At 68.1% G+C, this 100,985-nt stretch carries 102 protein-coding genes, 1 tRNA gene, 2 pseudogenes and 1 riboswitch; of the genes and pseudogenes, 43 read left to right on the top strand and 62 right to left on the bottom strand.

All coding sequences use genetic code 11. The annotated features are described in order from the left end of the window. Positions 1-473 precede the first annotated feature (473 nt). The gene (locus ACGVWT_RS13715) at positions 474-1,181 is read right to left on the bottom strand and encodes a FadR/GntR family transcriptional regulator (protein WP_043060185.1); all 708 of its coding nucleotides are present in this window, start codon (positions 1,179-1,181) and stop codon (positions 474-476) included. Positions 1,182-1,248: 67 nt separating this feature from the next. Further along, positions 1,249-1,869: a flavin reductase family protein gene (locus ACGVWT_RS13710; RefSeq protein WP_315460603.1), complete on the bottom strand. Its 621-nt coding sequence runs from the start codon at positions 1,867-1,869 to the stop codon at positions 1,249-1,251. 26 nt (positions 1,870-1,895) lie between these two features. On the opposite strand from ACGVWT_RS13710, the gene ACGVWT_RS13705 reads away from it, so the two are divergent. Genes ACGVWT_RS13705 through ACGVWT_RS13695 form a run of 3 tightly spaced genes read left to right on the top strand, consistent with a single transcriptional unit; the run spans position 1,896 to position 4,587 of the window. Continuing rightward, positions 1,896-2,597: a cytochrome b/b6 domain-containing protein gene (locus tag ACGVWT_RS13705; protein WP_315460604.1), complete on the top strand. Its 702-nt coding sequence runs from the start codon at positions 1,896-1,898 to the stop codon at positions 2,595-2,597. Further along, positions 2,594-3,340 carry a molybdopterin-dependent oxidoreductase gene (locus ACGVWT_RS13700; protein ID WP_394426810.1) on the top strand — a complete coding sequence of 249 codons (747 nt, stop codon included), beginning with the start codon at positions 2,594-2,596 and terminating at the stop codon, positions 3,338-3,340. The genes ACGVWT_RS13705 and ACGVWT_RS13700 overlap by 4 nt, the downstream gene beginning before the upstream one ends. A gap of 17 nt (positions 3,341-3,357) precedes the next feature. Then, on the top strand, positions 3,358-4,587 hold the full coding sequence (locus ACGVWT_RS13695; RefSeq protein ID WP_315460606.1) for a cyclopropane-fatty-acyl-phospholipid synthase family protein: 1,230 nt from the start codon (positions 3,358-3,360) through the stop codon (positions 4,585-4,587). Positions 4,588-4,848: 261 nt separating this feature from the next. Here ACGVWT_RS13695 and ACGVWT_RS13690 read toward each other — a convergent pair whose 3' ends face one another. Then, positions 4,849-5,274: an EF-hand domain-containing protein gene (locus tag ACGVWT_RS13690; protein ID WP_017979968.1), complete on the bottom strand. Its 426-nt coding sequence runs from the start codon at positions 5,272-5,274 to the stop codon at positions 4,849-4,851. Positions 5,275-5,411: 137 nt separating this feature from the next. Between ACGVWT_RS13690 and ACGVWT_RS13685 the strand changes: the two genes are divergently transcribed. Both ACGVWT_RS13685 and ACGVWT_RS13680 read left to right on the top strand, forming a co-directional pair. Next, on the top strand, positions 5,412-6,629 hold the full coding sequence (locus ACGVWT_RS13685; RefSeq protein ID WP_116461370.1) for an argininosuccinate synthase: 1,218 nt from the start codon (positions 5,412-5,414) through the stop codon (positions 6,627-6,629). Between the two features lie 501 nt (positions 6,630-7,130). Then, positions 7,131-8,750, top strand: coding sequence for a hypothetical protein (locus tag ACGVWT_RS13680; RefSeq protein ID WP_315460607.1), 1,620 nt, complete (start codon positions 7,131-7,133; stop codon positions 8,748-8,750). Here the strand turns inward: ACGVWT_RS13680 and ACGVWT_RS13675 are convergent. Further along, positions 8,731-9,867, bottom strand: coding sequence for a GNAT family N-acetyltransferase (locus ACGVWT_RS13675; protein WP_315460608.1), 1,137 nt, complete (start codon positions 9,865-9,867; stop codon positions 8,731-8,733). The genes ACGVWT_RS13680 and ACGVWT_RS13675 overlap by 20 nt on opposite strands. A gap of 115 nt (positions 9,868-9,982) precedes the next feature. On the opposite strand from ACGVWT_RS13675, the gene ACGVWT_RS13670 reads away from it, so the two are divergent. Continuing rightward, positions 9,983-11,443 (top strand): hypothetical protein, encoded by a 1,461-nt coding sequence (locus tag ACGVWT_RS13670; RefSeq protein WP_315460609.1) that lies wholly within the window; start codon positions 9,983-9,985, stop codon positions 11,441-11,443. Here ACGVWT_RS13670 and ACGVWT_RS13665 read toward each other — a convergent pair. After that, entirely contained in the window at positions 11,440-12,432 is a 993-nt protein-coding gene (locus ACGVWT_RS13665; protein ID WP_315460610.1) for an NADP-dependent oxidoreductase, read from the bottom strand. The genes ACGVWT_RS13670 and ACGVWT_RS13665 overlap by 4 nt on opposite strands. 107 nt (positions 12,433-12,539) lie before the next feature. After that, on the bottom strand, positions 12,540-13,715 hold the full coding sequence (locus ACGVWT_RS13660; RefSeq protein WP_315460611.1) for a DUF2171 domain-containing protein: 1,176 nt from the start codon (positions 13,713-13,715) through the stop codon (positions 12,540-12,542). Between the two features lie 258 nt (positions 13,716-13,973). Here ACGVWT_RS13660 and ACGVWT_RS13655 point away from each other — a divergent pair. The 3 genes from ACGVWT_RS13655 (at position 13,974) to ACGVWT_RS13645 (ending at position 15,600) form a co-directional block, all read left to right on the top strand. Continuing rightward, a tRNA-Ala gene (locus ACGVWT_RS13655) sits at positions 13,974-14,049 on the top strand. A gap of 67 nt (positions 14,050-14,116) precedes the next feature. Further along, on the top strand, positions 14,117-14,863 hold the full coding sequence (locus ACGVWT_RS13650) for an NUDIX domain-containing protein (protein ID WP_315460612.1): 747 nt from the start codon (positions 14,117-14,119) through the stop codon (positions 14,861-14,863). Next, positions 14,860-15,600, top strand: coding sequence for an extensin family protein (locus tag ACGVWT_RS13645; RefSeq protein WP_315460613.1), 741 nt, complete (start codon positions 14,860-14,862; stop codon positions 15,598-15,600). Before ACGVWT_RS13650 ends, ACGVWT_RS13645 begins: the two co-directional genes overlap by 4 nt. 71 nt (positions 15,601-15,671) lie before the next feature. Here the strand turns inward: ACGVWT_RS13645 and ACGVWT_RS13640 are convergent, their stop codons facing one another. The 4 genes from ACGVWT_RS13640 to ACGVWT_RS13625 all read right to left on the bottom strand — a co-directional run bounded on the left by ACGVWT_RS13640 (position 15,672) and on the right by ACGVWT_RS13625 (position 18,591). Further along, positions 15,672-16,223: a hypothetical protein gene (locus ACGVWT_RS13640; RefSeq protein ID WP_017979977.1), complete on the bottom strand. Its 552-nt coding sequence runs from the start codon at positions 16,221-16,223 to the stop codon at positions 15,672-15,674. Positions 16,224-16,626: 403 nt separating this feature from the next. Beyond that, the gene (locus ACGVWT_RS13635) at positions 16,627-16,914 is read right to left on the bottom strand and encodes a hypothetical protein (protein WP_116460564.1); all 288 of its coding nucleotides are present in this window, start codon (positions 16,912-16,914) and stop codon (positions 16,627-16,629) included. Positions 16,915-16,981: 67 nt separating this feature from the next. Further along, a complete protein-coding gene (locus ACGVWT_RS13630) occupies positions 16,982-17,761 on the bottom strand; it encodes a transglutaminase family protein (protein WP_315460614.1) in 780 nt (259 codons plus the stop codon). 77 nt (positions 17,762-17,838) lie between these two features. Continuing rightward, entirely contained in the window at positions 17,839-18,591 is a 753-nt protein-coding gene (locus ACGVWT_RS13625; RefSeq protein WP_116461368.1) for a Bax inhibitor-1/YccA family protein, read from the bottom strand. A gap of 134 nt (positions 18,592-18,725) precedes the next feature. On the opposite strand from ACGVWT_RS13625, the gene thpR reads away from it, so the two are divergent. Further along, entirely contained in the window at positions 18,726-19,310 is a 585-nt protein-coding gene (gene thpR / locus ACGVWT_RS13620; RefSeq protein ID WP_315460615.1) for an RNA 2',3'-cyclic phosphodiesterase, read from the top strand. Positions 19,311-19,339: 29 nt separating this feature from the next. Next, a complete protein-coding gene (locus ACGVWT_RS13615) occupies positions 19,340-19,873 on the top strand; it encodes a superoxide dismutase family protein (protein WP_043060171.1) in 534 nt (177 codons plus the stop codon). A 157-nt stretch (positions 19,874-20,030) separates the two neighbouring features. On the opposite strand, the gene ACGVWT_RS13610 is transcribed toward ACGVWT_RS13615, so the two are convergent. Both ACGVWT_RS13610 and ACGVWT_RS13605 read right to left on the bottom strand, forming a co-directional pair. Then, a complete protein-coding gene (locus ACGVWT_RS13610) occupies positions 20,031-20,789 on the bottom strand; it encodes a hypothetical protein (protein ID WP_315460616.1) in 759 nt (252 codons plus the stop codon). Beyond that, positions 20,786-21,619 carry a hypothetical protein gene (locus ACGVWT_RS13605; RefSeq protein ID WP_315460617.1) on the bottom strand — a complete coding sequence of 278 codons (834 nt, stop codon included), beginning with the start codon at positions 21,617-21,619 and terminating at the stop codon, positions 20,786-20,788. Before ACGVWT_RS13605 ends, ACGVWT_RS13610 begins: the two co-directional genes overlap by 4 nt. Positions 21,620-21,764: 145 nt before the next feature. Here ACGVWT_RS13605 and lipB point away from each other — a divergent pair, with 145 nt between their 5' ends. From lipB to ACGVWT_RS13590, 3 genes are all read left to right on the top strand, one after another. Then, a complete protein-coding gene (gene lipB, locus ACGVWT_RS13600; protein ID WP_243402824.1) occupies positions 21,765-22,490 on the top strand; it encodes a lipoyl(octanoyl) transferase LipB in 726 nt (241 codons plus the stop codon). A gap of 88 nt (positions 22,491-22,578) precedes the next feature. Next, positions 22,579-22,845: a hypothetical protein gene (locus ACGVWT_RS13595; RefSeq protein WP_017979986.1), complete on the top strand. Its 267-nt coding sequence runs from the start codon at positions 22,579-22,581 to the stop codon at positions 22,843-22,845. A gap of 228 nt (positions 22,846-23,073) precedes the next feature. After that, positions 23,074-23,802 (top strand): hypothetical protein, encoded by a 729-nt coding sequence (locus tag ACGVWT_RS13590; RefSeq protein ID WP_243402823.1) that lies wholly within the window; start codon positions 23,074-23,076, stop codon positions 23,800-23,802. Positions 23,803-24,038: 236 nt separating this feature from the next. On the opposite strand, the gene queE is transcribed toward ACGVWT_RS13590, so the two are convergent. From queE to ACGVWT_RS13505, 17 genes are all read right to left on the bottom strand, one after another. Beyond that, positions 24,039-24,671: a 7-carboxy-7-deazaguanine synthase gene (gene queE, locus ACGVWT_RS13585; RefSeq protein WP_315460618.1), complete on the bottom strand. Its 633-nt coding sequence runs from the start codon at positions 24,669-24,671 to the stop codon at positions 24,039-24,041. Between the two features lie 4 nt (positions 24,672-24,675). Next, positions 24,676-25,386: a 7-cyano-7-deazaguanine synthase QueC gene (gene queC / locus ACGVWT_RS13580; protein WP_244056584.1), complete on the bottom strand. Its 711-nt coding sequence runs from the start codon at positions 25,384-25,386 to the stop codon at positions 24,676-24,678. 186 nt (positions 25,387-25,572) lie between these two features. Further along, the gene (locus ACGVWT_RS13575; RefSeq protein ID WP_315460619.1) at positions 25,573-26,484 is read right to left on the bottom strand and encodes an Hsp33 family molecular chaperone HslO; all 912 of its coding nucleotides are present in this window, start codon (positions 26,482-26,484) and stop codon (positions 25,573-25,575) included. A 156-nt stretch (positions 26,485-26,640) separates the two neighbouring features. Then, complete coding sequence (locus ACGVWT_RS13570) at positions 26,641-27,522, bottom strand: GNAT family N-acetyltransferase (RefSeq protein WP_315460620.1); 882 nt, start codon at positions 27,520-27,522, stop codon at positions 26,641-26,643. Further along, positions 27,519-28,469: a polysaccharide deacetylase gene (locus tag ACGVWT_RS13565; RefSeq protein WP_315460621.1), complete on the bottom strand. Its 951-nt coding sequence runs from the start codon at positions 28,467-28,469 to the stop codon at positions 27,519-27,521. Before ACGVWT_RS13565 ends, ACGVWT_RS13570 begins: the two co-directional genes overlap by 4 nt. A 212-nt stretch (positions 28,470-28,681) precedes the next feature. Continuing rightward, entirely contained in the window at positions 28,682-31,495 is a 2,814-nt protein-coding gene (locus tag ACGVWT_RS13560) for a DUF3857 domain-containing protein (RefSeq protein ID WP_315460622.1), read from the bottom strand. 168 nt (positions 31,496-31,663) lie between these two features. Continuing rightward, positions 31,664-33,586 (bottom strand): excinuclease ABC subunit UvrC, encoded by a 1,923-nt coding sequence (gene uvrC, locus ACGVWT_RS13555; protein WP_116460551.1) that lies wholly within the window; start codon positions 33,584-33,586, stop codon positions 31,664-31,666. A 40-nt stretch (positions 33,587-33,626) separates the two neighbouring features. Next, a complete protein-coding gene (locus ACGVWT_RS13550) occupies positions 33,627-34,139 on the bottom strand; it encodes a hypothetical protein (RefSeq protein ID WP_070308619.1) in 513 nt (170 codons plus the stop codon). A gap of 216 nt (positions 34,140-34,355) precedes the next feature. Then, a complete protein-coding gene (locus ACGVWT_RS13545; protein WP_315460623.1) occupies positions 34,356-34,676 on the bottom strand; it encodes a multidrug efflux SMR transporter in 321 nt (106 codons plus the stop codon). 216 nt (positions 34,677-34,892) lie between these two features. Next, complete coding sequence (locus ACGVWT_RS13540) at positions 34,893-35,555, bottom strand: hypothetical protein (RefSeq protein WP_295562812.1); 663 nt, start codon at positions 35,553-35,555, stop codon at positions 34,893-34,895. Further along, positions 35,548-36,042 (bottom strand): hypothetical protein, encoded by a 495-nt coding sequence (locus tag ACGVWT_RS13535; protein ID WP_017979999.1) that lies wholly within the window; start codon positions 36,040-36,042, stop codon positions 35,548-35,550. The genes ACGVWT_RS13540 and ACGVWT_RS13535 overlap by 8 nt, the downstream gene beginning before the upstream one ends. A 68-nt stretch (positions 36,043-36,110) precedes the next feature. Next, positions 36,111-36,338: a F0F1 ATP synthase subunit C gene (locus ACGVWT_RS13530; protein ID WP_038662560.1), complete on the bottom strand. Its 228-nt coding sequence runs from the start codon at positions 36,336-36,338 to the stop codon at positions 36,111-36,113. Positions 36,339-36,385: 47 nt separating this feature from the next. Next, entirely contained in the window at positions 36,386-37,177 is a 792-nt protein-coding gene (locus ACGVWT_RS13525) for a F0F1 ATP synthase subunit A (protein WP_063686380.1), read from the bottom strand. Between the two features lie 38 nt (positions 37,178-37,215). Then, on the bottom strand, positions 37,216-37,542 hold the full coding sequence (locus ACGVWT_RS13520) for an AtpZ/AtpI family protein (protein ID WP_017980002.1): 327 nt from the start codon (positions 37,540-37,542) through the stop codon (positions 37,216-37,218). Between the two features lie 277 nt (positions 37,543-37,819). After that, a complete protein-coding gene (locus ACGVWT_RS13515) occupies positions 37,820-38,194 on the bottom strand; it encodes a YdbL family protein (RefSeq protein ID WP_116460547.1) in 375 nt (124 codons plus the stop codon). Further along, positions 38,194-38,397, bottom strand: a complete 204-nt coding sequence (locus ACGVWT_RS13510; protein WP_017980004.1) for a YnbE family lipoprotein — start codon at positions 38,395-38,397, stop codon at positions 38,194-38,196. The genes ACGVWT_RS13515 and ACGVWT_RS13510 overlap by 1 nt, the downstream gene beginning before the upstream one ends. Before the next feature lie 2 nt (positions 38,398-38,399). Continuing rightward, complete coding sequence (locus tag ACGVWT_RS13505; protein ID WP_394426777.1) at positions 38,400-41,570, bottom strand: YdbH domain-containing protein; 3,171 nt, start codon at positions 41,568-41,570, stop codon at positions 38,400-38,402. A 65-nt stretch (positions 41,571-41,635) separates the two neighbouring features. Between ACGVWT_RS13505 and radC the strand changes: the two genes are divergently transcribed. After that, complete coding sequence (gene radC / locus ACGVWT_RS13500) at positions 41,636-42,325, top strand: DNA repair protein RadC (protein ID WP_116460544.1); 690 nt, start codon at positions 41,636-41,638, stop codon at positions 42,323-42,325. 291 nt (positions 42,326-42,616) lie between these two features. Here the strand turns inward: radC and ACGVWT_RS13495 are convergent, their stop codons facing one another. Next, positions 42,617-43,078 carry a copper chaperone PCu(A)C gene (locus ACGVWT_RS13495; protein ID WP_315460625.1) on the bottom strand — a complete coding sequence of 154 codons (462 nt, stop codon included), beginning with the start codon at positions 43,076-43,078 and terminating at the stop codon, positions 42,617-42,619. 182 nt (positions 43,079-43,260) lie between these two features. Here ACGVWT_RS13495 and dnaK point away from each other — a divergent pair, with 182 nt between their 5' ends. From dnaK to ACGVWT_RS13470, 5 genes are all read left to right on the top strand, one after another. Continuing rightward, positions 43,261-45,165: a molecular chaperone DnaK gene (dnaK, locus tag ACGVWT_RS13490; protein WP_315460626.1), complete on the top strand. Its 1,905-nt coding sequence runs from the start codon at positions 43,261-43,263 to the stop codon at positions 45,163-45,165. A 246-nt stretch (positions 45,166-45,411) separates the two neighbouring features. Further along, a complete protein-coding gene (gene dnaJ / locus ACGVWT_RS13485) occupies positions 45,412-46,536 on the top strand; it encodes a molecular chaperone DnaJ (protein WP_116460541.1) in 1,125 nt (374 codons plus the stop codon). A gap of 276 nt (positions 46,537-46,812) precedes the next feature. After that, positions 46,813-47,265, top strand: a complete 453-nt coding sequence (locus ACGVWT_RS13480; protein WP_315460627.1) for a hypothetical protein — start codon at positions 46,813-46,815, stop codon at positions 47,263-47,265. Next, on the top strand, positions 47,262-47,564 hold the full coding sequence (locus ACGVWT_RS13475; RefSeq protein WP_315460628.1) for a transcriptional regulator: 303 nt from the start codon (positions 47,262-47,264) through the stop codon (positions 47,562-47,564). The genes ACGVWT_RS13480 and ACGVWT_RS13475 overlap by 4 nt, the downstream gene beginning before the upstream one ends. Positions 47,565-47,623: 59 nt before the next feature. After that, positions 47,624-48,082 (top strand): TM2 domain-containing protein, encoded by a 459-nt coding sequence (locus ACGVWT_RS13470; RefSeq protein ID WP_315460629.1) that lies wholly within the window; start codon positions 47,624-47,626, stop codon positions 48,080-48,082. A gap of 290 nt (positions 48,083-48,372) precedes the next feature. Here the strand turns inward: ACGVWT_RS13470 and ACGVWT_RS13465 are convergent, their stop codons facing one another. Continuing rightward, positions 48,373-48,708 (bottom strand): hypothetical protein, encoded by a 336-nt coding sequence (locus ACGVWT_RS13465; RefSeq protein ID WP_315460630.1) that lies wholly within the window; start codon positions 48,706-48,708, stop codon positions 48,373-48,375. Here ACGVWT_RS13465 and ACGVWT_RS13460 point away from each other — a divergent pair. Further along, positions 48,692-49,204 (top strand): thioredoxin family protein, encoded by a 513-nt coding sequence (locus tag ACGVWT_RS13460; protein ID WP_315460631.1) that lies wholly within the window; start codon positions 48,692-48,694, stop codon positions 49,202-49,204. The genes ACGVWT_RS13465 and ACGVWT_RS13460 overlap by 17 nt on opposite strands. A 134-nt stretch (positions 49,205-49,338) precedes the next feature. Here ACGVWT_RS13460 and purB read toward each other — a convergent pair whose 3' ends face one another. After that, a complete protein-coding gene (gene purB / locus ACGVWT_RS13455) occupies positions 49,339-50,649 on the bottom strand; it encodes an adenylosuccinate lyase (RefSeq protein WP_147037056.1) in 1,311 nt (436 codons plus the stop codon). 206 nt (positions 50,650-50,855) lie between these two features. Between purB and ACGVWT_RS13450 the strand changes: the two genes are divergently transcribed. After that, positions 50,856-51,344: an EF-hand domain-containing protein gene (locus tag ACGVWT_RS13450; RefSeq protein ID WP_315460632.1), complete on the top strand. Its 489-nt coding sequence runs from the start codon at positions 50,856-50,858 to the stop codon at positions 51,342-51,344. A 431-nt stretch (positions 51,345-51,775) separates the two neighbouring features. After that, positions 51,776-52,234 carry a vgr related protein gene (locus tag ACGVWT_RS13445; RefSeq protein ID WP_315460633.1) on the top strand — a complete coding sequence of 153 codons (459 nt, stop codon included), beginning with the start codon at positions 51,776-51,778 and terminating at the stop codon, positions 52,232-52,234. Positions 52,235-52,334: 100 nt separating this feature from the next. Here the strand turns inward: ACGVWT_RS13445 and ACGVWT_RS13440 are convergent, their stop codons facing one another. The 3 genes from ACGVWT_RS13440 to hrcA form a co-directional block, all read right to left on the bottom strand. Further along, a complete protein-coding gene (locus ACGVWT_RS13440) occupies positions 52,335-53,561 on the bottom strand; it encodes a threonine synthase (RefSeq protein ID WP_394426766.1) in 1,227 nt (408 codons plus the stop codon). 147 nt (positions 53,562-53,708) lie between these two features. Then, on the bottom strand, positions 53,709-54,251 hold the full coding sequence (grpE, locus tag ACGVWT_RS13435) for a nucleotide exchange factor GrpE (RefSeq protein WP_116460531.1): 543 nt from the start codon (positions 54,249-54,251) through the stop codon (positions 53,709-53,711). Positions 54,252-54,273: 22 nt separating this feature from the next. Further along, positions 54,274-55,314 carry a heat-inducible transcriptional repressor HrcA gene (gene hrcA, locus ACGVWT_RS13430; protein ID WP_116460530.1) on the bottom strand — a complete coding sequence of 347 codons (1,041 nt, stop codon included), beginning with the start codon at positions 55,312-55,314 and terminating at the stop codon, positions 54,274-54,276. A 236-nt stretch (positions 55,315-55,550) separates the two neighbouring features. On the opposite strand from hrcA, the gene rph reads away from it, so the two are divergent. From rph to ACGVWT_RS13415, 3 genes are all read left to right on the top strand, one after another. Continuing rightward, positions 55,551-56,276 carry a ribonuclease PH gene (rph, locus tag ACGVWT_RS13425; protein ID WP_315460635.1) on the top strand — a complete coding sequence of 242 codons (726 nt, stop codon included), beginning with the start codon at positions 55,551-55,553 and terminating at the stop codon, positions 56,274-56,276. Continuing rightward, positions 56,273-56,899, top strand: a complete 627-nt coding sequence (gene rdgB / locus ACGVWT_RS13420; RefSeq protein WP_043060487.1) for an RdgB/HAM1 family non-canonical purine NTP pyrophosphatase — start codon at positions 56,273-56,275, stop codon at positions 56,897-56,899. The genes rph and rdgB overlap by 4 nt, the downstream gene beginning before the upstream one ends. Before the next feature lie 218 nt (positions 56,900-57,117). Next, complete coding sequence (locus tag ACGVWT_RS13415) at positions 57,118-57,756, top strand: GNAT family N-acetyltransferase (protein ID WP_315460636.1); 639 nt, start codon at positions 57,118-57,120, stop codon at positions 57,754-57,756. Between the two features lie 267 nt (positions 57,757-58,023). Here ACGVWT_RS13415 and ACGVWT_RS13410 read toward each other — a convergent pair whose 3' ends face one another. Further along, positions 58,024-58,611 carry a CAP domain-containing protein gene (locus tag ACGVWT_RS13410; RefSeq protein ID WP_315460637.1) on the bottom strand — a complete coding sequence of 196 codons (588 nt, stop codon included), beginning with the start codon at positions 58,609-58,611 and terminating at the stop codon, positions 58,024-58,026. A gap of 12 nt (positions 58,612-58,623) precedes the next feature. Between ACGVWT_RS13410 and hemW the strand changes: the two genes are divergently transcribed. After that, entirely contained in the window at positions 58,624-59,787 is a 1,164-nt protein-coding gene (gene hemW, locus ACGVWT_RS13405; protein ID WP_315460638.1) for a radical SAM family heme chaperone HemW, read from the top strand. Positions 59,788-59,975: 188 nt separating this feature from the next. Here the strand turns inward: hemW and ACGVWT_RS13400 are convergent, their stop codons facing one another. Beyond that, complete coding sequence (locus tag ACGVWT_RS13400) at positions 59,976-61,181, bottom strand: penicillin-binding protein activator (RefSeq protein ID WP_315460639.1); 1,206 nt, start codon at positions 61,179-61,181, stop codon at positions 59,976-59,978. Here ACGVWT_RS13400 and rsmI point away from each other — a divergent pair. Beyond that, positions 61,180-62,040, top strand: a complete 861-nt coding sequence (rsmI, locus tag ACGVWT_RS13395; RefSeq protein ID WP_315460640.1) for a 16S rRNA (cytidine(1402)-2'-O)-methyltransferase — start codon at positions 61,180-61,182, stop codon at positions 62,038-62,040. The two genes, ACGVWT_RS13400 and rsmI, sit on opposite strands and share 2 nt — an antisense overlap. Before the next feature lie 145 nt (positions 62,041-62,185). On the opposite strand, the pseudogene ACGVWT_RS13390 reads toward rsmI, so the two are convergent. Together ACGVWT_RS13390 and ACGVWT_RS13385 are read right to left on the bottom strand one after the other, a co-directional pair. Next, positions 62,186-63,163: pseudogene (locus ACGVWT_RS13390) on the bottom strand (methyl-accepting chemotaxis protein); the annotation flags it as partial. A 336-nt stretch (positions 63,164-63,499) separates the two neighbouring features. After that, positions 63,500-63,757: a hypothetical protein gene (locus tag ACGVWT_RS13385; protein WP_315460642.1), complete on the bottom strand. Its 258-nt coding sequence runs from the start codon at positions 63,755-63,757 to the stop codon at positions 63,500-63,502. Positions 63,758-63,932: 175 nt separating this feature from the next. Between ACGVWT_RS13385 and ACGVWT_RS13380 the strand changes: the two genes are divergently transcribed. The 3 genes from ACGVWT_RS13380 to ACGVWT_RS13370 all read left to right on the top strand — a co-directional run bounded on the left by ACGVWT_RS13380 (position 63,933) and on the right by ACGVWT_RS13370 (position 66,412). After that, positions 63,933-64,313 (top strand): YraN family protein, encoded by a 381-nt coding sequence (locus ACGVWT_RS13380; protein ID WP_315460643.1) that lies wholly within the window; start codon positions 63,933-63,935, stop codon positions 64,311-64,313. A gap of 504 nt (positions 64,314-64,817) precedes the next feature. Then, positions 64,818-65,786, top strand: coding sequence for a glutathione synthase (gene gshB, locus ACGVWT_RS13375; protein WP_315460644.1), 969 nt, complete (start codon positions 64,818-64,820; stop codon positions 65,784-65,786). A gap of 23 nt (positions 65,787-65,809) precedes the next feature. Then, positions 65,810-66,412, top strand: coding sequence for a DedA family protein (locus tag ACGVWT_RS13370; protein WP_315460645.1), 603 nt, complete (start codon positions 65,810-65,812; stop codon positions 66,410-66,412). Between the two features lie 287 nt (positions 66,413-66,699). Here the strand turns inward: ACGVWT_RS13370 and ACGVWT_RS13365 are convergent, their stop codons facing one another. Further along, positions 66,700-67,569, bottom strand: coding sequence for a tyrosine recombinase XerC (locus ACGVWT_RS13365; protein ID WP_315461014.1), 870 nt, complete (start codon positions 67,567-67,569; stop codon positions 66,700-66,702). Between the two features lie 113 nt (positions 67,570-67,682). Here ACGVWT_RS13365 and ACGVWT_RS13360 point away from each other — a divergent pair, with 113 nt between their 5' ends. Then, entirely contained in the window at positions 67,683-69,140 is a 1,458-nt protein-coding gene (locus ACGVWT_RS13360) for a diguanylate cyclase domain-containing protein (RefSeq protein WP_315460646.1), read from the top strand. On the opposite strand, the gene ACGVWT_RS13355 is transcribed toward ACGVWT_RS13360, so the two are convergent. The 6 genes from ACGVWT_RS13355 to ACGVWT_RS13330 all read right to left on the bottom strand — a co-directional run bounded on the left by ACGVWT_RS13355 (position 69,137) and on the right by ACGVWT_RS13330 (position 75,430). Next, a complete protein-coding gene (locus ACGVWT_RS13355) occupies positions 69,137-69,640 on the bottom strand; it encodes a CcdC protein domain-containing protein (RefSeq protein WP_315460647.1) in 504 nt (167 codons plus the stop codon). The two genes, ACGVWT_RS13360 and ACGVWT_RS13355, sit on opposite strands and share 4 nt — an antisense overlap. 68 nt (positions 69,641-69,708) lie before the next feature. Then, a complete protein-coding gene (gene gcvPB, locus ACGVWT_RS13350) occupies positions 69,709-71,280 on the bottom strand; it encodes an aminomethyl-transferring glycine dehydrogenase subunit GcvPB (protein ID WP_315460648.1) in 1,572 nt (523 codons plus the stop codon). After that, the gene (gene gcvPA / locus ACGVWT_RS13345) at positions 71,277-72,635 is read right to left on the bottom strand and encodes an aminomethyl-transferring glycine dehydrogenase subunit GcvPA (protein WP_315460649.1); all 1,359 of its coding nucleotides are present in this window, start codon (positions 72,633-72,635) and stop codon (positions 71,277-71,279) included. Before gcvPA ends, gcvPB begins: the two co-directional genes overlap by 4 nt. Positions 72,636-72,742: 107 nt before the next feature. Then, a complete protein-coding gene (gene gcvH, locus ACGVWT_RS13340) occupies positions 72,743-73,114 on the bottom strand; it encodes a glycine cleavage system protein GcvH (protein ID WP_017980040.1) in 372 nt (123 codons plus the stop codon). Position 73,115: 1 nt separating this feature from the next. Next, positions 73,116-74,324 carry a glycine cleavage system aminomethyltransferase GcvT gene (gcvT, locus tag ACGVWT_RS13335; RefSeq protein ID WP_315460650.1) on the bottom strand — a complete coding sequence of 403 codons (1,209 nt, stop codon included), beginning with the start codon at positions 74,322-74,324 and terminating at the stop codon, positions 73,116-73,118. Between the two features lie 162 nt (positions 74,325-74,486). Further along, positions 74,487-74,578, bottom strand: a riboswitch (glycine riboswitch). 252 nt (positions 74,579-74,830) lie between these two features. After that, entirely contained in the window at positions 74,831-75,430 is a 600-nt protein-coding gene (locus ACGVWT_RS13330) for a hypothetical protein (RefSeq protein ID WP_116460515.1), read from the bottom strand. A 152-nt stretch (positions 75,431-75,582) separates the two neighbouring features. On the opposite strand from ACGVWT_RS13330, the gene ispH reads away from it, so the two are divergent. From ispH to rnhA, 3 genes are all read left to right on the top strand, one after another. Then, complete coding sequence (gene ispH / locus ACGVWT_RS13325; protein ID WP_315460651.1) at positions 75,583-76,563, top strand: 4-hydroxy-3-methylbut-2-enyl diphosphate reductase; 981 nt, start codon at positions 75,583-75,585, stop codon at positions 76,561-76,563. A 126-nt stretch (positions 76,564-76,689) separates the two neighbouring features. After that, entirely contained in the window at positions 76,690-77,643 is a 954-nt protein-coding gene (gene thrB / locus ACGVWT_RS13320) for a homoserine kinase (protein ID WP_315460652.1), read from the top strand. Next, positions 77,640-78,095 carry a ribonuclease HI gene (gene rnhA, locus ACGVWT_RS13315; protein WP_315460653.1) on the top strand — a complete coding sequence of 152 codons (456 nt, stop codon included), beginning with the start codon at positions 77,640-77,642 and terminating at the stop codon, positions 78,093-78,095. The genes thrB and rnhA overlap by 4 nt, the downstream gene beginning before the upstream one ends. Positions 78,096-78,152: 57 nt before the next feature. On the opposite strand, the gene ACGVWT_RS13310 is transcribed toward rnhA, so the two are convergent. From ACGVWT_RS13310 to ACGVWT_RS13300, 3 genes are read right to left on the bottom strand one after another with little or no spacing between them, the layout of a single operon-like run. Further along, a complete protein-coding gene (locus ACGVWT_RS13310) occupies positions 78,153-78,326 on the bottom strand; it encodes a DUF1508 domain-containing protein (RefSeq protein ID WP_315460654.1) in 174 nt (57 codons plus the stop codon). Between the two features lie 53 nt (positions 78,327-78,379). Beyond that, the gene (locus tag ACGVWT_RS13305; RefSeq protein ID WP_315460655.1) at positions 78,380-79,459 is read right to left on the bottom strand and encodes an FAD-binding oxidoreductase; all 1,080 of its coding nucleotides are present in this window, start codon (positions 79,457-79,459) and stop codon (positions 78,380-78,382) included. Next, positions 79,456-80,415, bottom strand: a complete 960-nt coding sequence (locus ACGVWT_RS13300) for an alpha/beta fold hydrolase (protein WP_315460656.1) — start codon at positions 80,413-80,415, stop codon at positions 79,456-79,458. Before ACGVWT_RS13300 ends, ACGVWT_RS13305 begins: the two co-directional genes overlap by 4 nt. A gap of 81 nt (positions 80,416-80,496) precedes the next feature. Here ACGVWT_RS13300 and ACGVWT_RS13295 point away from each other — a divergent pair, with 81 nt between their 5' ends. The 7 genes from ACGVWT_RS13295 (at position 80,497) to ACGVWT_RS13265 (ending at position 87,676) form a co-directional block, all read left to right on the top strand. Beyond that, a complete protein-coding gene (locus ACGVWT_RS13295; protein ID WP_315461015.1) occupies positions 80,497-81,006 on the top strand; it encodes a prepilin peptidase in 510 nt (169 codons plus the stop codon). Between the two features lie 62 nt (positions 81,007-81,068). Further along, the gene (cpaB, locus tag ACGVWT_RS13290) at positions 81,069-82,115 is read left to right on the top strand and encodes a Flp pilus assembly protein CpaB (protein ID WP_315460657.1); all 1,047 of its coding nucleotides are present in this window, start codon (positions 81,069-81,071) and stop codon (positions 82,113-82,115) included. A 1-nt stretch (position 82,116) separates the two neighbouring features. Beyond that, positions 82,117-83,724 carry a type II and III secretion system protein family protein gene (locus tag ACGVWT_RS13285; protein ID WP_315460658.1) on the top strand — a complete coding sequence of 536 codons (1,608 nt, stop codon included), beginning with the start codon at positions 82,117-82,119 and terminating at the stop codon, positions 83,722-83,724. Between the two features lie 17 nt (positions 83,725-83,741). Next, the gene (locus tag ACGVWT_RS13280) at positions 83,742-84,401 is read left to right on the top strand and encodes a CpaD family pilus assembly protein (protein WP_394426740.1); all 660 of its coding nucleotides are present in this window, start codon (positions 83,742-83,744) and stop codon (positions 84,399-84,401) included. Between the two features lies 1 nt (position 84,402). Further along, positions 84,403-85,680, top strand: coding sequence for a pilus assembly protein CpaE (locus ACGVWT_RS13275; protein ID WP_315460660.1), 1,278 nt, complete (start codon positions 84,403-84,405; stop codon positions 85,678-85,680). Between the two features lie 20 nt (positions 85,681-85,700). Further along, positions 85,701-86,675 carry a type II secretion system F family protein gene (locus ACGVWT_RS13270; protein WP_315460661.1) on the top strand — a complete coding sequence of 325 codons (975 nt, stop codon included), beginning with the start codon at positions 85,701-85,703 and terminating at the stop codon, positions 86,673-86,675. A 20-nt stretch (positions 86,676-86,695) separates the two neighbouring features. Next, positions 86,696-87,676, top strand: coding sequence for a type II secretion system F family protein (locus tag ACGVWT_RS13265; protein WP_165800833.1), 981 nt, complete (start codon positions 86,696-86,698; stop codon positions 87,674-87,676). Between the two features lie 22 nt (positions 87,677-87,698). Here the strand turns inward: ACGVWT_RS13265 and pyrC are convergent, their stop codons facing one another. Continuing rightward, on the bottom strand, positions 87,699-88,736 hold the full coding sequence (gene pyrC, locus ACGVWT_RS13260; protein ID WP_315460662.1) for a dihydroorotase: 1,038 nt from the start codon (positions 88,734-88,736) through the stop codon (positions 87,699-87,701). Positions 88,737-88,807: 71 nt separating this feature from the next. Here pyrC and ACGVWT_RS13255 point away from each other — a divergent pair, with 71 nt between their 5' ends. Next, positions 88,808-89,512 (top strand): folate-binding protein YgfZ, encoded by a 705-nt coding sequence (locus ACGVWT_RS13255; RefSeq protein ID WP_315460663.1) that lies wholly within the window; start codon positions 88,808-88,810, stop codon positions 89,510-89,512. 3 nt (positions 89,513-89,515) lie between these two features. Here ACGVWT_RS13255 and ACGVWT_RS13250 read toward each other — a convergent pair whose 3' ends face one another. The 12 genes and pseudogenes from ACGVWT_RS13250 to ACGVWT_RS13195 all read right to left on the bottom strand — a co-directional run bounded on the left by ACGVWT_RS13250 (position 89,516) and on the right by ACGVWT_RS13195 (position 100,896). Beyond that, entirely contained in the window at positions 89,516-90,817 is a 1,302-nt protein-coding gene (locus ACGVWT_RS13250; protein ID WP_315460664.1) for a UDP-glucose/GDP-mannose dehydrogenase family protein, read from the bottom strand. Between the two features lie 252 nt (positions 90,818-91,069). Next, entirely contained in the window at positions 91,070-92,191 is a 1,122-nt protein-coding gene (locus ACGVWT_RS13245) for an OmpA family protein (RefSeq protein ID WP_315460665.1), read from the bottom strand. Positions 92,192-92,300: 109 nt separating this feature from the next. Beyond that, a complete protein-coding gene (locus ACGVWT_RS13240) occupies positions 92,301-92,807 on the bottom strand; it encodes a DUF2793 domain-containing protein (RefSeq protein WP_315460666.1) in 507 nt (168 codons plus the stop codon). A gap of 3 nt (positions 92,808-92,810) precedes the next feature. Continuing rightward, entirely contained in the window at positions 92,811-94,943 is a 2,133-nt protein-coding gene (locus tag ACGVWT_RS13235) for a phage tail protein (protein ID WP_315460667.1), read from the bottom strand. 401 nt (positions 94,944-95,344) lie between these two features. After that, positions 95,345-96,142, bottom strand: a pseudogene (locus ACGVWT_RS13230) (DUF2163 domain-containing protein). Continuing rightward, a complete protein-coding gene (locus tag ACGVWT_RS13225) occupies positions 96,139-98,403 on the bottom strand; it encodes a DUF2460 domain-containing protein (RefSeq protein WP_315460669.1) in 2,265 nt (754 codons plus the stop codon). The pseudogene ACGVWT_RS13230 and the gene ACGVWT_RS13225 overlap by 4 nt, the downstream one beginning before the upstream one ends. Positions 98,404-98,560: 157 nt before the next feature. Beyond that, positions 98,561-99,103, bottom strand: a complete 543-nt coding sequence (locus tag ACGVWT_RS13220; protein ID WP_315460670.1) for a tail tape measure protein — start codon at positions 99,101-99,103, stop codon at positions 98,561-98,563. Next, complete coding sequence (locus tag ACGVWT_RS13215; RefSeq protein ID WP_315460671.1) at positions 99,096-99,299, bottom strand: phage tail assembly chaperone; 204 nt, start codon at positions 99,297-99,299, stop codon at positions 99,096-99,098. The genes ACGVWT_RS13220 and ACGVWT_RS13215 overlap by 8 nt, the downstream gene beginning before the upstream one ends. Continuing rightward, positions 99,296-99,607, bottom strand: coding sequence for a gene transfer agent family protein (locus ACGVWT_RS13210; RefSeq protein WP_315460672.1), 312 nt, complete (start codon positions 99,605-99,607; stop codon positions 99,296-99,298). The genes ACGVWT_RS13215 and ACGVWT_RS13210 overlap by 4 nt, the downstream gene beginning before the upstream one ends. Beyond that, positions 99,604-100,011: a phage major tail protein, TP901-1 family gene (locus tag ACGVWT_RS13205; protein ID WP_315460673.1), complete on the bottom strand. Its 408-nt coding sequence runs from the start codon at positions 100,009-100,011 to the stop codon at positions 99,604-99,606. Before ACGVWT_RS13205 ends, ACGVWT_RS13210 begins: the two co-directional genes overlap by 4 nt. A 13-nt stretch (positions 100,012-100,024) precedes the next feature. Continuing rightward, positions 100,025-100,405, bottom strand: coding sequence for a DUF3168 domain-containing protein (locus ACGVWT_RS13200; protein WP_315460674.1), 381 nt, complete (start codon positions 100,403-100,405; stop codon positions 100,025-100,027). Further along, on the bottom strand, positions 100,402-100,896 hold the full coding sequence (locus tag ACGVWT_RS13195; protein ID WP_315460675.1) for a hypothetical protein: 495 nt from the start codon (positions 100,894-100,896) through the stop codon (positions 100,402-100,404). Before ACGVWT_RS13195 ends, ACGVWT_RS13200 begins: the two co-directional genes overlap by 4 nt. Positions 100,897-100,985: the final 89 nt, after the last annotated feature.

Genomic DNA, 100,985 nt, shown 5'->3' with positions numbered 1-100,985 from the left:
CCCCGTCATTCCCGCGAAGGCGGGAATCCATAACCGCTACCGCTGGTGATGGAGTCGAAACGGTAACGCGTCTGGATTCCCGCCTGCGCGGGAATGACGTTTGTTGGGGGGAGCCCGGCGCCCTCGTCTCCCGTCATCCCGGCGGACGCCGGAATCCATGGACACGCCCGGCAGATGGTTGTGCACCGACCATAGCGCACCGCGTCCATGGATCCCGACATTCGTCGGGATGACGAATAGGGGTGAGCCGCCCTCTCTTTCCTAGTGGCTGCTGATGCCGGCCGTTGATGGTGCGGCGGAAGCCCCCCATCCCCGTCATTCCCGCGAAGGCGGGAATCCATAACCGCTACCGCTGGTGATGGAGTCGAAACGGTAACGCGTCTGGATTCCCGCCTGCGCGGGAATGACGAATGGGAGAGCGCCAGTCCTCATCCTCCGTCATCCTGACGTTCGCCGGGAAACGCATGCCCCCCCTATTCCAGCAACGAGCGTTCCGTGTCTTCGTGCGCCTGTTCCAGCAGGACGAGGGTCGCGGCGCGAGCCGATACGGTGTCGCGGGCGCGGATCGCTTCGTACAGGCGGTGGTGCTGCGGCATCGAATCGCGTGGCTTGGTGCGGCGGCGGAACTTGAAGATCGTCGTCCAGCGCACCGCGGCGCCGATGCTACCCGAAAGGCTGACGAGCAGTTCGTTGTCGGTCGCCTCCAGGATCGTATTGTGGAAGCTCTGGTCGGCCGCCTGCCCCTCTGCCGTGCCGAGGCCGTGTCGCCGCATCCCGTCGAGCGCCGCCGCCATCCGCGCGAGCTGTTCGTCGGTGCGGAAGGTCGCGGCCATTTCGGCAGCGGCGGGTTCGACGATCATGCGCAGCTGGAACAGGCTGCGCACGAAGCTGGCGGGCGGTTCGCCTTCGAACATCCAGGCGAGCAGGTCGGGATCGAGCAGGTTCCACTGCGCGCGCTCACGCACGCGCGTACCGGCCTTGGGACGGCTTTCGACGAGGCCCTTGGCCGACAGCATGCGCAGCGCCTCGCGCACGACGCTGCGCGAAATGCCGCGCTGCGCGGCGAGATCGACCTCGCCGGGGATGATGCCGCCGGGCGGATAGCGGCCGGTAACGATCGCGATGCCGAGGTCGCGCGCGATCAGCGTATGGGACGGCTCGCGTCGTTCGCTCTTGGTCAACTCGCGGCTCTCCCCTCTCGTCATGCGTGCGTAAGCGGTGGCGGTGCGCTTGGGAAGACCGTCGCCGCTACCCCGGCCGACGCATGGCGAAGCGATTGGCCTCGGTAATCTCGAAATAGTCCGCCGGTCCGCCGCCGCGCATGATGGGACGCGCGCGGGCGGTCTGGTAGATGCCGTCGTCGAGCAGCGCGGTATCGATGTGGATGCCGACCGCTTCGCCGATCACCAGATATTGGTCGAGCTCGCGCCCCTCCTTGGTCTGCAGGCGGACGATCTGGGTGAGCTTGCATTCGAACGCGACCGGGCTGGCCGCGACGCGCGGCGGGGCGACGAGGCGCGAGGGCGCGGTTTCCAGGCCGGCAAGCGCGTGTTCGTCCACCTCCGGCCCGACTCCGGCCGAGGTTGCGTTCATCGCGTCGGCCAGGTCACGCGTCGCGAGGTTCCAGACGAATTCGCCGGTCGCGTCGATATTGGCGACGCTGTCCTTCCACCCCATCGACGAAAAGCCGATCAGCGGCGGCCGATAATTCAAAACATTGAAGAAGCTGTACGGCGCGAGGTTTGGCACGCCGTCCGCCGACACGCTGCCGATCCAGCCGATCGGGCGCGGCGCCACGATGGCGTTGAGGGGGTCGTGCGGCAGGCCATGGCCGTTCGCGGGTTCGTAGAAATGCCAGCTAGTCGTCATAGTCCCGCCCCTGCTACACGGATGCTATGGCTGCGCAAACGCCCGGAACGACGATCCTGCGCCACGCGCTCGCGACGCGGCTGTGGCATTGGGTGAATGCGGTGTCCGTCTTCATCCTGCTGGGCAGTGGACTCGGCATCTCCAACGCCCATCCGCGGCTGTATTGGGGGCGCTATGGTGCGAACTTCGACCATGCCTGGGCGCAGCTGCCGCGCTTTCCGGCGTGGATCACGATCCCGGCGAACTACAATCTGGCGATCTCGCGGCGCTGGCACCTGTTCTTCGCGTTGGTGTTCGCGTTCGGGTTGCTGGCGTTCATGGTGGCGAGCCTGCTCAACCGGCATTTCGCGCGGCTCAAGCTCAGCGCCAAGGACGTCAGCGCCCGGCATCTGGCAGAGGATGTGCGCGATCACTGGAACTTCCGCTTCCACGACGCCGACGATCCGGGTGCATACAACAGCTTGCAGAAATGGAGCTACATCCTCGTCATTTTCGTCGCGCTGCCGGTGATGATCTTCACCGGCCTCGCGCTGTCGCCGGGGATGGATGCGGCATGGCCGTTGCTGCTCGATATATTCGGCGGACGGCAGTCGGCACGCTCGATCCACTTCATCGCGGCGAGCCTGATCGGCGGGTTCATCGTCGTGCATCTGGTGCTCGTGATCCTGGCGGGCGCGTGGAACGAGGTGCGATCGATGCTGACCGGCAGATGGCGGGTGCCGGAATGATCCTGGCGCGACGCAATCTGATCGTCGGGTCGGCGGGACTGCTGCTCGCCGGGTGCGACAAGATCGTGGCGAACCCGCAGGCGCGCAAAATCCTGTTCGCGGGCGAGGATATGCACAAGGGGCTGCAGCGCGCGCTGATGAATCGCGCTGCGCTGGCGCCCGAATTCACGCGCGAACAGATGTCGCCGGTGTTCCGCGCCAACGGCACGCGCGATCCGGGGACGCCGGCCTATGCCGCGATGGTGGCGGACGGGTTCGCGAGCTATCGCATGGCTGTCGGCGGGCTGGTCGACCGGCCGCTGTCCTTGAGCCTCGCGCAGCTCGCGTCGATGCCGTCACGGTCGCAGATCACCCGCCACGATTGCGTCGAGGGGTGGAGCGCGATCGGCCAGTGGCAGGGGCCGATGCTGGGAACGGTGCTGAAGGCGGCGGGGATGCGCCAGAGCGCGCGCTACGTCGTGTTCACCTGCGCGGACCTGTACAATGGCGAGCCCTATTACGAATCGATCGACACTATCGATGCCTTTCACCCGCAAACGATCCTGGCGCTGAAGATGAATGGCGCGCGGCTGACCGTGCCGCATGGCGCCCCGGTGCGGCTGCGCGTCGAGCGGCAGCTGGGCTACAAACATGCCAAATACGTGACCGGGATCACCGCGGTCAGCGATCTCAATAGCATAGGTAAAGGCAAAGGCGGCTATTGGGAGGACAATGTCGATTACGATTGGTATGCCGGCATCTAGGGCATAGTAGCTTCCCCATGGCGCTGATCGACATGTTCCTCAGCCGCGCCGTCAAGCGTGGCCAACTGACCCTCCATCGGCCCGGCAAGGCCCCCGCGACCTTCGGAACGCCCGACCCTGCCTTCGGCCATATCACCATCCGCTTCGCCGATTCGGGCGTCGCCGGCCGCATCATCCGCAACCCCGCGCTCGCCGCCGGCGAAATGTACATGGACGGGCGGCTGACCGTCGACGGCGACGACATCATGGGGCTGGTCAAGCTGATGACTGGCAATTCCCCGTGGGAGCGCGGGCAGAATGCGTTGCAGCCCTCCGCGTTCGTGCGGGGCCTCGGCGCCGTGAAGCACCGGCTCGATCGGATCAACATGGAGCGGCGGTCGAAGCAGAATGTCGCGCACCATTACGATCTGTCGGCGCGGCTGTACGACCTGTTTCTCGACGCGGACAAGCAGTACAGCTGCGCCTATTACACCGACCCCGACAATAGCCTGGAGCAGGCGCAGAGCGACAAGCTGGCGCATATCGCCGCCAAGCTGGCGCTGCGGCCGGGCATGCGCGTGCTCGACATCGGCTGTGGCTGGGGCGGCATGGCGTTGTACCTCAACCGGCATTTCGGCGTGGAGGTGCTGGGCGTCACCTTGTCCGAAGAACAGCTGAAGATCGCGCGCGAGCGGGCCGCAGCGGCGGGCGTATCGGACAGGGTAAAGTTCGAGCTTATCGATTACCGGCGCGTAGAGGGCCGGTTCGACCGCATTGTGTCGGTCGGCATGTTCGAACATGTCGGGCCGCCGCAGTACAAGACCTATTTCCGCAAGTGCCGCGACCTGCTGACCGACGATGGCGTCGCTTTGGTGCATACGATCGGCCGGTTCGGACCGCCGAGCGTTACCGACGACTGGACGACGAAATACATCTTCCCCGGTGGCTACAATCCCGCGCTGTCGGAGACGATCGCGGCGTTCGAGGGATTGTCGATGTTCCTGACCGACGTCGAGGTGCTGCGACTGCACTATGCCTATACGCTGCACGAATGGTATGCGCGGACACTGAAGGCGCGTGACGCGATCGTGGCGCTGTACGACGAGCGCTTCTACCGGATGTGGACCTTCTATCTCGCTGGGGCCGCGATGGCGTTCGAGAATGGCGGGCTGTGCAACTTCCAGATCCAGTTCAGCCGCAGCCGGACGGAATTGCCGATCGTTCGGGATTATATGTTCGAGGGGGAGCGGGCGCTGAGAGGGCGGTAGGTTCGCCGCTTTCCGCTGCCGTCATTCCCGCCGAGACGGGAATCCAGACACGCTATCGTTGCGCCTCTTGCCGAGACGTCAGAGGTTATGGATTCCCGCCTTCGCGGGAATGACGGGTCGGGCGGGCGTGGCGGTCACGTACCTCTTCCCGTCACCCCGGCCTTGAGCCGGGGTCCCGCTTGATCCTGCGGGCGAGGGAGAAGCGGGACCCCGGATCAAGTCCGGGGTGACGGGTGGGATTGGGGCGACCGGAGCGCGCCGTTAGCGCCCCTGCGGCAGCGCCTTGGCGGGGCCGCCCATGACCGCGGCGCGGGCGGCGGCGCGTTCGTCGAGGCTGATGACGCCGTCATGATTAAGGTCGTAGCGCGAGGCGATCGCGCGGAAGAGGCCCTGCATCTCGGCGGGCGAAACCTTGCCGTCGTGGTTGGCATCGGCGGTGTTGAACCAGGCGTCGGCCATCGCCTTTGCCTTGGCGGCGGGCATCTGCGTCTTGCCGACATCCATGCGCGCGACGCGGGCATCGACCTCGGCACGGCTGATGAAGCCGTCGTGATTGGTGTCGGTCTTGTCGAAATCCGCCTTGATACGCGGATCGATCTTCGCTGCCGCCTTGGGATCGGCCTTGCCCGCGGCGAGCGCCGGGGTGGCGATGAGCAGCGGCAGGATGACGAGTGCGGTGCGGATCATGGGAACTCCGGAATACATGTTCGAAACGGGCCTGTAGGCCGCCGCGCCTAAACCCGCGGTGAACGCAGACGTTGCACCGCAGCGCTGTGGGCCGTAGGGGCGCGGCCATCCATTCCATGGTCCAAGGAACCCGTGCCGTGACCGATCAGATCAACCGCGTCGTCCTCGCCTATTCGGGCGGTCTGGATACGAGCGTGATCCTGAAATGGCTGCAGCAGACGTATAACTGCGAAGTCGTCACCTTCACTGCCGACCTGGGCCAGGGCGAGGAGCTGGAGCCCGCCCGCCAGAAGGCGCAGATGGCCGGCGTCAAGCCCGAGCATATCTTCATCGACGATCTGCGCGAGGAATTCGTGCGCGATTACGTGTTCCCGATGATGCGCTCGAACGCGCTGTACGAGGGGCTGTACCTGCTCGGCACGTCGATCGCGCGCCCGCTGATCGCCAAGCGCCAGATCGAGATCGCGAAGATGGTCGGCGCCGATGCCGTCAGCCACGGCGCGACCGGCAAGGGCAACGACCAGGTCCGCTTCGAACTCGGCTATTACGCGCTCAACCCCGACATCAAGGTGATCGCGCCGTGGCGCGAATGGGACCTGACCAGCCGCACGCGTCTGATCGAATTCGCCGAACAGCACCAGATCCCGGTCGCCAAGGACAAGCGCGGCGAATCGCCCTTCTCGACCGACGCGAACCTGCTCCACACCTCGTCCGAGGGTAAGGTGCTCGAGGATCCGTGGCAGGAGGTGCCCGATTACGTCTATTCGCGCACGGTAAACCCGGAGGACGCGCCCGACGCGCCCGAGTACATCACGATCGATTTCGAGCGCGGCGACGGCGTGGCGCTGAACGGCGAGGCGACCAGCCCGGCGACGCTGCTGACCAAGCTCAACGAACTCGGCCGTCGCCACGGCATCGGCCGGCTCGACCTGGTCGAGAACCGCTTTGTCGGCATGAAGAGCCGCGGCATGTACGAAACGCCAGGCGGCACCATCTATCACCTCGCCCACCGCGGCATCGAGCAGATCACGCTGGATCGCGGCGCCGCGCACCTGAAGGACGAACTCGCGCCGCGCTATGCCGAGCTGATCTACAACGGCTTCTGGTTCTCGCCCGAGCGCGAGATGCTGCAGGCCGCCATCGATCACAGCCAGGCGAAGGTGAGCGGCACTGTGCGGCTGAAGCTGTACAAGGGCGGCGTGTATATCGTCGGCCGCAAGTCGCCGAACTCGCTCTATTCGGAAAAGGTCGTGACGTTCGAGGACGATCAGGGCGCCTACGACCAGCGCGATGCGGCCGGGTTCATCAAGCTGAACGCGCTGCGGCTGCGGTTGCTGGGGCGGCGGGACGCGTAAGGCGTTCCGAGACGCGTTCGTCAATCCCGCGGAGGCGGGACTCCAGACGCGTTTCCGTTGCAACTCCATCGCCGACGTTGGAGGTTATGGATTCCCGCCTTCGCGGGAATGACGGGGTATCTTGGGGTTAGGCCTTCGCCACTCGCCCCCCGTCACCCCGGACTCGTTCCGGGGTCCACCGGGCCGCGAGGGCGCGGCTGGAGCCTTTGACCACCCCCTCGCCGCGAAGTGGACCCCGGACCAAGTCCGGGGTGACGGTGTCGGTGGGCCGAGGCGCCCCCCCTCCCCTCCCGTCACCCCGGGCTTGACCCGGGGTCCCGCTTTTGGGGTTCGGCGCAAGAAAGAAGCGGGACCCCGGCTCGAGGCCGGGGTGACGGTGTGGCTGCTGCGGCCGTTCCGCACCTAATTTGGATCAACAAAATCCTCGCTTCATCGCACGCGCGCGGGAACTTTTTGCGACAATGCTTGTCGTGGCCACGCCAAAGCCCCTAAGGCGGCGCGATGCAGGGGCATAAGCTGCACTGGTGGCAAACGCGGACGTTCGTCGTGGCGGTGGTGATCGCGACGATGATCCCGCTCGTGTGGCCGACGATCCCGCCGCTGGTCGACCTGCCCGGTCACATGGGCCGGTATCGCGTGCAGCTGGACGATGGCGCGCATCGCTGGCTGTACGACTGGTATAATTTCCAGTGGTCGATGATCGGCAACCTGGGCGTCGATCTGCTCATCGAGCCACTGGCGCCGATCTTCGGCCTCGAGCTCGCGGTGAAGCTGATCGTCATGGCGATCCCGGCGCTCACCGTGTCGGGCCTGCTGTGGATCGCGCGCGAGGTGCATGGGCGTATCCCGGCGACCGCCCTGTTCGCCCTCCCGCTGGCCTATTGCTACCCGTTCCAGTTCGGCTTCGTGAACTTCGCGCTGTCGATGGCGCTGGCGCTCAACCTGTTCGCGCTGTGGCTGCGCATGGGGCGGCTGCGCAAGGTACGGTTGCGCGCGGTGCTGTTCGTGCCGCTGTCGTGCGCCTTGTGGATCTGCCACACCTTCGGCTGGGGCGTGCTCGGCATCCTCGCCTTCTCGGCCGAGATGATCCGCCAGCACGACCGGCGCAAGGACAGCCAGAGCGGCCATTGGCTGGAAAGCTGGGTGCGCGCCGCCATCGGCTGCCTGCCGCTCGCGCTGCCGTTCCTGATGATGGTGCTGTGGCGCTCGGGCGACCATGTCACCGGCAAGACGATGGACTGGTTCAACTGGCGCGCGAAGGTGGGCTGGGTGATCATGTCCCTGCGCGATCGCTGGATGGCGTTCGACCTCGCGTCCGTCACCGTGCTGTTCGTCATCCTGCTGAAGGGCGTGCGCGACGAGCGGATCGAATATTCGCGCAACCTGCTGCTGTCGGCGCTGTTCCTGTCGGTCATCTATATCGTGTTGCCGCGGATCGTGTTCGGATCGGCCTATGCAGATATGCGCCTCGCGCCGTTCGTGCTCGCCATCCTGCTGATCGCGCTGCGGCCCAAGCGCGGCCTGTCGTTCCGCGGCGCCGCGACGCTGGCGGCGCTGGGCCTCGCCTTTTTCGGCGTGCGGCTGGCGGCGACGACGATCAGCTATTGGCAGTTCAGCCGGGAATACGACCGCACGCTGACTGCGCTGGACCATGTGCCCCAGGGCGCGCGGCTGCTGACCATGGTCGGGCGCACCTGCCATGACGAATGGCTCTATTCGCGCGAAGAGCATATCGCCGGCATCGCGCTGGAGCGGAAGCTCGCTTATGCCAACGACCAATGGTCGATGGCGGGCGGGCAGCTGCTGACCGTGCGCTACACGCCGGCCGGCGCCTTCGCGCACGATCCCTCGCAGCTCGTCACCGACCGGCGCTGCCGCGGCGAATGGTGGCGGCCGCTGAAGGTGTCGCTCGCCTTCCTGCCGCGGCAGGCGTTCGATTACGTCTGGCTGGTCAACCCGCCGCCCGTGGGCCCGGAGTTCCTGACCGGCCTCACCCCGATCTGGCGCAGCGGCAAGGACGTGCTCTATCGGATCGACGACCGCACGCCGGCGAAGGTGACGCTGGACCCGGCCCTGCTGCCGCCGCGCCGCCGCGTGATGCTTACCCCCCGCCCTTCCTGAACGGGGCGAGCTCCGCCAGATAGTCCTGCTCCTCGGTGACGGCGGCCCGTTCGCGCACCAGGAAATCGGCGACCGCACGGCGGAACCCGGCATCGGGCAGATAATGCGCCGACCAGGTCGGCACCGGCACATAGCCGCGTGCGAGCTTGTGCTCGCCCTGCGCCCCCGCCTCGACCGTCTTCAGCCCGCGCGCGATCGCGGCGTCGATCGCCTGATAATAACAGAGTTCGAAATGGAGGAAGGGCACGTCCTCGGTGCAACCCCAATAGCGGCCGTACAGCGTATCCGCGCCGATCAGATTGAGCGCACCCGCGATGGGCTCGCCGTCGCGCATCGCAAGGATCAGCAGGACGCGGTCCCCCATCGCCTCGCCCAGCAGGGGGAAGAAGCTGCGGGTGAGATAGGGCCGCCCCCATTTGCGGCTGCCGGTGTCCTGGTAGAAGGTCCAGAAGGCGTCCCATGCCGCCTCGCCGATGTCCGCCCCGGTCAGGTGGCGGATGGTAAGGCCCTCGACCGCCGCGGCGCGCTCCTTGCGGATCGCCTTGCGCTTGCGGCTGGCGAGCGCACCCAGGAAATCGTCGAAGCTGCCATACCCCTGGTTCGCCCAGTGGAATTGCGTGCCTTCGCGGATCAGCCAGCCCGCCGCCTCGAACGCCGCCACCTGATCGGGCGCGATGAAGGTAGCGTGGGCGGAGGAGAGGCCGTTCTGCTCGGTCACCGCCTCCAGCGCGCCGAGCAGCGCGGGCGCGGCGGCGGGATCGCGCAGCAGCAGGCGGGGCCCCGGCACCGGGCTGAACGGCGCGGCGACCTGTAATTTGGGGTAATAGGCCCCGCCCGCCCGCTCCCACGCATCCGCCCAGGCATGGTCGAAGACATATTCGCCCTGGCTGTGGCTCTTGGCATAGGCCGGCGCGATGGCGACCGGCGCGCCGTCCGCCCCATCGACCACGATTGGCAAAGGCTGCCAGCCGGAGCGCCCGCCGACGCTGCCCGACTCCTCCAGCGCGGACAGGAAAGCGTGGGACACGAACGGGTTGGCGGTGCCGGCGCAGGCGTCCCATTGCGCGGCCGGAATGGCGCGCACGCCCTCCACCATGCGGGCGGTGAGCGCGGTCATGCGGCGACGGGACAGGCAGTCATCGCCGCCAATATAGGGCGCATGGCGCGCTTGCCGAGGGGGTGGTGCGACGAAGACTGGACGCCGCGATGCCCCCTTGCGAGGGTGGCGGTTCATGACGCTGCCTTCTTCCCTGCGATCCTCGCTGGCGACCGCCGCCATCCTGCTTGCCGCCGCCCTCGCCATCCGGGCGTGGCAGTTCGGCAATCCGGTGGTCCATATCGACGAGCAATTCTACCTGCTGGTCGGCGACCGGCTGTGGCAGGGGCGCGGGCTGCCCTTCGTCGATTTCTGGGACCGCAAGCCGTTCGGCCTGTTTCTGGTCTATGCAGCGACCCGGATGTTCGGCGGCGATGCGGTGATCGCCTATCAGCTTGCCGCGACGCTGTGCGCGGCAGCGACGGCGTGGATCGTGCAGCGGCTGGCATGCCGTGTTACGGACGGCTGGGGTCCGTTGTTCGCCGGGATCGCCTATCTCGTCTATCTGTCGGTCAACGGTGGCGATGGCGGGCAGAGCCCGGTCTTCTACAATCTGCCGGTCGCGGCGGCTGCGTGGGGCGTGGTTCACGTCTACGAACGGCCCGCGTTCGATCGCACCGCGGCCGGATACGCCGCGCTGGCGATGGCGCTGTTCGGCGTGGCGCTGCAAATCAAATATTCCGTGTTGTTCGAAGGCGTCTATTTCGGCGTCGCCCTGCTGGTGGCGGCTCGCCGACTGCCGATATTGCGAATCGTGGGTTGGGCGCTTCTGTGGTGCGTGCTGGCGCTGCTGCCGACCGCAGCGGTGTTCGCGCTCTATTGGCATGTCGGCGAGGTCGATGCGCTGGTCTTCGCCAATTTCCAGTCGGTGTTCCTGCGCAAGGCACCCGGGGGCGCGCTGATGGCGCAGCGGCTGGCGATGATCGCGCTGCACCTGCTGCCGTTGCTGATCGTCGCAGGACTTGGCGTGACGGGCGTGTCGCGCCGGGGGCCGGTGGGACGCCTGCTGATCGGTTGGGCGGGTGCGGCGATCGTTGGCCTGCTGCTGTTCGGCACCTATTTCGACCATTACGCCCTGCCGTTGGTCGTGCCGCTGGCCGTGCTCGCTGCGCCGGCACTGGAACGGCCGCTTCAGGGGCTGCGCCGTTCCGTCCCCGTCGCTGTGCCGGTGCTGGCGGTCGGGCTTGCCTACGTGCTGGTCAACACCATCGTGCTGCGCGGCACGCGCGGCGACGGTCACGGCGCCTACCGCCTCGCCGCGACGATCGGCCGGGCACCGGAAGGCTGCCTGTTCGTCTTTCAGGGCGATCCGATCCTGTATCAGCTGACTGACGCCTGCGTGCCGACCGCCTATAACTTCACGACGTTTCTCAGCGAGATGGGGGACAGCCGCACGCTCGGTATCGATCCGCATGCCGAGCTCGCACGCGTCATGGCCGCCCGCCCAGCCTATGTCGTCATCAGCAGCGTCGATCCCGAAGCCACCGACATAGAAGCACGCGGCTTCGTGCTGCGGCAGCTCGCACGCCATTACCGGCTGGTCGACCAGTTCGCGCTCTCGGAACGGGTCGACCAGCTGTATCGTCGGGTGGATTAAACCCGCACCAGCATCTTGCCGGTGTTGCCGCCCGAGAACAGGCCGAGGAACGCGTCCGGCGTCGCTTCCAGCCCGTCGAACACCGTTTCGTTGCGCTTCAGCTTGCCGTCCTTCAGCCAGCCGCCCATGTCGCGGTAGAATTCACCCGCGCGGTCCATATAGTCGCTGACGATGAAGCCCTGGATGCGCATCCGCATGCCGATGAGGCGCGCAAGGTAGCGAAGTTCGGTCGGCTTGGCGCTGTTGTACACGTCGATCATGCCGCAGATCGCGAAGCGGGCATGCAGGTTGCCATGCGCCAGCGCGGCGTCGAGATGGTCGCCGCCGACATTGTCGAAATAGACGTCGATGCCGTTGCGCGCGACCTCGCCCAACGCCTTCACCACCGGAGTGCCGCTCTTATAGTCGATCACCGCATCGGCACCGAGCGACTGGACCCAGGCGCATTTGTCCGCGCCGCCGGCCGAACCGATGACGTGGCAGCCCTTGGCCTTGGCGATCTGCACCACGGTGGACCCGACTGCGCCCGCCGCTGCCGAGACGAAAACGGTGTCGCCTTCCTTCGCGCCGGCGACCTCGAGCAGGCCGAAATAGGCGGTCATGCCGGGCATGCCGAGCTGGCCCAGGAACGCCTGCGGATCGACGTCGAGCTGGGGCAGCGCCTGTACCTGCTCGGCGGGCAGGATGGCCTCGTCCCGCCAGCCGGCGAAATGCTGGACGGTGTCGCCCTGCTTGAACCGGTCGGAACGGCTTTCGACGACGGTGCCGATCGCGCCGCCCTGCATCGGCTGGTCGAGCTCGAACGGCGGCGTGTAGCTCTTCACGTCATTCATCCGGCCGCGCATGTAGGGATCGACCGACAACCACGTGTTGGCGATGCGCACCTCGCCATCGTTCAGGTCACGCGCGGGCAGATCGACCAGCGCGAAATTGTCCATCGTCGGCAGCCCCTGGGGGCGTGAGGTCAGCGTCCAGGCACGGGCCATCATCTCTCTCCTGTAAGAATCTCAGCCTGATCTGGCGCAACAAGTTGCAATATGCAACGCAAAAAGGCCCGGGATCGCTCCCGGGCCTTTTCCGTCGTTACCGCTCGGGATCAATAGGTGCCCGAGAAGCTCCGGTTGAGCGTCTTGCCATCGGCGTCGGCGGAACCGCTCGTTCCCGTCGTGCCGGTGGTCGTTGCGCTGGACGTCGCGGTGCCGGTCGTGCCAGCCGACTGGCCGCCATACTGATTGGTCGTGCGGTTCTGGTCGCGATCGTCACCGAACATCGCGCCGTTGCGCTCTTCGTCGCGCCACGCGGCCTTCGCCTCGCTGGCGGTCTTGCGCAGGGTCACCTTGCCATCGACCGACTCGAGCCAGCTCGACGGGATCGAATGGTGATGACCACCGGCCGCGGGATCGTTCTTGGTGAGGATGATGCGATCGCCGCGTACCTTGTCGACGGTGCCGACATGTTCGCCGTCGGAACCGACGACGTCCATATGCTCATCGACCTTGTTCAGTAGGTCGCGCTGGCCCTGACGGCCGGTGCGCCACGCGCTGAATTCATTGCTGAACTTGGTACGGTTTTCCTGGCGATATTCGTGATAGTCGCGGTCCAAGGCGTCGATCTGCCCACGGCGCCAGCTGTGGTAATCATCGTCCTGCGCGCCATAGGCGCGCTCGTCCATGCGCGAATCATATTCGCGGCGACGCTCTGCTTCCTCGTCACCGAACCACGAGCGGACCTCGTCCCCGGCGCGCGCGAAGAAGCCACGCTCTTCATAGTCATAGCCCTGCGGCTGACGGCCATAGCCCTGCTGCTGCGAGCGGCCATAGGCCTGCTGACCACGATCGCCGCGGTCGCCACGATAGTCGCGGCTATACCGGTCGCGATAATTGTCGTCGTCAGCATGCTTTGAAGAACCGAAGTCTTCGAAGCGGCGACCACCCGACCCGTAGCTGCCGTGATATTCGCTGGAATAACCGCGGTTCGCATCCGCGCCATAGCGGCTGCGTTCGCCATAGCGGTCGTTCTGCATGCCATAGCCGCCACCGCTGCGGCCGCTTTCGTAGCGCGACTGCTGATCGCGCTGGCCATAGCGCTGGTTACCATAGTCGCGGCCGCCATAGGGACGATCGTCGTTGGATTGGCGATCGCGGTTGCCCATCATACCCGCAGATTCGTAATCGCGTGCGCTCGAATAGGTGTAGTCGCGGCCTGAGCCATAGTCCCGGGTGTAATCGTCACCACCGGAAAAACTGGCGCCGGGATAGCGTTCGTAGCCCATGATCGTCTCCTTGAAAGCAAACATCCTGCGGGGTGGGCACGTCGTATCGCGTGCGCCTGCTCCGGACCTAACAAGCATCAAGAGAGGGCTTCGTTCCTGTCATTAAACCTGCGCAACGACTTTGCGTCGCGCGGGGCAAACGGACTGCCGCAGACCGGAACGACCGAATTTTTGTGGGGACACGTATCGCCGTTGTTGCATCGCCCGAACGGGGCGGCTAAGGGCAGCGCTCCCGGGCGCGACCCGGGCCCGGGGTGCGGGGCTGTAGCTCAGATGGGAGAGCGCTGCAATCGCACTGCAGAGGTCAGGGGTTCGATTCCCCTCAGCTCCACCACCACCCCGTTTCTCGCTTTCCCACGATCGCCGGCTCCCATCGCACGCATGACGCGTTAGGATGCGCGATGGCCGACACTCCCATTCCTGCCGCGACCCTGGTCCTGTTCCGCGAACGGGCGGAGGCGCCGCCCGAAGTACTGATGACCGAACGCGCGCGGGCGATGGCCTTTGCCGGCGGCGCGATGGTGTTTCCGGGCGGGCGGATCGACCCGGGCGACCATGCGCTTGCGACGCTGATCGGCGGGGGCGCGGATGCCGCGGCACGGATCGCCGCGATCCGCGAGACGATCGAGGAGGCGGGCGTCGCGGTGGGCGTCACGCCAGCGCCATCGGCCGAACGGCTCGCGGCGATGCGCGCGAGCCTCCACGCGGGCGAGGCGTTTGCGGACATATTGCATGCGGCGGGCCTGACGCTGAACCTCGAGGCGCTGGTGCCGTTCGCACGCTGGCTGCCCGACCATCCCGGCATCCGCATTTTCGACACGCTCTTCTTCCTCGCCCGCGCGCCGGACGATGCCGCGCCCACGGTGGACGCCATCGAAACGGTGCGACTGCTCTGGACGACCGCGGCGGACATGCTGGCGGCGGCGGACAGGGGCGATGCCGCGATCATCTTCCCGACGCGCCGCAACCTCGAACGTCTGGCACAGTTCGACAGCTTCGATGCCGCCGTGGCGGATGCCCGCGCATATCCGGTGCGAACGATCACGCCGCACATAGAGGTGCGCGACGGCGTGCCGCACCTCTGCCTGCCCGAGGATAGCGGCTATCCCGTCACCGCGGAGCCGATCGAGGCGGTGCAGCGCGGGTGAGCGCACAGCGTGCCCTCCGCCGCGCGATCGGCTGGATAGCCGCCCTTGCGGTGATCGGCACGGTGGCGCTGTTGCTATGGGGCATGGCGCGGGGCCGGCCGCAGGATCTGCCGTGGACGCCGCTCGACCTGGGTGCGCCGATCGGGATGTTCACAGGCGCGAAGCTGGCCGCGCTGGGGCGCGATTTCCCGCAGTGCCGGGCCAAGCTAGATGCGGCGGGCGTGCGCTACACCGCGCTACCGCCGCGGCGCGACGGCGCGCAATGCGGCTATGCCGATGGCGTGCGCTTTACCGCGGGTGGCGCGCGGCAGATCGGGTTTCGCCCGGCGAGCCTGGGTATCGCCTGCCCGGTCGCGGCGGCATTGTCGGTGTGGGAATGGCAGGTGGTGCAGCCCGCGGCGCAGCGGCATTTCGGCAGCCGGGTCGTCGGGATCGACCATTTCGGCAGCTATTCCTGCCGCCGCATCTATGGGCGCGATGCGGGCACGTGGAGCGAACATGCCACTGCCGATGCGGTCGATATCGCGGGCTTCCGGCTCGCCGACGGCCGGCGGATCACCGTCGTTGGCGATTGGACGGAATCGGGCGACAAGGCCGCCTTTCTGCGCGACGTACGCGACGGGGCGTGCAAACTGTTCGCGACGACGCTGTCGCCTGACTATAATGCGGCGCACCGCGACCATCTGCATCTCGACCAGGCAGATCGCGGCACGATGGGCTGGCGCGCCTGCCGCTGAGCGCTGTTAGGATTCATTGCATCGCGACGCCGTCACCCCCGCCTATGCCGGGATGACGGTTGTCGGCCCGCTCAGTGCGGCAGTGCCGCGGAGCCGTTGTCGACCTTTTCCACCCAATGCGGGAAGAAGGCCGGCTGCCGGTTCGACCAGCCCGATGCGGTCGCCGCCGCCTCGCTGATCGACTGGAGCAGCTTGCGCCGCAATTCGGGATGCAGGTGCGGCAGTGCCGCCGCCGCGCAAAAGGCGCTGGGCAGCCACGGCCGCGCTTCGGCGCCGATCAGCCGTTCGTAGAGGAAGCGGAACGCCGAGAAGCTGGTCAGCCGCCCCTGCCCCAGGTCGAATCCGGCCAGCGTCACCAGCGGCGCGAGGAACGGTTCGACGAGCGCAAGATCGGCATCGTCGGGCACCATCTGGCGCAGCGCCGGCAGGCCGCGGTACAGCCGCGCCTGCGCGCGGATGCTCGCCGCCTCCACCACGTCGCGCGACCAGCGTGCCATGGCATCGTCGCGATCCAGCCCGATATCGAGGCTGCGCCGGATGTAGCGCTGCGTCGCGGCTGGAAAGCTCGCGAACTCCTTCATTTCAGCCAGCGTCATCGCGCCTTCGGCTCTCTTGGCACCCATGATCCGTCTACCCCGCCCCATGCCTTACCAATCGCCCGACCTTGCCATAAGTTGGTTAACAACCCGATGAATGGCGAGGGTAGACGCGATCATAAAAGCATCATGAAACGCGCTGCATCGCAACATGCTTTGCGATGGGTGGAGTTCGGCTCGTCGCAAAAGCGGGTTTGTTTCGCGTGTGCGCAACGATCGTGCGCGACGTGGCCTTAACTCCAACCGTCACCCCGGACTTGTTCCGGGGTCCACCGGGCCGCACGGGGGCGGCAAGAGGCACCAGCCCCCCCTCGCCGCGGAGTGGACCCCGGAACGAGTCCGGGGTGACGGGGGGGGTGGGGCGAGCGTCACGCCAAACAAAAACGGCGGCCCCTTTCGGGACCGCCGCTTCTGGATCAAACCACCAGTGTCACTTCTGCCGCGCGCGCTCCGCGTCTTCGTCATAGCCTGACGAGGGCGCCGGGTCCTGGCTGTGGACCGGCTGCGTCGACGACAGCGGGTCGCTCGCATCCATCGACTGGTCCAGCCCGGCGTCGAGCCGTGCGTCCTTGTCTTCCGGATTCTCTTCCAGACGCGCGTTGATCGCCTCGTCCTGACCCGCGTCCTGCCGCGGATTGCGTTCCTGGTTGCTCGCCTGTTCGCCGTCTGGCGCCACCGACAGGCTGTCGAGCGCGCGCTCATCGATCCCGTTCGTCATCCCATCCTCCTGTGAGTACGGGGGAAGAACGATTGCCCGATCGTTTCCGTTCCTAGCCGGTGGGCGGTCAGGCCTGCGTCACGCGCACGGTCTGCGCGACGAATTGCGCGGTGCCGAACACGGTCATGAAGGCGATGTCGGTGGCGTCGCGCCCTGCGCACACGCGCGCGATCGTGTCCGCCGTCGCCATGCCGGTCGCATCGACCAGCCGCCACGCGCCGTCCAGCCACAGTTCCGCGACCGCATGGAAATCGGGCGGATCGACGCCTGGCGCATAGGCTGCGACGCAGCGCGCCGGAATCTCTCCCGCGCGCGCCAGCGCGACGAGCAGATGCGCATAATCGCGGCACACGCCCGACCGGCTGGCGAAGGTATCGAGCGCGGTCGTTTCGCCGCTGCTGGTGTTGCTGCGATATTCCAGCTCAGCCTGCACCCAAGCGGCGAGCGCGGCAGCGAGCGCGCCACCCTCCAGCCCGGCGAAGCGGCGGCGGACGAAGCCCTCCAGCCGGTCCGACTGGCAATAGCGACTGGGCAGCAGATAGGGGACGAGCGCGCCGGCAAGCGCGCGCACCGGTGTTGCGCGTAGCGGCGCGAGGTCGACAGGCGCCCGCTCTACGTCCACCGTTGCGCGATACTCCGCCTTCAGCCAGTGTTCGGCGCGGATCCAGCAGCGCTGTCCGACGCCATCCTCGCCCGCCACCGCGGCGATCGGATGGTCGCTCCAGATCGTCAGCCGTTCGTCGACGATGCGCTGGTCGGGCGTTGCCGCCGCCTCGATCTGCAACAGCACGTCGGTCGGCGGGCCGATGATCGCATAATCGAGATCGACGGCGATATTGAGCCGCATGGCTTGGCGTCCTTCACCCAAAAGAAAAGCCCGGCGGCAGCGCCACCGGGCTCGTATCCGTTACGCCGGACCGTAGATCAGTTGCGCTGCGAACCGAACAGGCGGAGGACGAAGAGGAACATGTTGATGAAGTCGAGGTACAGCGACAGCGCCGACATGATAACCGCCTTGCCGACCATGTCCGTACCCGCGACCTGGAAATACAGGCTCTTGGTACGCTGCGTGTCATAGGCGGTCAGGCCGGCGAAGATCAGCACGCCGACCGCGCTGATGACGAGGCTCATGATGCCCGACTGCAGGAACAGGTTGATCAGGCTGGCGACGATCAGGCCGACGAGGCCGACGATCAGGAACGTGCCGAACGCCGACAGGTCGCGCTTCGTGGTGTAGCCGTAGAGGCTGAGGCCCGCGAAGCCCGCCGCAGTCGCGAAGAACGCCCCTGCGATCGAGGTGCCGCTATAGACGAGGAAGATCGTCGAGAGCGACATGCCCATCAGCACCGCAAACGCCCAGAAGAGCAGCTGCAGCGTCTGCGTCTTCATACGGCCCTGGCCGAAGCTCATCGCGAACACGATGGCGAGCGGCGAGAAGGCGACGATGAAGCCCAGGCCGTTGGTACGGCCGGTCGGGCCGACCAGCGCGTTCACCGCGCCGCTGGTGGCGAACAGCAGGGCGACGATGCCGGTCAGCAGCACGCCCGATGCCATGTAATTGTACACCGACAGCATGTACGAGCGCAGACCCGCGTCATAGGCGCCGCTGCGCGCGGCATCGGCGCGTGAAGCCCCGAACGGCGCGGCGCTCTGCCGGGGGTCGGACCAGTTGGCCATGGTATCCAAAACTCCTTTGCCGGCGACACTGCCGGCTGTCCGAAATATCGGCCCCGACCCGTCCCATTTCAAGCGAAACCGGTTATGATCGCGCCGGATGGCAACAGAACATTACAAAGGGCTTTTCGTTCATCATGTTGCGTCTCTTCGTCGCGCTCCGCCCGCCCCGCGCCATCCGTGAGTCACTGATTGCTGCAATGGGCGGCCTGGCGCATGCGCGCTGGCAGGACGACGAACAGTTGCACTGCACGCTTCGCTTCCTCGGCGAGGTCGACCGACCGCAGGCGGAAGACGTCGCGGCGGCGCTCGGCAGCATCCACGCGCCCGCGCCCGTGGTGCGGATCGCCGGCGTCGGGCGGTTCGAGCACAAGGGTCGCACCGATACTCTATGGGCCGGCCTCGCCCCGCACGACGCGCTGCGCCACCTGGCGCGCAAGGTCGATCAGGCGTGCGTGCGCGCCGGGCTGGCGCCCGAACGCCGGGCCTATCTGCCGCATATCACGCTCGCCCGGCTGCCGCGCAGTGCCGGCATGTCGCCCGAGATCGAGGGCTGGCTGGCGGTGCATGCGGGCCTGACCAGCGCCGACTTCGTCTGCCCGCATATCATATTGTACCAGAGCCACCTGGGCCATGGCGGCGCGAGTTATGAACCCGTCGCGCGCTGGCCGCTGGTGACGGCGGCGGAACCGGCACTGTCGCTGCCGGGTTCGGCCGGGTAAGAACCGGACAACTTTCAGGGAGAATTCCGATGCGCGCGATGCTGATCCTCGGCCTGTCCACGGCGGCGCTGGCCGCCTGTGCCCCCAAGGACGAGGTGGCGGTGGGCAGCCCGGTGGCGGGCGGCGCGCGCGCCGTCGCGATGCTGAAGACCGCCACCGGCGCCGATGCCGGTCGCGCGACCGCGACCGAAGTGGCGGGCGGCATCCGCTATACGCTCGACGTGAAGGGCCTGCCCGCCGGCACGCATGGTGCGCATATCCACACGGTCGGCCGCTGCGACGCGCCTGACTTCACCACGGCGGGGGGCCATTGGAACCCCACCGCGATGAAGCACGGCAGCATGAACCCGCAGGGCCCGCACGAAGGCGACCTGCCCAATCTGATCGTCGACAGCGCCGGCCGCGGCACGATCGGCATGACGGTGCCGGGCGCGACGATGGCGCAGATGCTGGATGCCGACGGCGCCGCGATCGTCGTCCACGCCGGCCCGGACGATCTGATGACCGATCCGTCGGGCAACAGCGGCGGTCGCATCGCGTGCGGGGTGTTCACCGCGGCGTGATGGGCGAAGGGGGTGGCAGACGCCGCCCCCATCCGAAAAACGTCACCCGAGCGCAGGCCGGGGTCTTTCTCGACTCATGGCGCGCTCCCTAAGCAGCGGATCCCGGCCGCCGGGATGACGTTTGATTCAACGTGGATGGGGCAGCCCCCGGAAGCGGCTACTCCGCCACCGACACCCGCCGATACGCCGCCACCGCGATCAACACGCCGGCGATCTGCGCCAGCGTCGCCACGCCCGCCGCCAACGCATGGACGATCGCGACGGCCAACGGATTGGCCCCGCCGCCCTCCGCCGCCGTCCCGCCGAGCCAGCGTGCGACCAGCATGAACGGCTGGCCCGCCAGGATCGCGCCCAGATAGACGGTGACGATCGCGCCGAGCAGCGAGAATTGCGCCTTGCGCGTCAGCCGCCACGATCGGCCGACCGCCGCCATCGCCCCCACCGGCGCTTCGGCGAACAGGATCGGGCCGGCCAGCATGAACCGGCTCATCAGCCACAGGCCGGGTAGCAGCAGCAGATACATGCCCGCCCCCGACGGGATCGACACGACCACCATCGCCAGCAGGTAGCGTGGAAACATCACCGCGGTCCGCTTCAGCGCCTCGCCCACCGTCGGCCGGGCGCGATCGAGCAGCAGGCAATAGAGCAGCGCGGTACCGAAATAGGTGATCGCATAGGCGACGACCGATCCCAGCCCGTAATTGCCGACCCAGACGTCCAATTTGTCCATCCACGCCTGCGCGCGCGCCTGCGTGTCGGCGATATCCGGATCGGGGAACGGCAGCGGCCCGACCAGCAGCAACAGCGCATAGGTCGGCACGAACAGGAACAGGCCGGCGGCGCGCACCAGCACGTCGGCCTCACGCCGGAACAGCGCCCAGGCATCGCTCAGCAAGGCGGCAAGCGTGATCCTCACGCGGCGGCCCGCGCCCGCAGCATCGCGTCGCGCGCGACGAACGCAACATAGGCCTGGCCTGAAAAGACGATCGCCACCAGCGTCAGCGCAGTCGACGCCGCCTGTGCCGCCACCGTGCCGACGAACCGGACCGTCGCCGCGGCATCGCCGCCCAGCACCAGCGCGGTGACGAGCCCCGCGACCGCCTGTGCCGCCCAGCTCGCGATCATCACGACGACCATGAACAGCAGCACCGCGCCGACCAGCCGCCACGTATGCCGCCGCGTCAACCGCCACGCGCGGCCGATCGCGCCCAGGCCCAGCCGTTCGCGCAGCACCACCGCATAGAGCGGCAGCAACCGCGCGCCGACGAACAGCAGCGCGATAAAGGCGACGAGGATATACAGGCTGGCGGCCAGCAGCGGCCCCGGCGCCTTGGGGCTGGCGGGCGGCGTGCCGTTCGCCATCGCGGCGAAATCCAGTCCCGACATCGCCAGCAACACCCCGGCCGGCAGGAAGACGATCGTCAGGACGACACCGAGCACCAGCATCACGCCCAGTGCGGGCAGCAGCCGCTCGGTCGCCTGCCGCTGCGCCACGGGGCGCGTCGTCGCCGGATCGGTGGCGGCGGCGATGATCGCCAGCTGCCCCCAGATCGACGCGATCGTCACCGCGATCAGCAGCAACACGACGATCGCCGATCGCAGACCGCCGGCCGGCGCATAGGAGGTATAGGCTGCATTGATCACGCCTGGCACGAACAATGTCAGGATCGCGATGCCGGCCAGCATGCCGCCACGCCCGCCCAGCACCTCGCTGGTCCGGTCCCACACGTCACCCATCTTGACCATCGGCTCGCCCCCTTCGCGGTTCGCGCGACGGACTAGCCCAACGTCCGCGGCTTGGCCACTCGCAACCGGCCCACTCGCAACCGACCCACTCGCAACAAACCTTGCACGACTTGCCAGCGTGCCGTCGCTGCCACACATGGCAACGATGAGCGAGATCGACGTCGGCACGATGCATTCCAACGCCATAGACGGGGGCCGCATCGAATGGCGCGTGTCGCCCGGCCTCACCCCCTATGACGTGGCACTGGCCGAGATGGAGGCGCGCGCCGCCGCCGTCCTGGCGGGCGAGGCGCGAGAGCTGATCTGGCTGCTTGAACACCCGCCGGTCTACACCGCCGGCACCAGCGCCGCGCCCGGCGACCTGATCGATGCGCGCTTTCCCGTCGTCGCGACGGGCCGGGGCGGCAAATATACCTATCACGGGCCGGGGCAGCGCATCGTCTATATGGTGCTCGATCTCGGCCAGCGCGGAAAGGACGTGCGCTGCTTCGTCCATGGCGTCGAAGGCTGGGTGATCGCGGCGCTCGCAGAGCTCGGCGTATCGGCCTTTCGCGTCGAGGGGCGTGTCGGCATCTGGACTCGCGATGCGCCGAACGGGGACAAGGGGCCGGAAGCGAAGATCGGAGCGATCGGCGTGCGCGTGCGCCGCTGGATCACGCTTCATGGCCTCGCGGTAAATGTCGCGCCCGACCTGTCCCATTTTGGGGGGATCGTGCCGTGCGGCCTGCCGGAATTCCCCGTCACCAGCCTCAAGGCGCTGGAACGCAACGCCGATCTCGCAACCTTTGACGCCGCCCTCGCGTTGACCGCCCCGGCCTTCCTGTCCTCCCTCGCCTGCCCCGCATCCCCCCGGGGAGAAAACGAGGCTTGAGGGCGGGCCGTTATGCGATTAATGTCTACCGTGATTTGGGAATTAAAGGGCCAGCAAGCCGTCCAAATCCTATTCTAGGGAGCTTCCAATGCGTGCAACCATCTCCAAGATCCTGACCGGCTCGCTGATCGCCGGCGCCGCTCTCGCCGTGTCGGCCTGCGGCCCGAAGACCGAGACGACCACCGAGAACACCATGGTCACCGACATGAACTCGACCGACGACATGGGCACCATGAGCGACAACATGACCGCCGTCGACGGCGCGTCGAACGGTGGCATGATGGCCAACGACACCATGATGGCGAACGACACCATGATGACGTCGAACACCACCACGACCACGAACGCGATGTAATTTCCCGCTTCGGGTTATTTCATTTGCGAAACGGCCGTCCGGGCAACCGGGCGGCCGTTTTCGTATCGGCGCGCCCGGCAACAGCTTTGGCACAGACCCATGGCGGAACGGGGCAACGCTTTGGCGTATTCGCGACGAAATTTGGCGGAACATGCTTAATCAGGGATTGGGTCGCCCGCCAAAACCATCTAGAATTGCCCGATATTGCTTCGGCGAGGATGGGTTCAGATGAGTAAGTTGCGGATGGTGCTCGCGCTGGGATGCGCGGCGACCAGCCTAGTGGCGGCGGCGCCCGCGTCGGCGCAGTTCTTCCTGCGATCGCACGATTATCACGGCGAGGAAGTGACGGGAACGGAGGCCAATCTGGGCCAGGTTCTGCCCGGCGCCACCCCGGTGGAGCTGCGGGCGGCGATGGCGTGGAACCTGCGCGCGGCGCTCAACGTCGCGGCGCTGCAATGCCAGTTCGAACCGACGCTGCTGACGCGCGAAAACTACAATGCGGTGCTGCTCGACCATAAGGACGAGCTCGCCGGCGTCTGGCAGACGCTGACGAAATATTTCACCCGCACGTCGAAGACCCCGCGCGACGGACAGAACGCGCTCGACCAGTTCGGCACGCGCACCTATTCGAATTTCGCCACCGTCTCCGCACAGCTCAACTTCTGCCAGACCGCCAGCGAGATCGGCCGCGACGCCGTCTTCGCGCCGCGCGGTGGCTTCGGCCCGCTGGCGCTGTCGCGTATCCGCGAATTGCGCAACAGCCTGACCCCCTATGGCGAACAGCATTTCCAGCGCTACCTGGGCCGCGATTACGCCTCCAAGCCGCGGTTCGACCCGATCTGCTGGAACAAGAAGGGCGAATGGGTGACCAAGAAGTGCGGCGCCTTCGCCTGGCCGCCCGCCGCCCCGACCACGGTCGCAGCCACCGCAAAGGGCACCGAGACGGCGCAGCGTTAAGGGAATCGGGCGCGGTCCGCCCCGCCCGTTCCGTCACCCGGGCGCAGTCCCGGGTCGAATTGCCGGTATGGCAGGACGTCAGTGTTCTTCGCCGCCGCCCCATCCGTCCGACCGTCATCCCCGCGCAGGCGGGGATCCAGACACGCTAGCCCTGCGGTTTTTTCGAAAACCTGCGCGTCTGGATTCCCGCCTTTGCGGGAATGACGGTTATGGACCAGCGAGGGCGCGCCCCGCCCCTATCGCAACCCCAGCAGCTTGTGCGTCTGGAGCGACAATCGCCAGTGCGGGCGTTCCATGACCAGCGCGATCGCGGCGTCGACATTCGCCTGACCGGCGGCGTCGTCCATCGGCTGGAGCAATCGATGCGCAAAGTCCCAGCTTTCGATTGCGTCGATGTCCGTGCCCGCCTGCGGCCAGACGAGCTTCAGTTCGTCGCCCGATCGTTGCACCACCACGCTCCCCGCCTTGGGGCTGATGCACACCCAGTCGATATCGGGGTGAACGGGCAGCGTGCCGTTGCTCTCGATCGCGATGCGGAAGCCCGCATCATGCAGCGCATCGACCAACGCATCGTCGACCTGCAACATCGGCTCGCCCCCGGTCAGCACGACGAAGCGATCCGTCTGCCCCGCGCCCCAGAAGCCCGCGACCGCCGCGGCCAGCGCGCGTGCGTCCGCGAACTTGCCGCCGCCAAGGCCATCGGTGCCGACGAAATCGGTGTCGCAAAAGCGGCACACCGCCGTGGCGCGGTCCTGTTCGCGGCCGCTCCACAGATTGCAGCCGGCGAAGCGGACGAACACCGCGCGTCGCCCCGCATTGACGCCCTCGCCCTGCAGGGTGAGGAACATCTCCTTGACCGCATAGCTCATCGCATCACACCCGGACGGCGTAAACCGTGGGATCGGGAATCCCGGCGTCCTCGAACCCCTTGGAGCGCAGGCGGCAGCTGTCGCAGGTGCCGCAATGCACGCCGCCGGGGGCAGGATCGTAGCACGACCAGCTCAGCCCCATGTCGACGCCCAGCCGCTGGCCTTCGCGGACGATATCGGCCTTGGTCATATGCTGGAGCGGCGCGTGGATCTTGAAGCGCTGGCCCTCGACGCCGGCCTTGGTGGCGATCTCCGCCAAGCCTTCGAACGCCGCGATGAACTCCGGCCGGCAATCGGGATAGCCCGAATAGTCGAGTGCGTTGACGCCGATGAACAGGTCGCGCGCGCCCGCCGCCTCGGCCCAGCCGAGCGCGAGGCTGAGGAAGATCGTATTGCGCGCAGGTACATAGGTGACGGGGATGCCGCCCCCCTCCTCGGTGCCGACGCCGTCCTTGGGTACGGCGATATCGTCGGTCAGCGCCGATCCGCCGAAGGCGGACAGGTCGAGCGGCAGGATGATATGGCGTTCGGCGCCGAGCACATTGGCGACGCGGCGCGCGGCCGCCAATTCGACGCGGTGGCGCTGGTTATAGTCGACCGACAGCGCGAGCACGCGATACCCCTGCTCGCGTGCGCTGGCGGCGGAGATCATCGAGTCGAGCCCGCCGGAGACGAGCACGACGGCCAGCGGTGCGGCCTGGTTCTGGTTCATCATGATCTGCCGCCCGCTAGGCGAATCGCAGCCAAAAGAAAAGGCCCGCACGGGGGGCGCGGGCCTTAAAGGAGAGGGCGCATGCGCCCTTTAGGGAGAAAAGCGTGCGACGCCGAAGCATCCACGTGCCTGTATTAGCGAGAAATCCTTACCATCCGGTGCAGATTGGCCCACCGGCCGGCCCGCGGGTCACGCCGCCGCGGCCGTTTCCGCCGAAATGGGGAATTTGGTCGCGCAGAACGCGCAGTCGACCTGGATCAGCCCGTTTTCGTCCGCCATCTCGCGCCGTTCCTCGGGCGTAAATTTGGCCAGTACGCTCGCGATATACTCGCCGGTACAACGGCAGCCGCGCGACAGCGGCGTCGAGGCGAGCGCGCGCACCTCCTCTTCCTCATTGAACAGGCGCCAGATCAGCGTTTCCAGCGGCAGTGCCGGGTCGGCGAGTTCGTCGACGCCCATCGTGCGGCCCAACGCCTCGACATGCTCCCATTCGGGATGGTCGAGCCGCGTGTGCAGCCGCTCACGCCCCACCTCGCCCTCGGGCAGATGCTGGAGGAACAGGCCGCCGGCGATCGTATGGCCGTCGCCGTCGCGCGCGATGCCGACGCTGACCAGGCTCGGGATCTGCTCGGACTGGACGAAATAGCTTTCCGCGGCCTGCGCCAGCGTGTCGCCGTCCAGCGGCACGATGCCCTGATAGCGTTCGCCGGTGGTGGCGAGGTCGAAGGTGATGGCGAGATAGCCCTGGCCGAACAGCGCGAACAGCGTCGGCTTTTCCGGCATTTCGGCGAACTTGTCCGCGTCGTAATCGATGTAGCCGCGCACCTCGCCGCCGCGATAGTCGCACACCAGCAGGCGGACGACGCCGTTTTCGGTGCGCGTCTGCATGGTCAGCTGGCCGCTCGGGTCCTTCAGCGTCGAGCCGATCAGTGCGGCAAGCGTCAGCGCCTCGGCCAGCAGCGCCTCGATCGCGGGAGGATAGGCGTGGGCGGCGAGCACGCTGTCGAGCGCCGGCCCGAGCCGCACGACACGGCCGCGCGCCGAGCGGCTGGGGATCGCGAAGCCGAGCGCGCGATCGAGATCGATAGTGGATTGTTGCATGCCCGCGAGATGGGGCGTGGCGCGGCGAGGGTCAACCGGTGGGCGTTGCGTGCCCGCCCTCACCTCACCCCTCCGCTCCCTCCCTCTCCCACCGGGGAACGGAAGAGACGTGCAGCGCCGAAGGGTGGGGGTGAATGCAAAGCGGCTGCTACAGCCCTACCGCCGCACGCCCTTCGCCAAAGCCCGCAACCGCGGATGCCCCATCGCGCGCTTCGCCACCGCCACCGCGCCATCGAACCCCGCCAGCGCCGCCAGCGTCGCGCGATTGGCCAGCGTCGGCGTCAGCACCAGCAGGTCGACACACTCCACCCCGCCGGTCGCGAACAGCCGCTTGTGCTGCCCCTCCCCTTCGGTGAAGTCGAAGCGTGCGAAGCGATCGTTGAACAAATCCTCGAACGCCGCTGCCTGTAGCACCGTGCCCGGCGACAGATCGCCGAACGCCGGATCGTGGCCGACATAATCGTAGCGCAGCGCGTGCCCCTCGACCGTGCAGCACAGATAGGCCGCCGGCGCTCCGCCGATCAGCAGCAGCCAGGCGCGCAGGCCATCCGCCGCCGCCAGCGCGCGCAGCCGTGCGACCGCCTCGGGCGCAGCGGGCAGGCCCGAATCGAGCAGCCGCTCCTGATAGGTGCGCGCTGAAATGCCGCGCGCGATCGGGTGGAAGGCATCGAAGTCCGCCGCGTCGCGATAGGCGCGCACTGCCATTCCCGCCGCCGCCACCTTCTTTGTCTTGCGCCGCAGCGTCGCCCGCGCTGATCCCGACAGGCTCGCCAGCCACGCCTCATGCCCGATCGACAGATCGGTGTAATACCGCGTGTAGCGCTGCCGCTCCCGCACGATCCGGCCTGTTGCGGGAAGCGCATCGGCCAGTGCTGCGGGGAGCGAGGTCACCAGATAGCCGTCGCCCTGCGTCGGCGGCAACGCCGGCAGCGTCCCGGCAAGCACGTCATCCAGCGCCAGCGGCACGCGCACCAGATCGCGCCGCACCGTGGCGAGCGTCCGCGCACCCACCTGAAAGCGTAACGGGATCGCGCTCACCGGCGCCGTTCCGACACCCAGTTCGACCAGGCCTGCTCCGCCTGCCGCGCCCGGCGCCGCCACAAAGCGGGGCCCAGCGGCCGGTCGTCCGCATCCAGCGCCAATACGGGCCGGTCGGCGAAATGCCGCGTCGGCAACTCCGCCGCGCGCTCGGCCAGCCGCCGGCACAGCGCATCGAAGCGCCGGACGTGCACGGCATTGGCATGCGTGCCCGCCCGATTGGCGAGTTCGAAGCCATGGCTGACGATCGTCACCGCCTGATGCGCCCGGGCCACCGCATGATCCAGCGCCGCCGCCGCCTCATGCCGCGACAGCGCGCACAGCTGGAACGTGCGCAGCCGCCCCGGCAGTTCCTCGATCACCGTCACCGGCACCTCGATCAGCTGGCGCATCACCGGCGCGATCTGCGTCGGCGCCAGCCGGATGCGGCTGACCTGCGCCTCGCCGCCATTGTGGCTGCTATCATAGACGAAGCCCAGATCGGCGAGCGCCCGCAGCGTCTCGTCGTTCGCGGAATAGCTGCCCGCGCGAAACGCGATCGGCGGCGGCGCGCCGGCCGCGACCAGTAGCTCGGTCGCGGTGACGAGCAAGGCGCGCTGTTCGTCGGCGCCATATTCGTGCAGCTGGAACCGGCCGTAACGGGTCTTGCGATCGCTGTCTTCGGCCCCGCGCCAATTGGGGTGGATGTGCAGCTGCACCTCCTGCCCCGCCGCCAGGATCGTCTCCACCATCCGCCGCACGGGATCGATGCCGAAGACCAGCGCCGGCATCGGATCGACGAAGAAGCACGCCTTCAGCCCATGGCGGGCCAATTGTGCCAGTTGAAAGGACAGCCCCACTCCTGCCGGCTCGATCGAACGGGCGTAGATCGTATCGACGTCATATCCCGCGGCGTAATGGCGCCACGCAAATTCGACATCGACGGTCAGGAAGACGGAGGTCGTCATCCCCTTCGCCCTACCCGCCGCCAGTGAACAAATAGCTAGGCTGCATCATATATCAGGCCATAATGGCCGTAACAAATTGTGTCTCGGTCGATTTCAGCCTGCTGTACAATCTGCCAGTGGCGCACTGGATCACACCAAACCGCCATCGTCGACCCGGTTGATCGCATGGTGCGACTCAGCCGGTCCGCTCTTTCGCGCGACGGCAAGGGCCATCACGGCTGGATACCATAGCGCTTGTAATCCTCGTCGATCCGTGGGTTGATCAGGCGCGCGGCGGCGAGATCCGCCTTGCCTTCGGCCTTGCCCTGCCGCCCCAGGATCAGCCCGCGCATGTACAGGCTGGCCGCCAGCCCCGGCGCATTGTCGAGCGCCGCGTTAAGGTCGGCGAGCGCATCGTCGAAGCGGTTCATGCGAAAGAACACCATCGCCCGGCTGTCCAGCGCCGCGGTGGTCGAATCGCTCAGCTCAATCGAGCGCGTGCAGTCCTTCAGCGCGGTATCGAGCGCGACGTTCAGCGTGCCCTTGATCCAGCATCGACTGTTGAGCAGCCGCGGATTGCCCGGCCCTGCCGCCACCGCCTGGTCGATCGCCGCGATCGCCCCATCTTTATCACCGGTGCGCGCGAGGACGTCGGCCTTCAGCGCGATCATACCCGGCTTGCTCTTGCCGCCCGCGTCGATCCGTTCCTGCACCAGCTCGATCGCCGCGTCCTTCTCGCCGCGATCGGCGCGCAGCGTCGCCAGCGCCTCGACGGTATCGTCGTCGGACGGGTCGATGCCGCGCGCGGCGGTCAGATCGGCGAACGCCTTGGCCAGGTCGCCGGTCTGCCGATACAGTGCGGCGCGCCGGGTATAGGTACTGGCATCGGGCGTGATCGCGATCGCACGCGTCAAATCGGCGATCGCCTTTGGCCGGTCGTACGTCTGCTCGTAGAACCAGGCGCGATTGGTATAGACCTCCGCCTCGTCGGGCTGGTCGGCGACGCCGCGATCGTACAGCGCGGCGAGCTTGGCGAACCCGCCGGCGCGCTTCGTCGCCTCCACCCGGGCGGGCAGGTTGGGCAGATCGGCGGGCGCGACGACGCTCAGCAAGCGATTCTTGGCGGCGCTGATCGCGGCCCGGTTGGCGGCGATCTCGTTCGCGGGCACTTCGGCGCCCGACAGGACCGAGCGGTCGTCGATCGTCACCACGCCATTCGCCTCCGCGACGGTCCGCGTCACCGTCACCCCCGCCATCGGCTTGGCGAAGCTGCGATCGCCTTCCAGCGTATAGCCCTTGCCGCCATCGGGCAGGCGGATGCGGGTCAGGCTGCGGTAATAGGCCGCGTCGCCCGTCGCGACCGGCATCGTCGCCCAGGCGGCGCGCGCACGATCGGGTTCGAACGTCATCCCCGCCACCGTCCGGTCGATCACGCTGCGATAGCGTTGATCGACGCGATTCCAGTCGGGATAGGCGATGCCGGTGACGGTCACCGTGGCCAGGCCCGTCGCAGGGTCGTATTTCAGCGTCCGGTCGACCACGGTGGCGGAGCCGACGATCCCCTGCGTCATCTTGTCCGCCATCTTGCGGATATCCTCGCGGCTCGCCTGCGCCTGCGCCGCCTGCAGCATCTGGCCGATGCGACCGCGCAGGTTGACCGTCGCGGTCAATACCGCCGGCAGGCCCACGCCGGCGCTTTGATCCAGATCGATCGTCGCCTCGATATGCGGCCGCGCCGGGGCCCGCATCGGCAGCGCGAGCAGCGGCGCCCCCGCCGCACGCACCGGCAGCGTCCAGCGGAACGGCGGCGTATCGCGCAGATCGGCCAGCCGAGCGCCGGCATCGGTGCCGTCCAGCCACAAGGTCTCGCCGTTCACGCTCGCGCGCACCAGGATATGATCGAACGCGCCCGGCGTCGGCAGGCGATCGGGCAGCAGATCGCCCAACTTGCTGCTCGCCAGCACCGGCTCGGCCTCGATATCCAGCGCGCGCAGAATCGACAGCAGCAGCAAGGTCTTCGCCTTGCAGTCGCCATAGCGCAGCTGCCACGTCTGTGCCGGGCTCTGCGGCTTGTAATTGCCCTGATCCATGCCGTTGAACAGATAGCGGACCTGTTCCTGCACCAATTGCAGCGCCGCCGCGGTGCGCTGCATCGGGTCGCTGCTCGCCGCCTTGATCTTCGCGACCTCGGCAGACAGCGCAGGATCGGCAGCGATCAGCCCGTCGGTGGCGTAGAGCGGCGCCATTACCTTCGACACCGCTGCCCAGTCGGCAAAGCTCGTTGCCTCCAGCAGCCCCAGCCGCTGGAAGCGCACCGGCGCGTCATTGGGCAGGTCGGGCTGCTTGGCGAGCGGCAGCGGCACGCTGATCTCGCGATAGCCGCCCACGACGCTCTCCACCGGCTTGGGCGCCTCGGCATAGAGTTTCCAGCGCACCTGATCCGCCGCGGGCCACAGTACGCGGGCCCGCGCATAGCCGATCTTCAGCGGCGCCGACGGCAGTGGCTGGAAGCCCTGCATCGCGCCCTGCAGGACCGCGTCCTTGCGCGTGATCGAGACGACGACGTGCAGGATATCGCCGACGCGCAGGCCCTCGACCGCCATCGTCGCGGTCAGCATGCCGTCCAGCTGGCGCTGTTCCAGCTTCTGTTCACGACGCAGCACGTCGAAACCCGCCTTGGCGCCATCCGCGCCGGGCTTCAGCAGATCGATACGCTCAGGCCCACGGATGATCTCGGCGCGGTGGACGATCAGGTCGCCCGCCGCCGGCTGCCATTGCAGGCTGACCGTCCCCGCCTGCCCCAGCATCTCGGCCGTCGCGATCCGCGTCGCGGTGTCGGTGTACTGCCACACCGTGCCACCCTCCAGCCGCTGCTGGTTGTCGAGCACCATCAGCACCGGCGAATCGGGCGTTACGCTGGCGGGATCGATCGCGGGCGCCGGCTTCACCCAGGTCGGCACCGGCTGGTACAGCACCTTGTCGGCCGCCTGCGCCGCCCAACTGGTCGACCCGAACAGCGCCACCAGCGCCAGTCGCCGCACTTTCATTGCAATCCCCCCAAATACAGGGGCTATCCTAACGAGCGACTGTGCAGCGGCAACGTAGAAAAGACGAAGAAGAGGTGTGCAGGGTGTGCGGTATCTCCCCCACCACGTGCCCCGTCACCCCGGACGCGTTGCGGGGAGACAGGTCTCTTTAGGCAGCGCGCCCGAACCTCACCGCGCGTGGTAGAAGTCGTACACCTGCTGCGCGACCCCCGCCGACACGCCCGGCGCCTTCTTCAGATCCTCCAGGCTCGCATTGCGCACCGCGCGGCCGGTGCCGAAGTGCATCAGCAGCGCCTTTTTGCGCGCCGGACCGATGCCCGGCACCTCGTCCAGCGGCGACGCGCCGATCGCCTTCGCGCGCTTGTCGCGATGCGCGCCGATCACGAAGCGGTGGACCTCGTCGCGCAGCCGCTGGAGGTAGAACAGCACCGGCGCGTTGACCGGCAGCTGGAATTCGCGCCCGTCGAGCAGGTGGAACACCTCGCGCCCCTCGCGACCGTGGTGCGGCCCCTTGGCGATACCGACCAGGCACACGTCCTCGATCCCCAGATCCTCCAGCACCGCCTTCGCGGCGCCCAGCTGCGGCTTGCCGCCGTCGATCAGCACCAGGTCGGGCCAGGTCCCGTCGTCGCGGTCGGGCGCTTCCTCCAGTTGGCGGGCGAAGCGGCGGCGGAACACCTCGCGCATCATGCCGACGTCGCTGTCGGTCGCCGCCTCATTCCCCTTAATATTCCACTTGCGATACTGGCCCTTGCGGAACCCCTCCGGCCCCGCGACGACCATCGCACCCACGGCATTGCTGCCCTGGATATGGCTGTTGTCGTAGATTTCGATTCGGTCGGGCGGATCACCCAGGTCGAACAGCTCCGCCACCTCGCGCAGCAATTTCGCCTGCGTCGTGCTCTCCGCCAGCCGGCGTTCGAGCGCTTCAATCGCGTTGCGCTTGGCCTGGTCCATCAGCCGGCGCCGATCGCCGCGCTGCGGCACCGACAGCGCGACCTTATAGCCCGCGCGCTCGCCCAGCGCCTCGCCCAGCAGCGCGCCCTCGCCCAGTTCCCGGTCGAGCAGGATCGTCTTGGGCGGCGGCACCTCTTCGTAGAATTGGGTGAGGAAGCTCGCCAGCACCTCGTCCTCGGGCACGTCGTTGGTGTGCTGCGGGAAAAAGCTGCGATGGCCCCAATTCTGGCCGCCGCGGATGAAGAAGGCCTGGATGCCGATCACGCCGTCCTTGCACGCCAGCGCAAAGACGTCGGCATCGCCCACGCCCTCCGCATTGATCGCCTGCGTGCCCTGGACGAAGGTCAGCGCCTTCAACCGGTCGCGCAGCAGCGCGGCCAGTTCGAAGTCCATAGTCTCCGCCGCCGCCTGCATCTGCGCGCCGAGCTTGGCCTGCACCTTGGTCGACTTGCCGGCCAGGAAGTCGCGGCAGTCGTCGACCAGCTCCTTGTATCCGTCCTTGTCGATCCGCCCGACGCACGGCGCCGAACAGCGCTTGATCTGGTACAGCAGGCACGGCCGGTCGCGCGTCTTGAAGAAGCCGTCGGTGCAGCTGCGCAGCAGAAAAAGCTTTTGCAGCGCATTGAGCGTGTTGTTGACGCTGCCCGCGCTGGCGAACGGCCCATAGTAATTGCCCGGCGCGCGGCGCGCGCCGCGATGCTTCTGCACGCGGGGAAAATCGTGGTCGCCGCGCAGCAGGATGAACGGGAACGACTTATCGTCGCGCAGCAGCACGTTATAGGCGGGGCGATAGCGCTTGATCAGCTGCGCCTCGAGCAGCAGCGCCTCCGCCTCGTTGTTGGTCGTGACGATCGTCATCGACCGCGTCTGCGCGATCATCCGCTGCAGCCGCTTGGTGAGGCCCTTCACCTGCGTGTAATTCGCGACGCGCTGCTTCAGCGAACGCGCCTTGCCGACGTACAGCACGTCGCCCTTGGCATCGTGCATGCGATAGACGCCGGAGCGCGTCGGCAGCGTTTGCAAGACGTTACGGATCGCGGCGACCCCCGCCTCGATATCGGGGGTATCCGATCCGCGGACGGCGTAGGTGGCGCGTTCTTCGTTGAATCGATCGGGCGGGCCGTAGGACGACATGTCCCGCCATGTAGGAGTCGGCCGGGGTCGGGGCTAGAGGTTAACGCCCGCTCGGCAATCCCTTGCGCGACACGGGCGGGGGCGCACCACCGCCAAGCGCGGCGAGATCATAGGCGAGCTTGCCCATCAGCTCCGCCGTCATCTGGCCGCCGCTCAATGGCGCGAGCCGGCGCAGCGACAGCGCCTGGAATTTCGACAGATTCTCGTCGTCGCTGAGGCCCGGCATATCCTTGTCGAGCACCGCCTTCGCGCGGGGGTCGGCGAGCAGGTCGACGATCGGCGTGTCGAGCGAGAAATGGGCGCGAGATGCTGGCGCGGCTGCCGTTGGTGGTGGAGCTGGGGCTTCGGTCGGCGCAGACGACGAATCGACTGCGGTATCCGGCTTCGTCTCGACCGGTTGCGCCTCGGGCTTCGGCGTCTCTTCGCCCGCGGCTTTGGGCTTGGCCGGCGCGGTGACCGTTTCGTCCGCCGGGATGTCGAGCGAGAATTTCCCCGCGCGATCCGCCGCCTGCGTCTGGGCTCCGATCAACAGCAACGACAGCAGGATCGACATGGCTACACCTCACCTCGCGCCGTGGCGCGTGCTAGCGGTGTAGCACCGCTAAACGCTTTTCGTCACGTCGAACGTTTCTGGGGATCCGCACACCCCTGTTCGTCATTGCGAGCGGAGCGAAGCAATCCAGGGCGTCCTGGTCCGGCTCTGGATTGCTTCGCTCCGCTCGCAATGACGAGTAAGATTTCGCAGCCTGAGAAAAGGAGCCGCCCCCCCTTACGCCTGCGCGAACAGCCTTGTCCCCACGATCCCCACCACCGTCACCGCCATGAAGCACGCCTGCACCAGGCTCACCTTGTCGCCGAACAGCAGCACCCCGCCGATGATGACGCCGACCGCGCCGCAGCCCGTCCATACGGCATAGGCCGTCCCCGCCGGCAGGCCGCGCATCGCCAGCGCAAGCAGTCCCATATTCACGAACGACAGCACGATCGGCACCGCCGACGCCTGCCACGTCGCCAGCGTCGCCGCCCATTTCAGGCTGAGCGCCCAGCAGATTTCGGTGAAGACGGCGACCGCCAGAATAAGCCACGACATCGGATTGCTCCTGTGCGGGCTCGGACAAGATGGGACGGCGCCGGAAACCCGTAAAGAGACGCACGTCGAAACAAAAATCCTCCCCGCTTGCGGGGAGGGGGACCGCCAGCGGAGCTGGTGGTGAAGGGGGCTCGCCGCGAGCGCAGCCTATGAGGAAGCCCCCCTCCGTCAGCGCTAACGCGCTGCCACCTCCCCGTGCCGGGGAGGAATGAAGGGTCAGTTCGGCCGGCCGAGCCCGGCGATCGAGCGATCGATCATCGCGCGATCCGCATCGGCATCGAGCTTCTCGGCGATCACCAGCGCCGCGGCCTTGGACGCGGTCTCTGCCGCAAGCGCGCGGACTTCGGCGATCGCGGCGCGTTCGGCGGCGGCGATCTTGTCCTCGGCGCGCTTGGTGCGGCGGGCCATCAGCTCCTCCGCATCGTGCTTGGCCTTGGCGATGATCTGGTTCGCCTCGGCCTGGGCATGCGCGCGCATCGTCGCGGCGTCGGCTTCGGCGGCCTTGGCCTTCGCCTCATATTCGCCGCGCAGGCGCTCGGCCTCGGCGCGCAGCGCCTTGGCTTCGTCCAGCTGGGCGCGCACGCCGGCGATCTGCTTGTCGAGGCTTGCGGCGATCTTCGCCGGCACCTTCACGAACAGCATGCCGATCAGCACGACCAGCGCGGCGATCCCGACCCAGCCGGTGGTGTTCAGGCCGAGGGCAGTCGGCTCCTCGACGTGATGCGCGGCAGGTTCGGAGACGTTGGCGGTCAGCTGGCTGCCGTCACGCACGTTCTGCGTCTGCAACCCTTGCGCGGTCGCGGCATCGGCAAGGTTGGCGGCGACGGCGGCATCGCCCGCGTCACCGGCCGGCGTGTTCTGGGGGGCGGCCTCAGCCATGCGCGTTGCTCCTGCGCACCGCATCCGCGGCGGCATCGATGCCGACGGTCAGGCCCGACACCTTGGCCACCAGATCCTGCGTCACCTCGGCGGCGACCGCCTGCAGGTTCAGCATCGCCTGCGCCTTGGCATTGCCGACCGCGAGGTCGTGATGCGCAAGACGTTCGGCCAGTTCGACGTCGATCGACTTGATCTGGCTTTCGGTCGCCTTGACCGCCTGCGCCTTGGCGGCGGTGGTCTCGGCATGCGCCGCGGCGCGCGCCTCGTCCATCTTGGCGCGCCAGGCCGCTTCGACCTGGTCGGCGGCGAGGCGGGCCTGTTCGGCCGCGGCAAGGTCGCCCGCGATCTGGCCTTCACGCGCGTCCACGGTCGCCATGACCTTCGGGACCATCATCTTGCCGATCCCGAAATACAGGATGCCGAAGGTGATGAGCAGCCAGAAGATCTGCGAAGCGTAGGTGGCGGCGATCTGCGAAATCTGAGGCATCGAAACCCTTTAGCGCGACCTCGAACGATCCGCCGGACGCCATCAGCGCCCGGCGAACGCATCTGATGTTAGGCGACGAACAGCAGGATGATCATCGTCACGAAGGCGAGCAGGCCGAGCAGCTCGGCGCCCGCGAAACCGATGAACAGACGGCCCTGCTGGCTGTCCGCCGCACCCGGATTGCGCAGCGCGCCTTCGAGGAACTTGGCGAACACGTTGCCCACGCCCAGCGAGGCAAGGCCCATGCCGATCGCGGCCAGGCCGGCGCCGATCATCTTGGCGGCTTCTGCGTCCATGTCAAAACTCCCGTATCAAACAGTTGGGTTGAAACTAAAAACGAAACTCAGTGCAGGTTGACGGCGTCGTTCAGATACACGCTCGTCAGCAGCGCAAAGACATAGGCCTGGATCGCGGCGACCAGCAGCTCGAGCAGCGTGATGCCGATCATCAGCACGAAGCTGGGCAGCGACACCAGCAGGCCATAACCGACGCCCAGGTTCATGCCGGTGATCACGAAGGCGGCGAGCACCTTCAGCAGGATGTGCCCCGCGGTCATCGCGACGAACAGTCGCAGACCCAGCGAGAAGGGGCGCACCAGGAAGCTCATCAGCTCGACGACGAAGATCAGCGGGATCATCAGCGGCGGCGTGCCGTGCGGCACGAACAGGCTGAAGAAGTGGAAGCCGTGCTTGCCGAAGCCCACGATCAGCACGATCGAGAAGCTGATGATCGCCAGCACGCCGGTGACGGTCAGATGGCTGGTGACGGTGAACGGATGCCAGCCCGGCACGACGCCGACCGGCGACAGGCCCCACAGGTTGGCAAACAGGATGAACATGAACAGCGAGAAGACGTAGGGCACGAAGCGCTTGCCCGCCGGCCCGACGTTCGACGTCAGCATGTTCGACACGAAGCCAGTGAAGCCTTCGACCGCGGCCTGCCAGCGGCCGGGCACCAGCTCGCGCTTCATCCCGCCCAGCATGAACAGCCACAGGCTGACCAGCGTGACGACCATCCACAACGCGGAGTTGGTGAACGAGATGTCGTATCCCGCGACGACCCAATGCCGACCGAACAGGGGTTCGATCAGGAACTGGTGCATCGGATCGATTCTGCTGCCCGATTCTGCCGCCACGTGTGGCCTTTCGCTCCCTGATACGACAAACGCCCGGTTTACTCCGGGCGCTCGCCTGCAATCCGTAAGATCTGCCTGAACGCGACCGCGATTCCGAGGAACAGCATCACGATCAGCGCCCATGGGGTCGTGCCGAACCAGCGGTCGATACACCAGCCGATCAGGGCACTGCCGACAAGGCTTCCGATCAGGGCGGCGAGCACGCGATTGCCGAGCGAATATCCCGCATCGGCCGTCGGTGCCCCCTGCCCCGTCCGCAACGCTTCGGCGTGCCGGGCTTCCCTCAATCGCTCGTCGAGCGCGGAAAGCCGCGGATCCTCCGCGCTGGTGAAGTCTCGTCCGGTATCGTCATCCGCCACGCGCATCCCCTCGCCTGTATCGTTCAACCGGGGGAGAAAGCGCGCAGGGCGACCGATCCCGCCAAGGCGTGGTCCGTTTAGGTGGGGGTGCCGAGGGTGTCAACCGGTGAGTAACCCACAAGCAATTCCTCCCCCGCCAGGGGGAGGGGGACCGTTCGGCGTGAGCCGAATGGTGGAGGGGGAGGAGGGCGGCGCGCCTTATTATTGGGCTACCGCCCTGTCCGCCCCCTCCGTCACCGCTGCGCGGCGCCACCTCCCCCTGGCGGGGGAGGACTTCACGTGGTCACTTACACCGCCCGTCGAGTTCCGGCGTGCCGGTATTTTCCTTCCACTGGCCCGACGGCGTCTTGTACATCTCGCCCACCGGCACGCGCGCGACGAGGTTGCAGCCGGTGGTGAAGGCGAATTGCTCGACCGTCGAACCATTGGCCTGCGCGCTCTGCGTATAGGCCGCTTTGCGCTTGATGTTGATGTCGCGGACCAGCGCCTGGATCGCGGGGCCACCCTTCACCACGCCGAGATAGCCGTCGGGCTGTTCGCCGACTTCCTTCGCCTCGCGCGCCGCCGCATAGGCAGGGTCGCGCTGCGCGAACGCCGCGCCCGACAGGCCGGCCAGCGCCACCGCGGCGGCGCCTATCATCATCATGCTCTTGGTCATCAGAAAATCCCCGGTTGCTTGTCGATCAGCGCCTTCGCTTCGCCGTCCAGGCGGTACACCACCTGCTGCGTGACGCTGATGTTGAGGTTAATCTGGATCGGCTTTTCCGGCGCGGACACGTTGATGCAGCCGCCCAGCGTCGCCGCCATACCGATCCCGGCCATCCCCATCGCGATCCGCAATGTCGTGATTCGCTTCACCATCTTCAATCCTGTTTCGGTTGTGGCACGGGTGCGCTTGCGGAAGGCTGAATGGCCCCGTTCCGCCGCTCGCGTTCGAGCAATTGGGGCAGCAGGCGACTCGGGTCGTAGAAGCTTTGCGCGCTGTCGAGCAGGCCGCGGAACGGCGCCTTGATCGTGATGTTGAACACGAAGGGCAGCTTCTGCAGCCGGCGGACGATGAAGTTGCTCTTCGCGCCCTCGCCCTGCGTCACCCCGGCAAAGCGCACCGCGGTCACCATCTCGCCCGCCAGCGGGCCGTTCATCGAGATGGTGAGGTTGCGATAGCGCAGCGATTTGAGCGCCTGGAACGCGATATTGCCCCAGATGCCCAGATCCTTCTGCGTCAGGTCGCCGACATAGGCGATGCTGCCCCCGCCCGGCCGCACCGTCAGCCGCCCGCCCTCGATCCGCCCGCCGGTGTCGTCGAAGATCATCGGCAGCTCGCCGTCGAAGATGCCGGTCGCGTCGAGGTTCTTGAAGTCGAACTGCTGGAGGAACTGGTCCGCCGCCACCCCGTCGAGGCGGAAGGTCAGCCGCCTTTGGCCCGCCTGCGCGAAATCGAGCGTCGTCGGCAGCAACGTCATCTTGCCACCCGCGAACGGCCACACGCCGCTGTCGATCTGCACACGCTGTTCGGGCAGCAACTGGTAGACGATCGTGCCGTCGGTCACGGCGATGCCGGGGTTGATCGTCTTCACCGTCGCCACCTGCCCCGGCGCGCTCGCCAGGCTGAGCAGGTCGCTGAAATGGATCGTCGTGCTGAGTCCCGAAACGGGGCCGAATGCCGCGGCCAGCGCCGCATCCTTGGTCTCGAAAGTGCCGGTGGACGTGACGCCCTCGGGCGCCCAGCCGATATGCGCATCGCCGGTCACGGTCGCACGCACCTCTGCGACGACGCCGAAGGTCAGGCGGGTCAGCAGGTCGGGCTGGAAGTCCTTGGTGAAGACGATGCCCGGCACGGTGAGATCGGCGGTGCCCGTCCCCGCCGACAGACGATGGACGATGCGCACGTCGGCGACCTTTACGCTTTTGGTCGGCTCGTACAGCGTGCCCCCCGCCGTGATCGTGCCATCGGCAAGGCGCAGCGTCACCTCGCGCGCCGCGAGCGTCTTGAAGCGCGGATCGGCCGCGGCATCGTCGACCGTCATCGTGCCGGTCAGCGCCAGCACGCCGCCGCGCAGGTTCCAGTCGCCCGCCGCCGCGCCCAGCAGCAATGGCACGTTGCCGATCTGGCCCGATCCGCCGGCGAATTGCCCGGCAACCCCGCCGCCAGCGATCCGGCCGGTCAGCTGCCCCAGATCGATCCGCGTCACCCGCTCCGGACTGCCCAGCCGCGCCGCGACACCGCTCAGGGCGAAACCGTTATCCTCCAGCCGCAACTCGCTGCCGCTCGCCGCCAGCGTCAGCGGCGTGCCGCCCAGCCGCCCGGTCAGCCGCGTCGCGGGCAGTCGCACGCCGCCGCCGATCCGCCCGCGCTCCACCGTCACCACCGCCGCCGCACCACTGCGCGGACACACGCGCGTCCGCACCGGATCGAGCACCAGCCCCGCTACCGCGAGCCGCTGGATCGCGACGGCCACGCACCCCGGATCGACGCGCAGCCGCCCGCGCCCGTCCCAGTCGAGATCGAGCGGCGCCTGCAACCCGTCGATACGCCCGTCGCCGAGCGGCCCGCTCAGGTCGATCCGCGTCGTGATCCGTGTCACGCCGCCGCTGCCTGCGCTGAACGTCACGGGGGCCAGCGCCAGTCTTGCCCCACCCGCGGCATAGGGCGCGACGATCGCGCGTCCGCGGATCGGCGCCCCCGCGCGCGCCTGCGCCAGCTGCACGTCCGCCTGCGGCAGGCCCCCGCCCGCGATCTGCACCGCGGTATCGATATGCACGCGCGCCTGCGGCCAGCCGTACGCAATGCCGCTGCCGCCCCCCAGCCGCAGCCGCGCGCCGCTCGCCGCCGCCAGCGCCGCGCGCGTCACGCGCAACTGGCCGCTGCCACCCGCCTGCCGCACCGCCAGATCGGCGCTGCCGTTGATCGCCTGCCCCGCTTGGCGCAGCGCCCTACTCAGCTGACGCACCAGCGGCGCGACCGGCGATCCCGCCCCCGTCCGGGCGTCGAGCACCGCCAGCATCCGCGACGCGACCTGTCCCCCGGCCACCGTCACCGTTCCGGCAAACAGCTGTTCCGCCCCGATTCGGTAGCGCCCCCGCACCGCCAGTGTCCGCGCCGCACCACCCGGCGCACGCACCGCCGCGGCGGCAAGGTCCGCCTGCCCCTCGGTCGCCGTCGCATTGCCGTCGAACGTCGCCGATCCCTTTAGCCGCGCCGCACGGGCTCCCCCGCCGGCCACCGCCGCGCTCGCCAGCCGCGCCGAGCCGCGCCACGCATCGAACGCCGGTGACAATCGCGCGTCGACATCGGCCGCCACGCCCACGATCCGGCTTGCTCCGCACGCGCCGCGCGCCAGCCGCACCGGCCCGGCGACCGTCGGCGCGCCCTTGGTGACCGTCACGCGCAACGCCGCCTGCACGCCGCTCGCGACGCAATCGTTCAGCCGCAGCGTATCGCCGACCAGCGCGACATTCCCCGCAAAGCCGTCGTCCAGCCGCCCGCGCCCGCTGACCTTCAGCCCCAGCACCCCCGCCGGCGTCTCGACCCGCAGCCGCGCATCCTCGGCATCGACGAACAGCGCCGGCAGCGCGAAGGGCGTCGCCTGGCCCGACGGCGCCGGCAGCAGCCGGTCGATCGCCCCGAACGACAGCTTGCCGCCCACCCAGCGCGCGCGCAGGCGGACATGCCCGGCGCGCACGCCGACCACCTTGGCGCCGTCGAGCCCGATCCGCGTCTCCGCCTCCAGCCAGTCGGCGACGAGGTCGGGGTCGGCCGGATCGCCGAGCACCACATTCTTCAGCCGCTGCCGCCCCGTTCCGAACGTGCCGATCGTATAGCGCGCCGGCACGCCCAGCTTCGCCAGTTCGCGGTCGATGACGCGTGCCGCGATCGGCCGCCGCACGCTCCACAATGCGATCAGCGCCGCCAGCACCACCAGCGCCACGCCGAGCGCGATGCTGCGGCGCCGGCTGAACGCGCCGAAGCCCCGTCGCCGGCGGGGCGGCGTCTCGCGCGGCGGGTGGGCGGCATCGTCCATCACCGCGTACATAGGCTTGGGGAAAGCGCGGGCGCAATCGTTGCACCCGCTCCGGCCGCGTCATAGGATCGCAGGCCATGGCCCCCGCCCCGCCACCTGACGATGCCGCCGGTCACCGCAAGCGCCTGCGCGGACGGCTGCTCGCCGGGGGTGGCGACGCCTTGCTCGACCATGAGCTGATCGAATATCTGCTCACGCTCGCGCTGCCGCGTATCGATACCAAACCGATCGCCAAGGCCTTGTTACGCGAATTCGGCGGCATCGGCGGGCTGCTGACCGCCGACCCGGAGGCGCTCGCCCGTGTGCCCGGCGTCGGCGACAGCGCCGCGGCGGCGATCAAGATCGCGCACGCCATCGCCATCCGGCTGCTGAAGGCGGAGGTCGCCGAGCGCCCCGTGCTCGGCAACTGGCAGGCCCTGCTCGATTATCTGCGCGCCGACATGGCGCACCACGTCATCGAACGCTTCCGCGTCCTGCACCTCAACACCCGCAACATGCTGATCCGCGACGAGGTGATGAGCGAAGGATCGATCGACCAGGCCGCCGTCCACGTCCGCGAAGTGATCCGCCGCGCGATGGACCTGGGGTCGGCGGCAATCATCCTCGTCCACAATCACCCCTCGGGCGATCCCTCCCCCAGCCGTGCAGACGTGCAGATCACCCGCGCCATCGCCGACGCCGGCGCGCCGATGGGGATCGTCGTCCACGATCACATCATCATGGGGCTGAACGGCCACGTCAGCCTGAAGGCGCAGGGGCTGATCTAAGCCCCCTCGTCACCCCGGCGTGACCGTTACACTCCGTCACCCCGGTACACTCCCGTCACCCCGGCCCTGAGCCGGGGTCCCGCTTCTTTCGCCGCTGGGAATTGAAGCCTGATCCATCTCCATAGAACCGTCGCCCCAGCGAAGGCTGGGGCCTCCTGCGGCTCCTTTCACGCGCTATCGCCGGGAGATCCCAGCCTGCGCTGGGATGACGCCTCGGTCAAAAGCGATGGATCAAACCCTAGCGGGACCCCGGATCACGTCCGGGTGACGGAGTAAGTGGGATCGCCCCCATCAAAAATCCGGCGCCGGATCGGCCGGCCCCACCACCGTCGCGGGCACGTACATCCGCCCGCCGTTGGCGAAATTGAGCGTCAGGTTGAAGATCTTGCCCGGCTTCGCCCGCGGGTTGATGTCGAACAGCATCACATGCTTGCCGCCCGGCGCGAACACCACCTTGGCCCCCGCCGGCACCGCCACGCTCGCCAGCGGCTTCATCCCCGCCATGCCGCCCGCGCCGCTCATGCTCTCATGCATCTCGGCCCGCACCGCGACATCGGCGCTGACGTCGATCAGCGTCGCATCGCTCCGCCCGCCATGCAGCGTGAAATAGGCCGCCCCCGGTCGCCCCGCCGCAGCGGGCAGGCGGATCCAGGCATCGTCCGCGGTCACGCGATCGGGACCGCTACAGCCCGCCAGACCCGCCGCCATCGCGCCTGCCAGCGCCATTGCCTTGACCGCCGTACCCAGCCGCATGCCTGTTCCCTTCCCGAAACGGGATCGTTTCGCGCGTAGTTCCTATGGCCCGCCCCGTCTTGCGGCAAGCGCAACCCCACCTATATCGCGCCCATCAACGGGCACCTTTCGTCGCCGTAACGGGGCAAAAGGTTCCCTTCTCGTTTGTATTTTTTTGTTCGTGAGGGGCTCAGCAAGCACACATGGCTAAAGTAATCGGCATCGATCTCGGCACCACCAACAGCTGCGTCGCAGTGATGGAAGGCGGCAAGCCCAAGGTGATCGAGAATGCGGAAGGCGCGCGTACCACGCCGTCGATCGTCGCCTTCGCCAAGGACGGCGAGCGTCTGGTCGGCCAGCCGGCCAAGCGCCAGGCGGTCACCAACGGCGACAACACGATCTTCGCTGTGAAGCGCCTGATCGGCCGTCGCTTCGACGATCCGATCACCAAGAAGGACACCGAGCTGGTTCCCTACAAGATCGCGCGCGGCCCGAACGGCGACGCGTGGGTCTCGGCGGGCGGCAAGGATTACAGCCCGTCGCAGATTTCGGCCTTCACGCTGCAGAAGATGAAGGAAACCGCCGAATCGTATCTCGGCGAGACGGTGACGCAGGCGGTCATCACGGTGCCCGCCTACTTCAACGACGCGCAGCGCCAGGCGACCAAGGATGCCGGCCAGATCGCAGGGTTGGAAGTGCTGCGCATCATCAACGAGCCGACCGCGGCTGCTCTGGCCTATGGCCTCGAGAAGCAGGACGGCAAGACGATCGCGGTCTACGACCTCGGCGGCGGCACGTTCGACGTCTCGATCCTCGAGATCGGTGACGGCGTGTTCGAGGTGAAGGCGACCAACGGCGACACCTTCCTGGGCGGCGAAGACTTCGACAACAAGCTGGTCGATTACCTCGCCGAGGGCTTCAAGAAGGATGAGGGCATCGACCTCACCAAGGACAAGCTCGCGCTGCAGCGCCTGAAGGAAGCCGCGGAAAAGGCGAAGATCGAGCTGAGCTCGGCCGCGTCGACCGAGGTCAACCTGCCCTTCATCACCGCCGACCAGAACGGCCCGAAGCACCTCGTCAAGACGATCAGCCGCGCCGATCTGGAGCGTCTGGTCGACGACCTGATCAAGCGCACGATCGAGCCGATGAAGAAGGCGCTCGCCGATGCCGGCGTCAGCACCGGCGACATCAGCGAAGTCGTCCTCGTCGGCGGCATGACCCGCATGCCGAAGGTCCGCGAGGCGGTGAAGCAGTTCTTCGGCAAGGAGCCGCACACGGGCGTCAACCCGGATGAGGTCGTCGCGATGGGCGCCGCCATCCAGGCGGGCGTGCTGCAGGGCGACGTCAAGGACGTGCTGCTGCTCGACGTGACGCCGCTGTCGCTGGGCATCGAGACGCTGGGTGGCGTGTTCACCCGCATGATCGATCGCAACACGACGATCCCGACGAAGAAGTCGCAGACCTACTCGACCGCCGACGACAACCAGGGCGCGGTGACGATCCGCGTGTTCCAGGGCGAGCGCGAGATGGCGGCGGACAACAAGCTGCTCGGCCAGTTCGACCTGGTCGGCATTCCGCCGGCGCCGCGCGGCGTGCCGCAGATCGAGGTCACGTTCGACATCGACGCCAACGGCATCGTCAACGTCTCCGCCAAGGACAAGGGCACGGGCAAGGAACAGCAAATCCGCATCCAGGCTTCGGGTGGTCTCAGCGACGCCGATATCGACCAGATGGTCAAGGATGCCGAGCGCTTTGCCGAAGAGGACAAGAAGCGTCGTGCCGGCGCCGAGGCGAAGAACAACGCGGAATCGCTGATCCACACCACCGAGCGTCAGCTCGCGGACAATGGCGACAAGGTCGACGAGTCGTTGAAGTCGGAAATCCAGTCGGCGATCGACGCGGCCAAGGCGGCGGTCGAAGGCGGCGATGCCGACCAGATGAACGAAAAGGCGCAGGCGCTCGCGCAGGTTGCCATGAAGCTCGGCCAGGCGATCTACGAAAAGTCGCAGGCGGCAGAGGCTTCGCCGCAGGGCGACGCCGGTGCCGAAGCGCCCAAGGACGACGTGGTCGACGCCGAATTCTCGGAAGTCGACGACCACAAGGCGTAAAAGCCACCCTGTCCCCCTGCCCGCACAACACATGCTTCGGCGTGACTTTTGTGACTTTCCGGCAGGGGGACAACGGGGTGGAATGTGGGGTGATATGACGGCAGCCTACCCCCAACCCGTTCGCCCTGAGCCTGTCGAAGGGCGTGTGCCCCAAGCGAGGCGCTCGCGGAGAGCCGCGCTTCGACAGGCTCAACGTGAACGGAATACTAGTATGGCCGTCCGATCGTCTCGCGCTAGAGGACGGGCATGAGCACCACAGTCGACTATTACGAGCTGCTCGAATGCGAGCGGAATGCCGACGGCGCGACGATCAAATCGTCGTACCGCAAGCTCGCGATGAAATACCATCCGGACAAGAACGCCGGGTGCAAGGATAGCGAAGCGCGCTTCAAGGCGATCAGCGAGGCCTATGACGTCCTGAAGGACCCGCAGAAGCGCGCCGCCTATGATCGCTTCGGCCATGCCGCCTTCCAGAACGGCGGCGGTGGCGGCGGCGGTGCGCAGGATTTCGGCGGCTTCTCCGACATCTTCGAATCCGTCTTCGGCGAATTCATGAACGGCGGCCGCGGTGGCGGGCGTCAGCAGCAGCGTCGCGGTGCCGACCTGCGCTACGACATGGAAGTGACCCTCGAAGAGGCATACCATGGCAAGGCGACCGAGATCACCGTCGACGTCTCGGCGCAATGCGACACCTGCCACGGCTCGGGCGCCAAGCCCGGCACGCACGCCTCCACCTGCCGCCACTGCAACGGCCATGGCAAGGTGCGCGCGCAGCAGGGCTTCTTCGTCGTCGAACGCGCCTGCCCGGTCTGCCAGGGTTCGGGCGAGATCATCGCCGATCCCTGCCCCGATTGCCGTGGTGACGGCCGGATCGAAAAGACCAAGACGCTCAGCGTCAACGTCCCCCCCGGCGTCGACGAAGGCACGCGTATCCGCCTGAGCGGCGAAGGCGAGGCCGGTCCGCGCGGCGCGCCTCCGGGCGACCTCTACATCTTCCTCCATGTCGCGCGGCATCCGATCTTCGAACGCGAAGGCACGACGCTGTTCGCGCGCGCGCCGATCAGCTTCACCACCGCGGCACTGGGCGGCACCTTGTCGATCCCCGGCCTCGACGGCACCCGCCACGACATCAAGATCCCCGCCGGCATCCAGTCGGGCAAGCAACTGCGTCAGCGCGGCGCCGGCATGCCCGTGCTGCAGGGCCGCGGCCAAGGCGATCTCGTCATCCAGATCGAGGTCGAAACCCCGACCAAGCTCTCGACCCGCCAGCGCGAACTGCTCGAACTGTTCCGCGAAACCGAAACCGGCGACGAATGCCCCGAAAGCCAGGGCTTCTTCGCCAAGCTAAAGAGCGTGTTCGCGGGGGAATAAGCCGGGACGGGCGGCGGCGGGGCGCAGGCTCCGTCCGCCCGCCCCGCCGATCGGCTTCCCCCATCCCGTCACCCCGGACTTGATCCGGGGTCCCGCTTTCGCCGCCAAAGAAGAAGCGGGATCCCGGCTCAAGGCCGGGATGACGGAACGAAGCAATGGACGCACTCAGCCCCCGCCAGCCACAACGACCCCACACCACTTTCCAATCCGGAAAATTACCACTTGCCGAATCGGAAAGTCTTCGCCACTCTCTTTCCAACTTGGAAAGGGAACGTCATGGACCATAACAGCGCGAACGCCGCAGAGGCGCTGGCCTTCATCGAACAGTCGCGCCTGCGCCTCGCCGCCGCGTCGGGCGTGCCGCCGATCCGCCATGCCGCCTTTGCCGCGATGATCGGCACCCTGGTTGCCAGCCCGATGGCACCCGGCATCTCGCGGTTCGTGGTGTTGATCGGCATCTTCGTCGCGCTGATCGCGATCATCCGCTGGGACCGGCGCCGCATGGGCATGTTCATCAACGGCTATCGCGCCGGCAAGACGCGCTGGATCACCTTCGCGATGCTCGGTGTCATCTTGCCGCTGCACATGCTCGGCTTTTGGTTGATGATCGACCACGGCATCCGCTGGGCGCCGCTCGCCCTCGCGCTCGTCGCGTCCGCCATCGCCTATGGCGGCAGCGTCTGGTGGTGCCGCGTCTTCCGCCGCGAACTGCTCGGCAGCCTAGCATGAGCGGCTTCGATCCGGTCATCCACCCGCCCGCCCGTCTTCAGATCATGGCGGTGCTGACGGAGGTGCAGGACGCCGAATTCGCCCTGCTGCGCACCACGACACAGGTCAGCGATTCGGTGCTGTCGAAACATCTGTCGGCGCTGGTCGACGCGGGCTACGTCAGCTTGCGCAAGGCGAGTAGCGACGGCCGCTCGCGCACCTGGGCCGCGGCCACGCGCGCCGGACGCAAGGCCTTTGCCGCGCATGTCACCGCGCTCACCACGCTCGCCCGCCTGACCGAACGCCTCGCCGCCGAGTAGCCTCTTGCGCGCCGCCGCCTGATCGCCACAATACACCTTGAACGAGCCGGGGAGTGGGCATGCGCGGACAGGTGTTGGGTGTGGATACGCGGAGCGGCGAGGGGCTGGTCGCGGGCGATGACGGCAAGCGCTATCGCTTCACCCCGGAGGACTGGGCGCAGCGCGGCGAGCCCAAGATCGGCGTGAAGGTCGATTTCGAAGCGGAGGGCGACCGCGCGCTCAGCGTTTTCCCGATGCCCGCCGAAGCGGGCACCCGCCACGTCCTGGCACCCCCGCCGCCCCGCGCACCGGTGAACGATCGCAACAAATATGTCGCCGCGATCCTCGCCTTCCTGCTGGGCACGCTCGGCATCCACCGCTTCTACACGGGGCGGACCGGATCGGGGATCGTGATGCTGGTCCTCAGCATCACCGTCATCGGCCTGTTCGTCACCGTGCCCTGGGCGTTCGTCGACATGATCCGCTATTTGATCATGTCCGACGACGAATTCGCCGCGCGTTACGAACGCAAGCGCTAGCGAAACAGCGCGCCGATCGCCTGGATCACCGTCGCGCCGCCGATCGGCGCGATCAACAGCAGCAGCACGTTGACGCCGATGATCGCCGCCAGCGCATTCTGCTGGCGCGGCGTCAGCTGCGGCCGCGGGTCACGGGGCTTGGGTCGTCACGGCGGCGGCGGTGGCGGTGGCTCGCGAAAGTCGACGAACATGGCGGATGGGACGCTCGGGATGCGCCGTCGGTTCCGCCCCGTCGCCCTAGCCGCCCCCTCTACGCCGTCAGGCGGAAAGCGGGCGGGCGGGCCGATGGGTCAAAGGGCGGAAATGATCACCCCGACCACCAGCGCCTGGGCCGCGATCGCCAGCACCGAGCTGGCCGCGGTTTCGAACATGCGCATGGAAGGTCTCCGCGCCGGCGGAATGGCCGGCCCCCGCGATATGTAGATCGTTACACGAATGCGCAATATTGTTGCTTGCAACGACGCATGCGTTTCACGCAACTGCAACAATCCTACAGCGCCGCGCCGCTCGTGGTCGAGAAAGCCGCGCTTTTCGCCGGTGCAGCACGCACCACCTTGCCAAGGTCGACGCCAGCGGCTGAAATCGGCCTTTCCCTTGTCGGAGGTGTCGATGTCCCGCCCGCTCATGCTCGCCCTTGCGCTCGCCGCTACCCTGCCGGCGGTCGCCGATGCCCGCGTCGCCGCGCCGCGCGTCGCCATCGCGACGCTCAATCAGCTGCCGCAGCCGCTGCCCCTGCCCTATGACGGCGCCGCCGACGCCAAGGCGCAGGTCGCCGCCGCCAAGGCGCGCGCGCTGAAGGGCCACAAGAAGCTGCTGATCGACATGGGCGGCAATTGGTGCCTCGACTGCCGCCTGCTCGCCGGCGTCATGGAGCTGCCCGCGATGCGCGGCTTCATGGCGAAACATTATGAAGTCGTGACGGTGGATATCGGCCGCTTCGACAAGAACCTCGACATCCCCGCGAGCTACGGGATCAAGGGGCGGCTTGCCGGCGTGCCCGCGCTGCTGATCGTCGACCCGAAGACCAACCGCGTCGTCAACGCCGGCCGCGAAACCGCACTCGCCGACGCCCGCTCGCTCTCCCCGCAGGGCCTCGCCGACTGGCTCGCGCAATGGGCGTAAGGCGCTAACTACACGTCGCCCCAGCGCAGGCTGGGGCCTCCCGCGGCTCCTGCCCAAGCCTGACCGCGAGAGATCCCAGCCTTCGCTGGGATGACGTTCGACAAGTCCTCCCCCTGGCGGGGGAGGACTTGGGATCAGCCAAACACCCGCGCGAAAATCGTGTCGACGTGCTTCAGGTGATAGCCCAGATCGAACTTGTCCTCGATCTCCGCCGGCGACAGCGCCGCGGTCACCTCGGCATCGCCCTTCAGCAGCTCGAGCAGCGACAGCTGCCCGTCCGATTCCCACACCTTCATCGCGTTGCGCTGCACCAGACGGTACGCGTCCTCGCGGCTCACCCCCGCCTGCGTCAGCGCGAGCAGCACGCGCTGCGAATGGACCAGCCCGCCCATCTTGTTGAGGTTCTTGTCCATCCGCTCGGGATAGACGAGCAGCTTCTCGATCACCCCGGTCAGCCGCGCCAGCGCGAAATCGAGCGTGATCGTCGCGTCCGGCCCGATGTAGCGCTCGACCGACGAGTGGCTGATATCGCGCTCATGCCACAGCGCGACATTCTCCAGCGCCGGCGTCACATAGCCGCGCACCATGCGGGCGAGGCCGGTGAGGTTCTCGGTCAGCACCGGGTTGCGCTTGTGCGGCATCGCCGACGAACCCTTCTGGCCGGGCGAGAAATACTCCTCCGCCTCCAGCACCTCGGTACGCTGCAGATGGCGCACCTCGGTCGCCAGCCGCTCGATCGAGCTGGCGATGACGCCCAGCGTGGCGAAGAACATCGCATGGCGATCGCGCGGGATGACCTGGGTCGAGACGGGCTCGACCGACAGCCCCAGCTTGGCGGCGACATGCTCTTCGACCGACGGATCGATGTTGGCAAAGGTACCGACCGCACCCGAAATCGCACAGGTCGCGATATCGGCGCGCGCCGCGATCAGCCGCGTGCGGCAGCGGTCGAACTCGGCATAGGCCTGCGCCAGCTTCAGCCCGAACGTCACCGGCTCGGCATGGATGCCGTGGCTGCGGCCAATCGTCGGCGTCATCTTATGCTCGATCGCGCGCGTCTTCAGCACGGCGAGCAGCTTGTCGAGATCGGCGATCAGGATGTCCGCCGCCTGCGCCAGCTGCACCGCCAGCGCGGTGTCGAGCACGTCGGACGAGGTCATGCCCTGGTGCATGAAGCGCGCTTGGTCGCCGACATTGTCCGCAACCCAGGTCAGGAAGGCGATGACGTCGTGCTTGGTCACCGCCTCGATCGCGTCGATCGCGGCGACGTCGATCGCGGGGTTGGTGTTCCACCACGCCCACAGCGCCGCGGCGGCATCCTTGGGCACCACGCCCAGCTCGGCGAGCGCGTCGGTGGCGTGCGCCTCGATCTCGAACCAGATGCGGAACCGGTTCTCGGGCGTCCAGATCGCGGTCATTTCGGGGCGGGAATAGCGGGGGACCATGGTGTTCCTTCGTCCTGACGGCTGCACGGTTCGTCGTGGCCGCATCGGCCGCGACTCGCGGATTTCCGCGGGTTCCTAGCAGCGGGGGTCGCAAGCCGTAAACCCGTCAGGCTTGCATCCAGATCATAATTCCCCATTTTAAGACGACGCGGCACACGGTGAAGTGATGTGCGCCGCAGAGATTGAATAACGATGGGAGACCAGCAATGCTGAAATATGCTCTTCTCGCCGGAGTGATGACGGTTGCTACGCCGGCACTGGCGCAGCAGACGACCAATACTGCGCCGACCCAAACCACGACGCAGACCGCGCCGCAAACTCAGGCCCCCGCCGGATCGCCAGTGACCGACGCGCAGCCTGCGGCCGCCACGCCGATGGATTCGGCGACCGCGGCAGCGACGCCCGCTGATGCGACGCAGACCGCGGCGCAGCCGGCGACCGGCGCGGACCAGGTGGCGAGCGTAGTCGAAACCGAATTCCCGACCTATGACGCGAACAAGGACGGCAAGCTCGAAAAGGCCGAGTTCGCCAGCTGGATGGTCAAGCTGAAGCAGGCGAGCGACCCCAAGGCGACCGCCACCGATGCCAAGACCAAGTCCTGGGTCGCCTCGGCCTTCGCCCAGGCGGACAAGGACAAGAGCAAGTCGGTGTCCAAGCCAGAACTGATCGGCTTCCTGAGCCAGGGTCAGTCCTGATCCTGACCGATGGATGAGAGGGGCCGCCGGAGCGATCCGGCGGCCCTTTTCGCGTGCCCTCCGTCGCGGACGAGGGCGCCCCATTCCCACTCCGTCATTCCCGCGAAGGCGGAATCCAGACACGCTACCGTCGCCCCTCCAGCCGCAAGGTCAGAGGTTATGGATTCCCGCCTTCGCGGGAATGACGAAGGGGTAAGTCTGGTGCACGAACGGGCACGGACTGAAACTGCCACAACGACCGCCCAACCACCCCGTCACCCCGGACTCGTTCCGGGGTCCACCGGGCCGCTAGGGATCGGCAGGAAGCTCCAGTGCCGCCCCTCGCCGCAAAGTGGACCCCGGAACGAGTCCGCGGTGACGGACGGACGGTAGGGACCCACGCCCGTCCCCACCACTGGCACACCCCCACCCCGCCTCCTATCTCCCCGGCAATGCCGCACCCCACCCGCCCGCTCACCGACGGCGAACGCGCCCTCGCCGCGTCGGTCTTCCACGACACGATCGACTACAGCCAAGTGACGCTCTCGCGCAGCAAATGGGCCTTCTTCCAGCCGCGCGACACGGTGATGGCGCCACGCGGCTGCATCCATTTCCACCCCAAGGGTCAGGGCTGGCGCGACGACTTCGCCGCCGCCGCACTGACCGACCAGGGGCTCTTCATCCACGAGATGGTGCATATCTGGCAGCATCAGCGCGGCATCTGCCTGCCGCTCGCCCGCCACCCCTTCTGCCGCTACGATTACGCGCTCAAGCCCGGCCAGCCGCTCCACCGCTACGGCATCGAACAGCAGGGCGAGATCGTCCGCCACGCCTTCCTGCTCCGCCACGGCACCCGCATCCCCGGCGCGCCGAGCCTCGCCCAATACGAAACGCTGCTGCCGTTCGGCTAAAGCGCAGCCTACCCTCCGTCACCCCGGCCGAAGAGCCGGGGTCCCGCTTCTCCTGCGCCGCCCGACCAAGCGGGACCCCGGGTCAAGCCCGGGGTGACGATCACAAGGCGCCTAGGTCGATGGCCCCGTGCCGATCGAGCCACGCCGGCGCCTCCGGCATTGGATATTTCAGCCCCGTCGCGCAGTTGAACAGCACGACGCGCTCGTCCTCATCCACCTCGCCATCGCGCAGCGCCTGCCGATACGCCGCCAGCGTCGCGCCGCCCTCGGGGCACAGCAGCAGGCCGTCCTTTCGCGCCGCCTCGTCCACTGCCGCCAGGATCGCGGGGTCGCCGACGCCCACCGCCTTGCCGCCGCTCTCGCGCACCGCGCGCAGGATCAGGAAGTCGCCGACCGCGCGCGGCACGCGGATGCCCGCGGCGACGGTGCGCGCATCCTCCCAGCGCTCGGCATGCTCCTCGCCCGCCTCGAACGCCCGCACGATCGGCGCGCAGCCGCTCGCCTGCACCGCATACATGCGCGGCCGCTTGGACCCGATCCAGCCGAGCCGCTCCAGCTCGTCGAACGCCTTCCACATGCCGATCAGACCCGTGCCGCCGCCGGTGGGATAGAAGATCGCATCGGGCAAGTCCCAGCCCAGCTGCGCGGCCAGCTCCAGCCCCATCGTCTTCTTGCCCTCGATGCGATAGGGCTCCTTCAGCGTCGAGAAATCGAACCAGCGCCCTTCGGCGGCGCCCTTCCCCACGATCGCGCCGCAATCGTCGATCAGCCCGTTGACGCGATAGACGCGCGCGCCCTGCATCGCGATCTCGCGGACGTTCACCTCGGGCGTATCCTCGGGGCAGAAGACGATCGTCTCGATCCCCACCCGGCTGGCATAGGCCGCCAGCGCCGCGCCGGCATTGCCGTTGGTCGGCATCGCGATGCGCGTGACGCCCAATTCCTTCGCCATCGCGACCGCCATCACCAGCCCGCGCGCCTTGAAGCTGCCCGTCGGCAACCGCCCCTCATCCTTGACGAGCACGTTGCCATCGCCGCCGCTCTTCAGCAGCGGGATCAGCGGCGTCTCGATCTCGCCCAGGCTGACGATGTTCTCCGTACGCCGGACGGGCAACAGCTCGCGCCACCGCCACAGGTCGGTCGGCCGCGCCGTCAGCGCGTCCTTCGCCAACGCACCGCGCACGCCCTCCAGATCGTACCGCACCAGCAAGGGCCGCCCGGCGCGCGACAGGCCATGCAGCTGGTCCGCGTCATAGCGTTCGCCAGTCAGCGAGCATTCGAGGTGGGTGACGAAGGTCGGGCGATCGGCGGTGAGATTCGGATTCATGGCAACTCCAATTCCTCCCCGGCACGGGGAGGGGGACCGTTCGCGAAGCGAAGGGTGGAGGGGGCCGTCCGCGAACGCTCCGCTTGCCGAAGCCCCCCTCCGTCAGCCCTGCGGGCTGCCACCTCCCCGTTCCGGGGAGGACTTAGATCAATCCGGCTTCCGCGCCACGCCAACCAGCGCCGGGCGCAGCAGGCGGTCCTTGATCATGTAGCCCGCCTGCATTTCCTGCACGATCGTGCCCGGCGCGGCGTCGCTCGGCACTTCCATCATCGCCTGATGCTTGTTGGGATCGAGCGTCGCGCCCATCGCCTCGACCTTCACGATGCCGTTGCGCGCAAACACGCTGTCGAGTTCGCGCCCCGTCGCTTCCAGCCCGGTGACGAGGCCCTTCAGCTTCTCGTCCGCGCGCAGCTCGGCCGGTATCGCCGACAGCCCGCGTGCCAGATTGTCCGCCACGGACAGGATGTCGCGCGCGAACGACGTGGTCGAATAGGCGCGCGCATCGGCGATTTCCTTCTCGGCGCGACGGCGCACGTTCTGGATTTCGGCCTGCGCGTACAGCACCTGCTGCTTCGCATCGGCCAGCTGGTTCTCCAGCTCGGCCACGCGATCATGTTCCGCCACTTCGGGCGCCGCCGCCGCCGTATCCTGGCGCAGCGCCTCGGCGTCGGTCTTGGTCTCTTCGGTCATTTACGATCCCTGTTTGTCGTCGTCAGCCCATCAAACGGGCAAGCGTTGCCGCCGTGAAATCCACCATGGGCACGACGCGCGCATAGTTCAACCGCGTGGGGCCGATCACGCCGACCACGCCGACCACCCGCCCGCCGGGTCCGCGGAACGGCCGCGCGATGACGGAACTGCCGGACAGCGCGAACAATTTGTTTTCCGCGCCGATGAAAATGCGGGTCGCGTCGCCCGCCCGCGCGCTGTCGAGCAGCTGCGCGATCTCCTGCTTGCCCTCCAGATCGTCGAGCAGGTCGCGCAGGCGTTCCAGGTCGGCCGCAGCGGCGGCATCGATCAACCGCCCCTGCCCGCGCACGATCAGCACCGGGCGGCGCGCATCGTCCTCGCTCCACACCACCAGCCCCGCCTCGACCAGCGCGCGCGCCGCACCGTCCAGCGCATGGCGATCCTCGGCCAGCTGCCGCTCGATCCGCGCCCGCGCCTCGCCCAGCGTCAGGCCGGCGAGCGTCGCGGTCATGTAATTGCCCGCCTCGATCAGCGCCGACGGCGTCATCCCCGCGGGCAGCGCGATGACTCGGTTCTCGACGCTGCCGTCCTCGCTGACCAGCACCGCCATCGCCTGGGTCGCCGACAGGCCGATGAAGCCGATCGAGCGCAACGGCACCTCGCGCTTGGGCACCATCACCAGGCCGGCACAGGCCGACAGGCCGGACAGCGCCGCGGTGGTCGCCGCCAGCGCCTCCTCGACCGGGCCGTGATGCCCCGCACGCGCCTCGATCGCCGCGCGCTCCTCGGCGCTCGGTTCCAGCGCCTGCATCATCCCGTCGACAAACAGCCGCAGGCCGCGCTCGGTCGGGATGCGCCCCGCGCTGGTATGCGGGCTGGCGAGCAGGCCCAGCTCCTCCAGCTCCTGCATCACGCCGCGAATGGACGCGGGCGACAGGTTGAGCCCGGAGGCCGCGGCGATCGTCTTCGACCCCACCGGCATGCCGCTCTCGACATAACCATCGACGACGGCACGAAAGATATCGCGCGCGCGATCGGTCAGTTCGGTGACGGGCGGGGCCATAAGCGCAATCTAGGGCCGTTTGCGGGGCGGGCAACCGCTGCTCTTCGTCCCCTCCTCGTCATTCCCGCGAAGGCGGGAATCCATAACCTCTGCCCTCACAGCTGAAGACGCAGCGGTAGCGCGTCTGGATTCCCGCCTTCGCGGGAATGACGAGGCGTATGAGGCAGGTACACCAACACCGCTGGCATCCCCCCGCCGTCCGGTCTATCGCCACCCCAAATCCCAAGGAGACCCAAATGCGCCCCAGCGGCCGCGCGCCAGACCAGATGCGCGAGATCACGATCACCCCGAACTTCACCCGCCACGCCGAAGGATCGGTGCTGGTCGCGTTCGGCGACACCAAGGTGCTCGTCACCGCCAGTATCGAAGAGCGCGTGCCGCCGTTCCTGCGCGGCAAGGGCGAAGGCTGGGTGACGGCCGAATACGGCATGCTGCCCCGCGCCACCCACACCCGCGGCAGCCGCGAAGCCGCCAAGGGCAAGCAGTCGGGCCGCACGCAGGAAATCCAGCGCCTGATCGGCCGGTCGCTGCGGTCCGTGGTCGACATGAAGCTGCTCGGCGAACGCCAGATCACGCTCGATTGCGACGTCCTTCAGGCCGACGGCGGCACCCGCACCGCGGCGATCTCGGGCGCCTGGGTCGCGCTGCGCCTCGCGGTCAACACTTTGCTCGCCAGTGGCAAGCTCACCGTCGACCCGATTCTGCAAAAGGTCGCTGCGGTCAGCTGCGGCATCCATCAGGGCACGCCGGTGCTCGACCTCGACTATCTCGAGGATTCGGCGGCGGATGCGGACGGCAATTTCGTCCTGCTCGAAAACGGCAATATCGCCGAGGCACAGGCGACCGCCGAACACGCCACCTATGACGAGGAGGCCTTGCTCCGCCTGCTCCGCCTCGCCCGCATCGGCTGCGCCGAGATCTTCGCCGCCCAAGAGCAGGCAACGCAGCGGGCGGTCAAATGAGCGGCGAGGGCGACATCCCGCAGGCGATCCGCAAGCTGCGCCCCGGCCAGCTCGTCATCGCCAGCCACAATCCCGGCAAGGTGCGCGAGATTGCCGAGCTGCTCGGCCCCTATGGCGTCGAGCCGATCTCGGCGGGCGAACTCGACCTGCCCGAACCCGAAGAGACGGGCACCACCTTCGTCGCCAATGCCGAGCTAAAGGCGCGGATCGCCGCCGACCTCAGCGGCCTGCCCGCACTCGCCGACGACAGCGGCCTGTGCGTCGATGCGCTGGGCGGCGATCCCGGCATCTTCTCGGCGCGCTGGGCCGGGGAGTCGAAGGATTTCGACCTCGCGATGCGGCTGGTCGAGGACCGCCTGAACGAAGAGCCCGACATGGCGCGCTCGGCGCATTTCGTGTGCGCTCTCGCGCTTGCCTGGCCCGACGGCCATGTCGAATGGTTCGAAGGCCGCGTCGACGGCACGCTCGTCTGGCCGCCGCGCGGGGGCAATGGCTTCGGCTATGACGCGATGTTCCTGCCCGACAACGGCACCGAGACGTTCGGCGAAATGGACGCCGCCGCCAAGCACGCGATCAGCCACCGCGCCGACGCCTTCCGACAGCTCGTCGCCGCGGTGTTCTGAGGCACGGGTGGGCATGCTGGGACACGAGACCCCGCCCCACCCCCTCCGTCACCCCGGACTTAGGTTCCCATCAAAGTATTACTTTGTTGGGGTCCCTGGTCCGGGGTCCACCGGGCCGCAGGGGAGTGGCCGGAGCCTCCAGCCTCCCCCTCGCCGCGGCGTGAATCCCGGGCCAAGTCCGGGGTGACGAAGCGGAGCCGGCAAGGGCACCCCACCCCATGACCCCCGACACCGCCCCCGACCCCGCTCTCGTTCGCGGCTGGCTCGCCGCCCGCTCCCTCGCCCGCGGCCTGCCCGCGCCCGTCGCGGACCACGGCGGCTGGCGCGTCGACACCGGCATCGACGCCGAACGCCAGCGCTACGTCTTCGCCGAAGCCGGCCCCGGCCTCGCCCATCTCGCCGCGACGATCACCGAACCCGCCATCTTCCTGAAGCTCTGCGCCGACGCCGCCACCTTGCGCGCACTGCTGCCCGAACGCTGGACGATCACCGACGCCAACCGCATGATGGTGACCGACGGTCCACCGCCGCCCCGCCGCCCGCTCCCGGCCGGCTATATCGCCACCACCACGCACACCGCCGGCGTCGCGCATGTCGCGATCACCGGCCCCGCCGGCGATCTCGCCGCGAGCGGCTATGCCGCCGAACTCGACGGCGTCTTCGTCTACGACCGCATCGTCACCGCCGAAGCCCACCGCCGCCGCGGTCTCGGCCACGCGCTGATGACGACGCTCGCCGCCACCCGCCGCTCACCGCGGTCGCAGCAAATCCTCACCGCCACCGACATGGGCGCGGCGCTCTACACCAGCCTCGGCTGGCGCAAATATTGCGCCTACACCAGCGCTGCGATCGTGTGATTTCACGCGAAGACGCGAAGACGCAAAGAGCTCGGGCCTGACGCCCGGGCATCGCGCCGTCGCGATCCCCAAACCGTCGCCCCAGCGATGGCTGGGGCCTCAACCGGCTCTTGCGCCGCGCCATAACCACAAGATCCCAGCCTTCGCTGGGATGACGGATAGGCGACCCTCCAACCACGCGAACAGGCAGACCGGGAGCACCGCCCCACCCGAACCCTCTTCGCGTCTTCGCGTCTTCGCGCGAACACACCCCTCCGCAGCGAGCACCTAAAACGCCACCTGCCCGAACACATTTCCCGGCGGCGCATAGCGGCACACCAGATACTCGTCGCTCCGATTGCTTGCGATCGCGCAGCCGACCGCAGTCGATCCACGCCACACCATCTGCGTATAATGCCCCACGTCCTGCCATCGCCCCGTCCGGCTGAAGTTCGGCGTCGGCAGGTTCACGAAATCGCGCCTCTCCGCGATCCAATACCCCACCATCTCGTCGAACCGATACGCCCCCCGCGTGCCGGTCCACAGATTTTCGCCCTGCCGCCCCGGCCCCATCGGCTGCACGGCATGTTCGAACCGCCCGGTCCGCGCCATCTCCTCGGCATAGCCGCGCGCCGACGCCGCCAGCGTATCGCTCCACACCAACGGCGCCACGCCCACCTCGCCCCGCGCGCGATTGTGCGCGGCGAGCATTACCGATTTCAGCAGCACCGACCCGCGCGGCGCGGCGGATGCGCTCACCCGTGGCTCGATCACACGTTCGGGCCCCTCGGGCGCCTGCGCACAGGCCAGCAGCACAGGGGACATCAACAGCGGCAGCGCAAGCGCGCGGTAGCGTTTCGCGATCATCGCCGCCATATCGGCACCATCATGACCCCCGACAAGACGCCGGCAGCCCGGCCCCTGGCGCTCTACGTCCATTGGCCGTTCTGCGTTTCCAAATGCCCCTATTGCGACTTCAACAGCCATGTCCGCGATGTGGTGGACCAGCAGGCGTGGCGTGACGCGCTGCTCGCCGACCTATCGCATGAGGCCGCCGCGCTGCCCGGCCGGACGCTCGGATCGATCTTCTTCGGTGGCGGCACCCCCTCGCTGATGCCGCCTTCGACGGTCGCCGCGATCCTCGACGCCGCGCAGACGCACTGGACGCCCACCCCCGATATCGAGATCACGCTGGAGGCGAATCCCTCGTCGGTCGAGGCCGCGCGCTTCGCCGATCTCGCCGCCGCCGGCATCGACCGCGTCTCGCTCGGGCTGCAATCGCTCGACGACAGCGCGCTCGCCTTCCTCGGCCGCGCGCACAGCGTCGCCGAAAGCCTGCGTGCACTCGACACCGCGCAGGCGCATTTCGCCCGCGTCAGCATCGACCTGATCTATGCTTTGCCCGACCAGAGCCTCGGCGCGTGGGAGCGCGAACTCACCCGCGCGCTCGGCTTCGGCACCGAACATCTCTCGCTCTACCAACTGACGATCGAACCCGGCACCCGCTTCGCCACCGAGGCCGCGCAGGGCCGCCTGACGATCCCCGACGGCGATACCGCCGCCGATCTGTTCGAGATGACCCGCGCGATGACCGCCGCCGCCGGCCTGCCCGCCTACGAAACCTCGAACCACGCGCGTCTCGGCGCGGAGAGCCGCCACAACCTCACCTATTGGCGCTATGGCGATTATGCCGGCGTCGGCCCCGGCGCGCATGGCCGCCGCGACGGCCTCGCCACGCAGCGCCGCCGCAAGCCTGAAAACTGGCTGTCCGCGGTGGCACGCAACGGCCATGGCCTGGAGGTCGAGGACCCGCTCGCCCCCCACGATCGCGCCAGCGAAGCGCTCGTCATGGGCCTGCGCCTGCGCGAAGGCGTCGACCTTACCCATGTCGCGGCACTCGCGGGCGGCACCGCCCCGATCGACTGGCCCGCGGTCGAGCGCCTCTCGCGCCAAGGCATGATCGCCCACGAAGGCCACCGCCTCCGCGTCACCGAAGCCGGCGCGCTGCTGCTCGACTCCATCCTGCCGCTGGTCGTCGCCGACGCGCCCTAACCCCGGTCCTCCCCCCGCCAGGGGGAGGACTGGACTCACGCGAAGCCGCAAAGCCGCGAAGAGGGTACGCCCGCGGCGCAGCCGCCGCTCTTCATCACGGTCGCACCAAGCGGTGCCGAGTGAAAAGAGAAAGCCTGCGGCAGCAAACGCCACACCTTAGCGTCTTCGCGTCTTCGCGCGAAAACCCCTTACCGCCCAAACCCGGAAGGCGCCGGCGACACCGTCACCAGCCCGCCCGCCTGGATCTCCTGCACCTCCAGCGCCCGCTCCGCCACGCCATCGCGACCGAAGCGGAACGCGCCGTCGATGCCCGCAAAGCCGTCGCCATCGCGCAGCTTGCCCTCCGGGAACGCCCGACCCACCGGCCAGTCGCGCGCGATCCGCACCGTTAGCAGCACCGCGTCATAGCCCAGGCTCGACAGCCGGTACGGCCCGGCATTGTAGCGCGCGCGATACTTGGCCGCATATTGCCGGTACAGCGTGTTGGACACGCTCGCGAACCACGCCCCCGCCAGTGCCGGCTTCGCCGCCAGCCCGTTCTCCGAATTCCACAATTCGGTGCCCAGGATCCGCGTCGACGCCCCGCTGCCGCGCTTGATCAGCGGCGCCGCGACCGCCGCGGTCGTGCCCGCATCGGCGACCAGCACCGCATCATACGGCGCCTTGGCATTGAGCCGCGTCACCGCGCCCGTCACCCCGCCCGCGGTCCGGCCATAGGTCTGCAGCGACACCACCGATCCGCCCGCGCCCTCCACCGATCGCAGGAAAGCGGTCGACGCCCGCTCGCCGTACAGACCGTTGGGGATCAGGCCGGCAAAGCTCGAAACCCCGCGGCTGCGCGCATATTGCACGACGCGGTCGATCGACTGGCCGGGCACATAGCCCATCAGATACACGCCATTGCCCGCCACCGACACGTCGTTGGAAAAGCTCAGCACGGGCACGCCCGCCGCCTTGGCGATCGGCGCGACGGCGCGCACGTCGTCGGCCAGCAGCGGCCCCAGAATCAGCTGCGCGCCCTCGGCGATGGCGCGCTGTGCCGCGGCGCCCGCGCCGGTCGCGGTATCGTAATTGGTGATCCGCACCTTGTCGGTGCCGGTGTCGAGCACCGCCAGCATCGTCGCATTGGCGATCGATCGGCCGACGCCCGAATTGGCGCCAGACAGCGGCACCAGCAGCGCGACGCGGTTGCGCTGCGTGTCGCGCGGCAGCCCCGCCTCCACCGGCGCGTCGGGTCGCTGCGCCTGCGGCCGGCCCGGCCGCGTCGGCGCCTCCACCGGTCCGCGCGGCACCACGGTGGAACAGGCCGCAAGCAGCCCCGCCCCCAGGATCGCCAGCCAGCGCTTGATGCCGCCGCCCTTCGCAGGCTGTCCAACCGCGCTCGCCTCTGTCATGACGTTCCCCGTGACCATCGTCGAAAATCCCCTACAGCCCGGTCTTTATATCGTTGCGACCCCGATCGGCAATCTTGCTGACCTATCGCCCCGCGCCGCCGACATCCTGTCGCGCGCCGACGTCGTAGCGGTCGAGGACAGCCGAGTCACCGCCGGCCTGCTCCGCCATATCGGTGCAAAGCGCCCGATGGTTCCCTACCACGACCATAATGCCGAAGGCGTCCGTCCCGGCCTGATCGCGCGCATGGGGACGGAGGCGGTCGCGCTCGTCTCGGACGCCGGCACGCCATTGATCTCGGATCCCGGCTACAAACTCGTCCGCGACGCCCGCGCCGCGGGCCATACCGTCGTGACGATCCCCGGCCCCTGCGCCGCGATCGCCGCGCTGACGCTGGCGGGCCTGCCCACCGATCGCTTCCTGTTCGCCGGCTTCCTGCCGAGCAAGGCCAAGGCCCGCGCCGACGCCATCGCCGAAATCGCCCCGATCCGTGCGACGCTCGTCCTCTACGAATCCGGCCCGCGCCTCTCCGCCTGCCTCACCGCCCTGGCGGAAGGCCTCGGCGACCGCGAGGCCGCGGTGACGCGCGAGATCACCAAGCGCTTCGAGGAAGCGGTGACCGGCACGCTATCGACCCTCGCCACCCGCTACGCCGACGCGCCGCCCAAGGGCGAAATCGCCATCGTCATCGCCCCTCCCGGCGAAGCTCCGCCCGCCGCGATCGAAGACGCCGACGCCGCCTTGGCCGACGCCCTCACCCGCCTGCCGGTCGCCAAAGCCGCCGGCGAGGTCGCCAAGGCCTTCGGCCTGGACCGCAAGGAATTGTACGCCCGCGCCCTGACGATGAAGGGGGAAGGGTAGACCTCAGAACCGCGGACGGCGTCCCGGCAGAGCGCAGGCCTCCCCAAGAGTCGCCTATCGTGTCGCCGCGGTCCTGTGGCGCGACGACCGCCGCGACGGAGGGGCCTCCGCCCCAGGCGGGACCAGTCGCAAGGCGCAGTTCCCGTTATGGGTGCGTAATCGGCTGGCTCGCGGGCGTTATCGCCAGCGTGATATCCCCCTCCGTTGCATGCCGATCCTCGATCACGCAGCGATATCTCAGGCCGGTGAGGCCGTGGTCCGACGGCACAATTGCCTGGGCGATGATTAGGCCATCCCGATGGGACAAGTGCGCCGCGGATGACGGGATCGCATACGGATGCTTTTCGTGAAATGTATAATTCCCGTCCGTTGCTACAACGCGGCCGGCGTCATCGATAATTGAGGTGACGGACCGTGACCTGCGACCGCCGACCGCATTCATGATCTGCTCTGCCTGACCCTGGAAATCATATTCTAGATAGCATACTCCGATATTCACACCTGATGAAACTATGGGCGCGACAAACACTAGAACCTTACGATGATTCGACCATGGGTTGTCCCAGACCTCATCAGTAAACCACCCGTCTTCATCGACAGATCTTCTCGCGCGCTCGAACTGAGGCATGCCTGAAAAGTTGACTGATTGTACCGATGCGTTCTCGTGGGCGCATACCGCGACGTTACCGTCTGCATCGACGATAAAGGCGTTCAAGAAATACGGGGATATACGCAGGAGTTTGCGCATGCGTCCGAGAGCCGCCGCACGGTAGTGATCGGGTCCATTGTCGAGCGACAGAGCATCGCGAATCGTACGATCCGAGGCCAACAGCCTGACGTCGATCGACCTATCATAAAGGGTTCGAGACAAGCTATCAGCGATCGCCTGAGCTAATTCACGCAGGCGCCCGCCTTCAAGCTCGGTTAGCATGTCATCGGCCATGTCTGCACCGGACTGCAACCGATCGATAACGTGCGCCCGGAACGATTTTGAGGCTTGGCGCGCAGTTGTGGCCAGATTCTTAATCTCATTTGCCACCACAGCGAAGCCGCGACCCGCCTCGCCTGCGCGCGCGGCTTCAATAGCAGCGTTGAGAGCCAAGAGATTTGTCTGAGCGGCGATTGTCTCTGCGTTTGTAGCGTGGGACTCTACGTCGTTGGCTAAAGCAGTCATAAGGGCGCGAAGGATTCGAGGCATATCGACCCGATCTGGACGTAACACTTTGCAATGTAGATCAAAATGGGTGCGTCCGATAGGCGTGATTGCCTGACCGACCTTCCGCTCGCGCAATACTGCGTGCCTGCCGGTGCGGTTGCGGCGTAGCGGTGTTTGCGGGGAGCGGTGTCCCCTTTGGGCGTTAGCTGCCCGTCTGCTTTTGGGAGGAAAGCGGACGGGCGGCTGTTCAGTCATCGTTGCGCCGCGCGAGCTTGCAAACTTCGCCTCAGCCCAATCTTGTCGTCAGACCCCGTGATCCTCGATAGCTTCGCGGCCATCAGGGAGAAATAGGGATGCGGCGCATGTCCAGATAATGATTTCAGGCCCGCCCTGCCTTTCAACAATCTCCACTCTCAATGTCGAATTGTGTTCGTCTTGTGGAATTTCATCGTCGTAACGAAGGATCAGTTCGGAGGCAGGCTCAATACGGTAGCGTGCAGCTATCGGTTCGAGGCTTACGTAAATGGGGCGGCTACCGGAATTGCGAAATGTCTGTGCCAAACGTCCCATCGTTCTGTTTTAGCAGTCGATGGTCGGGCCGCCAGTGTCGGTATGCGGAATTTGCCATAAGCGTCCTTTAAGGTCCGCTGATCGGCGTTAGCTGCCCGTCCCCTTCTGGACGACACGAACCATCCAAAACCTTGCGACCGTCGGCGCGCTGCGCCACCCTTCTCCCATGCCTCGCCCGCCCCGTCGCCGCACCACCCAGGCGCGCCAGTCCGCCGAAGCCGCTGGCCGACGGGCTGAACGGATCGCGGGCTGGTGGTTGCGCCTGAAGGGCTGGCGCATTCTCGATCGCCGCGTGCGCACGCCGGCGGGTGAGGTGGATATCATCGCCCGCCGCGGCGCGCTGGTCGCGTTCGTCGAGGTGAAGGCGCGTGCGACCGCCGCCGAGCTCGATTTCGCGATCGACGAACGCCGCCTCGCCCGCGTCGCCGCCGCGGCGGAGGTGTTGATGCCGCGCTATGCCGGGCCGGGCGACGACATTCGCGTCGACGTCATCCTGCTCGCCCCCGGCACGCGGCCGCGGCATATCGAGAACGCCTGGATCGGCTGAGCGTGTTGGATCGCCGGCACCGCAAGTGACGGATCAGGCGACGGAAAACGGGACACGCTGTCCTACGCGTCCCGGCGTCGATAGCGTCCACCCATGCCCGCCCCCGCCCCACACCGCGTCCCGCGCAAGGGCCCGAATCCATCCCCACCGCCCCCATCGCCATCCCAGCGCAGGCTAAGATCTCATCGTTATCGAGCGCAGCACAAGCCGCGAGAGACCCCAGCCTGCGCTGGGGTGACGCTTTGCGATAGCCGCACCATAGTGCCGCCCGCCGCACCGGTACGGTGCGTCACCCCGGCGGGAAGTGCAGCGCGACGTCGCCCGACACACCGTCGCGCCTCTGCGCAAAACCCCCTTCGTCGCCCTCGACAAAAGGCGTTCCGTCCCCCGCCTCCCGACGACGACGTATCCTCCACTTCGTCCACTTCCGCGCGCGCTCCGGGTGACATTCCACCGCCCGCCCCCTAAGTCCCACCCCGAACCAACCCACTCGCGAGTGTGCCCATGACCCTCACCGTCGCCGTCCAGATGGACCCGCTCGATCAGATCAACATCGCCGGCGATTCGAGCTTCGCGTTGATGCTGGCAGGCCAGGCGCGCGGGCACCGGCTGTTCCATTACCTCGCCGAAGACCTCAATTACGCCGATGGCCGCGTCTGGGCGAAGGCGCATCCGGTGACGGTGCAGCGCCCGGCGGCACCGGGCGCGCGCGACCACTTCCACTTCGACGCCCCCGTCAGCCTCGATCTCGGCGAACAGGCCGACGTCGTGCTGATGCGGCAGGATCCGCCCTTCGACCTGGGCTATATCACCGCGACGCACCTGCTCGAACGCATCGCCGATCGGACGCTGGTGGTGAACGACCCGCACAGCGTCCGCAACGCGCCCGAAAAGGTGTTCGTTCTCGACTATGCGCAGTTCATGCCGCCGACGCTGGTGACGCGCAGCCTCGACGAAGCGCGCGCCTTCCTCGCGCAGCACGGCGAGATCGTCGTCAAGCCGCTGCACGGCAACGGCGGCAAGGCGATTTTCCGCGTCGGATCGGACGGCGCGAACCTGTCCGCGCTGATCGAGGTGTTCAACCAGACCTGGCGCGAACCGCATATGATTCAGGCGTTCCTGCCCGCGGTGGCGAAGGGCGACAAGCGGATCGTCCTGATCGATGGCGAGGTCGCGGGCGCGATCAACCGCCTGCCGGGCGAAGGCGAAATCCGGTCGAACCTCGCGGTCGGCGGCTCGGCGGTGAAGACCGAACTGACGGAGCGCGAGCGCGAGATCTGCGTCGTGCTCGGGCCGGAATTGAAGCGCCGCGGGCTGCTGTTCGTCGGCATCGACGTGATCGGCGGCGAATGGCTGACCGAGATCAACGTCACCAGCCCGACCGGCATCGTCGCGATCCAGACGTTCGACGGCACCGACGTCGCCGGCCTGATCTGGGATGCCATCGAAAGGCGGATAGCGGAACGCGGCTGACCCCCGCGCCGTTACCCTGGGCCATGACCGAGTTCATCCTCAACGCCATCGCCCAAGGCGGCTATATCGGCATCTTCCTGTTGATGGCGCTGGAAAATATCGTCCCGCCTATTCCGTCGGAAGTGATCATGGGCCTCGGCGGGATGGCGGTGGCGCGTGGCGACATGGCGCTGGTGCCGCTGGTCCTGTGGGGCACTGCCGGCACCACCGCGGGCAATTACTTCTGGTATTTCATCGGCCGCCACATCGGCTACAAGCGCTTCCGCCCGTTCATCGAACGCCACGGCCGCTGGCTGACGATGGAGTGGGAGGACGTCGAAAAGCTGCACCGCTTCTTCCTGAAACGCGGCGGCGGCGTGGTGTTCGTCTTCCGCTTCATGCCCACGTTCCGCACCATCGTGTCGCTGCCCGCGGGCATGACCTGCATGCCGCTGTGGCGCTTCCTCGTCTGGACCTTTGCGGGCAGCCTGATCTGGAACACGATCCTCGCCGCCGCGGGCGTGTTCCTCGGCTCGCGCTTCGAAGAGATCGACCGCTACGTCGGCCCCGCCGCCATCGCGGTCACCGTCGCGATCGTCCTCGGCTACCTGTGGCGCGTCCTCACCTGGAAACCGCGCGCACGATAGGATCACAAGGTCGGCAAGGGCCTGACGGAAAAGGACAAATCAGGCACGTCTGTCCTACACCGCAAAAAAGAAGCATCACTCACCAAATGCGTCATCCCAGCGAAGGCTGGGATCTCATGCGGCCCCTGCGCGACAAGCGCCGCTAAAGGCCCCAACCTACGCTGGGGCGACGGCACTGAGTTAGGGTATGCTCTTTCGATCGTAGAGACGTGATCAACGCATGATCGGAAACGATACCCCCCGATCGTTTCACCCAAGGTGTTCATGTTGTCTATCTTCGCCGGCCATCACGCCCGCGGATGCGCATTCCGGTACACGTCCATCAGATGTGCCGCATCGACCGCGGTATAGATTTGCGTGGAACTCAGGCTCGCATGCCCCAGCAACTCCTGCAACGCGCGCAGGTCGGCACCGCGGCCCAGCAGATGCGTCGCGAAGCTGTGGCGCAGCGCATGCGGCGTCGTCCGCTCGCCCAGCCCCAGCCGGCCCCGCGCCGCGCGCACCGATCGCCGGACCACCCCCGGCGACAGCGGCCCGCCCTTCACGCCGCGGAACAGCGGCTCGTCCGGCGCCGGCGCCCAGGGCGTCTGCGCCGCATAGGCCTCCACCGCGGCGCGCACCTGCGGCAGCAGCGGCACGATCCGCGTCTTGTCGCGCTTGCCCGTCACCGTCAGCGTCTCCCCCAGCGGCAGAACGCGCGCCGGCAACGCGATCGCCTCGCCGATGCGCAGCCCTGCGCCATACAGCAACAGCAGCACTGCCCAGTCGCGCGCGCCCACCCAGGGCTCCGCCGCCTCATCCGCCACCTCGCCGGCCAGCGCCATCACCTCGTCCGGCGCGATCGGCCGCGGCACGCCGGGTTTGACACGAGGGCCGCGCAGCCGCGGCATCGCCGCATCGGGCGCCACAAACGCCAGAAACCCGCGCACCGCCGACAGTTCACGCGCGGCAGAGGCATTGCCCAGCCCCTCGCCACGCCGCGCCGCCAGAAAGGCGCGCAGGTCCGCCGCACTCACCCGTGCCAGCGCCGCCGCCGTCGGCCGCTCGCCCCAATGCGCCTGCAGGAACGCGACCAGCCTCTCCGCACCGGCGCGATAGGCGCGCACGGTATGCGCCGACCGTCGCCGGTCGCGCGCCAGATGCGCCGCCCATTGCATCGTCAGGGGCAGCGCCTCAGAGGGATCGCTCTCGCTCATTCCGTCGCGGTTGTGGCTCGGACCGGCCTGTGAGGGAAGGACATTTTAAGACCTTGAGTGGCATGGCAAATTTCATGAATGATGCTGTCCTTCCCCCACAGGCGGCCTATGACGAAGCCGGTCGTCTGGCAGCGCTCCATGCGCTCAACCTGCTCGACAGCGAGCCTGAACGCGAATTCGACGCGGTCGTCGCGCTGGCCGCCGACCTGCTCGGCTGCCCCACCGCACTGCTCAGCCTCGTCGATCGCGACCGGATCTGGGTCAAGGCGATGAACGCGCCCGGCCCGAACGAACTCGGGCGCGACGTCGCGATGTGCGACCGCACCGTGCAGCGCAACGAACTGATGGTCATCACCGACATGACGCTGGATGCGCAATATCGCACAAGCCCGGTGGTGACCGACGCGGGCCACCGCTTCTATGCCGGCGTCCCGATCCATGTCGTCGACGGCCATGGCGTGACGCAGCCGATCGGGACGTTGTGCGTGCTCGATGCCACGCCGCGCTCGCTCAATGCCGCGGGCGAAGCGGCGCTGCGCCACCTCGCGACGCTGGCCGAGGTGCTCATTGCCGCCCGGCGGAACGCCATGGAGGCGATCCGCATCGCGACGACCGGCGAACAGCTGGTCTGCGAGCATGCACGGCAGGACAAGATCTTCCGCCAGGCCGAACGCATCGCCCGCATCGGATCGTGGCGCCTGTCGCTCGGCGACTCGCAGCTCGAATGGTCGGATAACGTTTTTCGCATCCACGGCGTGCCGACGGGCGACCAGCCCCCGCTCAGCAAGGCGCTCGATTATTACCCGCCGCATGTCCGCGATCATGTGTCGGCGACGATCGAGCATACGATCCGGACCGGCGAGCCCTTCGACCTCGAATCGGAACTCCATACCGCCGATGGGCGCGTGCTGCGGGTCCGTGCGGCGGGTGAGGCGGAGCGTGGCGAGGACGGCAGCGTCCAGGCGCTGGTCGGCGTGTTCCAGGACATCACCGAACGCCATCGCCTCGAAACGCAGCTGCGCCGCTCAGCCGATACCGACGCGCTGACCGGCATCGCCAACCGCGCCGCCTTCGACCGAGAGCTCGATGCGGCGATGACGCGCGCCCGCACCGACAACAGCGCCCTGATGCTGATGCTGATCGATCTCGACGGGTTCAAGGCGATCAACGACGCGCTCGGCCATGACGCGGGCGACGACGTGCTGCGTCTGACCGGCGCGGCGCTGACCCAGCCGTGGCTGCGCGACTGTTTCGCGGCGCGGATCGGCGGCGACGAATTCGCGCTGATCGTCACCGCGCCCGCGCTGATCGCCGACCCGGAACAGCTGTGCCGCGGCCTGGAAGCCGCGCTGCGCGTCCCCGTCAGCGCCGGCGGCATCACGATGACGAGCGCGGGGTCGATCGGCTATGCGATGTTCGATACCGACTGCCACTCGCTGCGCGACTTCGCCCGCCGCGCCGACGCGATGCTCTACGCCGAAAAGCGGAAGCGCATCGGCCGCACGCCCACGGCGCAACGGCGCGCAGGTTAGCGCGCCGCCTCCAGCATGCGCTTGCCGCGCATGTACATCTCCAGCCGCTGCGCCGCGAACAGGCCCAGCGCCAGTGCCATCAGCACGTCGGTCGCCGCCATCGGATCGAATGCGCCGCCGCTGTAGCTCATCGCCCCCCGCGCCCCGCTACGCACGACGAGCAGGACGACGATGAACAGCAGCGCGGCGGGCGACGACGTCTGGTTAAGCCGATGCGTTTCGGGATCGAACATGATCCGCATCATCTTGCCCCGCTGCCAGCCCAGCGCCGCACCAAGCCCCAGCGCCAGCAGGCAGAAAAGCCACGCCAGCCCCTTGGGCGGATGCATCGAGAAGGCGAAGACGACGAGCGCCGCATAGGCAGCGGGCAGCATCCACAGCCGCTCCAGTTTCAGCGGCGTCACGCGGCTCATCCTTTTCCACCGAACCGCCACGACGATCGCGATCATGACGAACGGGATTGCATAGCTGATCCAGCCGCCCGCCTGATGTGCCTGCATACGCTACCCCTGCCCCTGTTCGGGCGAAGGGTAGCGAGGGCAAGGGCCTGACGGAAGAGGAGAAGCCGTTACTCCGCCGCCGCGGCCAGCGGCTGCTCCTTCCACACCAGCACTGGCTTGCGCGCCGCCAGCGTCTCGTCGAGACGGGCCCGGGGCGCGAAGTGCGGCGCGGTCTTCAGGCTGGCATCGCCCGCCTTCGCCCGCTCCGCCACGCTGCGCAGCGCACCGATGAACTGGTCGAGCGCCGCCTTCGATTCGGTCTCGGTCGGCTCCACCAGCATCGCGCCATGGACGACGAGCGGGAAGTAGACCGTCATCGGGTGGAAGCCCTCGTCGATCAGCCCCTTGGCGACGTCGAGCGTCGAGAAGCCGTCGGCAAGGTTGGCGTCGCTGAAGATCGCCTCATGCATGCACGGCCCCGCCTTCGCGAACGGCGCGTCGAGCGTGCCCTCCAGGCTGCGCAGCACGTAATTGGCGTTGAGCACCGCGTCTTCGGCGACCTGCTTCAGGCCGTCGGCACCATGGCTGAGGATATAGGTCAGCGCCCGGGTGAACATGCCCATCTGGCCGTGGAACGCGGTCATCCGCCCGAACGTGTCGGGATGGTCGTCGCCCGCGGTCTCTTCCTCGATCAGCTGGATATGACCGTCGGCCATCCGCGCGGTGAAGGGCAGCGGCCCGAACGGCGCCAGCGCTTCGGACAGCACCACCGGCCCAGACCCCGGCCCGCCGCCGCCGTGCGGCGTCGAGAAGGTCTTGTGCAGGTTGATGTGCATCGCATCGACGCCAAGGTCACCCGGACGCACCCGCCCGACGATCGCGTTGAAGTTCGCGCCGTCGCAATAGACGTAGCCACCCGCCGCATGCACCGCGTCAGAGATGCGCTTCAGGTCGCGTTCGAACAGGCCGCAGGTGTTGGGGTTGGTGATCATCACCGCTGCCACGTCCGGCCCCAGCCGCGCTTCCAGCGCCGCGGTGTCGATGCGGCCATCCGGCGTCGCCGGAATGTCCTCGACGGTGAAGCCCGCAAAGGCGGCGGTCGCCGGATTGGTGCCGTGCGCCGATTCCGGCACCAGCACGACCTTGCGATGGCCTTCGCCGCGCTTTTCCAGCGCCGCCTTGATGCACAGGATGCCGCACAGCTCGCCATGCGCGCCCGCCTTGGGGCTCATCGCAACGCCGTACATGCCGGTCAGCTTGATCAGCCACACCGCCAGTTCGTTGATGACGCCCAGCGCGCCCTGCACGGTGTCGACCGGCTGCAAGGGATGCACGTCGGCAAAGCCCGGCATCCGCGCGACGCGTTCGTTCAGGCGTGGATTGTGCTTCATCGTGCACGAACCGAGCGGGAACAGCCCCAGGTCGATCGCGTAATTCTGCCGACTGAGCCGCGTATAGTGGCGGATCGTTTCCGGCTCGGCGAGGCCCGGAAGTCCGATCGCGTCCTTACGCGTCAGGTTACCCAGCCGCGAGCCTGCGACGTCGCCCTCGGGAAAGTCGACGCCGGTCGTCTCGGTCGAGCCGATCTCGAAGATCAACGGCTCTTCCAGCATCAGCGCGCGATTTCCCGTGAAGGTCTGACCCGCCGCACCGTCGCGCGCGGTCATCTCGGGGCGCCAGCCGCTCTGGTTGATGCTCATGCCAGGACCTCCTCGAGTGCGGCGGCAAAGGTTTCGACGTCCTCCGCGGTCGTCGTTTCGGTGACCGCGACGATCAGCCCGTTGGCGAGGGCATCCTCGCCCGGATACAGCCGGCCGAGCGACACGCCCGCCAGGATGCCGCGATCGGCGAGCGTGCGCACGACGGGACGCGCTTCCTTCGGCAGCTTCAGCGTGAATTCGTTGAAGAAGCTCTGCGTCACCAGTTCGACGCCCGGCACCTTGGCCAGACGATCCGCCGCGCGGCACGCACCGGCATGGTTGATCGCCGCGAGCCGACGCAGCCCCGCTTCGCCGAGCAGCGTCATGTGGATCGAGAAGGCGAGCGCGCACAGCCCCGAATTGGTGCAGATGTTCGACGTCGCCTTTTCGCGACGGATGTGCTGTTCGCGCGTCGACAGCGTCAGCACGAAGCCACGCTTGCCGTCGGCGTCCACCGTCTCGCCGCAGAAGCGACCCGGCATCTGGCGGATGTACTTCTCCTTGCAGCCCATCAGGCCGACGTACGGACCGCCGAACTGGAGGCCGACGCCCAAGGACTGGCCTTCGCCAACGACGATATCGGCATCCATCTCGCCCGGCGAACGGATCGCGCCCATCGCGACCGGCTCGGTGACGACGGCGATCAGCAGCGCCTTGTTCTTGTGGCAGGCGTCAGCGAGCGGCGTCAGATCGGCGATGCGGCCCAGGATATCCGGATATTGCACGACGACGCACGACGTATCGCCGTCGATCTTCTCGATCAGCCGATCGATATCCATCTCGCCGGTCAGCCAAGGCGTCGTCGTGTCCAGCGTATCGCCGGTGTACTTTGCCATCGTTTTGGCGACGCTGACGTAATGCGGGTGCAGGCCGGCCGACAGGATCGCCTTGCCGCGCTTGGTGATGCGCCGCGCCATGCCGATCGCTTCCCAGCAGGCGGTCGAGCCATCGTACATCGACGCATTGGCGACGTCTGTGCCGAGCAGGCGCGCGACCTGCGTCTGGAACTCGAACAGCATCTGCAACGTGCCCTGCGCGATCTCGGGCTGATACGGCGTATAGGCAGTCAGGAACTCGCCGCGCTGGATCAGGTGATCGACCGTCGCGGGCACATGATGCCGATACGCGCCCGCGCCGAGGAAGAAGGGCACCTCGCCCGCAACCGTGTTCGCCCGCGCGAGCTTGGCCATATGCCGCTCGACCGCAAGTTCGGTGGCGTGATTGGGCAGGCCATGGACGGGCCCGTCGAGCCGGGCAGCCTCGGGCACGTCGACGAACAGGTCGTCGATGCTGGCGGCGCCGATGACGGACAGCATCGCCTCACGGTCGGTTTGGGTAAGCGGCAGGTAGCGCATCTATGATCCTTGGCGGAAAGCGTCACCCCAGCGAAGGCTGGGGTCTCCGTCCACAAGCGCGCGCCCGCGGCACGAGATGCCAGCATGCGCTGGCATGACGCTGATCTTTACAGCTTCGCGACGAACGCTTCGTAGGCGGTCTCGTCCATCAGCGTTTCCAGCTCCGACGGATCGCTCAGCGTGATCTTGAAGAACCAGCCCTCGCCCTCGGCGTCCGAATTGACGAGGCTGGGATCGTCGGCGAGCTGGCTGTTGCCTTCCAGCACGTTGCCCGACACCGGCGAATAGACGTCCGACGCCGCCTTCACCGATTCGACCACCGCTGCCTCGTCGCCCTTCGACAGCGCCTTGCCGTCTTCGGGAACGTCGACGAACACGATGTCGCCCAGCTGGCTCTGCGCATATTCCGAAATGCCGACCGTGCCGATGTCGCCATCGACGTCGACCCATTCGTGATCTTCGGTGAAGTAACGGCTCATCTCACTTGCCTCCTGCGCGGACATAGCGGTGGGGAACGAAGGGCATCGGGGTGACAATGCCCTCATGAATCTTGCCGCGCTGGACGAGGCGGACGGCGGTGCCGGCGCTCGCTAGGTCGGCGGGGATATAGGCCATCGCGATCGGCGCGCCGACACTGGGGGCGAAGCCGCCGCTGGTGACGCGGCCGATCACCGCGCCGTCGGCATCGACGACGCTCGCACCCTCGCGTACCGGCTGGCGCCCGGCGACCGACAGGCCGACGCGCTTCACCGCCGCACCGCTCTCGCGCTCGGCGAGGATGCGGGCCGCACCGGCGAAGTCACCCGCCTCGCGACGCCGCTTCGACAGCGCAAAGCCCAGGTCCGCCATCACCGGCGTCGTTTCGGGATCGAGGTCGTGGCCGTAGAGCGGCAGGCCGGCTTCGAGCCGCAGCGAATCGCGCGCACCCAGGCCGATCGGCTTCACCTCGGGCTGCTCGCACAGGGCATCGGCGAAGGCTGCAGCCGCCTCGGCCGGGATCGAAATCTCGACGCCATCTTCGCCCGTATAGCCCGAGCGGCTGATCCACAGCGCATGGCCGTTCCATTCGAACGCACCCGCGGTCATGAACACGAGGCGCTCGACACCCGGCACTAGCCGCGCGACCGCTTCGACCGCCTTCGGCCCCTGCACCGCGAGCAGCGCCTGCTCGTCCATCAGGTTGAGCGTCACGTCGTCGGGCAGCACGTCGAGCAGATAGGCGAGGTCGTCATATTTGGTCGCGCCGTTGACGACGACATAATGGCTCGCCTCGCCGAACGGATGCGCGCCTTCTGCCGGCAGCGTCGTCACCATCAAATCATCGAGGATGCCGCCCTCGTCGTTCAGCAGCAGCGAATAGCGGATCTTGGTCGGCGCCAGGCCGGCGATGTCGCCCGGCAGCACCGCTTCCAGCGCCTTGGCGATCGCCGCCGCATCCAGGCCGTCCCCGGTCAGCGTCACCTGCCCCATGTGGCTGACGTCGAACAGCCCGGCCGAGTCGCGCACCCACAGATGCTCGGCCATGATGCCTTCATACTGGACGGGCATTTCATAGCCGGCGAACGGCACCATGCGGCCGCCGCGGGCGCGGTGCCACGCGTCCAGAGGGAGGTGCAGGATGGCGGGTTCGTCGCCCTCTTCGATCCCATCGAGCGGGTCGGGCAGGGTTTCCGTCAGCGTCTCGCTCATCAACCGTCTCCAGATCAAGGCCACGCGACCGTTCCCGCGGGGGCGTACCCGCCGTCACGATCCGTCGAACCCCCTCTGTCACGGGAACCTGAGAGCTTTCGCCGGCACCGCCGGCTTACCCCTTCGGTGGCCCCTAGAAGGGGCGCTTTCCAGAGTATCGATAAGGCCTGCGCGGTCCGTTTGCCTGAGAGATTCCGGGGTGGTTGCTCCTTCGGCGGCCCCTTTCGTGAGGGGCTCTCTCCCGCGCATGCCCATGACGGTTCGCACCGCCATCGACATGCGCCGCTCTGGCGAGCGAGGCCGGTTTAGTCAATTGAGAAAGCGGCCGCTCGAGCCAAGTTGGGTGAGCGAGACGACCGCCCCATCTCCCCCGTCACCCCGGACGTGTTCCGGGGTCCACCGGGCCGCGGAGGAACCGCAAGCGGCGGGAAACATCCCCCTCGCCGCCGGTGAACCCCGGAACACGTCCGGGGGTGACGACGGTAAGGTGTAACCGCCCCGCCCTCTTACCGCTGCGCGTTATACTTCAGCTGGTCGTCGGTCAGCTGGAAGCCGACGAGCGCCTCGAACGTCGCGCGCAGCACGGCGCTGCGCACTTCGGGCTTGGTCAGCGGATCGACGGCGGCATCCTCGTCGCCCGCCTTGCGCTTCTTGGTGAGCTCCTCGCGCACCGATTCCGGCAGCGTCGCCGCGGCGCGGCCGATCGTGGTCGATGCCGTGCCGCTCGCCTGCGCGCGGGTCTGGCCGGCGTCGAAATGCACCGTCACCGTTCCCTTACGCTTCGCGGTCACCGCGGTGCCGCCGCGCACGATCGCGATATAATAGGGCAGCGTCACGTCGCGCGCCGCATCGGCGCGAGCGCGACGGGCGAGCACGTCGAAGGTGATCGTCGTGTTGATGTCGTCGCCCACGTCCGCGCAGGTGCCGCGGACGTGCGTCATGTTCGCGACGACGTCGATCGCATTCTCGTCGCGGCTGGTCGCCGGATCGAACAGTGTGATGTCGCCCGTGCCCGCCGCGACGCCCACCGTCGGGCAGGCCGAACGCACGGCGGTGATGCCGCCTTCCACGATCTCGCCCTTGCCCGCGCAACCGGACAGGATCAACGCGAGGGCGCAAAGGCCGATTGCCGGGGTTTTCACGAGGACGCGTACCTTTGTCGAACGAGCAGGACCAGCGCCGGCACGGGGCCGGCGTTGCGGCGCGCACCATAGGAACCGCCTTTCGCGCGCGCAAGCAATCGCGTAAGCGGCAGGACATGGCCTCCATCCCCGCAGACGCCGCCGCCGGCACCGCCCGGCTTCCGCTCGACCTGCTGATCGCCGCGCCGCGCGGCTTCTGCGCCGGGGTCGACCGCGCGATCCGCATCGTCGAACTCGCGATCGAAAAGCACGGCGCGCCCGTCTATGTCCGGCACGAGATCGTCCATAACAAGTTCGTCGTCGACACGTTGAAGGCGAAGGGCGCGATCTTCGTCGAGGAACTGGACCAGGTGCCCGACGGCGTGCCCGTCGTCTTCTCCGCGCATGGCGTACCCAAATCGGTGCCTGCCGCCGCCGAAGATCGTGGCCTGTCCTATCTCGACGCGACCTGCCCGTTGGTGTCGAAGGTGCATCGCCAGGCCGAACGGCTGGTCGATTCCGGCCGCCATATCGTCTTCATCGGCCATGCCGGCCACCCGGAGGTGATCGGCACGTTCGGTCAGGTGCCCGAAGGCGCAATGTCGCTGATCGAAACGGTCGCGGACGCCGAAGCCTTCACGCCGCCCGATCCCGCCAACCTCGCGTTCCTGACGCAGACGACGCTGTCGGTCGACGATACCGCCGCGGTCGTGGCGACGCTGCAGCGCCGCTTCCCGCTGATGCAGGCGCCGCGTGGCGAGGACATCTGCTATGCGACCTCGAACCGTCAGGCGGCGGTGAAGGCGATCGCCGGCCAGTGCGATGCGATGCTCGTGATCGGCGCGCCCAATTCGTCCAATTCCGTTCGCCTCGTCGAAGTGGCGGAGCGTGAGGGCATCCCCGCGCGTCTGATCCAGCGCGCCGCCGACCTCGACTGGTCGTTCCTCGACGGCGTCGGCACGCTCGGAATCACCGCCGGCGCATCGGCGCCCGAACAGCTCGTGCGCGAACTCGTCGACCTGCTCGCCACCCGTTACGACGTCACCGAGCGCGAGGAAGAGACGACGCGCGAGACGATCGCCTTCAAGCTGCCCCGGGGGCTGGAAGCGGCTGCCTAGCTGCCGGCACCCCCGTCGAATCGTCACCCCGGGCTTGACCCGGGGTCCCGCTTCTTCGATCCGCACCGTGTTCAAGCGGAACCTGGGTCAGGCCCGGGGTGGCGTTGAAGAAGGATCGGAAAGCCCATGGCCGTCTACACGCAGGTTTCCGCCGAGTCCCTCGACGCCTTCCTGCGCCGCTACGATGACGTCGGCGACCTCGTTTCTGCCAAGGGCATCGCCGAGGGGGTAGAGAACAGCAACTACCTCGTCGACACGACCACCTCGCGCTTCATCCTGACCCTGTACGAAAAGCGCGTCGACGCAGGCGACCTGCCCTTCTTCCTCGCCCTGCTCGATCACCTCGCCGCGCGCGGTCTGCCGGTGCCGCCGGCGCTCACCGACCGTGAGGGCGTCGCGATCCAGACGCTGGAAGGCCGCCCCGCCTGCCTGATCCGCTTCCTAACCGGCATCTCGCTCTCGCGCCCCACGCCGCAACAGGCGGTCACCGCTGGCGCCGCGCTCGGCCGGATGCACGGCGCGGTCGCCGACTTCGCCGGGCAGCGGCGCAATACGCTGGGGGTCGCCGACTGGCGGCCGTTGCTCGACCGCTGCGGCCGCGACCTCGACGCGATCGCCCCCGGCCTCCACGCCCGCATCGACACCGCGCTCGCGGAGGTCGAGACCGCCTGGCCCCGCGACCTCGCGACCAGCGTCATCCATGCCGACCTGTTTCCCGACAATGTGCTGATGCTGGGCGACCAGGTTACCGGACTCATCGATTTCTATTTCGCCTGCAACGACATCCGCGCCTATGACGTCGCGGTGATGCACACCTCCTGGGCCTTCGATTCCAACGGTGCACCGCTCGATGGCGTCGGCTCCGCGGTGCTCGCCGGTTACGACGCGGCATTCGGCCTGTCTGCCGACGAGCGCGCCGCGCTGCCCGTACTGGCCAAGGGCGCGTGCATCCGGTTCCTGCTGACCCGCGCGTGGGACTGGCTCAACACCCCGGCCGATGCGCTGGTGACGCGCAAGGACCCACTCGCTTATCTGCGCCGCCTCGACTGGTATGACGCGCATCCGGAGGCTTTCGCATGACCGAACCGCAACTCGTCGAGATCGCCACCGATGGCGCGTGCAAGGGCAATCCGGGCCCCGGCGGCTGGGGCGCGCTGCTGCGCTTCGGCACCCACGAAAAGGAGCTGTCGGGCGGCGAGACGCTCACCACGAACAATCGCATGGAGCTGACCGCCGTGATCGAGGCGTTGCGCGTCCTCACCCGCCCGTGCCGCATCCGCCTGTCGACCGACAGCAAATATGTGATGGACGGCCTGACCCGCTGGATTCACGGCTGGCGCAAGAACGGCTGGCGCACCGCCGACAAGAAGCCGGTGAAGAATGCCGAACTGTGGCAGGCGCTGTTCGCCGAAACGCAGAAGCACGAGATCGAGTGGGTGTGGGTGAAGGGCCACGCCGGCCACCCCGACAACGAACGCGTCGACAAGCTCGCGAGCGATGCCGCTTTGGCAGCGAGCCGCCCGGCAAGCTGACGCCATATCGCCCGCCACCCCGACCGCAGAGCCGGGGCGACGGCAACAGGCTGGCCGTCAGTCCTCCAGCACCTCGGCGGCCGGACCGTTCTTCAGGATCGAGGCGATCGCGTTGCGCGCCGAGGCACGGCTTTCATAGCCCTCGGTCCACCAGATCAATTCGTTGTTGAACTTGAACTTGGCGACGAACTCGCCCGCCTTGTTCTTCTCGATCACGAACCTGTGCGCCACGACGACACTCCCGCTGATACGATGCGCAGGGCCATAGCAAAGAATCGGCCCCGCTAGAAGCGCGTCGGCGCGTACCGCTCAGGGTCTACGCCCACCAGCCAGTCGGGCAGGCTGCGCCCCAGCAACAGGCTCGCCGCCAGCGAAGCCGCTGCGGGCGCGGTCTGGATGCCGAAGCCGCCCTGGCCGGCGCACCAGAAAAAGCCGGGTACGTCGCGATCGAAGCCATACACCGGCAAACGGTCGGGTGCGAAGCTGCGCAGCCCCGCCCAGCGCCGCTCGACCGCATCGACGCGCCAGTCGACAACGCCCTCGAACCGTTCGATCGCGATGGCGACGTCCATCTCGTCGGCCGCGGCGTCACTTGGGTCAGTCGGCGTCTCGTCGTGCGGGGTCAGCCACAGCCGCCCGCCCGCCTCCGGCTTGAAGTAGAAGCGCCCGCCGATATCCTTGACGTGCGGCATCGCCGACGGTGCGGCGGGATCGGTGCGCAGCTGCACCATCGTCCGGCGATAGGGGGCAATGCCGAGCGGCCGAGCGCCCGCCCGCGCCGCCACTGCATCCGCCCACGCTCCTGCCGCATTCACCAATATGCGGGCACGATATGGGCCGGCCGCCGTCTCGATCGTCCACACGCCGTCCGTGCGATGGGCCGCGATCAGTCCGGCCCGCGTCACGATCTCGCCGCCCATCCGCCGGACGATACCAAGGTACGCAAGGTGCAGGGCGGCGACGTCGATATACGCGCAGCTCGGTTCGATCACGCCCAGCGTCCAGTCGGCACGCAGCCCCGGCACGTACTCGCGCGGATCGACCCGCGCCAGCCGGACCGGCGTATCGGCGAAGGCGGCGAGCAGCGCGTCGATCGCGCCCGCATCCGCGGCGCGCCCGATATGCAGCGACCCCAGCGGCGTCAGCGCGTCATGCGCGCGCAAGCCCGCCTCCGACGCGCTGGTCAGCGGCTGGATGCCCGGCCCGCCATAGGTTTCCGACCAGAACGCCGCCGACCGACCCGTCGCATGGTATCCAGGCTGATCCTCCGCCTCGAGCAGCAGCACGCGGGCATCGCGCCCGATCGCCGCGGCAAGGCTCGCGCCGGCGATACCTGCACCGACGATGGCAATGTCATGGATCATGCCACCAGCCGTTTGGCGAGGAAGGCATCGATCAGGCGATAGGCCCGCAGCCGCACCCCATCTGCCTCGCGCAGGATCTCATGCGCCGATTCGGGCCCGAACCGCACCAGCTCGACATCGGGCAGCCGCCCGGCGAGCCGCACCGCGGCGGCGGGATCGACCAGACCATCCTCGTCGGCGACGAGCATCAGGATCGGCGTCGTCAGCGTAGCGAGCCGGGGATCGGCCTGCAACCGTGCGCCCGACGCGAATGCCTCGGCCACCCAGCCCCAGCTCGGCGGCCCCAGCCGCAGCGCCGGATCGCGCGCATACCAATAGGCCTCGTCCGCATAGCGTTCGCCCGAATGCGTCAGCAGCCGCTCGCGATGTCCCGCGGAGGCCGCATCGCCACGCACCTTCCACGCCGCCCGCGTCGGATCGAGCCGTGCCAGCGCTCGCGCCAGCAGCGCGCCCAGCCGGTTGCCGATCGGCGATCGGATGCCGACCATCGGCGCGACCAGCACCGCCGCGTCGGGGTCGACCCGCCCCTCGATCAGCGCCCGCAACACCAGATGCCCGCCCATCGAATGGCCGAGCAGCGCCACCGGCGTATCCGCGTCCGCCCGCCATGCGCGCCAGAAATGGCCGAGGTCCTCGACCCAGGGCGCAAAGCTCGCGGCATGGCCGACGTGCGGATCGGCGCACAGCCGACCCGACCCACCCTGCCCGCGCCAGTCGAACGCGGTCACCGACCAACCGCGATCATGCAGCCACCCCATCGTCTCGACGAATTTCTCGATGATGTCGGCACGCCCGCCCTGCACCAATATGCGTCCGCGTGGGGCGGGATGCGTCCAGTCGAACCGCCGATGGCGCCAGCCGTCGGGCGCCACCCATTCGGACAGGCGCGCATCCGCAGGCCAGTCGCGGCGCAGCGCATCGGGATCGGGGGATACGGTCGTGCTGGCAGCGGTCATGCCGATGGAGTCATGCAAATCGGGGTCATCGCCATCATGGTTACGGTTTGGCAAGCCATGCCGTCTACCAGTGATCGCGTGATGGGATGGAACGCTTTCGCGATCATCGGACTCGCCGTGGTCCTGGCCGCGCTGCTGCTGGCGGCGGGAATCGAGGATGCGCGCACCCGCGAGATCGCCAATGGCAAGAATGCGGCGATCGCACTGCTCGCACCCTTGTGGTGGTGGGCCCTGGGGTTGGGCTGCACCGACGTCGGCGTGCAGTTGCTCGTCGCCGCGATCGTCTTCGGGGTGTTCGTCGGCGCGTTTGCCGCCGGCTGGATGGGCGGCGGCGACGTCAAGATGATTGCCGCCATCTCGCTGTGGCTGCCGCTCGGCAGCCTCGTCGACATGCTGATGGTGATGGCGGTGCTGGGCGGCGCGATCACCGTGCTGATGATGATCGACCAGCGCCGCCGCCGCGCCTTCGGCACGATCGAAGTGCCGTATGGCGTCGCCATCGCGGCCGCCGCGCTGCTGGTGCTGCCGGCGATCCTGCCGATCGACGGTCCTGTGCCGGCCGCGGCCCACGTGGCGCAAACCCGATCTTAACCACTCCGCTGCAATGATTACCGTCGGATCAACCACCGGCGACCTGAAAGGCCCGATGAGACATGGATAGTCGCAAGATCGTTTTGCTGGTGGGCGCGCTGTTCGTGGCCGGCATTACGGCATTCTTCGCTCGCACGCTCATCGCCGGGTCCGCGGCACCGCAGGCGGCTGCCATGGGCACCACGCCGCCACCGCCGCCGGTCAGCGGCCCCGAAGTGCTGGTCGCGACGCGCGCACTGCCCGTCGGCACCATCCTCGATGCGACGGCGCTGAAGTTTCAGCCCTGGCCCAAGGAACTGGTTGACGGCGCGTATTATCTGAAGCCGACGACGGACATTACCAAGCTGCAAGGCACGGTCGTGCGCAACGCGATCACCGCAGGCCAGCCGCTCACCAAGGGCGCGCTCGTCTCGCCGGGGGATCGCGGCTTTCTGGCAGCGGCGCTCGGCCCCGGCATGCGGGCGGTTACCGTCTCCGTGTCGAATCAGGCTGCGGTCGCGGGCTTCGTCTTTCCGGGCGACCGGATCGACCTGGTCCTGACGCAGACCGTCGCGGGCGGTGGCGACGGCCCGCCGCTCAAGGTGTCTGAAACGATCATGCGCAACGTCCGCGTGCTCGCCACCGACCAGCGCACCGACAATGTCGTGGGCGAGGACGGCAAGACCAAGGTCAGCACCTATTCCACCGTGACGCTGGAGGCGACGCCCAAGATGGCCGAGCAGGTCGCCGTCGCCCGCACGATCGGCGAACTGTCGCTGTCGCTGCGCGCACTGGCCGACAATCCCAGTGAACTCGAAGAAGCGATCGCCAATGGCGCAGTGAAGGTGCCGGGTGATGCGAAGGGCGAAAAGGCGATGATGCTGCGCGTCGCCGCCCAACCGCAGAGCGGCAGCTCCAGCTTTGCCACTGGCGCCGATGTGTCGCGCTACCAGCGCAGCACGGTGCCGACCGGCAAGGGCAATGGCCCCGCACCGGTCCAGGGCGTGGCCCTGCCGGGTGCAGGAATGCCGGGTGCGGCAGCGGCGGGCACCGCCGTCGCCATGGGACCCGTCGTGCGCGTTGCGCGCGGCAATAACGTGACCGTCGTTCCGGTCGGGGGGAAGAATTAAGATGCGCACCACCGTATCTGCCGACGCACGCCGGCGCACCGCGCCGACGCGCACGGCATCGCTCGGACTGGCGCTGGGCCTCGTGCTCGCGGCCGGCACCCTCGGCGGCAGCGCCGATGCGCGCCTGCCCGCCGGCGGCGCCAGCGTGGCCGGATCGTCGATCGTGCAGGTCAACACCGGCCGCGGCCGGCTGGTGACGCTGCCCCGCGCGATGAGCGACGTGTTCGTCGCCGACGAAACCATCGCCGACGTGCAGGTCCGCTCGCCGACCCAGCTCTATATCTACGGCAAGAAGACCGGCGAGACGACGATCTCCGCCACCGCCAAGGGCGGCGCGGTCGTCTATGCGACCACGGTCCGCGTCGGCCACAACCTCGATTCGATCGGCACGATGCTGCGCCTGGCGATGCCCGATGCGCAGCTGACCGCGACGCCGATGAACGGCCTGGTCCTGCTCACCGGCACGGTTGCCGGGCCCGGTGATGCCGCCGAGGCGGAACGCCTCGTCCAGGCCTATGTCGGCGATACGACCAAGGTGCTCTCGCGCCTGCGCACCGCCACACCGCTGCAGATCAACCTGCAGGTCCGCGTGGCGGAGGTCAGCCGTAACTTCATCAAGAACGTCGGCGTCAACTGGCAGACCAATGACGGCACCAGCGGCTTCAAATTCGGCCTGGCGCAGGGACGCGGCGCCAGCACTACCTTCGCGCCGAGCGGCCCGCTGGGGACGGGGTTCACCACCCCCGCCCCTAATAGCAGCGTCATCACCCAGGCTGCGAACAGTGCGACGCTGGGCCTCGCCAGCAAGCTCTTCGGCATCGACGTGATCGGCGCCCTCGATCTGGGCGAAACGACAGGTCAGGTGACGACGCTCGCCAACCCGAACCTCACCGCTCTGTCCGGCGAGACCGCGACCTTCCTCGCGGGCGGCGAAGTGCCGGTGCCGGTCGCGGGCGGCTTCGGCACGACCTCGGTCGAATATAAGCAATATGGCGTCAGCCTGGCCTATACGCCCACGGTGCTGTCGGACGGGCGCATCTCTCTGCGCGTCCGGCCCGAAGTGTCGCAGCTCGATTACGCCAATGCCGTTCAGCTCAACGGCACGCGCGTGCCCGGCCTCACCACCCGCCGCGTCGAAACGACGCTGGAACTGGGATCGGGCCAGAGCATGATGATCGGCGGCCTGCTGCAGAACGGCCACAACAACACGATCCAGAAAACGCCGTTCCTCGGCGATCTGCCGATCATCGGCTCGTTGTTCCGGTCGAACGGCTTTCAGCGCAACGAGACCGAACTGGTCATCATCATCACGCCGTATCTGGTGAAGCCGGTGAACAGCCTGTCGCAGATCGCGATGCCGACCGACGGCTATCGGGCACCGACCGATGCCGAGCGGCTGCTGCTCGGGCAATTGTCCGGCACGCCGGGCGGCCCGCGGCCGGGGCCGGTGATGGTGCCGGGATCGCCGATGGCGGTGTCGCCGACGATCGGAGCCGCCGCGGCGGTGCCGGTCGGCGGAACGCCCGCCCCTGGTTCGCGCACCACCGCCGATCCGCGCGCGACCGTGCGCAGGGCCGGCGCTGCGCCCGTCCCCGGCTTTTCCAACTGATGGCTTGTTCCAAGGACATGGCTGCGATGACCAAGCGTTCGATCCTCCCTGCCACGCTGCGCGCGACGCTCGCCGCGCCGGCCTTGCTGCTCGGCGGCTGCATGGGCACGCAGAATCCGGGCATGACCTCGGTGCATCAGCCCGTCGTCTCCCGGCAGGACTATGCGCTCGACGTCGCCACCGCGGGCGGGCGGCTCGCCCCCAGTGAAGCGCGCCGCCTGTCGGACTGGATGAACACCATGCATCTGGGCTTCGGCGATCGCGTCGGCATCGATGCCGGCGGCCCGATGCCGGTCGCGGCGCGCGACGAGGTCGCCGCCGTGGTCGCCAGCTATGGCCTGCTGCTGTCGGACGATCACCCCGTCACCGCCGCCCCGGTCACGCCCGGAACGGTCCGCGTCGTGGTCAGCCGCATGCACGCCCGCGTCCCGGGCTGCCCCGACTGGAGCCGCGACGCGTCGCACGAATTCGACGCCAATACCTCGTCGAACTTCGGCTGTGCGGTGAACACCAACTTGGCCGCCATGGTCGCCCGTCCGGGCGATCTGGTCCGCGGCGTCGACCACGATCCGATCAGCGATCCGGTGCTCACCACCAAGGCGATCGATGCCTATCGCAAGAAACCGGCGACCGGCGCAGGCGCGCTGGAGCAGGTCAGCGCCAAGGGGGGCAATTGATATGAACGCGCCGTGGAAACCGGCCGGCATCGTCAGCCGCGATCCCTTCGCCGCTTATGTCTGCGACGATGCCAGCGCCGAAGCGCTGCGCCCGATCGCGGGCGACATGGGCTGGTCGATCGACAAGGTCTACAAGGGCGGCCTGCGCAACGCGGTGCAGTCGCTATCGGTCTCGGCAAGCCCGCAGATCCTGTTCGTCGACCTCGCCGAATCGGGCGATCCGCTCAACGATATCAACGCGCTGGCCGAAGTGTGCGAGCCCGGCACGGTGGTGATCGCCGCCGGTCAGGTGAACGACGTGCGCCTGTATCGCGATCTGATCGCGAGCGGCATCCAGGACTATCTGCTCAAGCCCTTGCAGCCCGATGCGCTGCGCGAATCGCTGGGCCACGCCCATGCGATGCTCAACGCTCCCAAGCCGATCGAGGCGAGCCTGGACCGGCCGCACAGCGCGATCGCCGTGATCGGCACGCGCGGAGGCGTCGGTGCGTCGACGATCGCGACCTCGCTCGCGTGGCTGGTCAGCGACAAGGAAAAGCGAACGACCGCGCTGCTCGACCTCGACGTGCATTTCGGCACCGGCGCGCTGACGCTCGACCTCGAACCCGGCCGCGGCCTCACCGACGCGATCGAAAATCCCAGCCGCATCGACGGCCTGTTCATCGAACGCGCGATGGTGAAGGCCAGCGAAAAGCTCGCGGTTCTGTCCGCCGAAGCGCCGATCAACACGCCGCTCATGACCGACGGCACCGCCTTCCTCCAGTTGCAGGAAGAGATGCGCGCCGCGTTCGAAGCGACCGTGGTCGATCTGCCGCGCAGCATGCTGATTCTCTACCCCCACCTCATCCGCGACACGCAGTCGATGGTCGTGGTGACGGAGCTGACGCTCGCCGCCGCGCGCGACACGATCCGGCTGCTGTCCTGGCTGAAGGCCAATGCGCCGCAGACGCAGGTGACCGTCGTCGCCAATCGCGTCCACGCCGCCGGTCAGCTCGAAATCAGCCGCAAGGATTTCGAAGGGTCGATCGAACGCAAGATCGATTTCCTGATCCCGTTCGACCAGAAGCTCGCGGCACAGGCGGCCAAGCTCGGCAAGCCGCTGGCCGAGGCCGGCAAGAACTCCCGCACGATCGCACCGATCATCGCGCTGACCCGCCATGTGCTCAACGCCGCCGACGACATGGTCGTGGGCGACGATGACGGCGGCACCGGCAAGCCCAAGAGCAAGTCCCTGCTCGGCGGCATGTCGGCGATGCTGTCGAAGCGCAGCAAGAAATAACGTCGGGCAAGGGCGCCGCGATGGATCTGTTCCCCCTTGTGATGCTGGGTCTGGGCGCGTCGATCGCGCTGGGCATGGTCGTGTTCGTGTTCGCCGGCCCCTCGCCGCAACGCGCGCAGGCGCGGCGCATCGCCGCGATGCGCGAACGACACGGCGACAGCGGCGTCGTCGCCGATGCGCAGATGCGGCGGATCGCGGCGGGGCGCGAACAGACACGGTCCGACATAGCCTTCGGCCGCCTGCTGCCCAACCCCGAACAGCTTGCCAAGCGGCTGGCGATGACCGGCCACGACTGGACGGTCGGCCAATATGGCATGGTCAGCGCCGGGCTGGTCGCCGCCATGACCGCTTTATTGTGTCTGAAGGGCGCGCCGGTGCTGCTCGCGCTCCTGTTCGGCCTCGCGGTCGGCGCAGGCATACCGCATTGGCTCGTCGGCCAGTTCATCAAGCGCCGTATCGCGAAATTCACCGCCAAATTCCCCGACGCGATCGAATTGCTCGTCCGCGGCCTGCGCTCAGGCTTGCCCGTCAGCGAGACGATCCAGGTCGTCGGCAACGAAGTGGAAGGCCCCGTCGGCGAGGAATTCCGCATGGTCGCCGACAAGATGAAGATCGGCAAGTCGATGGACGCGGCGTTGCAGGACACCGCGGATCGGCTCGGCACGCCCGAATTCCAGTTCTTCGTCATCACCATCGCGATCCAGCGCGAAACCGGCGGCAACCTTGCCGAAACGCTCGCCAATCTCGCGACCGTGCTGCGTCAGCGCGGCCAGATGAAGCTCAAGATCCGCGCGATGTCGTCGGAATCGAAGGCGTCGGCCTATATCGTCGGCTCGCTGCCCTTCATCGTCTTCACGATGATCTGGTTCATCAACACCAGCTATATGCAGAACTTCTTCGTCGACCCGCGTCTCATCATCACCGGCCTCGGCGGCCTGCTGTGGATGGGAATCGGCGTGTTCATCATGGCCAAGATGGTCAGCTTCGAAATCTGACGGCGGGAACGGGTAGAGACATGCAGGCTTCCGGTCCGACACTAATGGGTATCGACGTGCTGTGGGTCGCGACGATCCTGTCGGGCGTCGCCGCCTTTGCGGTGATGATCGCGATCTACGCGGCTACGACGGTCAGCGATCCGATGAGCAAGCGCGTCAAGTCGCTGAACGACCGGCGCGAACAGCTGAAGGCGGGCATCACCGCCTCCACCAAGCGGCGCGCCAAGCTGATCCAGCGCAACGACACCACCGACCTGATGCGCACGATGCTGTCGTCGCTCAAGGTGCTGCAGGACAGCCAGGTCAAGGAAGCGCAGCTCAAGCTGATGCGCGCCGGCATCCGGTCGAAGGATTGGGCGGTCGGCGTCATCTTCGGTCGCATGATGCTGCCGATCGTATTCGGCGGGATCATGGCGTTCATCGTCTATGGCACCGCGACCTTCGACGATTGGTCGGCGCTCAAGCGCTATGCGCTGGTCGCAGGGACGCTGGTGCTGTCGTACAAAGCGCCCGACATCTACCTCAAGAACGCCATCACCAAGCGCACCGATGCGATCCGCAAGGGGCTGCCCGATGCGCTCGACCTGCTGGTGATCTGCGCCGAAGCCGGCCTGACGGTCGACGCCGCCTTCCATCGCGTCGCGAAGGAACTGGGCCGCGCCTATCCCGAGCTCGGCGACGAATTCACGCTGACCGCGATCGAACTGGGCTTCCTCACCGAACGGCGTCAGGCATTCGAGAATCTCGCGACGCGCGTCGAGCTCGATGCCATCAAGGGCGTGGTCACGACGATGATCCAGACCGAGAAATACGGCACGCCGCTCGCCTCGGCGCTCCGCGTCCTCTCGGCGGAATTCCGCAACGAACGCATGATGCGCGCCGAGGAAAAGGCCGCGCGCCTGCCCGCGATCATGACGATCCCGCTGATCCTGTTCATCCTACCGACGCTGTTCATCGTCATCCTCGGCCCGGCAGCCTGTTCGATCAACGACGCCTTCTGACGGATCCGGCGGGTTCGGGGGCTTAGCCTTCGAACCGCCATCCGACGGCGTCGCCGGCCAGGAAGGGCACGACCGACGTCTCGCCCTCGCCGATCCGCTCGGGCACCGTCACCGTGTCGCGAACCAGCGTCACCGTGCCCTCGTTCAGCGGCAGGCCATAGAAACGCGCGCCATGTTCCGACGCGAAGCCTTCGAACCGATCGATCGCGCCGTCCTCGTCAAAGGCCTGCAGATACGCTTCGAGCGCAAAGGGCGCATTGAAGATACCCGCGCAGCCACAGCTCGACACCTTGGCGCCGACCACGTGCGGCGCGCTGTCGGTCCCCAGGAAGAAGCGCGGGCTGCCCGACGTCGCCGCGCGGCGCACGGCCAAGCGATGCGCCTCGCGCTTCAGCACCGGCAGGCAATAGGCATGGGGACGCAGACCGCCATCGAACATTGCGTTGCGGTTGATCAGGATATGCTGCGGCGTGATCGTCGCGGCGATCGGATGATCGACCTCTCCGACGAAGGCAGCGGCTTCCGCGGTGGTGATATGCTCCAGCACGACCTTCAGCGCCGGATAGTCGCGGATCAGCGGCATCAACACGCGCTCGATGAACACCGCCTCGCGATCGAAGATATCGACCGACTTGTCCGTCACCTCGCCATGGATCAGCAGCGGCATGCCGATCCGCTGCATCGTCTCCAGCACATCGGCCAGCGCGCGAATATCGGTGACGCCATGCGTCGAATTCGTCGTCGCATGGGCCGGGTATAATTTACACGCGGTGAAGACGCCGGCCGCGTGCCCCGCCGCAATCTCCGCGGCGTCGATGCCGTCGGTCAGGTAACAGGTCATCAGCGGCGTAAAGCCGCCACCGTCGCCGACCGCCGCCAGGATCCGCTGCCGATAGGCCTCTGCCGCGGCGACGCTCGTCACCGGCGGGGTCAGGTTCGGCATCACGATTGCACGGCCGAATTGTCGCGCGGTGTGCCGTGCGACCTGCGTCAGCATCGCGCCATCGCGCAGGTGAACGTGCCAGTCGTCGGGGCGGCGGATGGTCAGGCGGTCGGTCATGCGCCCTCCTACCGTCGTCGGCGCCGTGTGGCCACCTTGGAAAATGGCGGCGACAGCCTAGGTGCACAGGTATGAACGCCACCACGCTCGCCGATCGCGCCGTCATCCGCCTGTCCGGAGAGGATGTGCGCGGGTTCCTTCAGGGCCTCGTCACCAATGACGTCACCGGCCCCTTGCCGGTCTGGTCGGCGCTGCTGACGCCACAGGGCAAGGCGCTGTTCGATTTCTTCGTCTGGGCCGATGGCGACGACCTGCTCCTCGACGTCGAAGCGTCCCAGGCGGACGCCCTCGTCCGACGGCTGACTCTCTATCGCCTGCGCCGGCCGATCCGCATCGCAATCGACACCGCGCTGGCGGTGCATTGGTCGCGCGATGGGACGGAAGGGGTCGCCGATCCCCGCCTGCCCGCGCTAGGGCAACGCTGGATCGCTCCCGCCTCGGACCCGGTCGACGGGTGGCATGCCCACCGCCTGTCGCTCGGCGTGACCGAAGGGGTCGGCGAACTCAGCAATGGCGAGACGCTCTGGCTCGAATGCAACGCGCGCGAACTCCACGGCGTCAGCTTCACCAAGGGCTGCTACATCGGCCAGGAAAATACCGCGCGGATGCACCATCGTGCCAAGGTCAACCGGCGCCTGGTCATAGCGCCCTTGACCGAGCCGGGCGATCGCACGCGTGCGACCTATCCCGACCTCGGCCTCATGATCGAACACCGCCGGGTCGAGGTCCTCGGCGATGCCCTGATCCCCGACTGGCTCGCCCCGGCGCTCGCCTGACGCTCACCGCCCGACGGCGGTATAGGCGAAGCCGGCGGCTTCCACCTCTTCGCGGCGGTAGACGTTGCGCAGGTCGACGAGCACCGGCGCGACCATCAGCGTCTTGAGCCGCGTCAGGTCGAGCGCGCGGAACGCGTCCCATTCGGTGACGATCACCACCGCGTCAGCGCCCTCGGCCGCATCATAGGCATCGCTGCAATAGGTGAGGTCCGGCATCATCCGCCGCGCCGGCTCGACGCCCTCGGGATCATAGGCCCGCACCGTCACGCCCTCGTCGAGCAGCGCCTGCGCGATCGCGATCGAGGGCGCGTCGCGCATGTCGTCGGTGTTGGGCTTGAAGGTGAGGCCCAGCAGCGCGACCATCTTGCCCTTGGGCGCATCGCCCAGCGCGTGCAGGACCTTGCGGCCCATCGCGCGCTTGCGGCTGTCGTTCACCTTCACCACCGCCTCGACGATGTGGATCGGGCTCTCGAAATCCTCGGCGGTCTTGAGCAGTGCCAGCGTATCCTTGGGGAAGCACGAACCGCCATAGCCCGGGCCGGCATGCAGGAATTTCTTGCCGATGCGGTTGTCGAGCCCGATGCCGCGGCTGACGTCCTGCACGTCCGCCCCCACCGCCTCGCACAGATCGGCGATCTCGTTGATGAAGGTGATCTTGGTCGCGAGGAAAGCGTTGGCGGCATATTTGATCAGCTCGCTGGTGCGGCGGCTGACGAACAGGATCGGCGATTCGTTGAGGTAGAGCGGGCGGTACACGCCGCGCATCACCCGCTGTGCGCCCTCGTCATCGGTGCCGATGACGATGCGGTCGGGACGCTTGAAGTCGCCGATCGCGGCGCCTTCGCGCAGGAATTCGGGGTTGGAAACGACCTGGACGTCGACCTCGGGGCGCTTCTCCCGCAGGATCGCCTCCACCTTGTCGCCCGTGCCGACCGGCACGGTCGACTTGGTGACGACGACGGTCGGACCGGTCACCGCCGCGGCGATCTCTTCGGTCGCGGCAAAGACGTAGCTGAGGTCGGCATGGCCATCGCCGCGGCGCGAGGGTGTGCCGACCGCGATGAAGATCGCATCGGCGCCCGCCACGGACGATGCCAGATCGGTGGTGAAGGTCAGCCGCCCCGCTGCTACGTTGCTCGCGACCAGCGTATCGAGTCCCGGCTCGTAGATCGGCATCCGCCCCGCCTTCAGCGCGGCGATCTTGCCCTCGTCCTTGTCGACGCAGATCACCTCATGCCCGAAATCGGCAAAGCAGGCGCCCGACACCAGGCCGACATAGCCCGAACCGATCATCGTAATGCGCATCGATACCTCGTCGTGAGGGGTGATCCCCCGGTCACGCGCTCTCTAGCCGAACAGGACGCGATTGCCACCCTCCCAACCGGATGAGCTTTAAACCTATGATTATCAGCGCGTTACTCTCTGCGAGAAGTCGGACCGACCCGTCCGGACGCCTTCACAACTGCGCATCGTGCGGTGAACCATATCAACCGCAAACGAAAAGGGAGGCCGGCTTGCGCCGACCTCCCTGATCGTATCCCAACGGTGGGACTGGTCTTACTGACCAGCGCCCGGACCGTAGGTAATCTCGACGCGACGGTTCTGCACTTCGCGAACGCCATCGGCGGTCTGAACACGCAGACGGGTTTCGCCGAACGCTTCGGTCGAAATCTGCGCCGCCGGGACGGCGTGCGAGGTCATGTACGCCTTGACCGAGTCGGCACGACGCTGCGACAGACCCAGGTTGTACTTCGGCGTACCCGACGTGTCGGTGTAACCCGCAACCATGACCTGCGCGTTGTTGCAGTTCTGGTACTGGCTGACCGCGTTGTCGAGGATCGACGCTGCTTCCGGGGTGATGTCCGACTTGTTCCATTCGAAGAACACGATGAACGGACCAGGCGAGCAGACCGGCGCTTCGACCGGCGGCGGCGGCGGAGCAGGAGTCGGCTCCGGAGCAGGCGGCGGCGGCGGCGGCGGCGGCGGGGTCGGCGAACCGAAGTTGTAGGTGATGCCGCCCAGGATGCTGTGCGAACGGAAGCGACCGTCGAACGTGCGGTTGGTCACGTCGACCAGCTTGACGTTGTCGGCGTTGAAGAAGCGATACTTCAGCGTCGCGTCGATGTGGTCGGTCAGCGGAGCGCGCACGCCCGCCAAGCCCTGCCATGCGAACACGGTGTCCGAATCGTCGACGAAATTACCGCGGGTGTTCAGCTGGTAGTTCGCCTTGACGCGAGCAACACCGACACCGCCGCCGACGAAGCCCTGGATGCCGTCATCGTCACCGAAGTCGAGCAAGCCGTTCAGCATGAAGCTGAGTGCCGAGGTGCGGCCTCCAGCATAGCTGTACGAGCCGGCGGGCATGTTCGTCAGCGCTCCGGTCGACGTATACATCGGCGTGGTCAGCGTCGAGGTGTACGCATCGACGGTCGCGCTGCGATAGCCGACTTCGGTTTCGACGCGGAACCCGCCGAAATCGTAGCCGATCACGCCGTCGACGTCATAGCCATAGTTGTGATCGACGGTGGCCGCATTGCGCGACGCGCCGATGTCATAGTTGATGTCTTCGACGATCATCGCACCGCCTTCGACGCCGACGTACCACGACTTGTCGCGGGCGAGGGCGGGAGTGGCGAGTGCGGTGGAGGCCAGTGCCAGAACGACGGCAAGCTTCCGCATAGAAGTCCCCTTTCTTGAGTGTCACTACGGACAGCGCAAACTCACTATCGGAGGGTTGGTTTCCACGCAAGCCGACAAAAGGTCGGAACTGTTGCGTCAATGTCACAGGTCAGCTGGTGCCGATCAGCCCGTGGCCGCGTAGCGCGCCAAGGACCGCGACCAGCGTTGACCGCGCGACATCGTCGATCACGCCTCCGCCCTGCGGGTCGCCGATCGCCCCCTTGCGGGATCCGACGACCTGCTGCCCGCCCACCGTCAGGCGCGCCCCGCGTACGTCACTTTCTTGCCACAGACCTCCCCTGTAAGCGATTGGTATCGCTTGCGAAACGTCCCATACGATCAGGTTCTCCTGTGGGTCGACGAAGCGCCATCCCCCCTCGCTCCAGCCCGCCAGTCGATTAGCCTGGCCCGCCCACGCGCCGGTCGGATTGGCCCCGACGACCCAGCATTGCCCGACGCCCGGCGACGAGGGCGGCGCCCCCAGCCCGACCCCCTGCACCACCGGATGCAACAGCATATTGATCAGCGTCAGCGCCTCATTATGCGTCAGCTCCTTGTCCGCTTGCCCTGCCGCCAGCAGCGGCAGGGCGAATCGCGACGTCGTCAGACTGGTCATCGATCAAGCTCCCAGATCGGAAAATGTCAGATGCGCCGGCGGCGAGACCGCGAGCGTTCCCTGTTGCACGACGGTGACGACGGCACCGGCATCGCCCACCTCGATCGACAGCGTCGGTACCGTCGTCTCGACGGTGCGCACGCCGCCATCCGGCCGCGCGATCGTCACGCGATAGCGTTCGCTCTCTTCCCCCACGGCCGCGTCGAGCCCATCGCGCCAGGTCCACCCCGCCCGACTGCGTCGGATCCAGCCGAGCTGCCGCCCACCCACCGCGTCCCGCAGCAGCCGCAGATGCACCGGCGATGGCGGCGCCACCGACGGGCCGGTCACGATCACCGCGGCAGTGGCGGGCGCGGCAGTATCGCCCACCCCGCTCGCCATCAGCCGCACGCGCCGTCCGATCGCCGTGACCGGCAGATCAATCGCCGCCACCGCATCGCGTTCGATCAGCGCGAAGCGATCGCCCGGCCGCTGCGTACCGATCGCCGCCTCGGTTCCCCGCACGCCCCGTCGCAGCCCGGTCAACGCCCAGCGCCCCGCACCCAGCGGCTCGGCGAGCGCGAACCGGATGAGTTCGTCGCCGACCAGCGCGAGGTTCCCACCCTGCGCCAGCCGCGTCGCGTCGGCATCGTTGAGCACCATGTTCGCCCGCATCAGTCTTACGATCAGCCGGCTGCGCGTATCGATCAGCCAGGGAGACGCCGCATCCGGCGCCCCCTCGATCACCCCGATCGTCGCCGGCGCCGCCGTACCGCCCGCGCCCGTCCAGCTGGCGCCATCGTCGAGGCTATAGAGCAGCGCCGCCTGCCGCCATCCCGCCCCCTCACCACAGGCCAGAATCGACACGCGTGGCTGGGCCAGCGGCGCATCCTCCAGCCCGGGCCATTCCGCCGCCACAAGCAGCGTCCGCCCGATACGCACATCCGCCGCCCCCGCGACCGTGCCGCTGCTCGCCCTTACCGGCAGCGCGGCCGGCGCCAGCGGCACCAGGTCCAGCGTCGTCGCCAGCCCCGCCATCGTCGCCTGCGCCACCCGCCAGCGCCCCGCCTCACCGACGATCGTGACGATCGCACCCGGTGCGATCTCCAGCCCTTCGCGACCCAGCGTCACCCGTCGCCGCGTCCGCTCGCTTTCGGCCCGCGCCAGCAGCGCCGCCGCCACGCGCTTCGCCTCGCCCGCTGCCAGCACCGCCGGCAGATCGACGCGGTCGACCGCCTGGCCCGCCCCCGGCCGCCGCACGCGCTGCACGCCGATCTGATAGTCCCGCGCCGGGTCATGATGCGCCACCGCCACCTCGCGCACGGTTCCGCCCGCCGCCGCGACGCTGCGCCGGCGCTCCTTGCCGGTATCGGCGATCGCCACCGCCGCCCCGCCGGCATCGCTCCGCACCAGCGTCGCGCCATCGGCCCGCCACCAGCCGCCATCGATCGTCGCCAGCGTCTCCAGCACGCCGCGCACGCTCGCGCCCGACGCCGCAAAGCCACCCAGCATCACCCCATCCGCGCCGCGTACCTCCGCCGCCAGCGCTGCCGCGACCGCCCCGCTCGCCACCGGCGCCGCGTCGGCCTCCACCTCGAAGGTCAATGACGGGATGCGGTTTCCGTAATCGGCCAGCTGCATCCCCTCGAACACCGCATAAGCGATGCCGCGATACGCCGGCACCGCCCCCAGGGCGGAGGCGATCAGCGGATCGACCGCCTGATCCTCGCCGCCGGTATGCAGGCGAAACCCCGTCACGCTCTTCCAGTCGCCCGCCGCCCCGCGCAGCAGCTTCCCCTCCGCCCAGATCCGCCGGACGCTGCGGATCGGCCGCGCCGACAGCGCGACGGCGAACGACACGCTATAACTATAGGTGTTGGTTCCCGGCTGGCCCTTGCCGCTGCGGCTGGTCGTGCGCGTCTCGATCAGATCGGTCGACCAGATCACCGTGCCCGCCATCCGGATCGTCCCGAACAGCTTCGGGATCGGCGTGCCATAGCTCGACGTCTGCACCGACAGGTCGCTCAGCCGCGGCCCCTCGCGCGCCGCGCCGCGGAACAATCGCCCGGCGATCGCCTGCCCCGCCAGCGCACCCAGAGCTCCCCCGATCGGCCCGCCGATCGCCCGCCCGACCGTCGTCAGCACCAGCGTCGCCATCCGCCCCTCCCCCGATATACCGCCACGCCCCGATCAGCGGCCAGTCCGCCGCCCCCGGCCGCTCGACCACGCGGCGCAATCCCGCATCGGCATGGACGAAGCCTGCCGCCGTCTTCACCGCACCATGGATCTGCCCCGGCCCCACCGCGAACAGCAGCACGTCGCCCGGTCGCGTTCCGTCGCCACGTGCCAGCACCGCATCGAAGCCCGCCGCCACCACCGCCGGATCACCGCCGCGCAGCGGATAGCCGCTCGGCACCTCCCCCTCCCAGCCGGCGTCCCGCAACGCCGCCGCAATCACCCCGATACAGTCCAGCCCATGGGGCGTATCCCGCCCGTGCAACCGGAACCGCGCGCCGACCAGCGCCAGCGCCGCCGCCGCGACCGCATCCGCCGCGCCGTCATCCACCGGGGTAGCGCGTCAGCAGGTCGATCCCCGGCAGATGCGGCTCACCGCGAAAGTTCGCGCCATTGCCGAACCGCGTCACTCAGGTCGCAAAGCTCTTGTCGCACCCCTCGAGGACCTCGACCAACGTACCCGCCGCCACCGCAAAGGCGGGCGCCGCGCGCAGCGTCACCGTCGTGCCCTCCGACGCGTCGATGCCCTGCGACAGGCCCGCATTGCCGCCGCCGAACCAGCGCAGCACGCCGCCCGCATAGCCTCCCGCCACCGGCTCGCTCCCGTCCAGCGTTACCACCCGCTCGACCGCCGACACCACCCGCGCAAACCGCCGCCGCCCCGCCATGGCCACGCGGCAGCGCGCATCGCCCAAGTCGGCGCGGCATTCGGCGGAGGTTTCCTCCACCACCGCACGCGCCAGCGCCGCGCTCACGCCCGCCAGTTCCGCGGTAAAGCCATGGTCGGTCAGCTCGACCGCCCCGATCCGGCCCTCGCCCAGCTCGGCCAGCCGATCGCCCGTCTCCCAGTCCACCGCGAACACCCGCACCCGCGCCCCGTCCCAGCGCCCGGCGAGCAGATCCGCCTCGCCGATCGCCGCGCTGGTCAGCGCCCCGCCGATATCCATCGTATCCGCCTCCAACCCGGCGGAGCGCTCGATCGCCGACGGCACCATGCCCGGCGCGGCGCGGTGGATCAGGCCGTCGATGGTCAGATCGCGATCATGCGTCGTCAGCCCGATCGCGACCCCGTCGCGTCGCTCCACCCGCCAGCACGCCGCGATACACGACAGCGCGCTCACCCGCGCACCTCGATCAGCGGCACCGACACCGCCTCGCCCGCCAGGAACGTCGACCGCGCCACCCGCAGCCGATCCTCGGCAAAGCGCACCATCACGTCGAAGGTGAAGCTCGCCCGCACCCCCGCACCCTTGGCCGGCGCCGCGTCGAGCACCACCACGCCATCGGCCTCGAGCGCAAAGGCCTGCGTCGCCGCGCCATCCACGCTGATCCGCACGCTCCCTGCCACCGGCCGCACGATCCGCCGCGTCGATGCGCCGTAATGACGAACCAGCTCGAACCGCCTCGTCGCGCCGTCGCCCGTCCCGATCGCCTCGTCCACGCCGCTCGCATCGAACGGATCGCGCAAGCGGAATGCACGCGCCGGCCCCATCCGCGCGCGGAAGAAGGCGAGCAATGTCGCGATGTCCGCCTCGGAACTTATGCCCGGCCCGACGTCGTAGCTGGTCCGCGCCTCCGCCCAGCCCGCGCTGCGCTGCTCCGCGCCGCCCGCCGCGGTCAGGATCGCGGTGGAAAAGGCCGGCGCCACCTCCGCCTCGCGCCCCAGCGCCAGCGGGAACAGCACGTCGTCATAGTCCTGCATGTCGCCCTCTCCCTCGAAGCGGACGAAGCCGTCGCGCATCACCTGCGGCAGCGCCCACAGCACCACCGACGCGACGCCGCGCGCCCGCGCCACCTGTCCCGCCGTCTCGATCAGCGCCCATTGCGCCGCCTGCTCGGGGCGCAGCACGAAGCCCGACAGATAATGCTGCCGGTCGCGCGGATAGCCGAGCCGCGCCTCCGCCGCCGCGACGCCCCGCGCGGTCGCGGCGGCATCGCCCTCGGTCACCCAGTCGTAATCCTCCAGCTGCAGCACGTCGAAGGCGGGATACGCCCAGCCCAGCGGCATATTGGCGCGCTTCAATTCCGGCGCCGCGCGGTCGAGCACCGTCGGCAGATAGGTGAGCAGCAGAGTCTGCGTCTCCGGGAACGCCGCCTTCACCCATCCCGCCAGCGCCGCGGTCGACGCCGCCAGCGCCGCCCCCGCCCGATCCATCGTCGCACGCTGGCTTGCGTCCATGGTCCCGCGCACGCTCGGGATCGCCACCGGCGTCAGCGCCGCCACGGCCGCCGCGTCGTACAGGCACGGTCGCCCGTCCGGCATCGTCCACCACCAGGGCTCGCCGATCTGGAACTTCGGCCGCAATCCTCCCGCGACCCCGATCCCGACGAAGGCCGCCGCCACCTGCCGCAGATAGCCCATTGCCCCGTCATGGCACGGGGACAGCAAGGTCGACGGGGGCTCCCACCCGGTCAGCGCCGGCGCTCCGTCGGCCGCGCGCTGCTTCCAGTCGTTCCAGCAATGCGCGTCGAACAGCTCGTAGCTCAGCGACCAGATGACGTCATAGCCCAGCGCCTTCGCGCGGGCCGCAAAGTCGCGATGCCACGCCGCACAGGCCACGTTCAGCACGCCGCCGGTCAGCCCGACATAAAAGCCGCCGTACAGCGCATCGAGCCGGAAATAATGGCTCATCCCCACATAATGCGTGATCGCCCCGCGATAGCCGAGATACAGCGCATTGCGCAGCAGCCGCGCCGGCGTCAGATGATAGCTGTCGTCATAGCCGCTTGCGATCTGGAACCCGTGCTCGGGCAGCACTGCCTCGCCGATGCCGATCACCGCCCCCGGCCCCTCGCACGCGATGCCGGTCAGCTCGACCCACCCCTCCTGCGCCGCGGCCAGCGGCGCGTCGGTCTCGTCGAACTCCCGCGCCACCAGCGATACGAACATCCGGTCGACATCGCCCGCCCATACCGGGTCCGCCTCGGCCGGCAGGGCGAAGCCGCCGACCACGCTCGCAAAGTCGATCTCGACACTGGCATCCTCCGGGTTGCCGGTCGCATAATTCCACAGCCGCACATGCCACACGCGCGCCTTGCCCGCGGCATCCCGCCCCTCGATCGTCAGCGTCGGCCCGCGGATCGCATCCAGCGGCTTCACCCCTGCCGACCGCCAGCGGAACCGCAGCCGGCAGCCCCGAAAATCCCGCGCCGTCTCGTACCGCAGCAGCGGATGGTCGAACCGATCCTCCGCTTCCCAGATCAGTCCGGCCAGATCGCTCCGCCGATAGAAGACCGCATCCACCCGCAGCGCATCCGGCGCCGGATTGGTCACTGCCGCCATCATCGGCCGCGGAAAATTGACCGTCCAGAACCGCGGATCGAACCGGCTGAGGACACCCGCCTCCTGCTCCACCCGCTGCGAACACAGCCAATGCGCCATGATGTCTCTCCACGATTGCGAGGCGGGGCGGCGAGGGTCCGCCCCCCCTCCGTCACCCCGGCCTTGAGCCGGGGTCCCGCTTCTTCTCGCCTGCCCCGCGCCACAGCGGGACCCCGGATCACGTCCGGGGTGACGAGGAATGCTGCCCTCAAAACCCCTACCCCTCCAACGCCGCCCGCACCGCGCGCGCCACCTGCCGGCTCGACCGTTGCAGCGCCGCCGGCGCTTCCCCCGCCCCCGCCTGCACATGGATCGTCACCCGCACGTCGCGCGCCGCCGCCGGAACCGCCGCCTCTACCCGCCCGGCCGCCGTCGGCACGAACAGCTCAGGGCCACGCTCGCCGACGATATAGCCGCGCCCCGGCGTCACCGGCCCGCCGGTCGCCCGCCCCGGCAGACCACCCAGCAACCCGGCCAATGCCCCGCCTAACGACCCGCCCCCGCCCGCCGCCTGCACACCGCTGCGCACCGCCGCCCGCGCGATCTCCGCCAGCACGCCCAGCGCCGTCGCCTTCAGGTCGTCGAACCCGAACTGGCCGGTCCGCGCCGCGCGCAGCAGCGCCCGCTCGATCGACTGCCCCGCCCGATCGGCACCCGCGCCCAGTTCGTCCTCCAGCGTCGCGCGCATCGTTTCCACCTCGCGCGCGAAGCCCGCGGTGTCGGCGCGCACGCCCACCGCCATCCGCTCCACCTCATCCATCGGGATCGGCCCTCCGCATCGCCGCGATCGTCGCGGCATCGGGCGGCGCCACCGCCGCCCCGGCCCCGCCGCTCGCCGCCGTCACCACCGCCGCCAGCTCGGCCGGCGTCGCCCGCCAGAAGGCATCGGGCGGCCAGCCCAATGCCGCCCCGGCAAAGCCCGCCAGCCGCACCGCACAGTCACGAAACTCGCTCATCGCCCGGCCAGGATCTGGCTCAGCAGCACGCGCAGCACCGGCGTCAGCTTGGCGAGCCCCAGCGCCGCCAGCGCCTCGCCCAGCACCTCGCGCGTCACCTCCTCCGGCACCTCGCGCAGGCAGTGCCAGAACAGCGCCACCAGTTCGCCGAACCCCAGCTTCCCCGCCGCCGCGCGCTCGACGAGTTCGAACAATGGCCCCAGCTCCGCCTCCGCCGCGACCAAAGCCTGAAAGCTCGGTCGCAACACGAGGTCGCAGCCGTTGACCCGCACCGCGCATTCCCCGCGGGCTTCGTTCGCCCCGCTCATGCCGCCACCACCGGGCCGGAGCTTTCCAACGCGATCGTGTAGGAGCGCTCGCCATTGAAATCGCCCGCATAATCCAGCCGCGTGACCAGGAACCGGCCGGTCATGCTCTCGCCGCTCTCGAAGCTCAGCCGATAATCGTCGATCGTGCCGGCAAGCGCGCTCGCCTTGATCCGCGTTTCCGCCGCCGATCCGGTGAACACGCCCGCGCCGCTCACGCTGACGCTGCGTACGCCCGCGCCCGACAGCAACTGCCGCCAGCCGCCCGAATCCTTGGTCGTCACCACCACCGCTTCGCCGTTGACGCTCAATTGCGTCGTGCGCAGCCCCGCCACCGTCGCGAAGGCCGGCGTCGCCGCCCCATCGCCGACCTTCAGCAGGAACGCACCGCCCCGTTCCACCGCCATCGCCATTCTCCTGTTATTGAACCCGGTACATCCGCACCGCGAATTCGCTCGATGCCACCCAGCGGTCGCCCTTGCCGCGCTGGATGCGGCTCTTGGTCAGTCGCAGCCCCATCAGCTGCCACCCCTCGCCCAAGCCCCGCGGCACGCCCGCTGCCGCCGTCTCGACCGCGCCGACCAGCGCGCGCAGCCGCGCCGGGCTTTCGCCCGTGTCGACATAGTCGACCGCGATCGTGCCGGTCCGCCCGTTCACCCCCGCCGCATCGCTGGCGCCCAGCACCGCCTCGCCCAGCACCGCGACCGGCATCGCCGCCCGCGCCGTCGGCGCGTCGAACACCCGGCACGTCGCTTTCAGATGCGCGAGCACCGCCGCATGCAGCACCGCCCCCGCGCTCATGCCCGCGCCTCCACGCCCAGCCGCATCCGCCGATACGGCCGCCACAGCGCCGCCACCGCCGCGGGCGGCATCGCCTCGCCATCGCGCCGCTCGAACAGATGCGCCGCCAGCAGCACCACGCCCTGCATCACCGCCTCGGGCAGCGCCTCCCACGCCGCCGCAAGTCCCGCTGAATAGCGCACCACCATCTCGCCGCCGTCGACCTTCACCCAGCCGACCCCGCCCGCATCGATGTCCATCCCCAGCCCGCTGCCGCCGGTGATCCCACGCACCGGCATCGCCGCCAGCCGCTGCCACCCGGCGCGCGGTTGCAACCGCTCCTCGCACTCACGCGCCACCAGCATCTGGCCGCAGAACGCCTCCGCCAGCCCCAGCGCCGTGCCGCTCGCACGTAGCAGCACCGGATCGGGCGCCTCGCCGATCCGCAAATAGGTCGCCGTCGCAGCCGCCGCGTTCGCGACCGCCGCGGCCGGCATCGCCGCCGCTCCCATCCCGCTCTCCTTGAAAAGGGCGGTTCCGGCCCGCTCCCCCTCCCGGCCACCCACACGGTATCCTGATGGGTGGCCGGGAGGGGGAGCGG

The organism is Sphingomonas sp. S6 (assembly GCF_043498045.1).
Classification (GTDB): domain Bacteria; phylum Pseudomonadota; class Alphaproteobacteria; order Sphingomonadales; family Sphingomonadaceae; genus Sphingomonas.
The sequence above is the reverse complement of the archived record's forward strand: the minus strand, read 5'-3'. Positions and strand labels throughout refer to the sequence as shown.

Bases quoted from the DNA above. Each gene is read 5' to 3' on its own strand.
- ACGVWT_RS13200 (WP_315460674.1), bottom strand. From the start codon at position 100,405: ATGAGCGCGGGGGCGGTGCTGCATGCGGCGGTGCTCGCGCATCTGAAA.
- ACGVWT_RS13275 (WP_315460660.1), top strand. From the start codon at position 84,403: ATGAACGCGCCGTGGAAACCGGCCGGCATCGTCAGCCGCGATCCCTTC.
- ACGVWT_RS13400 (WP_315460639.1), bottom strand. From the start codon at position 61,181: ATGACAGAGGCGAGCGCGGTTGGACAGCCTGCGAAGGGCGGCGGCATC.
- ACGVWT_RS13690 (WP_017979968.1), bottom strand. From the start codon at position 5,274: ATGATCCGCACCGCACTCGTCATCCTGCCGCTGCTCATCGCCACCCCG.
- thrB (WP_315460652.1), top strand. From the start codon at position 76,690: ATGGCCGTCTACACGCAGGTTTCCGCCGAGTCCCTCGACGCCTTCCTG.
- gcvPA (WP_315460649.1), bottom strand. From the start codon at position 72,635: ATGCGCTACCTGCCGCTTACCCAAACCGACCGTGAGGCGATGCTGTCC.
- ACGVWT_RS13220 (WP_315460670.1), bottom strand. From the start codon at position 99,103: ATGGATGAGGTGGAGCGGATGGCGGTGGGCGTGCGCGCCGACACCGCG.
- ACGVWT_RS13590 (WP_243402823.1), top strand. From the start codon at position 23,074: ATGAGTAAGTTGCGGATGGTGCTCGCGCTGGGATGCGCGGCGACCAGC.
- ACGVWT_RS13665 (WP_315460610.1), bottom strand. From the start codon at position 12,432: ATGATGGCCCGTGCCTGGACGCTGACCTCACGCCCCCAGGGGCTGCCG.
- ACGVWT_RS13575 (WP_315460619.1), bottom strand. From the start codon at position 26,484: ATGCAACAATCCACTATCGATCTCGATCGCGCGCTCGGCTTCGCGATC.
- ACGVWT_RS13205 (WP_315460673.1), bottom strand. From the start codon at position 100,011: ATGGCGGTGGAACGGGGCGGTGCGTTCCTGCTGAAGGTCGGCGATGGG.
- dnaJ (WP_116460541.1), top strand. From the start codon at position 45,412: ATGAGCACCACAGTCGACTATTACGAGCTGCTCGAATGCGAGCGGAAT.
- ACGVWT_RS13615 (WP_043060171.1), top strand. From the start codon at position 19,340: ATGCGCGCGATGCTGATCCTCGGCCTGTCCACGGCGGCGCTGGCCGCC.
- gcvT (WP_315460650.1), bottom strand. From the start codon at position 74,324: ATGAGCGAGACGCTGACGGAAACCCTGCCCGACCCGCTCGATGGGATC.
- ACGVWT_RS13255 (WP_315460663.1), top strand. From the start codon at position 88,808: ATGAACGCCACCACGCTCGCCGATCGCGCCGTCATCCGCCTGTCCGGA.
- hemW (WP_315460638.1), top strand. From the start codon at position 58,624: ATGACCCCCGACAAGACGCCGGCAGCCCGGCCCCTGGCGCTCTACGTC.
- ACGVWT_RS13210 (WP_315460672.1), bottom strand. From the start codon at position 99,607: ATGAGCGGGGCGAACGAAGCCCGCGGGGAATGCGCGGTGCGGGTCAAC.
- ACGVWT_RS13480 (WP_315460627.1), top strand. From the start codon at position 46,813: ATGGACCATAACAGCGCGAACGCCGCAGAGGCGCTGGCCTTCATCGAA.
- ACGVWT_RS13505 (WP_394426777.1), bottom strand. From the start codon at position 41,570: ATGTACGCGGTGATGGACGATGCCGCCCACCCGCCGCGCGAGACGCCG.
- gcvH (WP_017980040.1), bottom strand. From the start codon at position 73,114: ATGAGCCGTTACTTCACCGAAGATCACGAATGGGTCGACGTCGATGGC.
- ACGVWT_RS13540 (WP_295562812.1), bottom strand. From the start codon at position 35,555: ATGGCTGAGGCCGCCCCCCAGAACACGCCGGCCGGTGACGCGGGCGAT.
- ACGVWT_RS13605 (WP_315460617.1), bottom strand. From the start codon at position 21,619: ATGGTCAAGATGGGTGACGTGTGGGACCGGACCAGCGAGGTGCTGGGC.
- ACGVWT_RS13630 (WP_315460614.1), bottom strand. From the start codon at position 17,761: ATGCGGCTCAATATCGCCGTCGATCTCGATTATGCGATCATCGGCCCG.
- queC (WP_244056584.1), bottom strand. From the start codon at position 25,386: ATGATGAACCAGAACCAGGCCGCACCGCTGGCCGTCGTGCTCGTCTCC.
- ACGVWT_RS13270 (WP_315460661.1), top strand. From the start codon at position 85,701: ATGGATCTGTTCCCCCTTGTGATGCTGGGTCTGGGCGCGTCGATCGCG.
- ACGVWT_RS13280 (WP_394426740.1), top strand. From the start codon at position 83,742: ATGGCTGCGATGACCAAGCGTTCGATCCTCCCTGCCACGCTGCGCGCG.
- ACGVWT_RS13710 (WP_315460603.1), bottom strand. From the start codon at position 1,869: ATGACGACTAGCTGGCATTTCTACGAACCCGCGAACGGCCATGGCCTG.
- ACGVWT_RS13415 (WP_315460636.1), top strand. From the start codon at position 57,118: ATGACCCCCGACACCGCCCCCGACCCCGCTCTCGTTCGCGGCTGGCTC.
- ACGVWT_RS13640 (WP_017979977.1), bottom strand. From the start codon at position 16,223: ATGGGTGCCAAGAGAGCCGAAGGCGCGATGACGCTGGCTGAAATGAAG.
- ACGVWT_RS13285 (WP_315460658.1), top strand. From the start codon at position 82,117: ATGCGCACCACCGTATCTGCCGACGCACGCCGGCGCACCGCGCCGACG.
- ACGVWT_RS13565 (WP_315460621.1), bottom strand. From the start codon at position 28,469: ATGACGACCTCCGTCTTCCTGACCGTCGATGTCGAATTTGCGTGGCGC.
- ACGVWT_RS13250 (WP_315460664.1), bottom strand. From the start codon at position 90,817: ATGCGCATTACGATGATCGGTTCGGGCTATGTCGGCCTGGTGTCGGGC.
- ACGVWT_RS13370 (WP_315460645.1), top strand. From the start codon at position 65,810: ATGACCGAGTTCATCCTCAACGCCATCGCCCAAGGCGGCTATATCGGC.
- ACGVWT_RS13215 (WP_315460671.1), bottom strand. From the start codon at position 99,299: ATGAGCGAGTTTCGTGACTGTGCGGTGCGGCTGGCGGGCTTTGCCGGG.
- ACGVWT_RS13460 (WP_315460631.1), top strand. From the start codon at position 48,692: ATGTCCCGCCCGCTCATGCTCGCCCTTGCGCTCGCCGCTACCCTGCCG.
- ACGVWT_RS13195 (WP_315460675.1), bottom strand. From the start codon at position 100,896: ATGGGAGCGGCGGCGATGCCGGCCGCGGCGGTCGCGAACGCGGCGGCT.
- rdgB (WP_043060487.1), top strand. From the start codon at position 56,273: ATGAGCGGCGAGGGCGACATCCCGCAGGCGATCCGCAAGCTGCGCCCC.
- ACGVWT_RS13300 (WP_315460656.1), bottom strand. From the start codon at position 80,415: ATGACCGCTGCCAGCACGACCGTATCCCCCGATCCCGATGCGCTGCGC.
- ACGVWT_RS13475 (WP_315460628.1), top strand. From the start codon at position 47,262: ATGAGCGGCTTCGATCCGGTCATCCACCCGCCCGCCCGTCTTCAGATC.
- cpaB (WP_315460657.1), top strand. From the start codon at position 81,069: ATGGATAGTCGCAAGATCGTTTTGCTGGTGGGCGCGCTGTTCGTGGCC.
- ACGVWT_RS13635 (WP_116460564.1), bottom strand. From the start codon at position 16,914: ATGACGAACGGGATCGATGAGCGCGCGCTCGACAGCCTGTCGGTGGCG.
- gcvPB (WP_315460648.1), bottom strand. From the start codon at position 71,280: ATGAGCATCAACCAGAGCGGCTGGCGCCCCGAGATGACCGCGCGCGAC.
- ACGVWT_RS13495 (WP_315460625.1), bottom strand. From the start codon at position 43,078: ATGCGGCTGGGTACGGCGGTCAAGGCAATGGCGCTGGCAGGCGCGATG.
- ACGVWT_RS13410 (WP_315460637.1), bottom strand. From the start codon at position 58,611: ATGGCGGCGATGATCGCGAAACGCTACCGCGCGCTTGCGCTGCCGCTG.
- thpR (WP_315460615.1), top strand. From the start codon at position 18,726: ATGTTGCGTCTCTTCGTCGCGCTCCGCCCGCCCCGCGCCATCCGTGAG.
- ACGVWT_RS13700 (WP_394426810.1), top strand. From the start codon at position 2,594: ATGATCCTGGCGCGACGCAATCTGATCGTCGGGTCGGCGGGACTGCTG.
- ACGVWT_RS13595 (WP_017979986.1), top strand. From the start codon at position 22,579: ATGCGTGCAACCATCTCCAAGATCCTGACCGGCTCGCTGATCGCCGGC.
- ACGVWT_RS13245 (WP_315460665.1), bottom strand. From the start codon at position 92,191: ATGCGGAAGCTTGCCGTCGTTCTGGCACTGGCCTCCACCGCACTCGCC.
- ACGVWT_RS13560 (WP_315460622.1), bottom strand. From the start codon at position 31,495: ATGAAAGTGCGGCGACTGGCGCTGGTGGCGCTGTTCGGGTCGACCAGT.
- ACGVWT_RS13360 (WP_315460646.1), top strand. From the start codon at position 67,683: ATGAATGATGCTGTCCTTCCCCCACAGGCGGCCTATGACGAAGCCGGT.
- ACGVWT_RS13465 (WP_315460630.1), bottom strand. From the start codon at position 48,708: ATGAGCGGGCGGGACATCGACACCTCCGACAAGGGAAAGGCCGATTTC.
- pyrC (WP_315460662.1), bottom strand. From the start codon at position 88,736: ATGACCGACCGCCTGACCATCCGCCGCCCCGACGACTGGCACGTTCAC.
- ACGVWT_RS13675 (WP_315460608.1), bottom strand. From the start codon at position 9,867: ATGACCGCGCTCACCGCCCGCATGGTGGAGGGCGTGCGCGCCATTCCG.
- purB (WP_147037056.1), bottom strand. From the start codon at position 50,649: ATGGTCCCCCGCTATTCCCGCCCCGAAATGACCGCGATCTGGACGCCC.
- ACGVWT_RS13265 (WP_165800833.1), top strand. From the start codon at position 86,696: ATGCAGGCTTCCGGTCCGACACTAATGGGTATCGACGTGCTGTGGGTC.
- rph (WP_315460635.1), top strand. From the start codon at position 55,551: ATGCGCCCCAGCGGCCGCGCGCCAGACCAGATGCGCGAGATCACGATC.
- ACGVWT_RS13440 (WP_394426766.1), bottom strand. From the start codon at position 53,561: ATGAATCCGAATCTCACCGCCGATCGCCCGACCTTCGTCACCCACCTC.
- ACGVWT_RS13535 (WP_017979999.1), bottom strand. From the start codon at position 36,042: ATGCCTCAGATTTCGCAGATCGCCGCCACCTACGCTTCGCAGATCTTC.
- ispH (WP_315460651.1), top strand. From the start codon at position 75,583: ATGGCCTCCATCCCCGCAGACGCCGCCGCCGGCACCGCCCGGCTTCCG.
- ACGVWT_RS13695 (WP_315460606.1), top strand. From the start codon at position 3,358: ATGGCGCTGATCGACATGTTCCTCAGCCGCGCCGTCAAGCGTGGCCAA.
- lipB (WP_243402824.1), top strand. From the start codon at position 21,765: ATGAGCGAGATCGACGTCGGCACGATGCATTCCAACGCCATAGACGGG.
- ACGVWT_RS13295 (WP_315461015.1), top strand. From the start codon at position 80,497: ATGGGATGGAACGCTTTCGCGATCATCGGACTCGCCGTGGTCCTGGCC.
- ACGVWT_RS13680 (WP_315460607.1), top strand. From the start codon at position 7,131: ATGCAGGGGCATAAGCTGCACTGGTGGCAAACGCGGACGTTCGTCGTG.
- rsmI (WP_315460640.1), top strand. From the start codon at position 61,180: ATGACGTTCCCCGTGACCATCGTCGAAAATCCCCTACAGCCCGGTCTT.
- dnaK (WP_315460626.1), top strand. From the start codon at position 43,261: ATGGCTAAAGTAATCGGCATCGATCTCGGCACCACCAACAGCTGCGTC.
- grpE (WP_116460531.1), bottom strand. From the start codon at position 54,251: ATGACCGAAGAGACCAAGACCGACGCCGAGGCGCTGCGCCAGGATACG.
- ACGVWT_RS13365 (WP_315461014.1), bottom strand. From the start codon at position 67,569: ATGCAATGGGCGGCGCATCTGGCGCGCGACCGGCGACGGTCGGCGCAT.
- queE (WP_315460618.1), bottom strand. From the start codon at position 24,671: ATGAGCTATGCGGTCAAGGAGATGTTCCTCACCCTGCAGGGCGAGGGC.
- ACGVWT_RS13445 (WP_315460633.1), top strand. From the start codon at position 51,776: ATGCCGCACCCCACCCGCCCGCTCACCGACGGCGAACGCGCCCTCGCC.
- ACGVWT_RS13355 (WP_315460647.1), bottom strand. From the start codon at position 69,640: ATGCAGGCACATCAGGCGGGCGGCTGGATCAGCTATGCAATCCCGTTC.
- ACGVWT_RS13520 (WP_017980002.1), bottom strand. From the start codon at position 37,542: ATGCGCGTGGCGGATGACGATACCGGACGAGACTTCACCAGCGCGGAG.
- ACGVWT_RS13470 (WP_315460629.1), top strand. From the start codon at position 47,624: ATGCGCGGACAGGTGTTGGGTGTGGATACGCGGAGCGGCGAGGGGCTG.
- ACGVWT_RS13650 (WP_315460612.1), top strand. From the start codon at position 14,117: ATGGCCGACACTCCCATTCCTGCCGCGACCCTGGTCCTGTTCCGCGAA.
- ACGVWT_RS13625 (WP_116461368.1), bottom strand. From the start codon at position 18,591: ATGGCCAACTGGTCCGACCCCCGGCAGAGCGCCGCGCCGTTCGGGGCT.
- ACGVWT_RS13510 (WP_017980004.1), bottom strand. From the start codon at position 38,397: ATGGTGAAGCGAATCACGACATTGCGGATCGCGATGGGGATGGCCGGG.
- ACGVWT_RS13240 (WP_315460666.1), bottom strand. From the start codon at position 92,807: ATGACCAGTCTGACGACGTCGCGATTCGCCCTGCCGCTGCTGGCGGCA.
- ACGVWT_RS13550 (WP_070308619.1), bottom strand. From the start codon at position 34,139: ATGTCGATCCTGCTGTCGTTGCTGTTGATCGGAGCCCAGACGCAGGCG.
- ACGVWT_RS13660 (WP_315460611.1), bottom strand. From the start codon at position 13,715: ATGGGCTACGAACGCTATCCCGGCGCCAGTTTTTCCGGTGGTGACGAT.
- ACGVWT_RS13225 (WP_315460669.1), bottom strand. From the start codon at position 98,403: ATGGCGCATTGGCTGTGTTCGCAGCGGGTGGAGCAGGAGGCGGGTGTC.
- ACGVWT_RS13705 (WP_315460604.1), top strand. From the start codon at position 1,896: ATGGCTGCGCAAACGCCCGGAACGACGATCCTGCGCCACGCGCTCGCG.
- ACGVWT_RS13670 (WP_315460609.1), top strand. From the start codon at position 9,983: ATGACGCTGCCTTCTTCCCTGCGATCCTCGCTGGCGACCGCCGCCATC.
- ACGVWT_RS13530 (WP_038662560.1), bottom strand. From the start codon at position 36,338: ATGGACGCAGAAGCCGCCAAGATGATCGGCGCCGGCCTGGCCGCGATC.
- rnhA (WP_315460653.1), top strand. From the start codon at position 77,640: ATGACCGAACCGCAACTCGTCGAGATCGCCACCGATGGCGCGTGCAAG.
- ACGVWT_RS13450 (WP_315460632.1), top strand. From the start codon at position 50,856: ATGCTGAAATATGCTCTTCTCGCCGGAGTGATGACGGTTGCTACGCCG.
- gshB (WP_315460644.1), top strand. From the start codon at position 64,818: ATGACCCTCACCGTCGCCGTCCAGATGGACCCGCTCGATCAGATCAAC.
- radC (WP_116460544.1), top strand. From the start codon at position 41,636: ATGGCCCCCGCCCCGCCACCTGACGATGCCGCCGGTCACCGCAAGCGC.
- ACGVWT_RS13380 (WP_315460643.1), top strand. From the start codon at position 63,933: ATGCCTCGCCCGCCCCGTCGCCGCACCACCCAGGCGCGCCAGTCCGCC.
- hrcA (WP_116460530.1), bottom strand. From the start codon at position 55,314: ATGGCCCCGCCCGTCACCGAACTGACCGATCGCGCGCGCGATATCTTT.
- ACGVWT_RS13515 (WP_116460547.1), bottom strand. From the start codon at position 38,194: ATGACCAAGAGCATGATGATGATAGGCGCCGCCGCGGTGGCGCTGGCC.
- ACGVWT_RS13235 (WP_315460667.1), bottom strand. From the start codon at position 94,943: ATGGCGACGCTGGTGCTGACGACGGTCGGGCGGGCGATCGGCGGGCCG.
- ACGVWT_RS13305 (WP_315460655.1), bottom strand. From the start codon at position 79,459: ATGATCCATGACATTGCCATCGTCGGTGCAGGTATCGCCGGCGCGAGC.
- ACGVWT_RS13545 (WP_315460623.1), bottom strand. From the start codon at position 34,676: ATGTCGTGGCTTATTCTGGCGGTCGCCGTCTTCACCGAAATCTGCTGG.
- uvrC (WP_116460551.1), bottom strand. From the start codon at position 33,586: ATGTCGTCCTACGGCCCGCCCGATCGATTCAACGAAGAACGCGCCACC.